The sequence below is a fragment of the Cystobacter fuscus genome (assembly GCF_002305875.1).
Lineage (GTDB): Bacteria > Myxococcota > Myxococcia > Myxococcales > Myxococcaceae > Cystobacter > Cystobacter fuscus_A.
Genome location: NZ_CP022098.1, coordinates 9,684,907 through 9,799,147, shown reverse-complemented (window position 1 = coordinate 9,799,147; position 114,241 = coordinate 9,684,907). Strand labels below are relative to the sequence as shown.

General features: G+C 68.3%; 95 protein-coding genes (1 of these 95 cut by a window edge). 57 read left to right on the top strand and 38 right to left on the bottom strand.

Annotation, left to right across the window (positions count from 1 at the left end; genetic code table 11):
* The 9 genes from mraY to ftsA form a co-directional block, all read left to right on the top strand.
* Positions 1-777, top strand: partial view of a phospho-N-acetylmuramoyl-pentapeptide-transferase gene (gene mraY / locus CYFUS_RS39645; protein WP_095989918.1) — the 3' portion only. The gene continues 405 nt to the left of window position 1, outside the view; the window shows 777 of its 1,182 coding nt (coding positions 406-1,182); its start codon lies off the left edge, out of view; its stop codon occupies positions 775-777.
* Positions 778-799: 22 nt separating this feature from the next.
* Positions 800-2,176 carry a UDP-N-acetylmuramoyl-L-alanine--D-glutamate ligase gene (gene murD, locus CYFUS_RS39640; protein ID WP_095989917.1) on the top strand — a complete coding sequence of 459 codons (1,377 nt, stop codon included), beginning with the start codon at positions 800-802 and terminating at the stop codon, positions 2,174-2,176.
* 4 nt (positions 2,177-2,180) lie between these two features.
* Complete coding sequence (gene ftsW, locus CYFUS_RS39635; protein ID WP_095989916.1) at positions 2,181-3,353, top strand: putative lipid II flippase FtsW; 1,173 nt, start codon at positions 2,181-2,183, stop codon at positions 3,351-3,353.
* Entirely contained in the window at positions 3,350-4,555 is a 1,206-nt protein-coding gene (gene murG, locus CYFUS_RS39630; protein ID WP_095989915.1) for an undecaprenyldiphospho-muramoylpentapeptide beta-N-acetylglucosaminyltransferase, read from the top strand. Before ftsW ends, murG begins: the two co-directional genes overlap by 4 nt.
* Before the next feature lie 15 nt (positions 4,556-4,570).
* Positions 4,571-6,001 (top strand): UDP-N-acetylmuramate--L-alanine ligase, encoded by a 1,431-nt coding sequence (gene murC, locus CYFUS_RS39625; RefSeq protein ID WP_269770173.1) that lies wholly within the window; start codon positions 4,571-4,573, stop codon positions 5,999-6,001.
* 4 nt (positions 6,002-6,005) lie between these two features.
* The gene (gene murB / locus CYFUS_RS39620) at positions 6,006-6,938 is read left to right on the top strand and encodes a UDP-N-acetylmuramate dehydrogenase (protein ID WP_095989914.1); all 933 of its coding nucleotides are present in this window, start codon (positions 6,006-6,008) and stop codon (positions 6,936-6,938) included.
* On the top strand, positions 6,935-7,879 hold the full coding sequence (locus CYFUS_RS39615; RefSeq protein ID WP_095989913.1) for a D-alanine--D-alanine ligase: 945 nt from the start codon (positions 6,935-6,937) through the stop codon (positions 7,877-7,879). Before murB ends, CYFUS_RS39615 begins: the two co-directional genes overlap by 4 nt.
* Positions 7,880-8,006: 127 nt before the next feature.
* A complete protein-coding gene (locus tag CYFUS_RS39610; RefSeq protein ID WP_095989912.1) occupies positions 8,007-8,861 on the top strand; it encodes a cell division protein FtsQ/DivIB in 855 nt (284 codons plus the stop codon).
* Positions 8,862-8,908: 47 nt separating this feature from the next.
* Positions 8,909-10,141, top strand: coding sequence for a cell division protein FtsA (gene ftsA, locus CYFUS_RS39605; protein ID WP_071904728.1), 1,233 nt, complete (start codon positions 8,909-8,911; stop codon positions 10,139-10,141).
* A 12-nt stretch (positions 10,142-10,153) separates the two neighbouring features.
* Here ftsA and CYFUS_RS39600 read toward each other — a convergent pair whose 3' ends face one another.
* Complete coding sequence (locus CYFUS_RS39600) at positions 10,154-14,281, bottom strand: ATP-binding protein (protein WP_157758925.1); 4,128 nt, start codon at positions 14,279-14,281, stop codon at positions 10,154-10,156.
* Positions 14,282-14,802: 521 nt separating this feature from the next.
* Between CYFUS_RS39600 and ftsZ the strand changes: the two genes are divergently transcribed.
* Positions 14,803-16,017 carry a cell division protein FtsZ gene (gene ftsZ / locus CYFUS_RS39595; RefSeq protein ID WP_095989910.1) on the top strand — a complete coding sequence of 405 codons (1,215 nt, stop codon included), beginning with the start codon at positions 14,803-14,805 and terminating at the stop codon, positions 16,015-16,017.
* Positions 16,018-16,021: 4 nt separating this feature from the next.
* On the opposite strand, the gene CYFUS_RS39590 is transcribed toward ftsZ, so the two are convergent.
* Entirely contained in the window at positions 16,022-16,372 is a 351-nt protein-coding gene (locus CYFUS_RS39590) for a hypothetical protein (RefSeq protein WP_232537079.1), read from the bottom strand.
* A gap of 150 nt (positions 16,373-16,522) precedes the next feature.
* Here CYFUS_RS39590 and CYFUS_RS39585 point away from each other — a divergent pair, with 150 nt between their 5' ends.
* The 3 genes from CYFUS_RS39585 to CYFUS_RS39575 all read left to right on the top strand — a co-directional run bounded on the left by CYFUS_RS39585 (position 16,523) and on the right by CYFUS_RS39575 (position 18,934).
* A complete protein-coding gene (locus tag CYFUS_RS39585) occupies positions 16,523-17,872 on the top strand; it encodes an acetyl-CoA carboxylase biotin carboxylase subunit (RefSeq protein ID WP_095989908.1) in 1,350 nt (449 codons plus the stop codon).
* 64 nt (positions 17,873-17,936) lie between these two features.
* Positions 17,937-18,149: a biotin/lipoyl-binding carrier protein gene (locus CYFUS_RS39580; RefSeq protein ID WP_095989907.1), complete on the top strand. Its 213-nt coding sequence runs from the start codon at positions 17,937-17,939 to the stop codon at positions 18,147-18,149.
* A 14-nt stretch (positions 18,150-18,163) separates the two neighbouring features.
* A complete protein-coding gene (locus CYFUS_RS39575; protein ID WP_095989906.1) occupies positions 18,164-18,934 on the top strand; it encodes an enoyl-CoA hydratase/isomerase family protein in 771 nt (256 codons plus the stop codon).
* Positions 18,935-18,961: 27 nt separating this feature from the next.
* On the opposite strand, the gene CYFUS_RS39570 is transcribed toward CYFUS_RS39575, so the two are convergent.
* Together CYFUS_RS39570 and CYFUS_RS39565 are read right to left on the bottom strand one after the other, a co-directional pair.
* Positions 18,962-19,555 carry a response regulator gene (locus tag CYFUS_RS39570; protein WP_071904721.1) on the bottom strand — a complete coding sequence of 198 codons (594 nt, stop codon included), beginning with the start codon at positions 19,553-19,555 and terminating at the stop codon, positions 18,962-18,964.
* A gap of 91 nt (positions 19,556-19,646) precedes the next feature.
* Complete coding sequence (locus tag CYFUS_RS39565; RefSeq protein WP_232537078.1) at positions 19,647-21,368, bottom strand: FHA domain-containing protein; 1,722 nt, start codon at positions 21,366-21,368, stop codon at positions 19,647-19,649.
* Positions 21,369-21,677: 309 nt separating this feature from the next.
* Between CYFUS_RS39565 and CYFUS_RS39560 the strand changes: the two genes are divergently transcribed.
* The 4 genes from CYFUS_RS39560 to CYFUS_RS39545 all read left to right on the top strand — a co-directional run bounded on the left by CYFUS_RS39560 (position 21,678) and on the right by CYFUS_RS39545 (position 26,937).
* A complete protein-coding gene (locus CYFUS_RS39560) occupies positions 21,678-23,966 on the top strand; it encodes an ArnT family glycosyltransferase (RefSeq protein ID WP_095989904.1) in 2,289 nt (762 codons plus the stop codon).
* Positions 23,963-24,898, top strand: a complete 936-nt coding sequence (locus tag CYFUS_RS39555; protein WP_095989903.1) for an ABC transporter ATP-binding protein — start codon at positions 23,963-23,965, stop codon at positions 24,896-24,898. Before CYFUS_RS39560 ends, CYFUS_RS39555 begins: the two co-directional genes overlap by 4 nt.
* The gene (locus CYFUS_RS39550) at positions 24,895-25,695 is read left to right on the top strand and encodes an ABC transporter permease subunit (RefSeq protein WP_095989902.1); all 801 of its coding nucleotides are present in this window, start codon (positions 24,895-24,897) and stop codon (positions 25,693-25,695) included. Before CYFUS_RS39555 ends, CYFUS_RS39550 begins: the two co-directional genes overlap by 4 nt.
* Before the next feature lie 186 nt (positions 25,696-25,881).
* A complete protein-coding gene (locus CYFUS_RS39545; protein ID WP_095989901.1) occupies positions 25,882-26,937 on the top strand; it encodes an SPFH domain-containing protein in 1,056 nt (351 codons plus the stop codon).
* Between the two features lie 99 nt (positions 26,938-27,036).
* Here the strand turns inward: CYFUS_RS39545 and CYFUS_RS39540 are convergent, their stop codons facing one another.
* The 6 genes from CYFUS_RS39540 to CYFUS_RS39510 form a co-directional block, all read right to left on the bottom strand.
* On the bottom strand, positions 27,037-28,440 hold the full coding sequence (locus CYFUS_RS39540; RefSeq protein WP_198316300.1) for a hypothetical protein: 1,404 nt from the start codon (positions 28,438-28,440) through the stop codon (positions 27,037-27,039).
* Positions 28,441-28,536: 96 nt separating this feature from the next.
* Complete coding sequence (locus CYFUS_RS39530) at positions 28,537-30,468, bottom strand: hypothetical protein (protein WP_095989898.1); 1,932 nt, start codon at positions 30,466-30,468, stop codon at positions 28,537-28,539.
* A gap of 2 nt (positions 30,469-30,470) precedes the next feature.
* Positions 30,471-34,922 (bottom strand): M15 family metallopeptidase, encoded by a 4,452-nt coding sequence (locus CYFUS_RS39525; protein ID WP_157758923.1) that lies wholly within the window; start codon positions 34,920-34,922, stop codon positions 30,471-30,473.
* Entirely contained in the window at positions 34,919-35,824 is a 906-nt protein-coding gene (locus CYFUS_RS39520) for a hypothetical protein (protein ID WP_232537077.1), read from the bottom strand. Before CYFUS_RS39520 ends, CYFUS_RS39525 begins: the two co-directional genes overlap by 4 nt.
* A 77-nt stretch (positions 35,825-35,901) precedes the next feature.
* On the bottom strand, positions 35,902-36,801 hold the full coding sequence (locus tag CYFUS_RS39515; RefSeq protein ID WP_095989896.1) for a hypothetical protein: 900 nt from the start codon (positions 36,799-36,801) through the stop codon (positions 35,902-35,904).
* A 27-nt stretch (positions 36,802-36,828) separates the two neighbouring features.
* The gene (locus CYFUS_RS39510) at positions 36,829-37,638 is read right to left on the bottom strand and encodes a hypothetical protein (protein WP_095989895.1); all 810 of its coding nucleotides are present in this window, start codon (positions 37,636-37,638) and stop codon (positions 36,829-36,831) included.
* A 229-nt stretch (positions 37,639-37,867) separates the two neighbouring features.
* Between CYFUS_RS39510 and CYFUS_RS39505 the strand changes: the two genes are divergently transcribed.
* Complete coding sequence (locus CYFUS_RS39505) at positions 37,868-38,182, top strand: DUF3817 domain-containing protein (protein WP_155893319.1); 315 nt, start codon at positions 37,868-37,870, stop codon at positions 38,180-38,182.
* Here the strand turns inward: CYFUS_RS39505 and CYFUS_RS39500 are convergent.
* A complete protein-coding gene (locus CYFUS_RS39500; protein WP_095989894.1) occupies positions 38,179-39,972 on the bottom strand; it encodes a chromosome segregation protein SMC in 1,794 nt (597 codons plus the stop codon). The two genes, CYFUS_RS39505 and CYFUS_RS39500, sit on opposite strands and share 4 nt — an antisense overlap.
* Before the next feature lie 30 nt (positions 39,973-40,002).
* Between CYFUS_RS39500 and epmA the strand changes: the two genes are divergently transcribed.
* Together epmA and CYFUS_RS39490 are read left to right on the top strand one after the other, a co-directional pair.
* On the top strand, positions 40,003-40,992 hold the full coding sequence (gene epmA / locus CYFUS_RS39495; protein WP_095989893.1) for an EF-P lysine aminoacylase EpmA: 990 nt from the start codon (positions 40,003-40,005) through the stop codon (positions 40,990-40,992).
* A gap of 1 nt (position 40,993) precedes the next feature.
* Entirely contained in the window at positions 40,994-41,662 is a 669-nt protein-coding gene (locus CYFUS_RS39490; protein ID WP_095989892.1) for an inorganic pyrophosphatase, read from the top strand.
* A 75-nt stretch (positions 41,663-41,737) separates the two neighbouring features.
* Here the strand turns inward: CYFUS_RS39490 and CYFUS_RS39485 are convergent, their stop codons facing one another.
* Complete coding sequence (locus CYFUS_RS39485; RefSeq protein ID WP_095989891.1) at positions 41,738-42,271, bottom strand: hypothetical protein; 534 nt, start codon at positions 42,269-42,271, stop codon at positions 41,738-41,740.
* A gap of 316 nt (positions 42,272-42,587) precedes the next feature.
* On the opposite strand from CYFUS_RS39485, the gene CYFUS_RS39480 reads away from it, so the two are divergent.
* The 4 genes from CYFUS_RS39480 (at position 42,588) to CYFUS_RS39465 (ending at position 49,030) form a co-directional block, all read left to right on the top strand.
* Entirely contained in the window at positions 42,588-44,024 is a 1,437-nt protein-coding gene (locus tag CYFUS_RS39480; RefSeq protein WP_095989890.1) for a nicotinate phosphoribosyltransferase, read from the top strand.
* A gap of 18 nt (positions 44,025-44,042) precedes the next feature.
* On the top strand, positions 44,043-45,014 hold the full coding sequence (locus tag CYFUS_RS39475) for a nicotinamidase (protein WP_095989889.1): 972 nt from the start codon (positions 44,043-44,045) through the stop codon (positions 45,012-45,014).
* The gene (locus CYFUS_RS39470) at positions 45,011-45,775 is read left to right on the top strand and encodes an NUDIX hydrolase (protein WP_232537076.1); all 765 of its coding nucleotides are present in this window, start codon (positions 45,011-45,013) and stop codon (positions 45,773-45,775) included. The genes CYFUS_RS39475 and CYFUS_RS39470 overlap by 4 nt, the downstream gene beginning before the upstream one ends.
* A gap of 390 nt (positions 45,776-46,165) precedes the next feature.
* A complete protein-coding gene (locus CYFUS_RS39465) occupies positions 46,166-49,030 on the top strand; it encodes a hypothetical protein (RefSeq protein WP_198316299.1) in 2,865 nt (954 codons plus the stop codon).
* 198 nt (positions 49,031-49,228) lie between these two features.
* On the opposite strand, the gene CYFUS_RS39460 is transcribed toward CYFUS_RS39465, so the two are convergent.
* The 3 genes from CYFUS_RS39460 to CYFUS_RS39450 all read right to left on the bottom strand — a co-directional run bounded on the left by CYFUS_RS39460 (position 49,229) and on the right by CYFUS_RS39450 (position 51,613).
* Positions 49,229-49,501, bottom strand: a complete 273-nt coding sequence (locus CYFUS_RS39460) for a hypothetical protein (protein ID WP_157758922.1) — start codon at positions 49,499-49,501, stop codon at positions 49,229-49,231.
* 191 nt (positions 49,502-49,692) lie between these two features.
* Complete coding sequence (locus CYFUS_RS39455) at positions 49,693-50,760, bottom strand: C45 family autoproteolytic acyltransferase/hydolase (RefSeq protein ID WP_095989886.1); 1,068 nt, start codon at positions 50,758-50,760, stop codon at positions 49,693-49,695.
* Between the two features lie 64 nt (positions 50,761-50,824).
* Positions 50,825-51,613: a helix-turn-helix transcriptional regulator gene (locus CYFUS_RS39450; protein ID WP_157758921.1), complete on the bottom strand. Its 789-nt coding sequence runs from the start codon at positions 51,611-51,613 to the stop codon at positions 50,825-50,827.
* On the opposite strand from CYFUS_RS39450, the gene CYFUS_RS39445 reads away from it, so the two are divergent.
* Genes CYFUS_RS39445 through CYFUS_RS39435 form a run of 3 tightly spaced genes read left to right on the top strand, consistent with a single transcriptional unit; the run spans position 51,612 to position 56,041 of the window.
* Entirely contained in the window at positions 51,612-52,418 is an 807-nt protein-coding gene (locus tag CYFUS_RS39445) for a methylase (protein ID WP_095989884.1), read from the top strand. The genes CYFUS_RS39450 and CYFUS_RS39445 overlap by 2 nt on opposite strands.
* A 44-nt stretch (positions 52,419-52,462) precedes the next feature.
* Positions 52,463-55,123 (top strand): TonB family protein, encoded by a 2,661-nt coding sequence (locus tag CYFUS_RS39440; RefSeq protein ID WP_095989883.1) that lies wholly within the window; start codon positions 52,463-52,465, stop codon positions 55,121-55,123.
* Positions 55,124-55,126: 3 nt separating this feature from the next.
* Entirely contained in the window at positions 55,127-56,041 is a 915-nt protein-coding gene (locus tag CYFUS_RS39435) for a hypothetical protein (RefSeq protein ID WP_095989882.1), read from the top strand.
* Here CYFUS_RS39435 and CYFUS_RS39430 read toward each other — a convergent pair.
* Entirely contained in the window at positions 56,029-57,138 is a 1,110-nt protein-coding gene (locus CYFUS_RS39430) for a glycerate kinase (protein WP_095989881.1), read from the bottom strand. The two genes, CYFUS_RS39435 and CYFUS_RS39430, sit on opposite strands and share 13 nt — an antisense overlap.
* Complete coding sequence (locus tag CYFUS_RS39425) at positions 57,135-57,647, bottom strand: YkgJ family cysteine cluster protein (RefSeq protein ID WP_095989880.1); 513 nt, start codon at positions 57,645-57,647, stop codon at positions 57,135-57,137. The genes CYFUS_RS39430 and CYFUS_RS39425 overlap by 4 nt, the downstream gene beginning before the upstream one ends.
* Before the next feature lie 349 nt (positions 57,648-57,996).
* On the opposite strand from CYFUS_RS39425, the gene CYFUS_RS51295 reads away from it, so the two are divergent.
* Positions 57,997-59,658 (top strand): ankyrin repeat domain-containing protein, encoded by a 1,662-nt coding sequence (locus tag CYFUS_RS51295; protein WP_157758920.1) that lies wholly within the window; start codon positions 57,997-57,999, stop codon positions 59,656-59,658.
* Between the two features lie 73 nt (positions 59,659-59,731).
* Here CYFUS_RS51295 and CYFUS_RS39415 read toward each other — a convergent pair whose 3' ends face one another.
* Positions 59,732-61,024, bottom strand: a complete 1,293-nt coding sequence (locus CYFUS_RS39415; RefSeq protein ID WP_198316298.1) for a class I SAM-dependent rRNA methyltransferase — start codon at positions 61,022-61,024, stop codon at positions 59,732-59,734.
* Positions 61,025-61,052: 28 nt separating this feature from the next.
* On the opposite strand from CYFUS_RS39415, the gene CYFUS_RS39410 reads away from it, so the two are divergent.
* Both CYFUS_RS39410 and CYFUS_RS39405 read left to right on the top strand, forming a co-directional pair.
* Positions 61,053-61,571, top strand: coding sequence for a hypothetical protein (locus CYFUS_RS39410; RefSeq protein WP_232537075.1), 519 nt, complete (start codon positions 61,053-61,055; stop codon positions 61,569-61,571).
* 56 nt (positions 61,572-61,627) lie between these two features.
* Positions 61,628-62,161, top strand: coding sequence for an FxsA family protein (locus CYFUS_RS39405; protein ID WP_095989877.1), 534 nt, complete (start codon positions 61,628-61,630; stop codon positions 62,159-62,161).
* A 19-nt stretch (positions 62,162-62,180) separates the two neighbouring features.
* On the opposite strand, the gene CYFUS_RS39400 is transcribed toward CYFUS_RS39405, so the two are convergent.
* Positions 62,181-62,894: a hypothetical protein gene (locus tag CYFUS_RS39400; RefSeq protein ID WP_095989876.1), complete on the bottom strand. Its 714-nt coding sequence runs from the start codon at positions 62,892-62,894 to the stop codon at positions 62,181-62,183.
* Between the two features lie 63 nt (positions 62,895-62,957).
* Entirely contained in the window at positions 62,958-63,164 is a 207-nt protein-coding gene (locus CYFUS_RS39395) for a YtxH domain-containing protein (protein WP_095989875.1), read from the bottom strand.
* A 262-nt stretch (positions 63,165-63,426) separates the two neighbouring features.
* Here CYFUS_RS39395 and CYFUS_RS39390 point away from each other — a divergent pair, with 262 nt between their 5' ends.
* The 6 genes from CYFUS_RS39390 (at position 63,427) to CYFUS_RS39365 (ending at position 68,158) form a co-directional block, all read left to right on the top strand.
* Positions 63,427-64,356 (top strand): prenyltransferase, encoded by a 930-nt coding sequence (locus tag CYFUS_RS39390; protein WP_232537074.1) that lies wholly within the window; start codon positions 63,427-63,429, stop codon positions 64,354-64,356.
* Entirely contained in the window at positions 64,353-65,072 is a 720-nt protein-coding gene (locus tag CYFUS_RS39385; RefSeq protein ID WP_095989874.1) for a ferrochelatase, read from the top strand. Before CYFUS_RS39390 ends, CYFUS_RS39385 begins: the two co-directional genes overlap by 4 nt.
* Positions 65,069-65,977 (top strand): prenyltransferase, encoded by a 909-nt coding sequence (locus CYFUS_RS39380; protein WP_095989873.1) that lies wholly within the window; start codon positions 65,069-65,071, stop codon positions 65,975-65,977. The genes CYFUS_RS39385 and CYFUS_RS39380 overlap by 4 nt, the downstream gene beginning before the upstream one ends.
* Positions 65,974-66,654 carry a lycopene cyclase domain-containing protein gene (locus CYFUS_RS39375; protein WP_095989872.1) on the top strand — a complete coding sequence of 227 codons (681 nt, stop codon included), beginning with the start codon at positions 65,974-65,976 and terminating at the stop codon, positions 66,652-66,654. The genes CYFUS_RS39380 and CYFUS_RS39375 overlap by 4 nt, the downstream gene beginning before the upstream one ends.
* Before the next feature lie 146 nt (positions 66,655-66,800).
* The gene (locus CYFUS_RS39370) at positions 66,801-67,634 is read left to right on the top strand and encodes a DUF7107 domain-containing protein (protein ID WP_095989871.1); all 834 of its coding nucleotides are present in this window, start codon (positions 66,801-66,803) and stop codon (positions 67,632-67,634) included.
* Between the two features lie 11 nt (positions 67,635-67,645).
* On the top strand, positions 67,646-68,158 hold the full coding sequence (locus tag CYFUS_RS39365; protein ID WP_095989870.1) for a DUF1579 domain-containing protein: 513 nt from the start codon (positions 67,646-67,648) through the stop codon (positions 68,156-68,158).
* 5 nt (positions 68,159-68,163) lie between these two features.
* On the opposite strand, the gene CYFUS_RS39360 is transcribed toward CYFUS_RS39365, so the two are convergent.
* The 3 genes from CYFUS_RS39360 to CYFUS_RS39350 all read right to left on the bottom strand — a co-directional run bounded on the left by CYFUS_RS39360 (position 68,164) and on the right by CYFUS_RS39350 (position 71,853).
* Positions 68,164-69,396 carry an MFS transporter gene (locus tag CYFUS_RS39360; protein ID WP_095989869.1) on the bottom strand — a complete coding sequence of 411 codons (1,233 nt, stop codon included), beginning with the start codon at positions 69,394-69,396 and terminating at the stop codon, positions 68,164-68,166.
* Between the two features lie 115 nt (positions 69,397-69,511).
* On the bottom strand, positions 69,512-71,461 hold the full coding sequence (locus tag CYFUS_RS39355; protein WP_095989868.1) for a M56 family metallopeptidase: 1,950 nt from the start codon (positions 71,459-71,461) through the stop codon (positions 69,512-69,514).
* Positions 71,458-71,853: a BlaI/MecI/CopY family transcriptional regulator gene (locus CYFUS_RS39350; RefSeq protein WP_002626988.1), complete on the bottom strand. Its 396-nt coding sequence runs from the start codon at positions 71,851-71,853 to the stop codon at positions 71,458-71,460. The genes CYFUS_RS39355 and CYFUS_RS39350 overlap by 4 nt, the downstream gene beginning before the upstream one ends.
* A 141-nt stretch (positions 71,854-71,994) precedes the next feature.
* Here CYFUS_RS39350 and CYFUS_RS39345 point away from each other — a divergent pair, with 141 nt between their 5' ends.
* Together CYFUS_RS39345 and CYFUS_RS39340 are read left to right on the top strand one after the other, a co-directional pair.
* Complete coding sequence (locus CYFUS_RS39345) at positions 71,995-72,924, top strand: ABC transporter ATP-binding protein (protein WP_095989867.1); 930 nt, start codon at positions 71,995-71,997, stop codon at positions 72,922-72,924.
* Positions 72,921-73,682: an ABC transporter permease gene (locus tag CYFUS_RS39340; RefSeq protein ID WP_095989866.1), complete on the top strand. Its 762-nt coding sequence runs from the start codon at positions 72,921-72,923 to the stop codon at positions 73,680-73,682. Before CYFUS_RS39345 ends, CYFUS_RS39340 begins: the two co-directional genes overlap by 4 nt.
* Positions 73,683-73,699: 17 nt before the next feature.
* Here the strand turns inward: CYFUS_RS39340 and CYFUS_RS53370 are convergent, their stop codons facing one another.
* From CYFUS_RS53370 to CYFUS_RS39320, 4 genes are all read right to left on the bottom strand, one after another.
* Positions 73,700-74,233 carry an imm11 family protein gene (locus CYFUS_RS53370; RefSeq protein ID WP_232537073.1) on the bottom strand — a complete coding sequence of 178 codons (534 nt, stop codon included), beginning with the start codon at positions 74,231-74,233 and terminating at the stop codon, positions 73,700-73,702.
* A gap of 130 nt (positions 74,234-74,363) precedes the next feature.
* Positions 74,364-74,897, bottom strand: coding sequence for a Wall-associated protein precursor (locus CYFUS_RS39330; protein WP_095989865.1), 534 nt, complete (start codon positions 74,895-74,897; stop codon positions 74,364-74,366).
* A 194-nt stretch (positions 74,898-75,091) separates the two neighbouring features.
* The gene (locus CYFUS_RS39325; protein ID WP_095989864.1) at positions 75,092-76,615 is read right to left on the bottom strand and encodes a DUF1501 domain-containing protein; all 1,524 of its coding nucleotides are present in this window, start codon (positions 76,613-76,615) and stop codon (positions 75,092-75,094) included.
* Between the two features lie 4 nt (positions 76,616-76,619).
* A complete protein-coding gene (locus CYFUS_RS39320) occupies positions 76,620-78,275 on the bottom strand; it encodes a DUF1800 domain-containing protein (RefSeq protein ID WP_095989863.1) in 1,656 nt (551 codons plus the stop codon).
* A gap of 423 nt (positions 78,276-78,698) precedes the next feature.
* Between CYFUS_RS39320 and CYFUS_RS39315 the strand changes: the two genes are divergently transcribed.
* On the top strand, positions 78,699-80,729 hold the full coding sequence (locus CYFUS_RS39315) for a di-heme oxidoredictase family protein (RefSeq protein WP_095992503.1): 2,031 nt from the start codon (positions 78,699-78,701) through the stop codon (positions 80,727-80,729).
* 42 nt (positions 80,730-80,771) lie between these two features.
* Here CYFUS_RS39315 and CYFUS_RS39310 read toward each other — a convergent pair whose 3' ends face one another.
* Positions 80,772-82,403 carry a kelch repeat-containing protein gene (locus CYFUS_RS39310; protein ID WP_198316297.1) on the bottom strand — a complete coding sequence of 544 codons (1,632 nt, stop codon included), beginning with the start codon at positions 82,401-82,403 and terminating at the stop codon, positions 80,772-80,774.
* Positions 82,404-82,870: 467 nt separating this feature from the next.
* Between CYFUS_RS39310 and CYFUS_RS39305 the strand changes: the two genes are divergently transcribed.
* The 3 genes from CYFUS_RS39305 (at position 82,871) to CYFUS_RS39295 (ending at position 86,255) form a co-directional block, all read left to right on the top strand.
* Positions 82,871-84,232 carry a DUF4403 family protein gene (locus CYFUS_RS39305; protein WP_157758919.1) on the top strand — a complete coding sequence of 454 codons (1,362 nt, stop codon included), beginning with the start codon at positions 82,871-82,873 and terminating at the stop codon, positions 84,230-84,232.
* A 78-nt stretch (positions 84,233-84,310) separates the two neighbouring features.
* Positions 84,311-85,330 carry an aldo/keto reductase gene (locus tag CYFUS_RS39300; RefSeq protein ID WP_095989860.1) on the top strand — a complete coding sequence of 340 codons (1,020 nt, stop codon included), beginning with the start codon at positions 84,311-84,313 and terminating at the stop codon, positions 85,328-85,330.
* Between the two features lie 139 nt (positions 85,331-85,469).
* Positions 85,470-86,255 (top strand): hypothetical protein, encoded by a 786-nt coding sequence (locus tag CYFUS_RS39295; RefSeq protein WP_095992502.1) that lies wholly within the window; start codon positions 85,470-85,472, stop codon positions 86,253-86,255.
* 127 nt (positions 86,256-86,382) lie between these two features.
* Here the strand turns inward: CYFUS_RS39295 and CYFUS_RS39290 are convergent, their stop codons facing one another.
* The 3 genes from CYFUS_RS39290 to CYFUS_RS39280 all read right to left on the bottom strand — a co-directional run bounded on the left by CYFUS_RS39290 (position 86,383) and on the right by CYFUS_RS39280 (position 90,875).
* Positions 86,383-88,395, bottom strand: coding sequence for a tetratricopeptide repeat protein (locus CYFUS_RS39290; RefSeq protein WP_157758918.1), 2,013 nt, complete (start codon positions 88,393-88,395; stop codon positions 86,383-86,385).
* A 19-nt stretch (positions 88,396-88,414) separates the two neighbouring features.
* On the bottom strand, positions 88,415-89,743 hold the full coding sequence (locus tag CYFUS_RS39285; protein WP_095989858.1) for a hypothetical protein: 1,329 nt from the start codon (positions 89,741-89,743) through the stop codon (positions 88,415-88,417).
* Positions 89,744-89,897: 154 nt separating this feature from the next.
* A complete protein-coding gene (locus CYFUS_RS39280) occupies positions 89,898-90,875 on the bottom strand; it encodes a class I SAM-dependent methyltransferase (RefSeq protein WP_095989857.1) in 978 nt (325 codons plus the stop codon).
* Between the two features lie 134 nt (positions 90,876-91,009).
* On the opposite strand from CYFUS_RS39280, the gene CYFUS_RS39275 reads away from it, so the two are divergent.
* Both CYFUS_RS39275 and CYFUS_RS39270 read left to right on the top strand, forming a co-directional pair.
* Positions 91,010-92,152: a cystathionine gamma-synthase gene (locus tag CYFUS_RS39275; protein ID WP_095989856.1), complete on the top strand. Its 1,143-nt coding sequence runs from the start codon at positions 91,010-91,012 to the stop codon at positions 92,150-92,152.
* Positions 92,153-92,167: 15 nt separating this feature from the next.
* Positions 92,168-93,088 carry a tetratricopeptide repeat protein gene (locus CYFUS_RS39270; RefSeq protein WP_095989855.1) on the top strand — a complete coding sequence of 307 codons (921 nt, stop codon included), beginning with the start codon at positions 92,168-92,170 and terminating at the stop codon, positions 93,086-93,088.
* Here CYFUS_RS39270 and CYFUS_RS39265 read toward each other — a convergent pair whose 3' ends face one another.
* Together CYFUS_RS39265 and CYFUS_RS39260 are read right to left on the bottom strand one after the other, a co-directional pair.
* Positions 93,089-93,310, bottom strand: coding sequence for a hypothetical protein (locus CYFUS_RS39265; RefSeq protein ID WP_095989854.1), 222 nt, complete (start codon positions 93,308-93,310; stop codon positions 93,089-93,091).
* Positions 93,311-93,319: 9 nt separating this feature from the next.
* Positions 93,320-94,687 (bottom strand): pyridoxal-phosphate dependent enzyme, encoded by a 1,368-nt coding sequence (locus CYFUS_RS39260; RefSeq protein ID WP_095989853.1) that lies wholly within the window; start codon positions 94,685-94,687, stop codon positions 93,320-93,322.
* Between the two features lie 273 nt (positions 94,688-94,960).
* Here CYFUS_RS39260 and CYFUS_RS39255 point away from each other — a divergent pair, with 273 nt between their 5' ends.
* Complete coding sequence (locus CYFUS_RS39255) at positions 94,961-95,998, top strand: aminoglycoside phosphotransferase family protein (protein WP_095989852.1); 1,038 nt, start codon at positions 94,961-94,963, stop codon at positions 95,996-95,998.
* A 29-nt stretch (positions 95,999-96,027) separates the two neighbouring features.
* Entirely contained in the window at positions 96,028-97,047 is a 1,020-nt protein-coding gene (locus CYFUS_RS39250) for a nucleotidyltransferase family protein (protein ID WP_095989851.1), read from the top strand.
* Positions 97,048-97,054: 7 nt separating this feature from the next.
* On the opposite strand, the gene CYFUS_RS39245 is transcribed toward CYFUS_RS39250, so the two are convergent.
* Positions 97,055-97,819, bottom strand: a complete 765-nt coding sequence (locus CYFUS_RS39245; RefSeq protein ID WP_095989850.1) for a Stp1/IreP family PP2C-type Ser/Thr phosphatase — start codon at positions 97,817-97,819, stop codon at positions 97,055-97,057.
* A 115-nt stretch (positions 97,820-97,934) separates the two neighbouring features.
* The gene (locus tag CYFUS_RS39240) at positions 97,935-98,291 is read right to left on the bottom strand and encodes a DUF192 domain-containing protein (protein ID WP_095989849.1); all 357 of its coding nucleotides are present in this window, start codon (positions 98,289-98,291) and stop codon (positions 97,935-97,937) included.
* A gap of 18 nt (positions 98,292-98,309) precedes the next feature.
* On the opposite strand from CYFUS_RS39240, the gene CYFUS_RS39235 reads away from it, so the two are divergent.
* The 6 genes from CYFUS_RS39235 (at position 98,310) to CYFUS_RS39210 (ending at position 107,963) form a co-directional block, all read left to right on the top strand.
* Positions 98,310-98,813, top strand: coding sequence for a tRNA (cytidine(34)-2'-O)-methyltransferase (locus tag CYFUS_RS39235; protein WP_002627018.1), 504 nt, complete (start codon positions 98,310-98,312; stop codon positions 98,811-98,813).
* 33 nt (positions 98,814-98,846) lie between these two features.
* A complete protein-coding gene (locus CYFUS_RS39230; protein WP_095989848.1) occupies positions 98,847-102,851 on the top strand; it encodes a J domain-containing protein in 4,005 nt (1,334 codons plus the stop codon).
* 192 nt (positions 102,852-103,043) lie between these two features.
* Positions 103,044-105,677 (top strand): response regulator, encoded by a 2,634-nt coding sequence (locus tag CYFUS_RS39225; RefSeq protein ID WP_095989847.1) that lies wholly within the window; start codon positions 103,044-103,046, stop codon positions 105,675-105,677.
* Positions 105,678-105,710: 33 nt separating this feature from the next.
* The gene (tsaD, locus tag CYFUS_RS39220; protein WP_095989846.1) at positions 105,711-106,709 is read left to right on the top strand and encodes a tRNA (adenosine(37)-N6)-threonylcarbamoyltransferase complex transferase subunit TsaD; all 999 of its coding nucleotides are present in this window, start codon (positions 105,711-105,713) and stop codon (positions 106,707-106,709) included.
* Positions 106,710-106,722: 13 nt separating this feature from the next.
* Positions 106,723-107,565, top strand: coding sequence for a 16S rRNA (adenine(1518)-N(6)/adenine(1519)-N(6))-dimethyltransferase RsmA (gene rsmA / locus CYFUS_RS39215; RefSeq protein WP_095989845.1), 843 nt, complete (start codon positions 106,723-106,725; stop codon positions 107,563-107,565).
* Positions 107,562-107,963, top strand: a complete 402-nt coding sequence (locus tag CYFUS_RS39210) for a hypothetical protein (RefSeq protein WP_157758917.1) — start codon at positions 107,562-107,564, stop codon at positions 107,961-107,963. Before rsmA ends, CYFUS_RS39210 begins: the two co-directional genes overlap by 4 nt.
* A 21-nt stretch (positions 107,964-107,984) precedes the next feature.
* On the opposite strand, the gene CYFUS_RS39205 is transcribed toward CYFUS_RS39210, so the two are convergent.
* Positions 107,985-108,251 carry a hypothetical protein gene (locus CYFUS_RS39205; RefSeq protein ID WP_095989843.1) on the bottom strand — a complete coding sequence of 89 codons (267 nt, stop codon included), beginning with the start codon at positions 108,249-108,251 and terminating at the stop codon, positions 107,985-107,987.
* A 214-nt stretch (positions 108,252-108,465) separates the two neighbouring features.
* On the opposite strand from CYFUS_RS39205, the gene CYFUS_RS39200 reads away from it, so the two are divergent.
* From CYFUS_RS39200 to CYFUS_RS39180, 5 genes are all read left to right on the top strand, one after another.
* Positions 108,466-109,089 carry a deoxynucleoside kinase gene (locus CYFUS_RS39200; RefSeq protein ID WP_095989842.1) on the top strand — a complete coding sequence of 208 codons (624 nt, stop codon included), beginning with the start codon at positions 108,466-108,468 and terminating at the stop codon, positions 109,087-109,089.
* 163 nt (positions 109,090-109,252) lie between these two features.
* Positions 109,253-110,158 (top strand): 3-methyl-2-oxobutanoate hydroxymethyltransferase, encoded by a 906-nt coding sequence (gene panB / locus CYFUS_RS39195; RefSeq protein WP_095989841.1) that lies wholly within the window; start codon positions 109,253-109,255, stop codon positions 110,156-110,158.
* A 3-nt stretch (positions 110,159-110,161) separates the two neighbouring features.
* Entirely contained in the window at positions 110,162-111,016 is an 855-nt protein-coding gene (gene panC, locus CYFUS_RS39190; protein WP_095989840.1) for a pantoate--beta-alanine ligase, read from the top strand.
* 14 nt (positions 111,017-111,030) lie between these two features.
* Entirely contained in the window at positions 111,031-111,528 is a 498-nt protein-coding gene (gene smpB / locus CYFUS_RS39185) for an SsrA-binding protein SmpB (protein ID WP_095989839.1), read from the top strand.
* A 28-nt stretch (positions 111,529-111,556) separates the two neighbouring features.
* The gene (locus CYFUS_RS39180) at positions 111,557-112,084 is read left to right on the top strand and encodes a ClpXP protease specificity-enhancing factor SspB (RefSeq protein ID WP_095989838.1); all 528 of its coding nucleotides are present in this window, start codon (positions 111,557-111,559) and stop codon (positions 112,082-112,084) included.
* 23 nt (positions 112,085-112,107) lie between these two features.
* Here the strand turns inward: CYFUS_RS39180 and CYFUS_RS39175 are convergent, their stop codons facing one another.
* Complete coding sequence (locus CYFUS_RS39175) at positions 112,108-113,829, bottom strand: protein kinase domain-containing protein (RefSeq protein ID WP_095989837.1); 1,722 nt, start codon at positions 113,827-113,829, stop codon at positions 112,108-112,110.
* Between the two features lie 20 nt (positions 113,830-113,849).
* The gene (locus CYFUS_RS39170; protein WP_095989836.1) at positions 113,850-114,188 is read right to left on the bottom strand and encodes a DUF971 domain-containing protein; all 339 of its coding nucleotides are present in this window, start codon (positions 114,186-114,188) and stop codon (positions 113,850-113,852) included.
* Between the last annotated feature and the right edge of the window lie 53 nt (positions 114,189-114,241).

The following is a 114,241-nucleotide window of genomic DNA, read 5'->3' as shown; positions in this document are numbered from 1 at the left end:
AAGATGGTGTTGCAGACGGTGTTCTTCCTCATCGCCGTCTTCGGCCTCATGTGCTCGTGGACGGGGCCGGACGGCTCCTTCTCCGGGCCCAGGCTGCTGCTCGACACGAAGCTCACGCTGCCCTTCGTTCCCACGCACCGCTTCAACCCGGACTTCGGCTGGTTCTACGTGGTGTTCGCCTGGGTGGTGGTGGTGGGTACCTCCAACGCCGTCAACATCACCGACGGCCTGGACGGCCTGGCCATCATGCCCACCATCATCGCGGCCAGCGCCTTCGCGGTGCTCTGCTACGTGGCGGGCTCCTCCATCCGCCTGTCCAACGTGGAGACGGTGGACGGCGTGGCGCGGTTGGTGGCGCAGCCCCTGTGGCGCTACCTCGGCGTGCCCGAAGTGCCCGGAGGCGCCGAGCTGTCCGTCTTCTGCGCCAGCATCGTGGGCGCGGGCATCTCCTTCCTCTGGTTCAACGCCTACCCGGCCTCCGTCTTCATGGGCGACATCGGCTCGCTCGCGCTGGGTGGCGCGCTCGGAGGGCTGGCGGTGTTGTCCAAGAACGAAGTGGTGTCCGCCATCATCCACGGGGTCTTCTTCGCGGAGATCCTCAGCGTGATGATCCAGGTGACGTCCTTCAAGCTCACCGGCAAGCGCGTCTTCAAGATGGCGCCCGTGCACCACCACTTCGAGCTCAAGGGCATGGCCGAGCCGAAGATCATCGTGCGCTTCTGGATCGTCGCCATCCTCTGTAGTGGCGTGGCCCTGTTGTCCATCAAGTTGCGTTAGGCCGTTGGAGGGAGTGGCGCGCATGACGCCCGACCTGAAGGACGCGAAGGTAGTCGTGTACGGGCTGGCCAAGAGTGGGCTGGCCGCCATCCGGTTGTTGACGCGGGCGGGCGCGCGGGTGACGGCGCTGGATGCGCGCAGCGCGCAGGCGCTGGGAGACACGGCGCGCGAGCTCGAGGCCCAGGGCGTCACGCTCGTCACGAGCCCCCCGCCGCCGGGCCTCCTCGAGGCGCAGCGGCTGGTGGTGGTGAGCCCGGGCGTGCCCCTGGCCCTGCCGGAGCTCCAGGCGGTGCGCGCCGCCGGGGTGCCCGTGTGGGGCGAGGTCGAGCTGGCCTCTCGCTTCCTCGCGCACGTGCCGCTGCTCGGCATCACCGGCACCAACGGCAAGAGCACCACCACGGCGCTCACCGGCGAGCTCTTCGCGCGCGGTGGCCGGCGCACCTTCGTGGGGGGCAACCTCGGGCGCCCGCTGAGCGAGGCCTCCCTGTCCCCCGGCGACTGGGACGCGCTGGTGGTGGAGCTGTCCAGCTTCCAGCTCGAGGGCATCGACACCCTGCGGCCCCGGGGCGCCGCCATCCTCAACCTCACGCCGGACCACCTCGACCGGTACGCGGACCACGCGGCCTATGGCGCGGCCAAGGCGCGCATCTTCAAGAACCAGGCGGCGGGTGACTTCGCCGTGGTGAACGCGGACGACGCGGACGTGATGCGGCTGGCCGAGGCGGCGCGGGTGCCCGTCTATGGCTTCAGCCTCACGGGGCGTCCCGTGGCGTCCGCGCCCGTGCTCGCGGGCCTGGCGGTGGCGCGCTCCGGGGGCTTCGGCTTCACGGGAGTGGGGGAGGCGGGCGAGTCCTTCACCCTCACCAACCGCGCGCTGCGCGGGGGCCACAACGCGCAGAACGCCATGGCGGCGGCGCTGCTGGCGCGGCTGGCCGGCGTGTCCCACGAGGGCGTGCAGGCCGGGCTGGACAGCTACCCCGGGCTTCCCCACCGCCTGGAGAGCGTGCGCGTGCTGGAGGGCGTGGAGTGGGTGAACGACTCCAAGGCCACCAACGTGGACTCGGTGCTGGTGGCCCTGCGGGCCTTCAGCCGGGACGTGCTCCTCATCGCGGGCGGCAAGGGCAAGGGCGCCCCCTATGCCCCCATGGTGGAGGAGGGCCGCGGCAAGGTGAAGACGGTGCTCACCATCGGTCAGGACGCGGAACTGCTCGCCCGGGCGTACGAGGGGGCCGCCACCGTCCACCCCTGTGGGACGCTGGCGCAAGCCGTCCGCCGGGCCAGGGAGCTGGCGGTTCCGGGCGACACGGTTCTTTTGTCACCCGCATGTGCATCGTACGATCAGTTCCAGAACTTCGAGCACCGGGGCGACACCTTCAAACGCCTGGTAGAGGAACTCTGAGCCCATGAAGGCCACCGCCGCCGTGTCGTCCACCGCCCCCGTGCGGTTCGACGCGTTGCTCTTGTGTGCCGTGCTGTCGCTCGTCTCACTCGGCCTGGTGATGGTGTACTCGGCGAGCGCCGTCATGGCGCAGGACAAGCTGGGAGACAGCCTCTACTTCCTCCACCGCCACCTGCTGGCGGCGGGCATCGGCGTGGTGGCCATGGCGGTGGGGATGAAGGTGGGCTGGCGCCGGCTGGCGCGGCTCGCCTACCCGCTGCTGCTGGTGACGCTGGTGTTGCTGGTGCTGGTGCTCATCCCGGGCATCGGCACCACGGTGGGTGGGGCGCGGCGGTGGATCCGCCTGCCGGGCTTCAGCCTCCAGCCGGCCGAGGTGGCCAAGTTCGCCTGGGTCGTCTACCTCTCCTACTCGCTGGCGAAGAAGCGCGAGAAGGTGGCCACCTTCTCCGTGGGCTTCCTCCCCCACCTGCTGTTGTGCGGCCTGCTGGTGGGTCTTTGTATGTTGCAGCCGGACTTCGGGAGCTCGGTGTTGTTGGTGTTCCTGCTGTTCGCGCTGTTGTTCGCCGCGGGGACGAAGCTCAGCTACCTGGTGGGCTCGGTGCTCCTGGCGCTGCCCCTGGCCTACGCGGCCATCGCCACCAGCCCCTACCGGATGAAGCGCGTGCTGGCGTTCCTGGACCCCTGGGCCCACCGGCACGACATCGGCTACCAGGTGGCCGAGTCGCTCATGTCCATCGGCTCCGGGGGCCTCACGGGCCTGGGGCTGGGCGACGGGCGGCAGAAGCTCTTCTTCCTGCCCGAGGCCCACACCGACTTCATCTTCGCCATCATCGGCGAGGAGCTGGGCCTGCTGGGTGTGGGGGTGCTGGTGGGGCTGTACGCCATCATCATCTGGCGGGGCATCCGCGCGAGCCTCGCGGCCCCGGAGGCGTTCGGCACCTACCTGGGCCTGGGGCTCACCTCCATCATCGCCGTGCAGGCCGCGGTGAACATGTGCGTGGCCATGGGCCTGCTGCCGACCAAGGGTTTGACACTCCCCTTCGTATCCTATGGAGGCTCGTCCCTGGTGGTGTTGATGGGGGGCGCCGGTGTATTGCTGTCCCTCAGCGCGAGCGCGCAGCCCGGCGGCGGCCGTACCCTGCGCTCCAGCGGTGACTTGAGGGAGGTGGCGGCGTGAAGGTGCTCATCGCGGGAGGCGGCACGGGAGGCCATCTCTACCCGGGCATCGCCCTGGCCGAGGAGGTGGTGACGCGGCACCATGCCAACCAGGTGGTGTTCGTCGGTACCACGCGCGGCCTGGAGGCCCGGGTCGTTCCCCGTGAGGGCTACCCCCTGGAGACCATCCAGGCGCGCGGCCTCAAGGGCAAGGGCCTGGTGGGATTCGTCAAGGGCCTGTTCGCCCTGCCCATGTCCTTCGTCGAGTCCTTCCGCATCCTCCAGCGCCACAAGCCGGACGTGGTGGTGGGCGTGGGCGGCTACTCCAGTGGGCCGGTGGTGCTCGCGGCGGCCCTGCTCGGCATCCCCACCGCGGTGCAGGAGCAGAACGCGCTGCCGGGGCTCACGAACAAGCTGCTCGGCAAGTTCGTGCGCGTCGTCTTCACCGCCTTCGAGGGCGCGAGCGCCTTCTTCCCCACGGGCAAGGTGCAGCTCGTGGGCAACCCCATCCGCCGCAAGCTGATGGACAACTTCCTGCTCGCGCACGTGGCCCACGAGACCTTCGCGCTGCTCGTCTTCGGCGGCAGCCTCGGCGCCCGTGGCATCAACCAGCGCATGCTCGACGCCCTGGACCACCTGGGCGACTTGAAGGGCCAGCTCCACATCGTCCACCAGACGGGCAAGAACGACCTGGAGACGGTGCGCCAGGGCTACGCGGCCAAGGGCTTCGACGCCGAGGTGGTGGAGTTCATCGACGACATGTCGAGCGCTTATGCCCGCGCCTCGCTCGTCGTCTGCCGGGCGGGCGCCACCACGCTGGCCGAGCTCATGGTGGCCAAGAAGGCCAGCATCCTCATCCCCTTTCCCTTCGCCACCGACAACCACCAGGAAGTCAATGCCCAGGCGCTGGTGGCCTCGGGCGCCGCCCTCATGTACCGGGAGTCGGAACTCACCGGGGAGAAGCTGGCCTCGGAGATCCGCCGCCTCAAGAACGAGCCGGAGCGGCTGCGCCAGATGGAGAAGAAGGCCGGCCTGATGGGTCGCCCCGAGGCCGCCAAGGAGCTGGCGGACGTGCTCGTGGACCTGATGGTGAAGAAGTACGGTCCCGACGGGCGCGCCGAGGCCCGCGGAGAGGATCCCCGTGCGAAGAAGCCGGGTGGTAGTAAGAAGCCGAAGCCGGAGGGGGGGAATTCATCGTCGGGTAGCAACGAAAAACAGGTCTGAGGAGACAATCACCCCGTGACGAACCACCGCTCCGTGAGGACCGCGAGCCTCTTCAAGACCCGTCATGCCGCGCACGTGCACTTCGTGGGAGTTGGTGGCATCGGCATGAGCGGCATCGCCGAGGTGCTGCTCAACCTCGGCTACCGCGTGTCGGGCTCGGATCTCAAGGCCAGCGACATCACCCGCCGGCTGAGCCAGCTGGGCGCCACGCTCTTCGAGGGCCACCGGGCGGAGAACCTCGTCCACGCGGACGTGGTGGTCATCTCCTCGGCGGTGCGCAAGGACAACCCCGAGGTCGTCAGCGCGCGTCAGCGCAAGATTCCCGTCATCCCCCGCGCGGAGATGCTCGCCGAGCTGATGCGGCTCAAGTACGCCGTCGCCGTCGCGGGCAGCCACGGCAAGACGACCACCACCTCCATGGTGGCCACCGTGCTGTCCGCCGCGGGTCTGGATCCCACGGCGGTGGTGGGTGGCAAGGTGAACGTGCTCGACTCCAACGCCAAGCTGGGCAAGAGCGAGCTGATGGTGGTGGAGGCCGACGAGAGCGACGGCAGCTTCCTGCACCTGCACCCGTCCATCACCATCGTCACCAACATCGATCCGGAGCACATGGATCACTACGGCACGCTGGACAACCTGAAGGACGCCTTCACGTCCTTCTGCAACCGGGTGCCCTTCTACGGGCTCAACGTCCTGTGCCTGGACAACCCCAACGTGCAGTCGCTCCTGCCGCGCATGGAGAAGCGCTTCGTCACCTACGGCAGCTCGCACATGGCGGACTACCGGCTGGAAGGCGTGCGGCTCGAGGGCTTCTCCACCCGCTTCGAGGCCTTCCGGCGCGATGAGCCGCTCGGGGAGTTCCGCGTGCGCATGGTGGGCGCGCACAACGCGCTCAACGCCCTGGCCGTCATCGCCGCGGCCGAGGAGATGGACGTGCCCCTGGACGTGGTGCGCGGCGCGCTGGCCGAGTTCGGCGGCGTGCAGCGGCGCTTCACCGTGCGGGCCGAGGTGGCGGGCGTCACCATCGTGGACGACTACGGCCATCACCCCACCGAGGTGCAGGCCACGCTCGCGGGGGCCCGGCGCGCCTTTGGCCGTCGGCTCGTGGTGGCCTTCCAGCCCCACCGCTATACGCGCACGCACGACTTGTTCACCGACTTCGCCACCTCCTTCAACGACGCGGACATGCTCTTCGTCTCCAGCGTCTACGCCGCGGGCGAGGAGCCCATCCCCGGCGCCACGGCGGATGCCCTCGTGGAGGCCATCCAGGCCCACGGCCACCGCGACGTCACCTTCGTGGAGAAGCGCACGGACCTGGCGCGGGCCCTGCTGCCGCGGCTGCGCGAGGGGGACCTGGTGGTCACCCTGGGCGCGGGGGACATCACCCAGGTGGGGCCGGAACTCGCGGAGCTGATCCGCCAACACGGACTGGGGAAGGGCGACTAGGCACATGGTGGCCGTTCTCTCCTCGTCCCTGCCCGATCGGGTGGGGCGCTTGTCGGGCTGTGACGTGACGGCGGGAGCCCCGCTCGCGCCCCTCACGAGCGTGCGCGTGGGTGGTCCCGCCGAGGCGCTCGTCCGTCCGCGCTCGCCCGAGGCGCTGCTGGCGCTCCTGCGCCTGGTGCGCGAGGAGGGCGTGCCCCTCACGGTGCTCGGCGGTGGTGCCAACACGCTCGTGGGCGATGGCGGCATTGCCGGCGTCACCGTGAAGCTGCCGGGGGACCTCTTCCCCGAGGTGGCGGACGTGGGCGCCGAGGCGGGCCGGCTCACGCTGGGCGCGGGCTCGGCCATCGTGCGGCTGTGCAACGTGATGCGCGCGCAGGGCCTCGTGGGCGCGGAGTTCCTCGCGGGCATCCCGGGCACGCTCGGCGGCGCGGTGACGATGAACGCGGGCACCAAGAATGGCGAGTGCTTCCGCGTGGTGGAGGCCGTGGAGGTGGCCACGGCGGACGGACTCGGGTGGCTGACGAAGTCGGACATCCCCCATGGCTACCGCCACACCGAGCTGCCCCGGGGCGGCGTGGTGACGCGGGTGCGCTTCCTCCTGCGCAAGGGGGACCTCGAGGCGTCCAAGAAGGTCATGGACGAGGATCTCGCCTACCGCAAGCGCTCGCAGCCGCTCAGCCAGCCCAACTTCGGCAGCGTCTTCGCCAATCCCCCGGGCGACTTCGCCGGGCGGCTCATCGAGAGCGTGAATCTCAAGGGCCACATCATCGGCCGCGCGCAGGTGTCGCTCCTGCACGCCAACTGGATCGTCAACCTGGGCGGAGCGACCGCCCGCGACGTGCTCTCCCTGCTCACGCTCATGCAAGAGCGCGTGAAGCAGGAGCGAGGCGTCGTTCTTCAACCTGAAGTCAAGCGCGTGGGAGTCTTCCTGCCATGAGCACCCTGTCCAAGGATGAGCTGAAGCGGAAGCGGGTCGGTGTGTTGCTCGGGGGTCTGTCCTCCGAGCGCGAGGTGTCGCTGCGCTCCGGGGCCGCGGTGGCCAAGGCCCTGCGGGGGCTCGGCTACGACGTGGTGGAGATCGACGTGGGCCGCGACTTGCCCGCGCGACTGGTGGCGGAGAAGGTGGAGGTGGCCTTCATCGCCCTCCACGGCCGCTACGGCGAGGACGGCTGCGTGCAGGGCCTGCTCGAGTGCATGTTCATCCCGTACACGGGCAGCGGCGTCATGGCCTCGTCCCTGGGCATGGACAAGGTCTTCGCCAAGCAGGTCTTCATCGCCCACGGCATCCCCACGCCGGCCTGGCGCGCCTTCTCCTCGAGGGACGCGGCCCTCGCCGCCGTGGACTCGCTGCCCTTCTCCCTGCCCGTCGTCGTCAAGCCGTCGCGCGAGGGCAGCAGCGTGGGCGTCCACCTGTGCAAGACGCGCGAGGCGTACCTCGCCGCCGTGGAGGACGTCTCCCAGCGCGCCGGCTCCATCCTGGTGGAGCAGTACATCAAGGGGCGCGAGGTGCAGGGCGGCGTCCTGGATGACCAGGCCCTGGGCGTCATCGAGGTGGTGGCCGCGCGGGAGTTCTACGACTACGAGGCCAAGTACAAGTCCGGGGGCACCACCCAGTACCTCTTCCCCGCGCCCCTCCCGCCCGAGCAGTATGCCCGGGTGAACGAAGTGTGCCTCGGCGCCCATCGCGCCCTGGGTTGTAGTGGCGGCTCTCGTTCGGACGTCATCCTGACGCCCTCGGGGGACGTCTTCCTGCTGGAGACCAACACGCTGCCGGGAATGACCGAGTCCAGCCTGCTGCCGAAGATCGCCGCGGGCACTGGCATCGACTTCCCCTCGCTGTGTGAGCGGCTGTTGCAAGGGGCCTCTGTCAAGGCCTGAGTCCGGTCCTCATCGGTAGTGAACAAGACCGGCCTCCTCCTCGAGGAAAGCCGGACTACAGCGACGTGTCTGTAGCCAAAAACTGGCGGGGAGATCCAACCGCGCGCAGCATGCGCCGGCGCACACCATGGCATTCGGCAAGAGCAAGAACCGGCGTCACCAGGACGTCGCCCAGAAAAAGGCGGCGATGGCGGGAGCCGTGCGCACGCACGGGCCCGGGGTGCTCAAGGCCATTGTCCTCACCGGTCTGACATGCGCCCTGGTCTGGGGCGGCATCGAGCTGCGGCGCTGGGCGCTCACCTCGCCCTTCTTTTTGCTCAAAGAAACGTCCTTCAGCGGGTTGCACCGGGCGCACCCGGGCGAGCTGCTCAAGCTGTCCGGGCTCACGGTGGGGCAGAACCTGTGGACCCTGGACGTGGACTCGCTCGAGCGCGCCATGGCCACCCACCCCTGGGTGCGCGACGTGCAGGTGCGGCGCCACTTCCCCGCCAGCGTGTCCGTGGAAGTCTCCGAGCACGTGCCGGCGGCGCTGGTGGTGCTCAACGATCTGTACCTGCTCAACGAGGAAGGCAAGCCCTTCAAGCGGCTGCAGCCCGAGGACGGGTTGGACCTGCCGCTCGTCACCGGGGTGGACCGGGAGGCCTACCTCGCCGACGAGGCCAAGGCGCACGAGCGTCTGCTCGAGGCCCTGGCCATGGTGGCGGCGTACACGTCCGCGCGCTCCGAGAAGAGCGAGCGCCTGAGCGAGGTGCGTGTCACGGACGACGGGCTGGTGTTGATGTTGTCGGATGGGACGCAGGTGCGGATGGGGGAGGGGGCGACGGAGGAGAAGCTCCAGCGGCTCGCGCGGGTGCGCGAGGGGCTCAAGGGCAAGGGGCTGTCCGCGGAGGTCATCCACCTGGACAACCGGGCTCGGCCCGGCTGGGTGGCGGTCAAGATTTCGAGTCCCGTGTCCGAGAGGAACGGGACGTCGGCGCAGTAGGGGCACGCGCCCCCCTTCACGAGAGTGGGGGGGCCTGGAGGGCAGTCATGGCGAAGCAGAAGTCCGGGGAGATCATCGTCGGCCTCGATATCGGCACGACGAAGATCTGCGCGATCGTCGGGGAGCTGACCGACAGCGGGATCGACATCATCGGTATCGGCACGCACCCGTCGAAGGGTCTGCGCAAGGGCGTGGTGGTCAACATCGAGGCGACCGTGTCCTCCATCCGCCGCGCGGTGGAGGAGGCCGAGTTGATGGCCGGCGCGGAGATCTCCCATGTGTACACGGGCATCGCCGGTGGCCACATCAAGGGCTTCAACTCGCAGGGCATCGTCGCGGTGAAGGACAAGGAGGTGCGCGAGGCGGACATCGCGCGCGTCATCGACGCGGCCAAGGCCGTGGCCATTCCGCTCGACCGCGAGGTCATCCACGTGCTGCCCCAGGAGTTCATCATCGATGACCAGGGCGGCATCAAGGAGCCCCTGGGCATGGCGGGCGTGCGGCTGGAGGCCAAGGTGCACATCGTCACCGGCGCCGTGTCCAGCGCGCAGAACATCGTCAAGTGCGCCAACCGCACGGGCCTCAACGTGGCGGACATCGTCCTGCAGCCGCTCGCCTCGGCCGAGGCGGTGCTGGGCGAGGACGAGAAGGAGCTGGGCGTGTGCCTCGTCGACATCGGCGGGGGCACCACCGACATCGCCATCTTCTCCGGCGGCTCCATCGTGCACACCGCCGTCATCGCCCTGGGCGGCAACAACCTGACGAGCGACATCGCCATCGGCCTGCGCACCCCGGCCCACGAGGCCGAGCGGATCAAACAGAAGTTCGGCTGCGCCCTGGCCTCGCTCGTGGACAAGGACGAGACCATCGAGGTGCCCAGCGTGGGCGGCCGTCAGCCGCGCGTGCTCGGCCGGCAGATCCTCTGTGAGATTCTCGAGCCGCGCGTGGAGGAGATCTTCCAGCTCGTGCACCGGGAGATCCAGAAGTGCGGCTACGAGGATCTGCTCGCCTCGGGCGTGGTCATCACCGGTGGCTCCACGCTGCTGGCGGGCATGCCGGAGCTGGCCGAGGAGGTCATCGGGCTGCCGGTGCGCCGGGGCATGCCGCGCGGCATCGGCGGGCTGGTGGACGTGGTGAAGAGCCCCATGTACGCCACCGGCGTGGGCCTGGTCGTCTATGGCGCCCGGCACCTGGACCGGAAGATGTTCCGCATCCGCGACGAGAACGTCTACAAGAAGGTCAAGGGCCGCATGCGCGAGTGGCTCGAGGACATCTTCTAGGAGTCCGCGCGTTCACCGCGCGCCGCGGGCCGGCTGCTGTTCGATGAACTTCTGCAGCCCGTCGATGTCCACGGGTTTGACGAAGTGCTGATCGAACCCCGCCTCCAACGCGCGGTGGCGATCGCTCGCCTGGCCATAGCCGGTGAGCGCCACGAGGGTGAGCTGCTGGCCGAGGGGCCCCGCGCGCAGCCGGCGCGCCACCTCGTAGCCATCCATTCCAGGTAGTCCGATGTCGAGCAGGACGATGTCCGGGCGATGCTCCTCCACGGCCTGGAGCGCCGCGAGCCCATCGTGGGCCTGCCAGACGGTGTGCTCCCAGGTCTGGAGCAACTCGGCGAGCGTGTCGGCGGCATCCAGGTTGTCGTCCACCACGAGGATGCGCCGGGCGCTCGAGGGCGGGGGGTCCACGCGCGTGTCCGGAGGGGGCCGTGGCGCGGTGGGCTCCTCGGCGAGCGGGAGCCGGACGATGAACTCGCTGCCCTGACCGAGCCCCTCGCTCCTCGCCTCGATGGTGCCGCCGTGCAGCTCGACGAGGTTCTTCACCATCGTGAGCCCGATGCCCAATCCTCCCTGGGAGCGATGGAGGGGGCGCTCCGCCTGCTCGAAGAGGTTGAACACGCGGCCGAGCATCTCCGGGGAGAGGCCGATGCCCGTGTCCTTCACGCGGATTTCCGCGTCGGTGCCCGCGCGCTCCAGGCCCACGCGCAGGGTGCCCCCGGGCTCGGTGTACTTGGCGGCGTTGGTGAGCAGGTTGACGACGATCTGCTCGAGCCGGATGGCATCCCCGAAGGTGCGCGGGGGCTTGCGGGGCAGGGTGACGCTCACCTCGTGGCGCCGCTCGTCGAGCAGGGGCTGCACGGACTGCAGGGCGCGCTCGATGATGGCGGGCAGCTCCACGAGCGTCTTGCGCAGCTCGATGTGTCCCCGGGTGATGCGCGACACATCGAGCAGATCATCCACCAGCCGCGCGAGGTTCGTCGTCTGCCGCTCGATGATCTCGATGGCGTGGCGGCCCTTGTCGTCGAGGGGAGCGCGAGCGGCGATCAGCTTGAGCGCGGCGCGTATGGGAGCCATGGGGTTGCGCAGCTCGTGGGCGAGCATCGCCAGGAATTCATCCTTGCGGCGCTGGGCTTCCTGCAGTGCCGCTTCGGCCCGCTTCTGCTCGGTCAGATCCCTCGCCTCGAGCACGGTGCCCACGCGCTGGCCCTCGCGCAGCAGGGGGCTCGCCGCCAGGGCCACGGGCAGGGCGGTTCCCGACGTGCGCACGAAGAGATCCTCGTGCGTGCCGCCCCGGGTTCCCGGTCCGGTGAGCAACCGCTCGAGGGCACAGGAGCCGGTGCAGACCGCCGCTCCTGGCTGGGAGGGATGGATGAGGTCATGGAGCCGCTGGCCCTGGACGTCGGCGAAGACGTGCCCCGTCATCCGCTCGGCCGCGGGGTTCATATAGGTGCAGCGGCCCTCGCCATCCGTCATGTACAGGGCCGAGGTGGCGTTCTCCGCGAGGGTGCGGGTCAACTGCCGCTGGTAGTGCTGGAGGGCCTCCTCGGCGGCCTTGCGCTCGGTGATGTCGAAGATGATGCCCTCGAGGCAATACGGCTGGCCGGCCTCGTCGTAGACGGCCCGCCCGATCTCCGAGACCCAGCGCGTGCTTCCGTCCGCGTGGCGCACGCGGTACTCCAGCTCGTAGGGCTCGTGTTGCTCCACCGCCCGGGTGATTCGCGTCTCCACGGAGGAGAGATCCTCGGGGTGGACGAGGGGGGCCCAGGTCAGTCCCGCGAGGAACTCGGAGGCGGAATGGCCCGTGAGGGCGAGCACCGGCTCGCTCATGAAGCTGAAGCGCCAGGGCGACTCGGGCAGGCACTCGTACACGGCGCCGGGGACGTTGAGGACGAACGAGCGGAACTTCTCGCTCTTCAGGGTGGCCCGCAGGCGCGACAGCTCCAGTTGCGTGCGCACGCGCGTGAGCAGCTCGCGCGCGCTGAAGGGCTTCACCAGGTAGTCGTCCGCGCCCTGGCTCAGGCCCTCCACGCGCGACTCCTCGCCCGCTCGCGCCGAGAGCAGGATGACGGGCAGCGTGCGGGTGCGCTCGCTCGCGCGCAGCTCGCGCAGCAGGCCGAAGCCATCGAGCCCGGGCATCATCACGTCCGTGAGGATCAGATCCGGCGGACGCTCCCGCACGGCCGCGAGCGCCTGGAGCCCATCCGGGACGATCTCCACGGTGTGTCCCGCGCCGAGCAGCAACCCGGACACGTATTCGCGCATGTCCGGCGTGTCGTCGACCAGCAGGATGCGGCCCAGGCCCGCGGTCGTCTCGGCGGGAGGTGCCGGCGGGTGGGGCAGTCCGCGCAGGGCCTCGTCCACGAAGGGCGCGGCGCTGGCGTCGCTCGAGCGTGGGGCTTGGGCCTCGCCGATGCGCTCGGCGGGCAGGTGTGCGCGGCCGGTGGGGAGCATCACCGTGAAGCGCGTGCCCTGGCCCGGGGTGCTCGCCACGGAGAGGGTGCCGCCGTGCAGCTTCACCAGCTCCTGTACCAGCGCGAGCCCGATGCCGCTGCCCTCCTGGGTGCGGCTGCGTGCTCCTTCCACCCGATAGAAGCGCTCGAAGAGGTGGGGCAGGGCCTCGGCGGGGATGCCCGTGCCCGTGTCCTCCACCTCGAGCACGGCGCGGCCATCGCCCGGCCGGAGCCTCACCGTGATGCCGCCCTCGAAGGTGAACTTGAAGGCATTGGAGAGCAGGTTGAGGACGAGCTTCTCCCACGCGTCCCGGTCCACGTAGAGGGGCTCGGGCAGCGGGGGACAGTCGATCGTCAGCGAGAGGCCGGCCTGCTCGGTGGCGGAGCAGAAGGCGCTCGCGAGGCCGCGCGTGAGCTCGGAGAGGTCCGTGGGCACGAAGCGGGCCTGGACGCGTCCGGCCTCGAGGCGGGAGAAGTCCAGCAGCGAGTTGACGAGCTTGAGCAGCCGCAGGGCGTTGCGGTGGAGCGTGTCGAGCCGCGCGTGCTGGGAGGGCGTCAAGGGGCCGAGGACTCCCGAGCGCAGCTCCTCCAGGGGGCCCAGCATGAGCGTGAGGGGAGTGCGGAACTCATGGCTCACGTTGCTGAAGAAGACGCTCTTCGCGCGATCCAGCTCGGCGAGGGTCTCGGCGCGTCGGCGCTCTTCCTCGTAGGCATGCACGCGGGCGATGGCGTGGGAGATGTGGTCGGCCACCTGGGAGAGGAAGCCGCGGTAGTTGTCGTCCAGCGGCAGCCGGGGGCTGGTGCCGGCGACGAGGAAGCCCGAGGGGTTCTTCTCGTCGGTGGAACGGATGGGCAGCAGCAGGGCCTGACGCGCCGGTTCGGGCCAGGGGCCTCCGGGGAGGGCACTCGCCCAGGGCCCCAGCCGCGCGAGCTCCATCTCCACGGCGCCGGTCCAGGCCCGTGTCAGGGGCCATGGGACTTCGATCGCATGCACCGCGATGTGCCTGGGTGCCGCCTCTTTGGCAACGGCGCCGCCCAGGCCCGCGAGGGTGGCCGTCGTCCCCGCGGTGTCGAGCATGTACAGCAGGCAGAAGGGCACGTCGTGGGAAGCGGAGCCGAGGACGGACAGGGCCGCCGCGTAGGTGCCTGGGAGGCTGGTCTCCGCGGACGTGCGAGCCGACAGCTCGCGCAGCACGTGCAGGCGCCGCTCGCCCAGCACCTTCTGGGTCGTCTCGCTCACGGCGGTGAAGACGCCGCCCACGGCGCCGGACTCCACGCGGATGGGGCTATAGGAGAAGGTGACGTAGGCCTCCTCGGCGAAGCCGTTGCGCTGGAAGATGATGAGCTGATCGTTGGACCAGGTGGCTTCGCCCCGGGCGAGCACGCCGCGCAACATGGGCTCGATGACGGTGCGGGTCTCCGGGTCTCCCCACAACGCCCGCGACAGCCCGGGACTGCCGAGCGCCCCGGGGTGCTTGCGCCCGAGGATGGGGATATAGGCGTCGTTGTAGAGCGCGATGAGCTCCTCGCCCCAGCGGACGATCATCGGGAAGCGCGAGTCCAGGCAGATGCTCACCGCCGTCTTCAGGCTCTGGGGCCAGTGCTCGGGAGGACCGAGCGGGGTCCGGGTCCAATCGAAGGCGCGGATGCGCGCCCGCATCTCCCCCCCGCCAGTCAGTCCCTCTTCCACTCATCCACCTCATGGAGCGTCTCGCGGTGCACTGCTCCTTATGCCCCGGAGATGGTGGCCCCGCGCTCGAAAAGCCACGGCCCTGGCGCTGCTCTGTTGGGTTTCCTGTCGCTCCGGGCGCGCTGCGCGATTGTTCTCTTGCCGCGTGGCCTCCACCTTCATGTAGAAGGGCCATGTAGAAGGGCGGGGAGGGTCGGCGCGCGGTGGAACCCTCCGCAGTGGTAGACGGAGCTTTCGCGCGCGCGCACCGCGTGCAGCGAGTCCACATTCATGGACTGCGGCGGTACGCGGAGGAAGAGTGCCTCGTGCCCCGAAATGCCCGTGGCGCGAGTCAAGAGGTGTGATGCTCCCACCACGTCGCACGGCTGCTCTGGTGGGGGCTTTCGCGTAAGTGCCTGTGACGACTTGGCGATGCGACGAGGCGCTACATGTTCGTAGCTCAGAACTTGCCAAAGATCGCGACTTGCTGAAGATGGTGTTTGCAGGTGCGCGCGCGGGCACGCGCGAAAAGAAGGAAACACATGGACCAGTTCGAGCAGAACAAGCAGGCCGCCAAGATTCGCGTCATCGGCGTGGGGGGCGCTGGATGCAACGCGGTCAATACGATGATCATGGCGAAGCTTGAGCGTGTCGACTTCATTGCCGCCAACACCGATGTCCAGGCACTGGCGGCGAGCAAGGCACCGACGCGGCTGCAGCTCGGACAGACGTTGACGAAGGGCCTGGGCGCGGGTGCCAACCCGGAGATGGGGCGTGAGGCGGCGCTCGAGTCGCGCGATCAGATCGCCTCGATGATCGAGGGCGCGGACATGGTGTTCGTCACCGCCGGCATGGGCGGTGGCACGGGCACGGGCGCGGCGCCCATCATCGCGGACATCGCCAAGAGCCTGGGCTGCCTCACCGTGGGCGTGGTGACCAAGCCCTTTCTCTTCGAGGGCAACAAGCGCCGCAAGCAGGCGGAGCAGGGCCTCGTGGAGCTCAAGGCCGCGGTGGACACGCTCATCACCATCCCCAACCAGCGCCTGCTCACGCTGAGCACCGCGCCCATGCCGCTCTTGGAGACCTTCAAGCGCGCCGATGAGGTGCTCCTCAACGCCGTGCAGGGCATCTCCGACCTCATCCAGTACCACGGCTACATCAACGTGGACTTCGCCGACGTGAAGACCATCATGAGCGACAAGGGTCTGGCGCTCATGGGCACCGGCCAGGCCACCGGCGACAAGCGCGCGCTCAACGCCATGCAGCAGGCCATCTCCAGCCCGCTGCTCGAGGACATCTCCATCGACGGCGCCACCGGCCTGCTCATCAACATCACCGGCGGACGCGAGATGACCCTCCAGGAGGTCAACGAGGCGCTCACGCTGGTGCACGACGCGGCCGATCCGGACGCGGAGATCATCTTCGGCTCGCTCATCGACGAGAACATCTCGGACGAGGTGAAGATCACCATCATCGCCACGGGCTTCGTCTCGCGCGACACCAAGGTGCGCCAGCCGGCGCCGGTGGTGCAGGTGCCCGTCGCCACGCGCCCCGCGCCTGCCACGCTGTCCTCGGCCCGCGAGGAGGTGGCCAGCCTGGTGCCCGCCAAGGCCGGCTCGCGCACCCTGGCCCAGGCCGAGGGCCGCTCGCTGGCCAGCCGCACCGCGGTGGTGAAGGACGCGGCCCTGCCCCTGGACGAGGATCAGTTCGACATCCCGACGTTCCTGCGCCGTCAGGGTCAGACCGAGATGCCGTGAGCGGCTAGCGGCCGGGAAGGTGGGCCACGCTCGCCGCCCGGTGGTGTCGGCCGGAGAGCGCGTCGCTGCGCGCGAGCAGCGTGTCCAGCTCGCGGTAGTGCTCGTCGATGCGCTCGGGCAGTCGCGGCGCGGGAACCACGCCGTCGCCGGAGAGCTGCTCCAGCAGGCCGTGGGCGCGTTGCAGCAGCTGGTGTGCCCGGAGCAGCGCCCGGCCCGCGCGTGTGCCCTGCGGCGAGAAGAGGTTCCCTCCCGCGTAGAGGGCCTCGACGGCGGCTCGGTTGGTGCGAAGGCGCTCGGTCACCCGGGCCCGGTACATCTCCAAGCGCCGCTCGAGGCGCGCGCCCTGGAGATCCACCACTCTTCCTGTCGTGGTTGGCGTCACGGCCCAGAAACCTACGCCATTTACCTACATGCCCGCAACTTCCCGACAGCGGGTGCGTTGTCTCCTTGTCAGCTTGGAATGCGGGGTCTACCTTGCCCGACCTCACGCAGGGGGACGCCCGCCATGTTCAAGAAGCTGCTCATCGCCAACCGGGGTGAGATTGCCCGACGCATCAACGCGGTGGCCAAGGGGATGGGGATTCGCACCGTGGCCGTCTATTCGGACGCGGACGCGGAGCTGCCCTTCGTGCGCGAGGCGGACGAGGCGGTGCGCCTGGGACCGGCGCCTGCCCGGGACAGCTATCTGAACATCCCGGCGTTGCTCGCGGCGGCGAAGGCCACGGGCGCGGACGCGGTGCATCCCGGCTACGGCTTCGTGTCAGAGAGCGCCGAGTTCGCCAGCGCGTGCCACGCCGCCGGCATCACCTTCGTGGGTCCTCCGCCCGAGGCGATGCTGCGCATGAAGGACAAGAGCCAGGCGCGCAAGCTCGTGTCCGCCGCGGGCGTGCCCGTGGTGCCCGGGACCGAGGACGTGCTGCCGGACGTGGAGTCCGCGCGCTCCGCCGCCGAGCGCATCGGCTACCCGGTGCTGTGCAAGGCCGCGGGCGGTGGTGGTGGCATCGGCATGGCCGCGGCGAACTCTCCCGCCGAGCTGGAGAAGGTCTTCCGTCAGTGCACGGATCGGGCGAAGGCCGCCTTTGGCCGCGAGGGTGTCTACATCGAGCGCTACTTCCCGGCGCCGCGTCACATCGAGGTGCAGATCCTGGGGGATCATCACGGCCACCTCATCCACGGTCTGGAGCGCGAGTGTTCCATCCAGCGTCGGCACCAGAAGGTGGTGGAGGAGGCGCCCTCGCCGTTGTTCGCGGATGGGCGTAACGCGGCGCTGGCCGACAAGCTGTTCACGGCGGCGCTCACCGCGGCGCGGGCCTTCGGCTACGCCAATGCCGGCACGGTGGAGTTCCTCTACTCGGACGGGGACATCTACTTCATCGAGATGAACGCGCGGCTCCAGGTGGAGCACCCGGTGACGGAGCTGACCACGGGGTTGGATCTCATCGGCTGGCAGTTGCGCATCGCGGCCGGCGAGCGGCTCACGGTGAAGCAGGAGGACGTGAAGCGGCGCGGGGCGGCGCTCGAGTTCCGCATCTACGCGGAGGATCCGGTGAAGTTCCTGCCCTCGCCGGGGCCGCTCAAGGTGTACCAGCCGCCCACGGGCGAGGGCGTGCGTTTGGACTCGGGCTACGTCGAGGGCAACACCGTCACGCCGAACTACGATCCGATGATCGCCAAGCTCATCGTCTCCGGGGCCACGCGCGCCGAGGCCATCGAGCGCTCCATCCAGGCGCTGGAGGGCTACCGCATCGAGGGCATCAAGACGAACATCCCCCTGCACCTGCGCATCCTGCGCGACCCGGTCTTCCGTGCGGGAGACCTGAACACGCGCTTCCTGGAGCAGCACGCGAAGCCGTAGCGCGCGGCGGGGCGGAGCCTTTCAACACGAGGAAGACACGCAGCACTCCAGGAGGAGCACAGCGATGGCGGACGTGGCGGCGCACATCACCGGGACGGTGTGGAAGATCGAGGTCAAGGTCGGGCAGCAGGTCTCCGCGGGAGACACGCTCGTCATCCTCGAGTCCATGAAGATGGAAATGCCGGTGGAGGCGGAGGAGGGCGGGACGGTGAAGGAGATCCGGTGCAGGGAGTCCCAGCCCGTCAACGAGGGCGATGTCCTCGTGGTGCTCGGGTAGGCGGAGCGTCGCGGGTGCGGCCGTCCGCCTTGCACGTGGAAGCGCGGGACGAGGTGCTCGTGCTCACCTTGTCCAACCCGGCGCGGCGCAACGCGCTCGATGACGAGCAGGTGGCCCGGTTGGACGAGGCGCTGGCCTCGGCTCCGGGCCGGGCGCGCGTCGTGCTCCTCCAGGGCGAGGCGGGCGCCTTCTGCTCGGGCTATGACCTGAACCTGCTGTCGGCGCCGTCGGCGGATCGCCTGCCGGATGACGCGCTGATGGCGTGCCTGGAGCGGCTGGAGGCCCTGCCGCTGCCGAGCGTCGCCCTCGTGCGCGGGGCGGCCTTTGGCGCGGGCTTCGATCTGGCGGCCGCGTGTGACTTCCGCGTGGGGGGCGAGGACGCGCTCTTCAGCATGCCGCCGGCGCGGCTGGGCATCGTCTACTCTCCGGCGGGGCTGACGCGCGCGGCCCGGCTGGTGGGGGTGGCGCGCGCCAAGAACCTGTTTCTCACCGGGCGTCGGCTGGACGCCCGGGAGGCGCTGGCCTGGGGCCTGCTGGACGAGTGTCTTCCCGGGGACGAGGCCGACGCGCGGGCCCTGGAGCTTTGCCGGACGCTCGCCGCCCAGGCGCCGTTGGCGGTGGCGGGGATGAAGGAGGCCTTCCGGTTGCTCACGCGGCCCGCGCTGTCCGAGGAGGAGACGTTGCGGCTGCGCGAGGTGCGGGCGCGGGCCTTCGCCAGCGAGGATGCCCGCGAGGGCAGGGCGGCGTTCCTGGAGAAACGTCCGCCCCGCTTCCGCGGCCAGTGAGGCGGGGGAGCCCCGCCTCGTGGGCGCTCAGGTGTCGCCGAACAGCTCGCCCATGCGCAGTTGCAGGGCGGAGGCGATCTTGTAGAGCGACGAGATGGAGGCGGAGGACTCGGCGCGCTCGATCTGCGACAGCAACGACACGGACAGCCCGGTGCGGCGCGCGAGCTGCTTGAGCGTGAGATCCTGCGTCTTGCGCGCATCGCGGATGGTGCGGCCGATGGCGCGGTGGAGATCCGCCTCGGGATCCTGGGACAGGCCCTTCTTGGCGAGCGCGTTGCGCACGGCGCCGAGGAACTGGTCCGGCTCCATGGGCTTCTTCACGTAGTCGCTCGCCTGGTTCTTCAGCGAGGCCACCGCCGTGTCCACCGTGGGGTAGGCGGTGGCGACGATGACGGCGACGTCCGTGTCGTACTTGCGGATCTGCTCGAGCACCTCGGTGCCCGACATCACCGGCATCATCATGTCCAGGATGACGAGGTGGAAGTCGGCACTGCGCAGGATCTCCACCGTCTTCGTGGGGTCCGTCGTGGTGACGACTTCGTAGCCCTCCCGCATCAGGACGAGCTTGAGGTAGTCGCAGTTGTCCTGCTCATCATCGACCACCAGGATACGGATCTGCACGAACCTGCTCCTTCGGGTAGGGGGGGCGGCGCGTGGCCCTGGGGGGAGGGACGCGCCATGCGGACGGCGCGCGCGGCACGCGTCCCGTGGGCTACTTGCCGCCCCCTGTTTTCAAACTCTTCTCGTAATCGTCGATCAACTTCTTGACCTTGCCCGCGTTGGGATCGTTCGGCGCCAACCTCAGGAACTCCCGGTAGAACTGAGCGCCTTTCTCGAAGTTACCCAACCGGGCCACCGTGGTGCCCATCCACATGTTGCACGACGCGTTGCTGGGATCGACCGCGATGCACTTGCGGAAGAGGGACTCCGCTTCCTGGTACTTCTGCTGACGCAGCAGGGCCTTGCCCTCTTCGAGCAGTGCCTTGGAATCGGTCGCCGCGCTCGCCTGCTGTGGCGTACCCGCCGCGGGCCGGGTGTTGTTGGTGGGCTTGTCGGCCGCCTTGAGCGCCGTGTCGACCTTCGCCTTGAGATCGGTGCGCTCGCTGGCGAAGGCGACCGTGGTCGCGGCGGCCGCGAGGCCCTTCTGGGCGTCCTGCAGCTTGCCCGCCTCGAAGTCCTGGCGGGCCTGGTCCAGGTTCTTCCTCGCCTCCTGCTCGGAGCGGGCCTGCTTGAGCAGCTCCTCGGCCCGGGCGGAACGCTTTCCGGTGGTGCCAATCGCCTCGAGCAGGGCCACGGCCGTGTTGAAGTCGCGCTTGGTGATGGCGTCCTGGATGAGCTGGAGCTTCTCCTCGCTCGGGGCCGCGGCCGCGGTGGGCGGCGGGGTCGTGTTGACCACGGGCTCGGTGGGCGGCGGGGCGGTGTCGGGCTGTTGGGTCGGAGCCTCCTCCGGGGGCGGCTCCGTCACCGCCACGGGGGTTTCCGGGCTGGAGGGCGTCTGACCCAAGAGGAACCAGGCGGCGCCTCCGGCCGCGCCCACCAGGACGAGACCGGCCAGGGTCAGCACGAGCCCCTTCTTCGAGCCCTTCGCCGCCGCGTCGTTCACCAGTCCCGAGGGGCTCTCCCCGGGGCCGACGAAGCGCAGCTTCACATGGCCGAGCTCGACGATGTCTCCGTGCGACAGGGAGGCCTGCGCGTAGATCTCCCCGTTGACGCTCATGCCGTTGGCCGACTGCATGTCGATGATGCGCCACTCGCCGGTGTCCTCGCGGACGATCTTGGCGTGCAGCCGCGAGAGCGACCGGTGGTCGATCGCGATGTCGTTGTCCTCGGTGCGGCCGACCCGCATCTCGGTGCGGATGCAGACGAACTCCTGGCCCTTGAACTCGGGGCTCACCACGATCAGACGCGGCGCATCCTCGGGCTCCACGTTCTCGAGCCGGCGGGGCCGGTTCATCTCCACCTGATCCAGGCGGATGACGGCGGTGGACTGGCGGCGCTGCCTGCCGGGCAGCACCGTGGTGGTCTCGCCGATGGCGTCGGCGGGCGTGTCCTCGTTGTTGTCTTCCGAGTCCTCCTCGCTCTCCTCGCCGGCCGCGCTCTCGGCGGCGGCGGCGGCCGCGGCGGCGCTTTCGGCCTGGGCGATCGCCGCCTGCAGGGCCGAGGCGGGAACTCGGATGGTGGGCGCGATGGGCTGCGGTACCTCGCGTTGGACGGCCAGATCGTAGTCGCCGATCTGGATCAGATCTCCGTCCCCGACCTGGGCAGGCCCCTGGATGCGCTCTCCGTTGATGCGCACACCATTGTAGCTGCCCAGATCTTCCACCAGCACGTGCCCGTTCTGGCGCAACAGGCGGGCGTGTCGGCGAGACACGTTGCGTTCGGTCAGGCGGATGGTGTTCCCCTCCTGACGACCGATCGTGATCTCGTCGCGCATGAAGGGAACTACGGTCTTTCGCCCTTCGTCGTCTTCGATGATGAGCTTCAGCACGGGTTGGGTCCCCTTACAGCTATAGCAGAACGCCCCCGGGCACCTCAAGAAGGGTATCCGTCCTAAAAGACAGGGCTTTTCCGACAAGAAGGGATCTTGACAGCTCGGTTGTCCATCGGACATCTGGCCGCGAGCCGGGCCCTGGCGCGGGGAGCGGGCGCGCGGGTGAAGGTGCACACCCGGGGGCGGGGCGGGGATATAAGTCCGCGACCCGGGTGCGGTGTCCGGGACAATGCGGATGGAGGCAGCTTCCCCGTGGCGAGCACCGGAGCGCAGCAGGAGCCCCAATCCCTCACCGAGGCCGTTCTCGGCAAGGGCATTCACCAGGAGCCGTGGGCCCGCCGATGGATGGCGCTGGAGCCCTCGTGGCGCGTGGCCCTGGCGACGGCCGCCTTCGCGGCCCTGCTCTTCGTGCCCTACCTGGGCGCGGTGGGCCTGTGGGATCCCTGGGAGACGCACTACGGCGAGGTGGGCCGCGAGATGGTGCAGCGGCGCGACTACGTGTTCCCCTACTGGGAGAACGCGTGGTTCTTCTCCAAGCCGCCGCTGACCATGTGGATGCAGGCGCTGGGCATGCAGGTGGTGGGGTCGCTGCGCTCCGAGGGCGCGCTGGGGCTCTACACGGAGTGGGGCATGCGGCTGCCCTTCGCGCTGCTGAGCATCACCGCGGTGGCGCTGCTGGCGCTGGCGGTGGCGCGGGTGGTGGGCACTCGCGCGGGGCTGGCCACCGGGTTCATCGTGGCCACCATGCCGCTCTACTTCCTGCTCACGCGGCAGACGGTGACGGACACGCCCTTCGTCACCACGCTCATGTGCGCGATGGCGTGCGCGCTCATCGGCCAGCTCGACGACAAGACGCGGCACCGCGCCGCGTGGTGGTACGCCTTCTACGTGTTCGCGGGCCTGTCCACCCTGGCCAAGGGGCTGTTGGGCGTGGGTCTGCCGGCCGTCATCCTCATCCTCTACGCCCTCTTCGCCGTCATCCCCTACGACGGCGCGAGCCTCAACGCGCACCTGCGCTGGCTGCTGGAGCGCGGCTTCCGCGCCGAGGTGCGTGCCGGACAGCGCCCCATGCCGGTGTTGTGGGCGCAGATGTACACGATGAAGCTGGGCACGGGCATCCTCGTGTTCTGCGCGGTGGCCGTGCCCTGGTACCTCGTGCTGTGCCTCTTCGACGGCGTGGACGACGAGAGCAAGCTCTTCTGGTACCGCTTCTTCATCCACGACCACCTCAACCGCCTGAGCGCGGGCGTGCACACCACCACGCCGGGCGGCACCTTCGTCTACTTCATCGAGCAGGGCGGCTTCGCCATCTTCCCCTGGGTGGCGCTGGTGCCGGGAGCCTTCGCGGTGGTGTCGCGGCTGCGCCCGCGCTCGCGGGACAAGCGCGAGCACCTGGCTCTCATCGCCGTATTGTGGGTGGCCTTCTCCTTCACCCTGCTGGCCTCCTCGGCCACCAAGTTCCACCACTACGTCTTCCCGGTGCTGCCGGGCCTCGGCATCCTGCTCGCCCTCTTCGTGGAGCGGCTGTGGGAGGAGGGCATCTCCGAGCACCCGGTGAGCCTCGTCTTCGGGTTCATCCTCTTCCTGCTCGTGGGCCATGACCTGGCCAACCACCCGAAGGACTTCACCGACCTCTTCGTCTACAACTACGACCGGCCCTACCCGATGGAGCTCGTCACCAAGCCCATCGCCATGTTCGCCTCGCGCCCGCTCTGGGTGGGGGACCTGCTCACGCTGGTGCTGCTGGCCGTGGGCGCCTACCTCGCGCTGGGCGTGCTTCTCCCGAAGTCGGGTGCCTCGCCGACCGCGCGCGCGACGGCGTGGCTGAGCCTCGCGTTGGGTGTGGCCTTCTTCGTGCCCATGGCCACGCGCGGCTCGGTGCCGGCCACCCCCCTGGTGGGCGGGGCCCTGATCCTCGTGGGTGTCTGGGTGGCCTGGCAGGCGTCGCGGGCCGGGGCGGAGTCGCGCACGGGGCTGTGGTGCTTCAGTGTCCTGCTCCTGCTGGTGGGCGGTGGGGCCCTCGCGCGGGGCGTGACGGCCCCGGTGTCCGCGGACGGACTGCTCAAGTCCCTGTCCGAGCCCGTCAACGTGAAGATGGCCCTGGGCTTCACCTTCACGGTGGCCGGCGGCCTGGCGGTGGTGGCCTGCCTGCTGCGCGCGCGGGTGATGCTGTACGGCACCTTCTGGGCCCTCGCGGCCGGCTTCGCCCTCTGGTTCAACTGGGGGCACTGGGTGGACCTGTCCCACCACTGGACCCAGCGCGATCTGTTCTGGCGCTACTACGCCCAGCGCAAGCCGGACGAGCCCATCGCCGCCTACCTGATGAACTGGCGCGGGGAGACGTTCTACTCGCGCAACACGGTGAAGCAGATCCGCGAGACGCCCAAGCTCCGGCCCTTCGTGGAGCAGCCCGGCCGCGAGTGGGCACTCGTGGAGCACAACCGGCTGGGCATCCTTCGTCAGAACGCGGGCACCGACAAGGTGGTGACGGTCGTGGACCGCGACATCAACAACAAGTTCGTCCTGGTGACCATCGATTGAGTGGCATCTCCGTTCAAGGCCTCGCCAAGCGCTTTGGCTCCCGCACCGCGGTGCAGGGGCTGTCCTTCGACGTCCGCCCGGGCGAGGTGTTCGGCCTGCTCGGGCCCAACGGCGCGGGGAAGACGACCACGGTGCGCATGCTCACGGGCCTCCTCCAGCCCTCCGAAGGCGAGGCGCATGTCTGGGGCCACTCGGTGCGCACCCAGGGCGAGGCCCTGCGCCGCACGGTGGGTCTGCTCACCGAACAACCCGGGCTCTACGAGCGGCTCAGCGCGCGCGACAACCTGCGCTTCTTCATGAAGCTGCACGAGCTGGATGAGCGCCAGGCGTGGCCCCGGGCCCAGGCGTGGCTCGAGCGCTTCGGTCTCGGGGGCCGCGAGAACGAGCCCTGTGGGAGCTTCTCCAAGGGCATGCGGCAGAAGCTCGCCATCGTGCGCACGCTGGTGCACGAGCCCCAGGTCATCTTCCTCGACGAGCCCACGAGCGGTCTGGATCCCGAGTCCGCGCGCACCGTGCGCGACGCCGTGGCGGAGCTGGCGGCGGAGGGTCGCACGCTCGTGCTGTGCTCGCACAACCTGGCCGAGGTGGAGCGGTTGTGCACGCGCGTGGCGGTGGTGAAGGGGCGGCTGCTCGCGCTCGCCCCGCTCAGTGAGCTGCGGCGCACGGGCAGCTCGCTGGATGTGTCCGTGGAGGGCGAGGCCTCGCGGTTCGTCCCGGCGCTGGCCGCGCTGCCCTTCGCCCCGTCCTCGCTCGCCGAGGGTGGACGGCTGCGGGTGATGCTCGCGGACGAGTCCCAGGCGCCGGATGTGGTGGCGTGCCTGGTGGGGGCGGGAGCCCGGGTGCGCAGCGCGCTTCCCGCCCAGCGCCCGCTCGAGGAGGTGTACCTGGAACTCATCCGTGAAGGACGAGCGGAAGGACGAGGAGCCCCATGAGCTTCCATCCCCGGCGCGCGCTGGCCGTCTTCTGGAAGGACTTCCTGGACCTGCGCAAGAACCCGTCGCTGCTGCTGGCCATGGCGGCGCTGCCGCTGGTGCTCGTGGTGGTGCCCGTGGTGGTCGTCTGGACGTACACGCGCAACCCCGACGACAGCAACCTGCGCGTCGTCGCGCTCTTCTACGATCCCACCCTGCCGCTCAACGCCAACGCGGGACGCTTCCTGGTGGAGCGCACCCTGCTCGACTGGTTCGGCATGTTCCTGGTGATGCCCGTCTTCGTCCCCATCCTCGTCTCCTCGCAGAGCGTCGCGGGGGAGCGCGAGCGGCGCACGCTGGAGCCGCTGCTCGCCTCGCCCGTGACGGCGATGGAGCTGGTGGCGGGCAAGAGCCTCGCGTCACTGGTCCCGGCGGTGCTCATCTCCTGGGTGGCCTTCCTCCTGCTGTGCATCGGCGTGGACGTGGTGGGCTGGCCCCTGGGCCAGGGGCTGCTGATGCCCAATGCCCTGTGGACCTTCGGGGTGCTCGTGCTGGCGCCGCTCTTCGCCTTCTTCGGCAACGGCGTGGCGGTGCTCATCTCCGCGCGCGTGGCCGAGGCGCGCACCGCCCAGCAGCTCTCCGCGCTCGTGGTGCTGCCCCTGGTGGGCCTCGTGGCGGGGCAGGTGGCCGGAGTCCTCAACGCCGGTCCCATCTATTACGCGGTGCAGGGCGCCGTCGTGCTCCTGCTGGACGTGGCCCTGCTGTGGGCCAGTGTCCGCCTGCTCGACCGCGAGCGGCTCCTCAGCCGCTGGGGCTGACCGCGAGATGACGCCCGCTCAACCGGTTGACTGGCAAACGACCGGGCCCTTTGGCATGTTTCCAGGGACCGGGCGGGGTGTATGGGCATCGCCCACATGCAATAGGTTCGCGCGTCATGCGTTGAAGTAGGGACGCGGCGTGGACTCCCGGTGGTCGACGCGTTCTCTGGAGGCGACGAAAGCACGATGGGATTCTTCGATACGATCAAGGGCGAGTCGCAGCGCAACTTCATCGCGCGGGCCGACGAGGCGAAGGGCGAGATTGTCTACAAGTATCCGGAGAAGAACGTCCGGATGCTCACCCAGCTCACCGTCGACGCGGACGAGGTCGCCCTCTTCGTGAAGGACGGCAAGGTGGAGGGGAAGCTGGGACCGGGCCGGCACCAGCTCGACACCAAGAACATCCCGTTCATCGGCCGCCTGGTCGAGGGCTTCACCGGTGGCAACCTGTTCATCGCGGAGATCTTCTTCGTCTCCACGCGCGAGTTCACGGGCCTGAAGTTCGGCGGCCCCATCGGTGACGTGCGCGATCCGGAGACGGGGCTGGGCATCGGGACGATGGTGTACGGCGACTTCTCCATCCGGGTGACGGAGCCGGAGAAGCTCGTGGTGGGCCTGGTGGGCATGGGCCGCGCCAACAACGCGGAGTTCGTCAGCTGGTTCAAGAGCCAGGTGCTCAAGGTGACGCGGGATCGCATCGCCGAGCTGCTGGTGAAGAAGCGCTGGCCGCTGCTGGACGTGACGAGCGGTGCGTACACCGAGGAGATCGAGACCGAGGTCATCGCCGGGCTCAAGCCGCATGTGGACACCTACGGCCTCACCGTGGTGCGCATGGGCAACTTCCACGTCAGCATCAAGGAAGAGGATGAGGCCACGCTCAAGAAGCTCTCCAAGGACGTGGCCTACTCGCGGCTGGCCGGTGGCTTCCAGCAGTACGCCCAGGGTCAGGCGATGCTCGGCGCGTCCGAGGGCATGGCCAAGGGCGGTGGCGGCTCGGATGGCGCGCTGCAGGGGATGGGCATGGGCATGGGCTTCGGCATGGCCCAGATGTTCGCCAACAACCAGAACCAGCAGCAGCCGCAGTTCCAGCAGCCCCAGCAGCCTCCTCCCGCCGCGGCCCCTCCGGCCGACACGCGCAGCCCGGCGCAGCGGCTCAAGGAGATCAAGGAGCTCAAGGACGCGGGCGTGCTCTCCGACGAGGAGTACAACGCCAAGCGCGCCGAGCTGATGAAGCTGCTGTAGTTCCGCACACCCCTTTCCGGGTGGCTCACTCCAAGGCTTCCGTCCGTGTTCCGGGCGGAAGCCTTCGTGCTTTTCGGGGGTCCTCGTTCAGGCTGGGCGTCAGGACAGCAGCGGCCACAGCCACGACAGGAGCGGCAGGGCGCCGAGCACATAGCAGGAGGCGAGCAATGCGCGGACGAACAGCCGGTGGTCGCGAGCCCGTGGCCGGCGCGACAGGCTCGCCGGGATGAGCAGCGCGGGCAAGCCGAGCACGACGAAGAGCAGCGCGGGCAGCGCATGGGGGCGGCGGGCGTACTCGAGGTGCTCGAGGAGGTTGAGCGGATCGGCGCGCTGTCCCGAGGCGGTGAGGCCCACGTGGCACCCCTCGGGGCCCAGCAGCGTGAGGCCCCGGCGCGAGGGAACGAGGAAGCCGGAGGCGAGGTGGGTACAGGGCCTCTCGAGGCGCGCGACGGCGGCCAGGGCCCCGGTGCCTTCACCCACCCGGAGCAGGCCATCCGCACCGGACACCGTGTTCCACCGCTGGCCGCGCCATTCATGGACGAGGCCCTCTCCCGGTTCCGGTACGAAGCGGGAGAGGGTCTCGAGCCGGGTGTCCCCGACCACCAGGGAGGAGGGCAGGGGGTGCAGCCCGGAGGGCGGAGGTTGCGCGGGAAGGATGCTGCCATCGGGTTCGAGCCGGTGGGTGGCCGGCAGATTCGGCGGGCGCATGCGTCCGGCCACACGCAGATCGAGCCCGGCCAGCACCTGGAGGGACTGTCCGGCGGCTTCGCCCGCCCCGCTCTCCTCGACCTCGCGCAGGGTTCCTCCGTCCTCGACGAGGAAGCGCCAGCCGCGGAAGCTCGCGTTCCAGGCCGCGCGCACGACGCAGTCCGTGCGATCCAGGCACATCTCCTCGCGGGTGACGATGCGGGGCAGGTCCCTGTCGCCCACCCGGACGAGCACCGCGTCCGCGGCCCTGGCGCGCGTGTCCTGGCCTCGCGTGGGCGCGAGCGCCACCTCCAGCCGATAGCCCGCCCAACCCAGGCCGAGCAGGCGGCTGCCCGCGCCACCCGGAAGGCGCTCCGGGAGCTCCCGCCAGCCCTCCGCGTCCGCCACGGCCGCGACCAGCACGTCCTTCCCTCCGCCCGGCACCAATGTGCGAGCGCTCGCCCGGTAGACGATTCCCACGCGCCCGCCAGGCCCCGGAAGCAGGCCCTCCACCCGATCGAGCGCCAGGAACTCCGGCAGTGGCTCCAGGAGGCGGGCTTCTCCGCGCCGGGGCAGGAGGAGGGCGAAGGTGCCGGTGGGCAGGTCCGGCGCGGCCGGGCAGGGGAGCCAGACCCGGTCCTGATCGACGAGCAGGGGAAAGCGGGTGACGCCGCCACAGCTACTCGGGGTGGAAGCGAGCGGCTGGCCGGTCGCACCCCGCCAGCTCAACTGGCGCGCACCCGTGGGGTGTTGGGGCCAGAGCGCCACGAGGCCGAGCACCGCGGCCCAGAGCAGGCCAGCCGCGCTCAGCGGCAACCAGGACAGTATGCGAAGGAAAACCACCAGCCCGAGGACGCGCGAGCCGGCCCTCCTCTTCCCGACGGGACGCCCGGTGCGCCCCGGGAGTCCGCGTCAGCTCTTCTTGGGGGGCTCGACGACGATGGCGTACTGGAAGAGCGACTTGCGCCACAGGGCACGTGCCTCGGCTCCGTGATCCAGACACTTCAGTGACGCCGCGAGGGTCCAGTTGCGCGCCTTGACGGCGGCGGTGAGCTCCGGGACCTTCGTGCTGAAGCTGTACGGGCCGCGGTTGTAGGCGATGTCGAGCAGCGCACGGCGCACACAGAGCGGGTAGCTGTCGAAGTGGGGCTTGAAGGTCTCCCGGATGACGGGAAGGAACTCGGTGTCGAGCCGCTTCTTCACGAGGTCGCGGATGAACTGATCCGTGAGCGCGATCATCGGCCGCTGGGCGTACTCCGTGAACCACATCCCTTTCTTCATCTGCTTGACCTGCTGGAACGCCGTCGCGATCTCCTCCTGTGTCGCCGCCCGGCCCGCGTCCTTGTTCTGGAAGGGCAGCGCCTGGGCGTCCTTCACGGATTGGAGCAGGTTGCCCGCGCCCACCGTCACGTAGCCCTTCGTGTCCAGGTACATGTACGCGACGATTCCCTCCCAGGCGCAGAGGTCGTTCCACATCTCCTCGAAGGTCATCGGCCCCTTTTGATCTCCCGCGTTGGCGGGCGGCGCGGGGATGGTGATGATCCCCGATTTGCGCCGCTTGGGCCGGGGGGGCCGCGGCTCCGTCTCGACCGCCTCTCGCGAGCACACCCAGTCCGCGTCGATGTCCCACGTCAGCTCTTGTCCCTTGAACGCGGAGAACGTCGTGTCGTCGAAGTCCAGATGCGCGGCGATGGGGCCTCGCTTGCCATCGCGACTCGCGGCTGGAAGCGAGAGGATGGCGAAGGCGGGGGCCAGGGGAAACTCACCGGCCGCGGGCCGTGTGAACATCCAGTGCCGCTCTCCCAGATAGCCCTCGAAGATGCCGTCCGAGCCCAGGGGCAGCCGGACGGCCGCGGAGTCGTGGCTGCTCAGCAGGGGCGTCTTGGACCTCGGCTCCACGAGCGCGACGTCGATTTGAAGCTCCGCCCGGGGGGAGACGCCCGAGAGCTTCCCGCTCACCTCCCACGTCCCCTCGATGGAGGGGTCGTATTCGATCCGGAAGTCCTCCAGCTTGGGCCTGGGGACCGTGAGGAAGTTCTTGTTCTCGAGCAGCAGGGTGGGGGCGCCACCACTGTGTTTTCCCCAGAGCTGCCAGGCGAACTCGAAGGCGCCGACTTCCTCCTGCCCCACGTCCGCCAGTTGATGGCAACTGTCGTCGGTGAACCCGATGGCCCAGGAGCGCGACAGCGTGAAGAAGTAGCCCGGTGTCCACGTGTGGGTGAAGGCGTTGCGAGGCTCCGTGGCCGCGATCTCGTCCGAGCCCTCGTCACTCTCGAAGACGCGCAGCTCGAGCTCCGCCTGCTGGAAGACCAGCCCGAAATTGGGCGTGAAGGTGATGCGCTCGCCGAGGAGCCTCTTCTCGGGCAGGCGCACGTGGATCTCACACGTGTTGTTGAAGTCGACGGCGGGTTTGAAGGTCGCCGTGTCCGCGTGGGGAAAGTCGGGGGTGAGGGAAAAGCCCAGCTTGCCCCTCCCAATCAATTGCTGGGCGAGCACGTCGACGATGGGCGTTTTTCCGTTCACCTCGACTTCGAACCGCCCATCGGGCTGGATCTTCATCATCACCTCCCCATCCACGGGGTAGGAGAACTCCTTGCCCTCGCGTGACACCAACCAGGAGAGGGCACATTTCCGATTGCCCGGAGGGAAGTGCTTGCTGGAGCCCTTGATGGGAAAGCTGATCGTGAGGGGCATACCGGACTGGAGGCCCATCGATGCCAGGGTGCCCGGCGAGTCCAGGGTGATGGACGTGCGTGGAACGAGCACGAAGGGAATCGAGGCCCGGTAGCCGGCGCTCAGGCTCACGGTTCCCGGCTTCTTCACCTGCTCTTCGGTCGTGGCCATGATCAGGCTCCCAGCTCCTCGGGGTTGATTTCAGGAGACGTCCTGACCTCGACGGCGATGCCCTGGACGTCGACCGTGTCGCCTGTCCGCGTTCCCTTGGGCGCCCAGACGAAGCGGAAGGTCCCCGGGGTCTTCTTCAGGGCGCTCTTGAGGACGTTGGCCTCGAATGCGCCCGTGTCCGTACAGCATCCGTAGTGGGAGGACTGTTGGCTCGCTTGAATCTTGTAGCGGATCAACTGGGTGATGCCGATGTCCTCCTGCCATTGACCCGTTTCGTCCTTCCGCTCGCAGGTGAGGTGAAGGGAGACGTCCGTGGGCAGGTGGCTGGCCTGCCCCAGGAACCGGATGCTCTTGGCGCCTATCTCGTGTTTGAGCTCCTCGAAGCGGGGTTTGAGCTCCACCGTCCACGAGATGCCGGGGGGAGGAGTCGTCACCTTGTCGGGTTGGGAGATCTCGGCCGAGAACTCGAGTGTTCCGCCCCAGCGGCCCGGCAGCAGCTTGCCCTTCTTGTCCTTGAACAGATCCCACTCCGCGCTGACCGTCGAGCCGACGAGCTTGCCCTGCTGGAACGTCTCCCCACCCAGCTTGAGCTTGATGACGGGAGCGGCCGCGGTCCATTGCTTCGCATCGCCATGGAGGCGGACCGTCGTGTACAGCTTGCCTCGTCCCATCTTGAGGGAGACGTCGCCGAACTCGAACCTGCCCACGGGGGGCAGGAGCTTGTCCGCGACGGCCTCCAGGAAGTCATCGCCACAGGCGGACTTGATGTCCTCCAGCGAGGCGGTGAGCAGCTTTGTCACATCCCCCACGGGCGAGTCCTTGTCGGCCAGCACCAGGTGTCCGCCATTGGGAGCGATGAAGCGGGGACGGACGTGAAGCTTCTCTCCCTCCGCGGAGAGTGCTTTTTCGGCGAGGAGTCCCAGGGCCGGGCCCGGGTCGAACTCGAAGAAGAGCGAACCCGCTGATTCGGGTTGCTTATAGGTGATGGAGATCGCCGAATTCGCCGCGTTTCTTTCCACGACGAAGAAGGTCGAGGCACTGAGTTGAGCGAGCTTCTCCTCGATGATGTCGAGTTCTGGCGCGGCACCCGTGGCCGTTGACACGTCCAGGGTCAAGCCGCCTGGGTACAGACGTTTCACCATGGGCAGAACAGCCTTGTCCCGCCGGTTCTTCGGCCGACACGCCTCCTTCAACTCCTGGATGCGCTGTGCGAGTGGAACTGCCAGTTTGAACTGCGTCTTCACGTCACCAGGGAAAACCTCCCCGAATCGCCGGTGGCTCACGAAGTCCTGGAAGGAGAAGTCCGCCGTGATCTTGGGATTGCTCTTCTCCTTCTCCCTCCCCACGATGAAGTCCCCCTGGTACTTGAGCCCTCGCTCCACCCGCTCCAATGGAGGCCTGTTCGCGACGACGGGAATGGCATACGCGCCATACGTCGGATCGGGCATGCCCTCCTTGAGTTCCATCCAGTACTCGAAGAGCACATAGCCCGCGAGCGCGATGGGCCAGTTCTTGCTGAACTTCAAACTGCCCATGACGAGTGGTCGCGTGCCGCTATTGGCGCCCGGCGCGGTTTTCCCGGCACCGAGCACGAAGGTCTGACTTTCCAGCTCGGGTCTGACTATCTGGAGGAATGTCTCCCCGGATTGAATGGGCTCGAATGATTGTTGGGCCCCATCCGTGGCATGCATCCGCCAATCTCCCCAGAAGGGGAAGGGCGCACGAACCATCGCCACGCCTTCCTGGTAGGCCGTACGGCCCAATATCTGGGGGGCGTGGAGCGCAGCTCCTTCTCCCGCCGGGGTTGCCCAGAACAGGACGTCCGTAGCGTTCGTTCCGTCCGTGGTGCCGTAGCCATGCTGCACGAGAATCGAGAGCAGCTTTACCCCGACCGCGGGCTTCTCTTCCTGGTAGAGGAAGCCGAGAAACAGCGGCTTCTGGGTGCTCTCATCGCGCTTCAACGTCGCCGGTGGCCAGGTCTTCTTGAATGCAATGGCCTCCTTTTCGAGGAGGATGTCAATGAGCCAGAGAGTCGTCACCGGATGCACGTTGAGGGTAGTCGCGGTCTCGGGCAGAAGATGTTCGCCTGAACCGAAAATACTTTTTTCCTGCGCTTCGGCTCCCAGAACGGGGACCTCTCCGTAGGGATCATCGTCGTTCTTCTTCCGCGACCACCAGCTCAAGGGCCGGATGTTCTTCTTCCATGCGGCGAAGACCGTCGGGCTGGTGGTGTCGACGAGATCGTCGAGGTGGCCGGCTTCCCGGCGTGCCTCCAACTGGGTCTCGAGACCTTCCGGGGTCCACTCATTCAAGTGATCCAGCAAGAGATTGCGCCAATGGTGGGTGGCGGTCATCTCCAATAACTTCAGGCGGTTCTCGAGCCGCTTGGGACGCGGATTTTCGTTCGCCGCGGGCTCGGGCTTGTCGAGGAAGAAGTCTGGAGACCAGAGATCGAGCGTGTCTGCCTCGGCGGGAACGTTCAAGGTGACCTTGCCCTGATCCGGCTTGAGCTTGAGCGTCTCCGTTTTGAGCGAGACGTTTCCCTTGAAGTAGGTGACTGTCAGAGAGCAGTTGCCCGTGGCGTCCCCTTTGTACTGATAGGCATTGTCCAGGACGATGTCGAGTGGGTAGGTGAACTGGGGCGCCGTATCCGGACGGCCCGGGAAGAAGGTCTTTCCCTCGTTGAAGTGCCTCAGGAGGACGTCACCGTAGGTGTCTGACGTCAGCTGCTCCGCAAGCGCCTCGCCCGTGGTTCCAAGTATCTGCTGGAGCTCGTTGGGCACGTCTCCCTTTTCGGCCGAGGGCATTTCCAGGAAGTTGTCCTGCCGGAGTTCCTTGACCGGTTTGAAGAGCTTGTTGAGTCCGGCCCGCTCGCGAAGGAGTTGGATGCCGCCGTCCTGCGTGCTGGTGGAGAACATTTCCCAGTGCAGGTATCTGGCGGCCGTACCCTGTTGGGAGGAGGGCGCCTGTCCCTCGAGGGGCTGGTTTGCGCTGATGAATCCGATGGTCTCACCCGCGGCCACGGGGAAGAGCGCGCGATCGAAAGTGACGATGGCGCCCGCTTGAAGCGCCTCGATGGCTTGACGGACATCCTCGGGGGTCGATTTGCCCAGTGCGATGACGTTGTTCCCCCGCTGGGCGGGCAATGGCGATTCCCGATCATGCACCTTGAACGAGGTCGCCCCCGGGCTCAGTTCTTCCTTGGACCAGAATGTCTTCCCCACTTCTGGGCTGCGGGGGTCGAGGTTCACCACTCCGCCAAACCGCATCTTGAGGAGCGAGGCCAGCCATGGGGCCTCCGCGGGGTCTGGAGTGGCCGCGTCCCAGTTGGGAGCCGCGAGGTGCATATAGAGGCTGTAAAGGGTACGCGCCTGAGGGGTGCTTTCCGGTGCGGCCGCCGCCTGCCCGTCCGCCGAGCCGTTGCCGGTCTTGTCCAGCAATTCGTGCCGGAGCAGGACGAAGCCGAGCGGACGATCATCCGTGACCCGGCGGACGTCTCGGTTGTCTCCTCCCTTTCCGGGTGACATGAGGCGCGCGGCCACGATGTATCCGGGCATGGCGGCATGGACGGGCGTCCTGGTGGCGGTGGCTTCTGGTTCCAGATGGACGCCGCCGTGCAGGTTCTGCTGCAGGCCGACAGGGAAATACCCGCCTTTCCCCCGCTCATTCAGGTAGTAGTACTTGAGGGGTGATTCCCGCCTCTGCTCCACGCTGAACGGATAGAACACCTGCGGTGGATCCTCATCGGGGACACCCTCGATGGTTCCGCGCAGGTACTCGAAGTGCATGTAGTCGTGGTACTTGCCGCCCCAGTTGAAGCCGAATCCCTCCAGGATCGCCACGATTCTGGGATGGAGGTCGAACAGGGCTCCTTTCTTATAGGGATTCGTCTCCCAATTGATGTCGATGGCGCTTCCAAAGGCGTGATTGGAGAGCAGGTCCTTCTTGGCTTTCGTCTTGCTGCCGTAGGGAATTCTCTCATCGAACGTCTTGAGTTGCCGGTCCCGTTCCGCGCAGACGATGTTCCAATTGGCCGAGAAGCCCTTGTCCTTTCGTAGGTCCGCGTACTCCGGGCGATTCGCGAGGGCCTCTCGAACACTGGGGTTTTGTTGGTAGCGGAAGAAATATCCGCCGACCTGATAGATGGTGTAGGGGAGGTTCTCGGACCGGATCTTCTCGAAGGCAGCCAACAGGAGATGGGCCAGTTTCCGGTTGAACTGCACGGTAACGGTCTTGTCTTTCTGTGGACCGATCCCTGGCAGCTTCACGTCGACGATGTGATTCCGGCTGAAACTTTCGAGGACGGGATTCTCGAGAACCCGCGCCGTCTTCTCGAAGCTACCGGTGATGCTGTCGCTCTGGAAGTCGTTGTGCACCAGGCGCTTGCCATAGATGCGCTCGAGCTCCGCGTCCGTCGTGTATTTGTGTGTGGGTTGTTGGTGGCTGTAGCTCACGGGGTCTTGACCTCGATGAACTTGCCGCTCTTCCACTTGAACATGGACGTGGGTTTGCCGCTTTCGGCGACGCTGCGCACGATCTCGGGCACGCCGTCCTTGTCGACGTCCTCGACACCCAATACCTCGGCTTCGGGCCCTCCCTCGTTCACCCAGTCCATGGACTTGAGCTTCTTCTTCTTGCTCGTGTCGTAGGCGCGCAGGTTCACCGAGGTTCCTCCGCCGGGTGATGAGTAGAAGTGCTCGAAGATGAAGACGCCTGGTGTCACGGGATGGATGCAGGTGGTGACCCGGCCGGCATCACAGGGCGCGGAGACCGAGTCAGTGATCAGGTTCTTCTTCCCGTCGCAGGACACCACAGTGAGCTTCTTGGTGAGCCGGCCACGGACACAGGCCGTGGTCGCTCCAGCTAGAATCACCTTGTCCTTCTCCATGAGCCAGGAAGACGGGTTGATGACTGGATTGTTCCCGTCTACCTTGCAGGAAAAGGTTTCACTCACCAGGTAGGGACCCAGACTCGCCAGGTAGGGCGGGTAGGCACCCGTGTAGAGATAGGTCATCTCCTCGTAGACCTTTTTCAATGCTTCTTCACCCTCTTGCTTGTCCGTGAACCGGCCCACGGTCCGGTAGGTGATCCCCTTTCGGGCGAAGAGGTAGCGATCTCCTGGGAGATCGTAGGGCTCGAACGGATTCGCGGGATCGTACGACTTCAACGGTTGTCCGTCGTTCTTCCGTTCCCCCACCTGGATGGAGAGACCCTGCTCTCCCCATTCCGAGTCACACAGGCGCTCCTCCGCGTGGACCGGTGCTGGCGCCACCCCGAGCAGGAAGGACACCGCGGACGTCAGAAGAGAAAGGCCGAACATCGAGCGGGAGGTGGCGTGCTTGTTTGGGGTGCGCATGTCTGTAGTCCTGGATTGGCTGAACCGGACGGTGCTCGAGAGCCGCTCGGACATCGGGGGTTGTTGGTGGCTGTAGCTCACGGAGCCTTGACCTCGGTGAGCTTGCCGTTATTCCACTTGAGCAGGGACGTGGGTCTGCCGCTCCCGGCGATGCTGCGCACGATTTCGGGGACGCCATCCTTGTCGACGTCCTCGACGCCCAGCACCTCGGCCTCGGGCCCGCCTTCGTTCACCCAGGACAAGGCCTTGAGCTTCTTCTTCTTGGCCGTGTCGTAGACCCGCAGGTTCACCGAGGTTCCCGCGCCAGGTGCTGAGTAGTAGTGTTCGAAGATGAAGACGCCCGGAGCCAGGGGGTGGATGCAGGTAGTGATCCGGCCGGCCTCGCAGGGCGCGGAGACCGAGTCGGTGAGCAGGTTCTTCTTGCCGTCACAGGACACCACGGTGAGCTTCTTGGTGGTCTGGCCCCGCTCGCAAGCCGTGGTGGCCTGCCCCACCAACAGCACTTTGTTCTTCTCCATGATCCAGGAGGCGGGGTCGATGACGGGATTGTCCCTGTTCACCTTGCAGGTGGAGGCGTCGTTGACCAGGTAGGGACCCAGGCTCGTCAGATAGGGCTTGTAGGCCCCCGTGTAGAGGTGGGTCATCTCCATGTAGACCGTTTTCAGCGCCTCTTCGCCTTCCTTCCTGTCCGTGAAGGTGCCCACGGTCCGGTACACCACTCCCTTTTCGGCGAAGAGATAGCGATCTCCCAGGAGATCATAGGGCTCGAAGGGCTTCGCGGGATTGTAGGACTGCAACGGCTGTCCATCGTTCTTCCGCTCGCCGATCTCGATGGTGAGGCTCTTGGCTCCCCATTCCGAGTCACACAGGCTCTCCTCCGCGTGAGCCAGTGCGGGCGCCATCCCGAGCAGCACTGACGTCGCGAGCGAGGGGAGGAGCAGCGAGCGGGAGGTGGCGTGCTTGTTCGCGTTGCTCATGCCCGTGGGTCCTGGGGTCGCGAGGGATTACCGCCAGTGCTCGAGGATCTGGAGGACGCCTTGGGGTTGGGAGCGCGTCAGCACGAAGGCGGCGATGTCGGTGAGGGAGCCGCCCCGGGGGGACATGGCCCGATAGGCGATCACGTCCTCTTGCCCGTCTCCATTGAAGTCTCCCGTGGCCCACCACTCCAGCAGTCCAAAGGTGTCCTGGCCGGTGACCTCGAGGCTGAAGGCGTTGCGCTCGCCTTCCCTCGGCTCGAAGTGGAGCGCGGGCTCGGTGGCGCTCCAGGACTTCCCCTGCCGCTCACGCGCCTTGTCTGGAGCCGCCTCGCCGAACTCCGGCGCCAGCGCCGCGGGGAGGACGTCGCCCGGGGACTTGAGCTTGAGAATCTCCCTCACCTGGCTGGTGCGTGAAGGACGGGCCGTGGTGAGCGCCTTCAGCACCCGACACTGGAGAAACTGGAGCTGGACGATCTCGGTCTCCTGCTGGGTGACGACGTCGACGTCATTCGCGTCCACGCCCTCGATGTCCGTGCACCGGCGCAGTTCCCGCGCCTTCTTCTGGGGGAGCCGGCCCTCCATGAGCGCATAGGTCTGGGGCCATTCGCGGCGCAGGGCCGCGGCGGCCTCCTCGGGCTTGGAAATCATCTCGAGTCCCGGCAGGACCTGGACGGGCAGCGAGGTGGCCTGGGCAGGGGCTGGGGCGGGGTTGCCCGCCTGGGTGTCACGAGCTCCCTCCGCCGGAGTTTCCGACGCCCGCTTGCAAGCAAGGGGCCCCATCCAGGTGAGGCAGAGGAGTGAGAGCAAGACAGGGCGCGTGCGCCGTTCGACGTGCACCGGGGTCCTCCTGGGGAACTTGGGTTCGGTGGTGGACGAATCATATCGTCCATCGCCGAACTCCGGGGGCTCTGGGCGGGAGAATTCTCACCCGGAGGCTGGATCCACTCGCGCTCGGAGCGAATCGCGAGGCCGTGCGACCCGGACTACAGTGCCGCGCCCCCTATCGCGGCCTGTTGGAGCGAGTCCGCTCCCTCGAGTTCATGGCCGTGGGAGAGACATCGCCATGTTGCTGACCACCCCCCTCGGGCGCTTCCGCGCCGTCGCCTTCTGGGAAGGACTGTCCTTCCTCGTCCTCCTCCTGCTGGCCATGCCGCTGAAGTACCTCCTGGGCATGCCGCAGATGGTGCGCGGGGTGGGCATGGCGCACGGTGTGCTGTTCATCGCGTACGTGTACACGCTGATGATGGCCGCCCTCGAGCACCGCTGGGGCTTCACCCGGGTGGTGGTGGCCTTCGTCGCCTCACTGGTTCCGGGCGGGACCTTCTGGCTCGATGCCCAGCTGCGCCGCGAGGAGCGGGCCGCCGCGCTCGAGGCGCGCTAGCCCGCCGGGGCCGGAGGGTTCTCCGGGGCAGGAGCGCTCTCGGGCTCAGCCGGAGGGCCCTGGGGGGCCGCCGGGGGGCTTTCGGGCGCCGCGGGAGGGCTCTCGGGCGCCACCGGTGTCTCGGGCTTCGGTGCCTCGGGAGTCGGAGCCGCGGGCGCCTCATGCGTTCCCAGCTTCATGGGCACGCCCAGGGTGGTGCCGAGCCGCAGCAGCAGCACGTCCGGGACGATGCCCCGGTCACCCAGGGTCTCGGCCACTTCACGCGCGGAGAGGGCGTTGCCGTGCGCCCACAGCTCTTTGAGGAACGTGCCCGCCTCCGGGCTGTGCCACCACGCGGGGCCGAAGCGCGCCTTGAGCTGCCCCTGCAACTGGCCCGCGAGGAACCACGCGCGGAAGTTGTCCGCGGACTGGAAGAAGTCCTCCTGGTCCACCTGGTAGCGCGCCACGTCGTCGTCCGTCGCCGGCAGCGCGTCCACCCGGGAGATGATGGCCCGGTACAGCTCGCGCGCCTCCACCGTCTCGCCCTGCCGGTGCAGCGCGAGCTGGTAGAGCAGGCGTCCCGCGGCGCGGCGGATGAGGAACAGCTTGTGGGAGCTCGTCGCCGCGAGGAACCCGGCGCGCTCCCTGTCCTTGAGTCCCGCGTGCTCCTCGAGCCACACCGGGTCCTCCATCAGGTCCTCGAAGAGGGCCGCGTAGGCCTCGGTGACGGTGGGGTTGCCCAGCTTGGCCAGCTCGAAGCGCGGCTCCTTCGTGAAGGCGTAGTGCAGCGCGTGGCCGAACTCGTGCAGCATCTTCGCCTGCTCCAGCGCGCCCCCCACCGAGCGCACCGACAGCCGCACGTCCCCGGGCACCCGGATGCCCAGCGCCAGCGGACGCGGGTTCTTGCCCTTCACGTCCTCCCGGGCGTCGATGCGCACGTTCTTCATCTCGCCCAGGTCGATGTTCATCCCGGCCAGCGTGCCGTGGGCGCGCAGGAGCTGCTCGCCCTTGAGGAAGAGGCCCTCCACTTCCCGCGAGCGGAACAGTCGCGGCAGGTCCGCCCGGGTGAGGCTCGCGTAGGGCATTCCCAGCTCGCGCTGGGCGAGCCGCTCCATCACCTCCTTGTAGGGCGCCTCGGTGGCCTGGAGCACCTCCTCGGCGAGCACCCCCAACCGGTCCAGGTCCGCCTGCCGCAGCTCGCCGCCAAAGGCCTCGTAGGAGGAGTAGCCCAGCTCCTTGAGCAGCTCCTCGGTGCGCTCGGCCCGGCGGCGGATGAGCGGGGAGAGCCGCTCCAGGGCGGGCGTGGCCGCGGTGTAGAGGGCCTTGCGCTTGAGCGCGCTGCGCTCGTTGGCCAGCCGCCGCTCCAGCTCGTGCCAGCGCACCTCCTGGCCGTCCACCTGGAAGCTCAACGAGGCCTCCAGGTTGGCCAGCGCGTCGTTCACCTCGGCGAGCTGCTGGGACAGGTACTCGCCGGCGAAGTGGGCCTGGAGCGCGGTGAGCGCCCTGATCTCCCGGGGCTCGGTGGTGCGCTGGCGCAGCTGCTCGATGTCGCGGATGGCCTCGAGGGTGAAGAGCGCGTCCTGGCCGGCGTACGTGGCGGCCATGTCCGCCCGGGCGCCTTCGGCCCAGTAGTTCCACACCAGCAGATCCTGCGCCTGGAGCAGGGCCTCGGCGGAGGAGGCGCTCTGGGCCACGCGTGTGGCCAGTTGTTGTTCCTCGGTGGGGGGCGGAGGGGGCTTGGGAGTGGTGGCGCACCCCGCGTGGAAACCGAGAGCGACGCTGAGGATGAGTGCGGGAAGCCTTGGGCGCATGGGGGGCGCAATGTAACTTCTGCGGCGCCCATGCCCAATTCAGTGCAGTGGCGCTCGGCCGCCGCCCGGCAGGCCCTCTATGGCGCCCTTCGCCGGTTCTTCACCCAGCGTGACTACCTGGAGGTGGACACGCCCCTGCTCGTTCCCACCCCCGGGATGGAGCCCCACATCACCGCCTTCGAGACCCCCTTCGTCCCCGAGACGGACGTGGGTCGGCGCCGCTCGCTCTACCTGCACACCAGCCCCGAGTACGCCATGAAGCGGCTGCTCGCCGACGGGTCGGGTCCGCTGTTCCAGATCTGCAAGGTGTTCCGCAACGGCGAGGTGTCGCGCACGCACAACCCCGAGTTCACCCTGCTGGAGTTCTACCGGCCCCAGGCGGACTACCACGCCATCATGGCGGACCTGGAGGGGGCGCTGGCGGAGGCGGATGGCGCGGTGGGAGGGGATGGGTTCTTCACCCGGACGCCCTACGAGCGGGTGTCCGTGCGGGACGCGGTGCTCCGGGCCACGGGCGTGGACTTGCGCGCCTGCCCGGACGGGCCCTCGCTCAAGCGGGCGGCGGAGGCGGCCGGGGTGCGCACCGGGGACTCCGTGCTGTACGACGACGTCTTCTTCCACCTCTTCCTGCAACGGGTGGAGGGGGGCCTGGGACAGGAGCGTCCCACCTTCCTCACCGAGTACCCCGCGTCCATGGCCTCGCTGGCGCGGCTCAAGCCCGGGGAGCCCGCGGTGGCCGAGCGCACGGAACTCTATGCCCGGGGGCTGGAGCTGGCCAACGGCTTCTCCGAGCTGACGGACGCGGGGGAGCAGCGCGCCCGACTGTTGGAGGAGCAGGAATTCCGGCGGAACACGGGCCGGGCCGTCTATCCGCTGGACGAGCGCTTCCTGGACGCGGTAGGGCGGATGCCACCCTCGGCGGGTATCGCCGTGGGGCTGGATCGTATCCTGATGTTGATGTTGGGCGTGGCGTCCATTTCGGACGTGCTGCTGTTTCCCGCCCACGAATTCGTTGAGTGACATGGCCACAAAGAATCCGCCGACCCACACCTTCCAGGCCCATCCCTGGCATGGCATTTCCCCCGGTGAGAACGCTCCCGAGAGCGTCACCGCGTACATCGAGATCGTCCCCACCGACACGGTGAAGTACGAGCTCGACAAGGAGGCGGGCATCCTGAGGCTGGACCGGCCTCAGCGCTTCTCCAGCCAGTGCCCCACGCTCTATGGGTTCATCCCCCGGACCTACTGCGACGAGCTGGTCGCCAGGCGCTGCGCGGAGCGCACCGGCCACAAGGACATCAAGGGAGATGGGGATCCACTCGACATCTGCGTGTTGACGGAGAAGGTCATCCCCGCGGGGGCGCTGCTGGTGCGCGCCGTGCCGGTGGGGGGCTTTCGCATGGTCGACGGCAACGAGGCCGACGACAAGATCATCGCCGTGCTGGAGTCGGACCTGGTCTACGGGACCTTCCAGCACGTGGCGCAGCTGCCCAACGCGCTCGTGGAGCGGCTCAAGCACTACTTCCTGACGTACAAGCAGCTTCCCAGTCAGGCCAAGCGCTCGGTGGAGATCGTCGAGATGTACGACAGCGCCGAGGCCCACGAGGTCATCATCCGCAGCATGAAGGACTACCAGCGCGTGTTCGGCCAGCCCCCGGCGGCCAAGCCGCGCGGCCGCGCCAAGCGCTGAGCCCCGCGCCTTCGCGATGCACGTGGGCGCTGGAGTCCTCGAGGCTCCGGTGCCCGGTGCGCGCGGCGGGGACGGTCAGCCGGCGGTGAGATTGATCAGCTTCGCGAGCTCGATCTCCAGGCCTTGCAGCTCCTCGGACATGTCCAGGAAGGCCAGGTCCTCGGGGGTGGTGGACTCGGCGCGGGCCTTGAGGAGCGCGATCTGCCCCTCGAGGAGCTTCTGCGCCTCCTTGGGATCGATGGTTCCCTGGCGGATGCCCTCGGCGATGGCGCCAATCTGTCGCACCTGCCCCGGGGCGCTCACCGACTCGGAAGCGAAGGCGTCCTGGGTGTTGTTCTCGTAGGCCGCCTTGATGTTCTTGAGGTTGTCCAGGCCCTGCTTGAGCAGGCCGATCTCCTCGTCCGCGGAGACCTCGCCGTCGGCCAGGGCGGACTCCACGGACGCGGACAGCTTCTGCTGGCCCTCGAGCAGCTTGCGAGACTCCTTGGGGGTGATGGCTCCGCTCTTCATGCCCTCGGCGATCTTGCCCAGCATCTTGCCCTGCTGCTCCTGGGTGGTCCTGACGAGCGGGGGGAGGCCGGGTTTGCCGATGCTGGGGGGGATGGCCATGGGTGACTCCGGGGGGAAGGCGCGACGGGGGAGAGCCGACTCGGGAGGCGGAGTCGTCAGCGACGCCGCGGGGAATTTGCAGTGGGCATGCCAATGTCTGGCGTCCACGCTAGCCAAGGACTGGCACTTCGAGCAAAGGCTGCTTCGCACGCGTGTTCCGGGCTGACACGGCGACAGCGAACATGCGTTCCCTGGTGTCTGTTGTCACCAGGTGGTGACTGCCGTTCGTGGCGGGCGGCGGGCGGAGTCCCGGTCCCCGAGAAAGAGTATTGAGGACTTTTTCTCGGCCCATTAGAGTGGTGCCAGGAGGCACACCATGGGAAGTCCGCTGCTCGCGACGGACGGCTACAAGTTCAGCATGGCGGAGGCTGGCTGGCCGCTGCGTCAGGAGACGTTCTACTACTCGCACCGCAAGGGAGGGCAGCAGGTGGTGCCGGTGGACGTCGAGTCCCATGTGCGAGCCCTGCTGCCGGAGCCCACGGAAGAGGACTACGCCTACCTGGCCCGCAACAGCTACGAGATGGGGGCGGGCTTCAAGGCGGCCATCCGCAAGCAGCGGCTCATCATCCGGGCCCTGCCGCGCGGCGCGCGCTTCTACGCGCGCGAGCCGGTCTTCACCCTCACGGGCAGCTCGGCCCTGGTGTCGTGGCTGGAGCCACTGCTCTTGCAGCTCAACTTCCGCATCCAGGTGGCCACGCAGGCGCTGGCGGACCGCGAGGCGCTGGCGCGGGCGCTGGCCGTGGTCTCGTGCGAGGAGGAGAAGCGCATCGCCCTGGAGACGCTGGACGCGGTGGGCGTGGCCGCCGTGCCCATCACCGTGGACTCCGAGGGCTACCACGCGCGGGTGCTGGCGGTGGTGAAGGATCTGGTGGAGGCGGTGGGCGACCCGAGCCGCATCTTCGAGGTGGGGCTGCGCGCGGCGACGTGTCTGCAGCAGCACGAGATCGCCGTGAGCGCCTGCCGCGAGGCCGGAGTCATGCGCACGAGCAACGTGTACCTGGCGAAGAAGCTGGGGATGATTCCGGTGGGCACCATGGGCCACGAGCACGTGCAGCGCTACGGCCAGGACGAGGCGGCCTTCCGCGCCATCCGCGAGCGGCGTCCCGAGCGCTCCAGCTTCCTGCTGGACACGTATGACACCCTGGGCTCGGGTCTGCCCACGGCCTTCCGCATCATCCACGAGGAGCCGGGCGCGGGGGACTCCATCCGCTTCGACTCCGGGGACAAGAAGACGCAGTACACCCAGGCGGTGTCGCGCGCGAAGGCGGAGGGCATCAAGCCGGTGCTCATCCTCGAGGACGGTCTGGACGCGCAGGCCACGCGCGAGTTCGAGGCGCTGCGCCGCGATTTCGGCTGGGCGCCCTCGCAGCAGTTCTACGGGTACGGCGGGTTCATCGTGGCGCGCACCATGGCGTGCCCCTTCACGCGCGACCGGGTGGCGGCGGTGTACAAGCTGGCGCGCACGGGCCACTCGCCGACGATGAAGTTCGGCAACGAGCTGGCCGAGGGCAAGCAGAGCATCCCGGGCACGCCGGTGGTCTTCCGTCGCCGCGGTGGCTCGGGCCCCATCGGGCTCATCGGCCAGGAGGGGGAGCCCGTGCCCGAGGGCTATGAGCTGCTCTCCGGCGCGCCAGCGGACACCTCGGCGCCCGTCGGCGGCGAGCAGCGCGTCGCGTACACCCGGACCACCCAGGCGTTGGTGGACGAGCTGCGCCTGCGGCACTTCCCCCGCGGTTTCCCGACTCCCTCGTGACGCTTCCTGGAGAACGCCATGTCGCTCCCCCTTCCGTCGTTCTATGACGATGCCCACGTGGGCTCGCTGTACCTGGAGCGCGCCGCGCGGGTGACGGACGAGGCGCGCCGCTACGCCCGGGAGCATGGGGTGCGCCCCGCGCGTGAGGATCGGCTGCGCATCGCCGCCTTCGGCATCGACGCGCAGGTGGCCTTCTGCCAGCCCGGGGCGAGCCTCTTCGTGCCGGGCGCCGTGGAGGACTCCCAGCGCACCCTACGCTGGCTGTACAGGAACCTGGATCGCATCACCGGGCTGGTGTTCTCCATGGACACCCACCGCGTCTTCCAGATCTTCCACCCCGGGTGGTGGCGGGATCCGGACGGCCAGCCGCCTCCGCCCCTCACGGTCATCACCCCGGCGGACGTGCGCTCGGGCCGGTGGCGCGCCACGCGGCATCCCGAGGAGAGCCTCGCCTACTGCGAGCGCCTGGAGGCCACGGGCCGCTACGTGCTCACGGTGTGGCCCTACCACGCGCTGCTCGGGGGGCTGAGCCACGCGCTGCTGCCGGCGATGATGGAGGCGAGCCTCTTCCACGCGCTGGCGCGCGACACGCCCACGCACATCATCCAGAAGGGCGAGGAGGCGCTCACGGAGAACTACTCGGTGTTCTCCCCCGAGGTGACGGAGGTGTCGGGGCGCACGGTGGGCCGGTTCGACCAGGAGCTCTTCGATCATCTGCTCACGTTCGACCGGGTGTACGTGTTCGGCCAGGCCAAGTCGCACTGCGTGCTGTCGACGCTGATGGACCTCAAGCGGCGCATCGAGGAGACGGACCGCTCGAAGATGGGGCGCATCCACATCCTGGAGGACGCGATGAGCCCGGTGCCCGCGCCGCCGTTGGAGCCGTTGCCGCCGGGGTTGGACTTCCCGCGCGTGGCGAACGAGGCGATGCGCGCGTTGCAGGAGGCGGGAATGAAGGTGGTGCGCACCACCGACCCGATCGAGGGGTGAGGTCGCCCGAGGTCCAGCGGGCGCGCCAGTCGCTGGCTCCCTACGCGCGTCCGGCGGTGGCGGTGGACCTGGTCGTCCTCACGCTGGTGGACGGGGCGCTGCACGTGCTGCTCATCCGCCGGGGCGAGCCTCCCTTCGAGGGGAAGCTGGCGCTGCCGGGAGGCATCCTGCGCGTGGGCGACGGCATGGAGGACCAGGGCGAGGACCTGGACGTGGCGGCGGTGCGCGAGCTGCACGAGGAGACGGGGCTGGAGTCGCGGGACGTGCTGCTGGAGCAGTTCGCCACGTTCGGCCGGCCGGGGAGGGATCCGCGCATGAGGGTGGTCTCGGTGGCGTACTACGCCCTGGTGCGGCCCGAGCTGGCGCGGCGGGTGCGGGCGGGGGGAGACGCGGCGGAGGCGCGCTGGGAGGCGGTGGAGCGGCTGGACGCGAGCACCCTGGCGTTCGACCACGAGGACATCCTGCGGGTGGCGCTGGCGCGGATGCGCGAGAAGCTGGACACCTCGTCGCTGGCGTTCTCGCTGGTGCCCGAGCGCTTCACCATTCCGGAGCTGCGCGCGGTGTTCTCCGCGGTGAAGGGCGAGCCGCAGGATCCGGGCAACTTCCGCCGCAAGGTGAAGCGGCTCATCGAGGACGGGGTGCTGGAAGCGGCGCCCGGCGTGCGGCGCACCGCCTCCAAGCCCGCCGCGCTCTACCGCTTCCGCGCGGCGAGCCCGGAGCCGTCGGCGCGTGGGCACAAGGGCGGGACGCGTCCCGCCTGACGTTCCCGCACCACGGTCCCGGGCCCTGGCACCTTGAAACCCGGGTTGTCCATGACTGGGTCGAGCTGCAAGAGAACGTCTGATTGTCGACGATGAGTAATGCCTTGCATCACCGTGGCATCTCGCGCAAAAAAACCGGCATGGTGAACTTTTCCGGCAATGCCATCACCCTGGATGGGTTCAGCATTTAATTCAAGGGAAGCGAGATCAAGAAGAAGGGTAGGCGTTGACGGTTTATTGGTGCGTTTTGCCCCTGGCGTACGACGTCTGGATGCCACTTCGTTGCTTGCATTGCCTGGCTTCATCTAGTGTCTTCCGCGCTAGATACCCTGAGTTGGACACGGCGAGGCCGTGACTCCAGGGGGCGGTGTAGCCTCAGAGGGAGAATTCATGGTGAAGTCGCTAGGGACGGTTTTGTTCGTCGCGCTCGTGTTGAGCGGTTGCGAGGTGCTCAATCCGAAGGTGACCGAGGTTCAAGTCACCAGCGAGGCCAGTCAGCTCCTTCCCGGTGAGAAGACGACCCTCACGGCCTCGGTCTTTGGCGAGGGTCCCTTCATCCCCGATCTTCAATGGACCGCGACTGGCGGGGGCGAACTCTCGTCCACCACCGGTTCTTCCGTCTCCTATACCGCGCCCGACGGGGTGAGTGAGGACACGCAGGTCACGGTCACAGTGACCGAGCGGACGTCTGAGCGCTCCGCTTCCGTGACCCTGACCCTCCTGGCGGCTCCCGGCGTCACCGGTGTGCAGGTGACGGCGGCGCGCAGCGAGTTGTTCGCCCAGGATAGCGTGGCACTCGAGGCCGCGGTGACGGGCACCAGTTCCTTCAGCTCCGAGGTGACCTGGAGCGTGGAGGGAGAAGGCTCGCTCTCGGCCACCACGGGGGCCGGCGTCGTCTACACGGCGCCCGACGTGGTGAGCACGGATACTCAAGTCATCGTGACCGCGACCTCCGTGCAGATGCCCTCGCGTTCCGCTTCCACGACCCTCACGCTCAAGGCTCCGCTCATCACCGCCGTGAAGGTGACGGCGGCGCGCACGGAGCTGGTCGAGAAGGAGAGCGTGGCACTCGACGCCTTGGTGACGGGCGCTGGCGCCTTCAGCTCCGAGGTGATCTGGAGCGTGGAGGGGGGCAGCGGCTCGCTCTCGGCCACCTCGGGCTTGCATGTCATCTATACGGCGCCCGATGCCATCGGGGCGGACACGCAGGTGACGGTCACCGCGACGTCCGTGGCCGATGGCACCAAGGCCGACTCCGTGACCCTCGTGCTCAAGGCTCCGTTCGTCTCCGCGGTTGATCTCTCAGCCGCCCGCCCCCAGCTCTACGCGGGCAATGCCGTGGTGTTCTCGGCCACGCTTGTGGGGGCGGCGCCATTCGGCTCCAAGGTCGAATGGAAGCTGGTGTCGGGAGGTGGCGTGTTGGAGCCGCTCCCCAACGACACCGCGCGTCCCAACATGCGGTTCGCGCGCTACACCGCGCCGCGTACCGCCAGTACCCTGAACGCCACGGTGCAGGCCACCTCGGTCTACGATCCCACCAGGTCCAATTCGAAGAGCGTGCAGGTGCTGCCGCTCCCCCTGTCCATCACGGAGGTGAGCTCGGGCACTGGCAGCAACCGGCCCGGATGGCTCGAGCTGCGCAACCTCACCAGCGCGCCCGTCCAGCTCGCGGACTATGCGCTCCGTGCCCGGGCGTTCGACACGAGTACGAGTTCCTGGCTGTTCAAGGAGGTCATGCTGTTTCCGCTGCCCTCGCGCCTCCTGGCTCCGGGCGCGTACATCGTCGTCTCGGGCAAGGCCTTCCCCTCGGAGAACTTCGAGTCGAGTCAGATGATCTGGCTGAGGGAGGAGCCGGCCCTGGTTCCGCTCTGGTCGGGGGCTACCTTCATCGAGTTGGTCCGGAGCGACATCGGCGAGACGGTCGACTTCGTCCGCTTCGGCACCAGCACCCAAGCGCCCCTGTCGGAGGGCGCTTGGACGGGCACTTCGAATGTGCCCAATCTGCCGGCGGATGGCTCCTCGTCGGTTTCTTTCGTGCGCGTCACGGGTGCCAACGACACCAACGGCTCGAGCGACTGGTCCTCGCGGGCGTTCTCGACGCCGGCGGGCCCCAACGATGTGCCCGCGGGTGCCGTTGACGATGACTCGGACGGGATTCCCGACTCCGCCGAGGTTGCGGGCGGCCGTTTCGCGGGTCTGGACCTGTACGCCATGGGCGCACGCACCGCGCAGCGTGACCTCTTCATCGAGGTGGACCACATGCAGTCCACCAACCCCATCATCCTTCCTCAGAAGGAAGCCCTGGATAAGGTCGTCGCGGTCTTCGCCAGGCGCGGCATCCAGCTTCATATCGACGTGGGCACGCGTTTCAGCGCGAGCTTCAACCCGGCGAACTACAACCTGGGTCAAGGCCTCCCGGAGGTGCCCTTCGCCTCCAGCATCAACATGACGCGAGCCGGGGGGGAGGCGGCCAGCGTCTACGAACTCAAGTCGGCGCACATGGACTTCGCCCGCCGTGCGGCCTTTCACTACTGCGTTTTCGGCAGCACCCAGACTGTAAGTGGCACCGCCCCGGGCAACAGTGGCAACGCCGAGCGCCTCGGTAACGATTTCCTGGTGTCGCTGAGCGCGTACAAGTTGAGCACGGACACGGCGGCGCTGCGCAACCAGATCATCAACTACCAGGCCGCCGTCTTCATGCATGAGCTCGGCCATAACCTCGGCCTTCGTCATGGCGGCAACGTGGAGACCAATCTCAAGCCCAACTACCTGAGTGTCATGAACCAACTGTACGAGCTCGAGGGCTTGGGCCCGATCTCTGGAAGCTCCGCGGGCGACCGGTATTACCTCCGCAATAGGCTGAAGGGATACGATGGGGTTGATGACCTGGCGGACTCTCCGCTGAGCACCACTTTCGTCTTGGATTACTCGGATGGCTCTGGTGGCGTCATCAACGAGACCGCCTTGAATGAATCGGCCGGGATGTGCCGCGCGGGGGCCACGTCCATCGACTATGACAACAGCGGCTTCATCAGTACGACCACCTTTGATGTCAATCGAGACACTGTGTTCGAGGTGCTCTACGATCACAACGACTGGGCGAGCATCGTGCTCCCGTTCGCTCTTTCCCACAGCGTGGTCAGGAACATCGCGTCGCACGACACATCGTTCGAGCCGATTTCCGTCGTGCAAGACCATCAGCCTGTCGTGGATGAGGAGCCGCCCTCGCCGGCCCTCCTCTGGAACATCCATTGAACGGGTGCTTCCGGTAGCGCCATGGCCCCCTCTCGCGTGAGCCGGGCGACTATCCTTCCAAGCCCGCCGCGCTCCGCGGTTTCCGCGCGGCGGGCTAGAAGACTCCGCCGCGCGGGTTCGAGGGAGGCGCGCGTGCTGGAGCGCGCGGCTCAAGCCATCGTCTAAAACCAGACAGAGCCCGCCCCAAGGCAGTTCTGTCTACCCGGCGCGGGGGGTGACGTCGGAGTGTTCCTCGAAGAATCGCCTCACGAGGGTCATTGCGTTCATGAGCGCATCGACTGGGCCGACCCCCATGACGCATTTGATTCCAGGAAGGTAGCCCTCGATGAAGATCGGACAGTACCAGGCTCGCTCTTCCTCGCCGGGAAGAGGTTGAGGGCGTCCGACGAGGACTTTCGACCTCCTCGTGCTCCCATCGCTGGCGGTATAGGACCAAAGGTCCTCGGCGATGGGTTCATCGATCGTCGTCAACTGGGGGCGCCAATCTTGGGGACTCATGTGTGGACCTCGGAAGAGGATGACTCACGCGGCGGAGTTACGGCCCCGAGGAAGCTTCTGTCGTTGAGCGTTTGCATGGAGCCCTCTGGGGGCGTCTATGTACCCCAGAGGCGCTCAGGTGTGAATCGAGCGATCTGACAGTGGGGCTCCAGGCTCGCCTCGATTCACAGACGGAACTCGGTGAACGGCTCGCGGCACCCGGGCCCCGCCGCCACCCACATCGTGCGGCGCGCGGGGGCCATCACCACCGTGGCCTTTGTCTCCAGCGGCATCGCGTTGGCCGCGGGCGGCGAGTCATGCAGGCACAGCCGGCCCCCGGGCGTGCCGTGGTCCGCGAGCATCCGCATCACCGAGTCCGGCGTATGGCGGCCATGCTCCTGGGCCACCAACTCCTCGATGCGTGCCTTTCGTCCGAACGTGCACGGCGACACCAGGTGCGTGAAGTCCTGCTCCCGGAAGCGCTCGGACTGGTAGTGATTGGCGTGGACGATGACTCCCCGTTCGGGCCGCAGCAGGACGTGGTCGTCGTACGTGCTCTCGATGCCCACCACGCGCCCCTGGGCATCCGCCAGGTGGTAGTAGCCAATGCCTCTCGCCGCCGAGACGAGCACCTCCATCGCCGCCGAGAGGCTCGGCTGGCGCATCGCCCGGGGGATGTACACGGACAGGGGCAGCAGGGAAGGGCAGGGCCGGGGTGCCACCAGCGTGAGGTTGGCGCAGTTGCCCACCCCGTCGCTGTTGAGGTGGTAGTAGGGCGAGCCAGACAGGCACAGCGACAGTTGCTCGCGTCCGTCCTCATGGCGGATGCGCAGCAGATCCACCCGGGCGTCCGGACTCCAGTCGATCGTCTGTCCGAGGAGTGCCTGTCCATCCGCGGTCGCCTCGCCCGTGAGCGCCACCGAGGTGCACATGCCTCCGAGCTGTGAGCAGTGCACGGCCAGCTCCAGCATGCACTGGAGCGCGAAGGCTTCCTCATAGGGGAGCCCGGCACCCTCGGCCTGGCCCCGGATGAGCTCCAGCGCCTCCGGCTCGAAGGCGCGCACGTTGGCCTCCAATTGCAGCGCCATCCGCACCGCGTCCTGTCGCGAGGTGCGCGAGGGACCCTGGGACAGGGCGAAGAAGAAGGTCTCGGCCGAGGCGCGCAGGCTCTCCCGGCAGGCCTCTCCCCACTGCTGGCCAATCCGACGGGGGGTTCCCTGGCACTCGATGACTCGTAGTGGCTGTGTCGTCATGGCGTACACGCTACGGAGGGCGGCCCCGCCCGCGCTTGAACGAATGCGACACGTGTGCGCCGCTTCAGCCCGGAAGGCGGAACGCGCTCGGAGGGCGGCCCGTCAGCTCCCGGAACTCCCGCGTCATGTGCGCATGGTCCGCGTAGCCACAGCGGTACGCCACGTCCGAGAGCGAGCCGCCCTCGCTCGTTCGCAGCAGGCCGAGCGCGTGCTGGAGCCGCGTGATGCGCGTGTAGGTCCCCGGAGAGAAGCCCACGCGCTCCTTGAAGGCGCGTTGCAGGGTGCGTGGGCTGAGGTGCAGGGCCTTCGCCAGGTCGCCCGGGCGTGGAGTCTCCGGCCGGGAGAGCAGTTGGCGCAGCACCCGGTCGAAGCTGTCTCCGGAGGGGCAGGCGGTCCGTTCCAGCAGGGGCGTGAGCACTTCACACATGGGTCCCAGAGCGCCCGCGGACAGCAGGCGCTCGCCGAGCGCATCGAGGGACAATCCACCGACATGCCGCAACTCCACCGCCTCGTTGACCAGCTCGGCGGGGCTGGCGTCCACGAGCCGGGGCATGGCACCTGGGTGGAAGTGCACCATCAGGTAGCCCCGGCCCGCGTGCGTCGCCACGTGCAGGGGCCGGGTCACCGGGCCATACAGGACGGCCCGGCATCGCTCGGGCGTCAGCTCCAGCAGCAGGTCCACGTTGGCGTCGGCGACGACCTCGTGCTCCCAGGTGAAGGCGTGCTCCGGGGGAACCCACCGCAGGCACTCCACCCGGTGCCCGAGCGAGGCGGGGGCGGACATCTGCTCCATCCGCGGATCGAGGACGGTCGTGGCGGGCATGGCCGAAGTATAGTTCCCGGTCTGGTTCATGACCTCCCCGGACCGCAAGACACGAGGACGCACCTCCCCCGGGCGCCTCCAGGGGCTCGACGCGTACCTGCTCCACGAGGAGCGCGCGTTGCTCACCCGCCGGGAGGACGCCTGGGCCCATGCCGCCTTCGTGGACGTGGGCTTTGGCGAGCACCCGTGGACCACGCTCGACAGCGCCCGTGCCTTCCGGGATGTCCACCCGGAGCTCCCCGTGGTGGGCGTGGAGTTGGATGCCCACCGCGTGGCCGCCGCCCAGGCGCACGTGGACGCCCTCACCGACTTCCGGCAGGGCGGTTTCTCCCTGCCCCTGCGGCCCGGTGAGACGGTGCGCCTCATCCGCGCCATGAACCTGCTGCGCGGCTACCGTCCCGAGGACGTCCCCGGCATCCACCACACCCTGGGAGGAGCGCTGCTCGAGGGCGGGCTGCTCGTCGAGGGCAGCACGGACACGTCCGGCGCGGTGCTGGTCGCGCACCTGCTGCGGCGCGTGCCCGGGGGGCTGTCGCGCGAGGCCCTGCTGTTCCACACCGACTTCAGCCGCGGCTTCGCCCCCGTGCTCTTCCGGGACTGGCTGCCCCGGGACTTCCGCCGCCGGGTGAAGCCCGGAGAGCCCATCCACGCCTTCTTCGCGCGGTGGACGGAGGCCTGGGAGCAAGCGCGCGCGGCGGGCCCCCTGTCGCCCCCGGACGCCTTCCGCCAGTCCGTCCTGGGTCTGGCCGAGCGCATCGAGGGCCTCGACACGCGGGCCTGGCTGCTCGAGCACGGTTATGTGCTCTGGCGGCCACGCGGGGGCGTGTTTCAATAGAATCGCTGTTCACTGGGGGGGTCTCCTCATTAAATGCGCCCCCCGTGACCTCTTCTCGCTTCGCTCCCTGGTCGCTGCTCGCCGTCCTCCTGTTGTCTACCACCGTTCAGGCGCAAGCCTATGACGGGGCTCGCCGCGAGGAGGTGGACGCGGGCGTTCACACGCCCGTGCTCACGAAGCCTCCCGAGCTCGTCCGCTCCGTGGAGGCCGTCTACCCGTCCGAGGCCGCCGCGGCCGGCAATATGGCCTCGGTGGAGATGGTCATCACCATCGACGCGCAGGGCGCCGTGTCCGACGCGCAGGTCACCCGCCCCGTGGGGGATGGTTTCGACGAGGCGGCGCTCGAGGCGGTGCGCCAGTTCCAGTTCTCCCCGGCCGAGGTGGACGGGGTGCCCGCCCCCATCCAGGTGCAGTACGTCTACAACTTCGTCCTCCAGCCGCCCAAGGTGGAGGAGTCCGCGCCGCCGCCTCCTCCTCCCGAGGCGACCCTCACGGGGCAATTGCTGGCCCGGGGCAGCCGGACGCGCGTGGAGGGGGCCACGGTGCGCTGTGGGGACGACCCGGAGGCGCCCGAGGCCATGTCGGACGCCGAGGGTCGCTTCACCCTCAAGGTCGCCCCCGGCGAGTGTGACGTGCGCGTGGTGGCCAGCGAGTACCACCTCTTCACCACCAAGGAGACGCTCGCCCCCTCGGAGACGACGGAGGTCATCTTCTACCTGATGCCCAAGGCGCCGGGCTTCGAGACGGTGGTACGCGGCGCGCGCGAGAAGAAGGAAGTGGTGCGCCGCACCCTGGAGCGCCAGGAGTTGCAGAAGGTGCCGGGCAGCTTCGGAGACCCCATCCGTGTCATCCAGAACCTGCCGGGCGTGGCGCGTACCCCGTTCGGCCTCGGCCAGCTCCTGGTGCGCGGCGCGGCGCCGGATCAGACGCTCACCTTCTTCGATGGCGTCGAGGTGCCCATCCTCTTCCACCTGGGTGGTGGACCCTCGGTGCTCAACTCCGAGTTCATCGATCGGATCGACTTCTACCCGGGCGGCTTCGGCGCGCGCTACGGCCGGGCGGTGGGCGGCGCGGTGGACGTGGCCACGCGCAAGGGCTCCACCGACACGCTGCACGGCTCGGTGAAGGTGGACCTGCTGGACTCGGGCTTCTTCCTGGAGTCTCCCATCACCGAGGGCATCTCCATCTCCGGCGCGGCGCGGCGCTCCTATGTGGACGCGCTCCTGCCGCTCGTGTTGCCCAAGGATCCCCAGGGCGGCTCGCTGCTCGTGCTGCCGCGCTACTGGGACTACCAGGTGCGCATGGACTTCGGCGCCAAGCGCGGGAGCGAGCCCGGAGAGGGGGGACGCCACTCGGGCTATGTGATGGCGTTTGGCTCGGATGACCTGCTGACGGTGGTGGCCACGGGCGGTGGCCGCAACCGCGACATCACCGTGGACACGCGCACGCTCTTCCACCGGCTCAAGGGCGACTGGACGTACCGCAAGGGCAACTTCTCCTCCGTGCTCACCCCGTTCGCGGGGTACGACCTGGGCAGGTTCGCCTTCGGCGAGATCTTCCTCGACGCGAACGTCTGGTCGCTCGGATTGCGCGAGGACCTGGCGCTGGAGGTGACACCGTGGCTCACCGCGCGGGCCGGTGCGGACGTGCTGTTCGAGCACCTGGTGGGCGAGGGGCAGATCCCCGTCATCGGCGGCATCCAGTTCCCCCCCTTTCCCGGTGCCGAGCCGCGCTCGGAGCCGCAGCCCCTCAAGCGCACGGCCAATTCCTTCGATGGCGCGCTCTACGCGGAGCTGGACGTCAAGGCGGGTCCGGTGACGCTGACGCCCGGGCTGCGCGCCTCCGCCGCGCGCGTCTACGGGCAGAGCCGCTCCGCGTTCGATCCCCGGCTGTGGGTGCGCTTCCAGCCCACGGAGAAGACGGCCCTCAAGGGCAGCGTGGGCCTGTACAGCCAGCCGCCCGAGGCCTTCAACCTGGATCCCGCGCCGCTGGGCAATCCCAACCTGCTGCACGAGCGGGCCTTCCAGACGAGCCTGGGCGTGGAGCAGCAGATCACCGACCTCATCAGCATAGACGTCACGGGTTATTTCAACCGGCGCTACGATCTGGTCGTCTCGCCGGGCAACACGGTGCAGAACGAGGATGGTTCGCTCACCCGCTACCCCTATTCCAACCAGGGGCTCGGGCGCGCGTACGGCATGGAGGTGTTGTTGCGGCACGCCGTGACGCGCGACTTCTTCGGCTGGCTGGCCTACACCCTCAACCGCTCCGAGCAGCGGCGCGCGGGGGGAGATGATCCGTACTGGCTGACCACCTTCGATCAGACGCACATCCTCACGGCGGTGGCCAGCTACCGGCTGCCGTGGTGGGGCCTCGAGCTGGGCGCGCGCATGCGCTACGTCACCGGCCGGCCCACCACGCCGCTGCAGCACCTGTTCGACCGCTACGACGTGGACCGCAATCGCTACTACGGCTCCTATGGGGAGACGGACTCCGCGCGCTTCAAGCCCTTCCAACAGCTCGATCTGCGGTTGGACAAGAATTGGGTCTTCCAGCGCTGGACACTCAACGCCTACATCGATGTGCAGAATGTCTACAACGCCTCCAACGTGGAGGCGACCTTCTACGACTACCGCTACCGGGAGCAGTTCGAGGTGCCTGGCATCCCGATCCTCCCGGTCATCGGCGTCAAGGGGAGCTTCTGAGTCATGCGCCACCTGTTCGCCCTCCTGGGCTTGTTGCTCTGCTCCGCCTGTCTCGAGGAGCAGGACGTTCCCTCGAGCGTGAAGGATCTGCGCGTGCTCGGGATCCAGATGGAGCCGCCCGAGCTCTACTCTCCCATCTGCTCCACGGACCCGACGGTGCTCGCCGCCACGTTCGCGCGTCCGGTGCAGCTCAGCGCGCTCATCCCCGACCCGGTGGGTGACGGCCGCGAGCTGGAATACGTCCTCGCCGCCTGCTCCTCGCAAAACGATGACACCTGCGAGGAGGATCGGGTGGAGCTCAAGCGCGGAGTCACCCGGGGCGGTGAGCTGCGATTGACCCTGTTTCCAGGCCCGGGCGCGGCCACCCTTCCGGACGGCACGCCCCTGGTCCAGCGGGTGCTCGAGGAAGACACGTACAAGGGATTGGGCGGTGTGCGGCTGCCCCTGGTGCTCGAGGTGCGCGGCGGGGACGAGCGCATCTTCGCCAGCAAGTTGATGGTGTACGACTGCCCGTTCTTCCCGGAGATGAAGCCCAACGTGCAGCCGCTGCTGCCGGATCCGCTGTTGGAGGACGAGCCCTGGGTGGCGGACGTGCCACGCGAGCTGTCCGGACCGGGTCCCTTCCGGCTCGAGGCGCCGGACTTCTCCGCCCTGGAGGAGGCCTATGTGGTGCGCTCGTTCGAGCTGAAGCCGGTGCCCCTGATCGAGTCCTGGCAGCTCTCGTGGCACACCACGCTGGGGGCCATCTCTCCCAACGAAACGGGGGGCGCGGATCCGGGCGGCGGCGAGGGTCGGCACCGCGTGGAGTGGCAGCCGCCGCGAGACGCCCAGGCCCAGGAGGTTCGCTTCTGGGTGGTGGTGCGCGATGGCCGCGGCGGCTCGTCCTGGATTTCGCGGACGGTGCGCTACACCCCCTGAAGGTTGTGGGCGGCCCATCTCGCGCCGGCCTGGCGCAGGGACTCGGCGGCGGAGGTCTCGGAGTCCTTGCTCGCGGAGAGGTCGATGACCTCGTCGAACGGAGAGCCCTCCGCGCTCGCGTCCGGAGTGACCTGGCCCGCGAACATCACCGTGTGCCGGCCGAGCGCCCGGGCCTCCTTCGCCAGGGCTCCCGGGCCCTTGCCGAGCGCCGTCTGCCGGTCGAAGCGGCCCTCCCCGGTGAGCACGGCTCGCGCGGCGGCGAGCCGCTCGGACAACCGCAGCGTCCGGGCCACCAGCGTGTACCCGGAGACGATCCTCCCCCGCGCCAGCGCCACCAGGCCATAGCCGAACCCTCCCGCCGCGCCGCCACCCGGTGTCTGGGCGAGGCCGGGCGAGAGGACCTCGGCGAAACGGGCCAGGGCCGCTTCCAGCTCCTCCACGGCCGCCGCGTCCGCTCCCTTCTGGGGGCCGAAGAGGCGCGCGGCCCCATCCGATCCCAGCAGCGGCGAGGTGACGTCCGTGGCCACGAGCAACTCCACCTCGGCGAGCCGGGGATGGGCGCCGCTCGCGTCCACGCGGGCGAGCCGTTGGAGCGCCGCGCCTCCCAGGGGGAGGGGAACGTCACTCGCGTCGAGGAAGCGCCAGCCGAGCGCCGTGAGTGCTCCGCTGCCTCCATCGGTGGTGGCGCTTCCCCCGAGGCCGAGGATGAGCCGCTGGCAGCCCCGCTCCAGTGCGTCCCGCATCAACTCGCCCGTCCCCGTGGTGGAGGCGCGCCGCGCGTCCCGCTCCCCGGCGGCGAGCAGCGACAGGCCCGAGGCGGCGGCCATCTCGATGACGGCGGTGCGTCCCCCGTCCAGCAGGCCATAGGTGGCCCGCACGGGCTGGCCGAGGGGTCCGGTGACGGTGCGGCTCACTCGCTCGCCGCCCACGCCGGTGAGGAGCGCGTCCACGGTGCCGGGCCCTCCATCCGCGAGCGGCGCCACGTCCAGCTCCACCCCGGGCGCGCCCTGGCGCAGCCCCTCGGCGAGGGCGGTGGCCGCCTCGGTGGCCGTGAGGGTGCCCTTGAACTCCTGCGGGGCGACGAGCCAGCGGCTCATGGCTCCTCCTCGGGCCCGTTTTCGGAGAGGGCCTCCGCGTGCCAGTCGAGCAGCTCCCGGGGGCCCGTCAACGTGGGCATCAGGCGTTGGGAGATGCGCTCCAGGCGCACCAGCAGGGTGGTCACCGTGTCCGCGGGCTGGCGGGCCGGGCCCCGGATGCGCTCGCAGAAGAAGGTGCGGCAGCCGAAGGGCCGGTCCGCGTACACGGTGCAGCGTCGGCCCTCGGTGTCCAGGTAGGGGCAGCCGCCGTCCTTCCGGGGCGGGGGCAGCGGGTGGCGGCGCGTGAGCAGCAGCCATTCGGGCCACCACAGCCAGGGCTGGCGCCGGGTCTTCGCGAGCTGGCAGCACTCGCCACTGGCCGGGCAGGAGAAGGGGGCGTAGGCCGCGTCGGCCTGGCGGTAGACGGTGCGCAGCTCCTTGAGCGCCCGCTCCTCCTCGTGGGTACCTCCGGAGAAGGGCCGCTCGTCGCCCTCTCCGCCGCCATCCTCGTCCCAGTCCCGGCCGCGCATGGAGTCCTCGGACTCGACTTTCGCCATTTTGAGGAGGGCGAGCAAGGAGCAGCCGAGCTGTGGGGAGGGACGGCCACTGGACGGTGGGTGAGGCTGACCAGGACTTCCTCTCACGAGCACGCCTTCCGAGACGTTCCAAGGCAAACTCGTGGGGTTCCTCCGCGTCAGGATTGAGGCGGTTCTTTATGAATGGTTGAAAAGGGCCTGCTCCGCCCTCTTGTTTCACGGAAACGGTTGCGATACCGTGATATTGTAAATACCCATGGCTACTTCATCGTTCCCCCTGTGTCTGGCGCACGGGGGACAGGCAGGCAGAAGGGCTTGGAGCCGTTTTGACTGAGGAGGGTACATGATTGGTAATAGAGTCAATAAGCCTCACGACCCGCGGGTTGCTGCTTCAGCAAGACAGAGCTCTCCGGCCCAGTCGACCCAGGGCGTGACTGGCGGCGCCACGACCACGGCGAGCACGGTCCCGGGCACGATTGCGGCACAGTCCGCCTCTGGGCAAGGACCCCTCTCCGCCAGCACCTCCAGCGTGCACCAGGATGGGCTCGACAAACCAAATCCTCATGGCCGGGACGCCGCCACTGCGGCCAGGCCTCCGACGACAGAAGACTTCCGCTTGCTGAACTCGCGGCGCGACTCCGTGCTGCCCACGAACCGCCGCGAGGTGGTGGACACCGCCTCCCCTGGAGGTGCTGGGACCGCGCTGCATCAGGCGGTGTTGGAGAAGGATATTGATAAGGTGCGAGCCTTGATTTCAGCGGGCGTGCGGCCGACGGCTTTGGACGAATCCCGGAGATCACCTCTTGATCTCCTCGATTCCATGTCGCTGGACCCTTCGACAAAGCAACAGCTTCGCCACGAACTCCTTGCCTCGAAAAACCCGACGGCACCAGCCCATTATACCAAATGGGAGGCCGGGCACGGAAGTCCATGGGGGTTGGAAATCCTTGTTTCCGGAGAGCTGAAAGGCGGCGTAAACGATGCCAAGGGAGGTGCCGAGTCGCTCGAAGGAATGGTCTTCTTCTCGGACCGGACGCCTGAGCGTTCGACGGACAGCACGACGCGAGCCAACTTGCGAAACAAAGCAAGACTCTATGCGGAGGGCAAGGGAACAAAGCCTTCTTCGGCCGTCAACCGTGCTTTGCAATACAAGATGACCCAGGCGTTGCAAGAGGCCGCGGACAAGGGGACGCCACTGGAGCTGACGAAGAAACCGATTCAGATCAACGTTGACTCCATGGACGAGGCCCATGCCGCGCTCAAGACGCAAATGCAGTCAATATTGACCGACAACAGCTTCTTGCTTCCCGGATTGGCGAAGATGTCGCCCGGGCAGATAAGCAGCAAATTGAAGTTTCCCAGTGAGATTACGATTTCGTCACGAGATGGGGGCGAGCGGAAGATCGCTGGAAGCGAACTCGCCGAACTTTATGCGAAGCTCGGTGGCGAACTGAAGTCGGAGCTTGAAAATGGCAAGGCACCGTTCCTTGGATTGATCAACAATGGAGCAATCGTGCCCATGGTTTTCGGATTCGAGAAGCTCTCGGGACTGAAGAGCCACACCATTTCTGGGGCTCCGAATGAGGCGCCCAAACAGTTCTCGTATCAGAACAAGAATCATCCGCTCGGTGGTTCGGAGACGGGCGGCAAGCTGAAGGAAATCGAGCTGCGGGACTTGAAGGATCTGGCGACGCTGCAATTGGGGTGCCTTGCCAAGGGGGTCGAAATTCCCCCAGATGTTGTCATTCGCATCAGTCCCGCCGCTGGGATCAAATCTCGAACCGGCGTCAAGGCGCAGTATCTGACGAGGGAGCAAGTCGAGGGGTTCAATTCCCGTCTGTTGCAGGAAATAGCGAGCGCCACACGATTGCCCCCGGGCGAAGTGTCTGCTGCTCTCGCGAAGGCCCCCATCAGCACGTTGCAAACCATCAACGGTAGTTTGCGCGAGCGCCCACTCGATACCTTTGTCCCCGAGCGCCGTTCTGGCGACGAGTTCATTCCGTGATTCGAGGGTGCTTCCTCGGCCGAGAGCCGCATGAACCACGTCTCTCGGCTGGCTGACAAGGGCGAGGGCCGGGTCAGAGCACCCGCAGCACGAAGCACTTGAGGTAGCGCGTCTCGCGCAGGTTCAACAACACGGGGTGATCCTTGCCCGCGCCCCGCTTCTCGACGATCTGCACCCGCCGCTTCGCGTCCGCCGCCGCCGAGGCCAGCATGTCCTCGAAGGCCTGCTCGTCGATGTGGTACGTGCAGCTCGCGGAGATGAGATAGCCGCCCGGCCGCAAGAGCTGGATGGCGCGCAGGTTGATCTCCTTGTAGCCGCGCAGCGCTCCGGGGATGGCGTCCTTGTTCTTGGCGAACGAGGGCGGGTCCAACACGATGGTGTCGAAGCGCTTGCCATCGTCCAGCGCGTCGCGCAGGTAGTCGAAGGCGTTGGCCACCACCACGTCCACGTTGGAGAGCTTGTTGGCCGCCGCGTTCGCGCGCAGCTGGGCCGCCGCCACGTCGGAGATCTCCACCGCCGTGACGCTCCTGGCCCGGGTGGCCAGCTGCAGCGCGAAGCCGCCCACGTAGGAGAAGCAGTCCAGCGCCTCGCCGAAGGCGTACTGCGACGCCATGACGTGGTTCTCCCGCTGGTCCAGGAACGAGCCCGTCTTCTGCCCCTCGAGCAGGTCCGCGCGCACGCGCACCAGCCCCTCGTCATAGGCCACGGGTCCGGGCAGCGAGCCCGTCAGCACGCCCTTCTCCTGGGGCAGCCCCTCCAGGGCGCGCACGCCCACGTCCGAGCGGTTGACGATGGCGCGGGGCTTGTACAGCTCCGTGAGCAGCTCCACGAACATCGCCTTGCGCTGCTCGGTGCCGGGGATGAGGAACTGCACGCTCACGCAGTCGCCATAGCGGTCCACCACGAGTCCCGGCAGCAGGTCCGCCTCGCCGTGCACCACGCGGTACGTGGTCTCGCCGGGCAGGGCGCGCTGGCGCATCGCGTCCGCGAGGGCCAGGCGCTGACGGAAGAAGTCCGTGTCCACCGGCACGTCCTCGTAGGACAGCCAGCGCAGGGAGATCTTCGACTGCTTGGAGTAGAAGGCCTTGCCGAGGAACCAGCCCCGCCCATCCACCACGCGCACCACCTCGCCGCCCTCCAGGGCGGGGTCGCCGTTGAGGTCGGCGCGGTAGATCCACGGGTGGCCCGCCTGCCAGCGCTCGACGCCCCGGCGCACGAGCGACACCTGGGGCAGCCCATCCGGCCCGATGTCCGGCGTGGTGCGATCCGGGGCGATCTGCTCGGGGCGGTGCGAGGGGCGTTTGCGCCCGGCGGGGGCGGGACCGGGGCGGCGATCAGGACGGGGACCGAAGGGGGGCTTGGGCATGGCTTCAGGCGCGTATACTCCAACCCGCGTGAGATACGACCTGCTCCTTCAATCCATGGTCCCCGGGGCTCCTTTCGATGGAGCCCGGCTCGAGTCGCTCCTGGTTGCCCGGGGGGCGAAGGCCCTGGCAGGCGGAGGGCATGCCTGGCACCTCGAACAGGGCTCGGTGGAGGTGCACCCGCTGCGCGAGGGCGGCCAGTGGGTGGCCACCGAGGTGCGCGTGCCCCTGTCGGACCGGGACGCCCTGGTGCGCGAGGTGGTGTCCCAGGCGGCGGAGCTGGCGAAGGAGGCCGAGGTGCGCCTCTTCGATCCCCAGCTCGGGCGAGAGCTGTCCGCCCACGACACGCAGGTGGTGGCGGACCAGTACCAGCGCACGGCGCGCTACGCGAGTGAGATGCTCGGACTGGCCTCGGCCATGCCCATGCCCTCGACCACGGAGAACCAGGGCTTCCAGCCGACCACCCGGTGGGTGCTGACCGTGCTGGGTTTCTTCTTCCTGCTGTACCTGGTGGTCAACTGGATGAATGGCCAGCTCAACGGAGAGTGAGCGCCGCGCCGCCGTCTTCACGGGCGCGCGGGGTCCGGGCGCATTAGGTTGGGCGGGTGTCCAGGTTCCTCTTGCCGCTCGTGCTCCTGCCGTTCGTGGAGCTCTACCTGTTGTCGCTCATCGCCCATGAGGTGGGGATCGTCCCCATGCTCGCCCTGGTGCTCCTCTCGGGAGTGATTGGCGCCTCGCTGGCCCGGAGGGAAGGGCTGCGGGTGCTGCGCCGCTGGCAGGAGTCCGTGGCCCAGCGCCGGGTGCCCGAGGAAGGGCTGCTGGGGGGCGTGCTCGTCCTCGCGGGGGGCCTGCTGCTGGTGCTCCCGGGCGTGGTGTCCGACGTCCTGGGCCTGTTGCTGTTGTTGCCGCCCACGCGCCGCGTCGTGGCCCGCTGGGTGCGCCGGGGCGTCGAGCGCCGCATGGCGTCCGGCTCCATCCGCGTGACGACGTTCTCCACGGGTCCCTTTCCCGGCGGTCCGTTCGGGCCGCCCCCGGTGGAGCCACCCTTTCCTCCGGAGTCCCCCCGTCGGCCCCGCATCGAGCGCGGCGCGGGCCCCGAGGTGGATGCCGAGTTCACCGAGGACAAGGGGCGCGAGTAGCCGGCCCGCCTCGGGGGCGCTACGGCTGGATGGGCAGGGCCTGGTACTCGCGCACCCAGAGCTTCAGCGAGCCCTGGCAGAAGCCGTCGAGCCGCTTGCAGTCCAGCTCCCGCTGCTCCTTCAAGGCGAGCGTCGCGTCGAACAGGAGCGCGCCTCGCGTGTCGCGCAGCCGCAGGCGCACATGCTCGTCCTCGGTCCACTGAGCCTCGGAGTGGAGCACGAGGCGCTTGCCGCCCAGCTCGAACGCCACGGGGATGTGTTCCGAGGGGGAGAGCGTGTACACGCCGGTGACGGCGGGGTGCTGTAGCAGCAGTTGCAGGGGCCGCTGGTGCTCCTCGGCCGACGGCATCGTCAGGGCGTACTGGCCGGTGATCTTCAGCGCCAGGAGGTCCAGGGTGGGGGCGTGCTCCTTGGCCAGGGGCTTCACCTGGAGCTGCTTGCGAGGGCCCTGCACGAGGGCGATGGCGCCCTGGGCGGTGCGGATGACGCCCGAGCAGGTGTCCTCGGGACAGTGGACGGTGAAGCGCCAGTCGGCCCCGGCGTCCGGGCAGGACTCGGGCACCTTCACCTGGGCCTGGGCCTTCGGGGTGAGCACGAGGCTCTGGGTGGCGCGGGAAGGACAGCGGAAGTCCACGTCCACTTCGAGCGCGGTGACCTCGACGGACGCGGGCTTCGAATCCGGGGTCTCACCGGCCGCGAGCAGCAGGGCGAGCACGCAAAAGGCGGAGTGCATGGCCCGGTTCTACCATCGGGTCCCGCGCTCCGCCTTTTCCGGGACGCTCGCCTTCCCGCCCGACTACTTGTCGGTCGCGTCCTCGATCTTGTCGCCGGCCTTCTCGGCGGCATCCTCGGCCTTGTCACCGGCCTTCTCGGCGGCGTCCTCGACCTTGTCGGCGGCGTCCTCGGCGGTGTCCTCGGCGCGCTCGCGCGTGTTGCGGTGGCAGCCCACGCTACCGGCCAGCAGCGTTCCCAGCGTCACGGCCAGCAGTGCCTTCCTCGTCATGGTGTGCTCCTCTGTGGTGTGGCCCCGGCCTCACCGCGCCGGGGTGACATCGGCGGGCGGAATCTAGGGATGGTCCGGCCACGTGCACGGGGATGTTGGGCGAGAGTGGACTGGAGCACAGAGATGGGAACGATGCTCGCTCGGGGAAGCGCTCTCGCGGGTGTCCACCGGCGGACAGGAAGAGCGCACGAAGTGGCACACGGGGACGGCCCGGTTCGACGCTATAAGTGGAGGAGGGAGGTCGTACGCCGGGAGGCATTGCGTGGTGGGTGTCGAGTCGATGGGAGCCGCGCGGCGGTGGTGGTACGCGCTGAAGCCGGCGAGCTGGCCGAAGGTGTTCGTCCCCGCGTTGTTCGGACAGGCGATGGGGGCGGCGAGCGCGGGGCGGTGGTCGGTGGGAGCGCTCGCGTGGGGGGTGCTGTGGACGGCGTTGGACATCACCTTCATCGTGCTGCTCAACGATTGGGGAGACCGCGAGGTGGATGCCCTCAAGCGCCGCATGTTCCCGCGCGGCTGTTCGCCGAAGACGATCCCCGACGGCATCCTCCCCGCGAGGGCCCTGTTGCTGGCGGGACTGGGAGCGGGAGCGGGGGCCCTGGTGTTGGCGGGCGCCGCCGGAGCCGCGCTCGCGCGGCCGTTGCTCCTGCCGCTCGCGGCCCTGAGCCTGTTCATCTTCGCCGCCTACACACTGCCTCCGCTGCGGCTCAACTACCGGGGGGGTGGGGAGCTGCTGGAGATGGTGGGCGTGGGCGGGGTGCTTCCCGTGTTGCATGCCTATGCGCAATGTGGACAGTGGGCGCCACAGGCCCTGCTCACCTGGGCTCCGGGACTGCTGGCGCTCTGCCTGGCGAGCGCGCTCGCCAGTGGGCTATCCGACGAGGAGAGTGACCGTGCCGGAGGCAAGCGCACCTTCACCACGTGGCTGGGGAACGCGGCGGTCCGGCGGGCCTCGGAGGGCCTGCTGTTGGCGGGGGCCGTGCTCTGGCTCGGGATGGGGCAGTGGGGGTCCCTGGCGGCGCTCCCGGTGGTGTTCTTCAGCGCACGCGCGTGGCGCAAGAGTCCGGAAGCGGTGACGAATGCGTTCGCGGCGCAAGGGGCCTACAAGTTGGAACTCCACCGCGCCATCTGGTGGGGCACGCTGGTGTTGTCCGGGTTGGTGCTCGTGGAGCGCTGGTGGGGAGGTGCTCGGTGATCAGTGATGTCCGGATGCTTCTCGAGCGGCTGGTGCGCCTGGGGCCCGCCCTGGGGGCGCGTGCCTCGTTGGATCCTTCCCGTGCGCGCGCGCCGCTGCCCGTGGAACTGGCGGAGCGTTTGATGGCGGGCGAGGAAGCGCGACGGCGGGCCTTCGCCGAGGCACTGGCCGACGTGGTGGGCGTGCTCGTCGAGGACTTTCCGGACAACATCTTCTGGGACCTGGACTACCTGGCCTGTTGCCTGTGGAAGACGGGTGGACCGGACGAGATGCGCGCGTTCGCCGGGCGGGTGGTGGCGTTGTGCCGGGGCTTCGGCAACAAGTCCGAGCTGCGCTTCCGCTACGCCCATGACTTCCTGTTCGGCTACGACTGGGCCCGTTGGGTGGCGCGCGAGCCCGAGGCGCGTGCGGGCATCGGGCCTTTCGATCCAGTGTTCCTCGACTACCTGGACACGCGGCTCCAGGAGCTGCGTGAACTCATCGCGGACCACGACGCCAAGTACGGGCCGCTCGAGGGCCGGGCCTTCCGCAATCCCTTCTCCTTCCGCCGCGAGCCCCGGGACGAGGCACGGCTGCACCAGGTGCTCGCCCGCGAGGAACTCATCCCGGTCAAGGCGTGGCGCCTGGATGGCGAGCGCCGCTGGGATCTGCCCTTCACCGAGCTGCGCGCCGAGGTCGCCGAGCGGTTGGGGCTCGCGCGGGAAGACGCGTCGTGAGCCCGGGCCTCGCGCGCCTCCGGGCCTGGCTCCAGGCGTCGCGGCTGCCCTCCCAGTCGTACATCGCGCTTCCGCTGCTGCTCGGGCAGTTCATCGCGGTGCACGCGACGGGTGGCGCGTTGCGGATGGGGACACTCGTCGCGGTGCAGCTCTTCGGGGTGTTGGATCAGCTCTTCATCGTCTACGCCAATGACTGGGCGGACCAGGAGACGGATCGCCGCAACCGCACGGCGACGGTGTTCTCGGGGGGCTCACGGGTGCTGGTCGAGGGCCGGCTCTCCCCCAGGGCGCTGGGGACGGCGGCGATCGTCTGCGCGGTGGCGTTGGTCGGTGTGTCGGTGGGGCTGGCGGTGGTGCACCGCGCGCCGCTGCTCGGGGTGCTGGCGGTGGCGGCGGTGGCGCTGCTGTGGGCCTACAGCTATCCGCCGTTGCGGCTGTCCTACCGGGGCGGCGGCGAGCTGTTGCAGATGCTGGGCGTGGCCGGGGTGTTGCCGCTGTATGGGTACCTCGCCCAGGGCGGAGCGCTCGCGGACTTCCCCTGGGCGCTCACGGTGATGCTGTGGCCCACCCACCTCGCGTGCTCCATCGCCACCGCGCTCCCCGACGAGCCCTCGGATCGGGACAGCGACAAGCGCACGCTGCCGGTCCGCGTGGGCGGGGAGCGGGCCGCCTGGGTCATCGTGGCGCTCAACGGGCTCACCTGGGCCCTGGCGCCGCGCGGGCTGGCGTCGGTGGGGCTGGAGGTGGGGGCGGCACTGGGGGTGCCCATGGCCGCGACGCTCGCGGTGGTGGGGGTACGTCCCGCGCCGCCGGGCTCGTGGCGGATCCAGGCCCGGGTGGCCGCCGCGATCACCGCGACCCTGGCCATGGTGGCGTGGCCGCTGCTCGGGCTGGTGTGGCCATGACGTACGAGTTCCTGGTGTTGTCGCTCCTGTTCCTCGTGCCCGGAGCGCTCATCTGGTTCGTCCGCCCGGACCTGCGCTGGCTGATGAAGCGGACGGTGCCCTTTTCGCTCCCGTTCGCCACCACCGAGTGGCTCTTCTATCCGGAGTACTGGACGCCCCGGTTCCTGTTCGATCTGGCCGATCGGATCGGCTTCGGGCTCGAGGACGTGTTGTTCGTCGCCGGGCTGGGGGCCTTCGCCTCCACCGCCTATGCCGTGGCGTTCCGCCGGGCCGTGGTGCCACGAGGAGCTGCCGTGCGCTCCCTGTTACGGGCCGTGGGGGCCCTGGGACTCGTGTTGGGGTTGGCGGGGCTGTTGCGAGGGGTGGGGGTGCCCATCCTCTACGCCTCGGTGGTGGCGATGGGGGTGTGCGCGGCGGGTCTGTTGTGGGTGCGCCCGGACCTGTGGGGGCCGGGGCTGCTCGGGGGGCTGGTGTCGGCGGTCATCTACCTGGGGCTGTGCCTGATCTTCGCGGGGCTCGTGCCCGGGGTCTTCGAGCGCACCTGGAGGCCGAGCCTCCTGCTCCCGGGCCGGTTTCTCGGCGTTCCACTCGACGAGCTGCTGTACGGGTGGGGCGCGGGGGTGGCCGCCACGGTCGTTCCGGCCTGGGCGTTCGGGTTCGGGTTCGGGAGGCGGTAGCTGGCACGTGGGAGCGCGTGCGTTCAGAAGATGGCGGGGCGTCCGGAATCGCCCTGCTGTCGGGTAGAATCTCTGCTCCTATTGCGAGATGAGCGGTGGCCATCCGCCCCAACTCGCCCGGATCCGGCCCCCCGATGGAGTGCCCCATGTCGACCGTTCCGTCCCAGAAGGTGTCTCTGCTGCCCCCGATGCTCGCCCTCATCGTGGGCTTCTTCGCTGGATGTGTCTTGGTCCACGACGACGACGATGGCTACGGCCGTCCCGGGCAATACGCATGTGACGACAACTCGGACTGTCGCTCCAACCAGTACTGTATGAGGGGCCAATGTGAGGACCTGGACGCGCAGGCGGAGACCTGTCGCTCGGCGGGGGACTGCACGCGCGGCGACACGTGCGTCAACGGCGTGTGCAACCAGTCGTGTAAGCGCAACGCGGACTGCCCCAACGGCGGCTACTGTGACGGGTACTACTGCCAGGTGACGTCGCGTCCCGACGCGGGCACGAAGCCCACGGATGGCGGCACGAGGCCCACGGATGGCGGGCTGCCTCCGGTGGATGGCGGCTCGGGCTGCCCGCGTCCGCCCACGGACGGCGGCACGGGCACCCCGATCGACGCGGGCTCGGCCGTGTGCGTGCGCAACGCGGACTGCCCCTCGGGCAACTACTGCATCAACAACGCGTGTGTGCGGGGCTGCTCGGCGGACTCCGACTGCGGTGCCGCGCAGCAGTGCTCGGCCGGACTGTGCCGTCCTCGCGCGGAGCCCTCGTGCACCAGTGCCTCGCAGTGCGCCTCGGGTTCGGACTGCGTGGACGGCTCCTGCCGCGTGCCTTGCACCTCCACCACCACGTGCGCCACGGGCTCCGTGTGTAAGGTGGGCTACTGCCAGCCCTCCGACTCCCCGGGCAGCGGCGCGGAGTGCTCCGTCAATTGTGATTGCCCCTCGGGCGAGCGGTGCGTGGAAGGCACCTGCCAGTTGTAAGCTCGCCGCCCATGGCGAAACAATCGTTGGAGCAGTCCCAGGCGGAGGGTGGTCTCCATCATCAGTTGTCGAAGCTCGTGGGCGAGTGGGAGGGCGTGACGCGGACGTGGTTCGAGCCCGACACGCTCGAAGACGAGTCCGTCTGGCGCGGGACGATCCGTCCCGTGCTCGGGGGGCGCTTCGTGGTGCATGAGTACGAGGGCGCCTTCAAGGGCAAGCCGCTCGCCGGGATGGCCATCTATGGCTATCACCTCGATCCCGAGCGCTACGAAATGGCCTGGGTCGACAGCTTCCACAGCGGCACTGGCATCATGTTCTCCACGGGAAGCCGGGGCGGCCAGGGCTACGCCGTCCAGGGCAGCTACGCGGCGCCCTCCGGTCCGCCCTGGGGCTGGCGCACGGAGATCCATCAGCCCGAGCCGGATCGGCTGCTCATCACCCACTACAACATTCCGCCCGAGGGCCAGGGCCCGGAGACCAAGGCCGTCGAGACGGAGTACCGGCGGCGCGCTCCCTCGCGCTGAGCGGCTCAACCCGCGGCGGGGGGCTCGGAGGGGAGGCTCAAGTGCCGCTCCTCGATTCGCGAGCCCGCCGCCAGCGCGAGCAGTCCCGCCCCCAACAGGGCCATCGTCCCGGACAGCGACCACTCGGCGAGCAGCCCGATGAGGGGGTTCATCACCACGATCCCCAGCGTGCGCACCATGGACACGAAGGAGAGCACGGTGGCGCGCCGCTCCGAGGGCACGTGGTGGTTGATGTAGGCGCTGAACAGGGGGATGCGCGGCAGGCTGAAGGTGAAGCCCACGATGATCCCCACGATGACGAGGGGCAGCCACCGGGTGCTGGCGAGCAGCAGGAAGCTCAGGCCCGCGAGCACGGTGGCTCCGAGCAGCAGCCGGCGCATGGAGCCGCTCCAGCGCTCGAGCCGCGCGGAGTTGCCGAGGAAGAGGATCTGCCCGACGCAGGACAGGGCGTGCACGACGCCGAAGAAGCGCAGGGGCAGTCCGGCGCGCTCGAGCAGCGGCTGGAACAACCAGATGAGGCCCCAGGCGAGGGCATTGGTCAGGGCGAGCTCCACGGCGAGCAGCAGGACCACCTTGTGGCCGAGGAAGTAGCGGCCCCCCTCGGTGATGATGCGGGTGTAGGGGAGGCGCTCCTTGCGCTCGCTCGCCTGGACGGGGGGCTCGCGCAGGGTGAGGGAGAGCAGCAGGGCGAGCGCGGCGGGAATGACATAGGCGCGCATGGGGGCGCTCAGGCCGAAGGTGCTCGCGATGAAGCCTCCGGCGAGGGTGGCGGTGATGATGCCCCCGAGCTTGAAGGACTCCATGCGGCCGAGCACCTGGGGCGCGCGCTCCACCAGGCCGTTCGCCTTGAGGCTGTCATAGGCGAGCGCCTCGTCGGCACCGGAGTGCAGGGTGTAGGCGATGGCGAAGAGCACCTCGGCGGCCATGAACACCAGGAAGGAGGGCCGGGACACGTAGATCAGGGCCGCGCCGATGCCCACCGCGCTGCCGAGCGCCAGGGACGCCTTGCGTCCGAGGAAGTCCGCCACGCTGCCGGTGGGGACCTCGAAGAGGAAGTTGCACAGGAAGAACCAGGCGTTGAGGTAGAGCACCTGGGCGAGCGAGAGGCCTCCCCAATCCGTGTAGAACGGCACGAGGACGGCTGAGAAGAAGTGCATCCAGAACAGCAGGCGGATGCCCTGGAGCTTCCAGAGGTTGGAATACAGGCCGGGCTCCTGGGGCGTGGACGGGGTGCTCATTCGCGGGTCGCTTCCTCCTCTGCTGTTGACATGCTCGCGGCCCGAGGGCTGACGAAGCACCAGGCTCCGACGCCAGAGGCATGGGCCCCTGGCGCCGTCGCGGCCTCCCGACCTGTCACGGCTCCTCGCGCAACTCCCGGATGAAGTCGGCGTCCACGCCAGAGGAGCGCAGGCGGATCAACTCGTCCACGGAGAGCTTGTCCAAGCCCTCGTCGCGCAGCTTGCGCAGGTCGCTCGCGTCCACGCCGAGGGCGCGCAGCTTCACCACGGCCTCCGGGTCGAGCTTGTCCAATCCCGCCTCACGCAGTTCGCGGAGGTACTCGGGGGAGACGCCGAGTGCCTTGAATTGCCCCAGCTCGTCCGCGGAGAGCTTGTCGTAACCCATGTCCTTGAGGGCTTGGATGTACGGCCCCTTCACCCCGAGGGCCTGGAACTGGATGAGCTGGTCGAAGGTGAGCGAGCCCTGGCCCGCCTCGCGCATCTCCTGGAGGAACTCCTCGTCCATGCCGAGCGCCGCCGCCTGCGTCACCTGGTCCACGGACAGCGCGCGATGGCCGGCCGCCGCGAGCGCCTTCACCTTCCGCGCGCTCACGCCCAGGAACCGCATCTGGGCCAGCTCCTCGAGCGTGGGCTTGTCGCCGAGCGCGTCCGTCATCTCCTTCATGTACTCGGGTGTCGCGTTGGCATGGCCGAGCTGCACCAGCTCCTCCACGGTGGGCGTGTAGCCGAGCGCTTCCCATTGCCGCTTCTGCTCCATGGAGACCCCGGCCGTCTTGAGCTCGACGAGCTGGTCCACCGTGAACGGCCCCTTCAATCCCAGCCGCAGGGGCTCCTTCGCCTGGGCCTTCGGGGCGGGCTTCCCGGCGATCCCGGCGGGAGCGCTCGGCTGGGGAACGGGAATGGGCACGGAGCCCGAGGCGAGCGGCGCGGGCGGCTGCGCGGGAGCGGCGGGCGCTGGGGCGACGGCGAGCGCGACCTCCATCGGGGGGTTCGCGTGGGCCTGGAGGGGGGGCGAGGCGGGCAGGGCGAGGGCGACCAGGGGGGCGGCCACGGCCAGGCCGCTCATCAGCGTGAGCAGCAGGGCGCCCGCCTCCCAGCGCGACGCGCACCGCGTGGCGGGCCGGCCCACCAGCCGGCGCACGCGCGCCGTGAGCGAGCCGCCCAGGGCGGACATCGCCGGACCCGACACGGGCAGCTCGCGCAGGGCCTCCAGCGCCGTGAGGGCCCGGGCATACGAGACCGCGTTGCCACTGGTGCCCACGGCGATGTCATCGCAGCAGTTCTCGCGCTCGGCGCGGATGACGCGCGACATCCACCACACCGCCGGGTGGTAGAAGAAGAGCGTCTCCACCAACGTCTGCACCAGGTTCACCGCGAAGTCATGGCGGCGGATGTGGGCCAGCTCGTGCGCGAGCACCATCTCGAGCTGGCGTGGCGACAACCCCGTGAGCACCGTCACGGGCAGCAGCACCACCGGCCGCAACCAGCCCAGGGTCGCGGGCACGTCGATCGCCGCCGAGCGCAGCAGCCGCACCGGCCGCGTCATTCCGAGCTGCCGCGCCAGCCGCTCCAGGGCCTCCTGCCACTCGACGGGGGCGGGCTCGGCCTCGCGCACCAGTCGGCGCAGCCTCAGCCACCCGGACAGCAGCCGGAGCGAGGACAACACCACCCCCAGCCCCCAGGCCAGCACCAGCCCGTGCAGGTTCCCACCCACCACGGAGCGGGCTCGCCCCATCACCGAGGCGAGTCCGGTGTCGCCTGTCGCGTGGGGGCTCGTCGCGGCGGCAGCGGACGTGGGGAGGGGACGTGGCTCGGAGGGACCCGCCAGCGCGGTGGCTTCCGGTGCGGAGCCGGTGCGCGGATGGGTGAGGACGTGGTGCCAGCCGGTGAGCACGGGCAGCACGAGCATGAGGGCCAGCGCGCCACAGGCCAGCAGGTAGCGCGGCGAGGCCGCGCGGCGATCCACCACCTGGAGCGCCACCGCGAGGGCCACGGCCACCAGGGTTCCCTGCCACAACAGGTGCAACAACGCCCAGCCCAGGGACTGCCATACCAGCGTGCTCATGGCTTCTCCTCCTCCTCCAGGGTGTCCAGCAATTGCCGCAGCTCGGCGAGCTCCTCGGCCGAGGCCTTCTTCGTCGACAGGGCTTGCATGGCCAGCCGCGCGGGCGAGCCGCCAAACGCGCGATTGAGCAGGTCCGTCACCAACTGGCGCTGGGTCTTCTGTTGCGAGGCCCGCGTGCGGTACACGTGCGCGCGCTGGGACTCGTCCCGCTCGACGAGCCCCTTCTCCGTCATGATCTGCATCAGCTTGAGCACCGTCGTGTAGCCCGTGCTGGCGTCGCCCTTGTTCAACGCCTCGTGCACCTCGCGCACCGTGCTCGGGCCGCGCTCCCACATCACCTGTAGAATGGCCAGCTCCGCGTCCGTCGGGCGGGGCAGCTTGGGTTCACTCATCGCTCGTCCTCCCATCCCCTGTTTATACGAACATCTTCGTAGATGTCAACGAAGCCCTTCGTAGTTCGAGGGAGGACGGTCTCTGGCCTCCACCAGGCGGGTGCTCTACCGTGGGATGTTCGTGGGTAGGAGGGGTGTCTCGTGCAGCCGGTGATTTCCGTCAAGAACCTCAGCAAGACGTACGCCTCGGGATTCCAGGCGCTCAAGTCCATCAACCTGGAGATCCGGAGTGGGGAGATCTTCGCCCTGCTCGGGCCCAACGGGGCGGGCAAGACCACGCTGATCAGCATCATCTGCGGGATCGTCAACCCGAGCGGAGGCACGGTGCTGGCCGACGGGCATGACATCGTGACGGACTTCCGCGCGGCCCGGGCGAAGATCGGGCTGGTGCCGCAGGAACTGTCGACCGACGCGTTCGAGAGCGTCTGGGCCACGGTGAACTTCAGCCGCGGCCTGTTCGGCAAGCCTCCCAACCCGGCCCATGTCGAGAAGGTGCTTCGCGACCTGTCGCTGTGGGACAAGAAGGACTCGCGGATCATGACGCTGTCTGGCGGCATGAAGCGCCGGGTGTTGATCGCCAAGGCGCTGTCGCACGAGCCGCGGATCCTCTTCCTCGACGAACCCACCGCGGGCGTCGATGTCGAGCTACGCCACGACATGTGGGAGATGGTGCGGGGCCTGCGCGAGCGCGGGGTGACGATCATCCTGACCACGCACTACATCGAGGAGGCGGAGAAGATGGCCGACCGCATCGGGGTGATCCACAAGGGCGAGCTCATCCTGGTGGAGGACAAGGCGGTGCTGATGCGCAAGCTCGGCACGAAGCAGCTCACCTTGCGGCTGCGCAGTCCGCTGGAGCGCATCCCCGAGGCGCTGGCCGGGCTCGCGCTCGAGCTGTCCGAGGATGGGAACACGCTGGTCTATACCTTCGACACGCAGAAGGAGGAGGAGACCGGCATCGCGACGCTGTTGCGGCGGCTGGGCGAGCACGGCATCGACTTCAAGGATCTGCATTCCAGTGAGAGCTCGCTGGAGGACATCTTCGTCAGCCTCGTGAGGGCCCGGTCATGAACGTGTATGCGATCCGCGCCATCTACCGCTTCGAGATGGCACGCACCTTCCGCACGCTGATGCAGAGCATCGCCTCGCCGGTGCTGTCCACCTCGCTGTACTTCGTGGTGTTCGGCTCGGCGATCGGCTCGCGCATGGGTCAGATCGACGGGGTCAGCTACGGGGCCTTCATCATTCCGGGCCTGCTCATGTTGTCGCTGTTGAGCGAGAGCATTTCCAATGCCTCGTTCGGCATCTACATGCCGAAGTGGTCGGGAACGATCTTCGAGGTGCTGTCCGCGCCGGTGTCCTTCGTCGAGGTGGTGATTGGCTACGTGGGGGCGGCGGCCACCAAATCGATCATGCTGGGCATGCTGATCCTGGCGACGGCCCGGATCTTCGTTCCCTATGAGATCGCGCATCCGTTCTGGATGGTGGGCTTCCTGGTGCTCACCGCGGTCACCTTCAGCATGTTTGGCTTCATCATCGGTGTCTGGGCGGACGGTTTCGAGAAGCTGCAGATCATCCCGCTGCTCGTGGTCACTCCGCTGACCTTCCTTGGTGGCGCCTTTTACTCCATCCACATGCTGCCGCCCCTCTGGCAGAGGATCACCCTGTTCAACCCGGTGGTGTATCTGATCAGCGGCTTCCGCTGGAGCTTCTACGGAGCTTCCGACGTCAATGTCGGGGTCAGCCTCGGCATGACCCTGATGTTCCTCTCCCTGTGCCTTGGCGGCGTGTGGTGGATCTTCAAGACGGGGTACAAGCTGAAGTCTTGAGCGGGCCCGGAGCGGGTTCACAGTACGGGACGTGGCGGTCCCAGCTTCAGGGGATCCCAGGTGTACTCCTCAGTGGGGGTCAGCAGCATGTTCGTCAACTGGTGCCGCTCCACGAAGTGGACGAATCGCTCGGAAACCACAGGACTGCCGGGCATGCCGCGGGCGTAGAACACATCCTCGCCGTGCCAGGTCTCCTTCTCCAGGGTGAAGCCGTGGATGGTGTCCACATTCGTCTCCCGGCAGGCATCACAGGTGATGGGGGATGCGCGCCGAATGCGGCTCCTGGCCTCATCCACCGCCGCGCCGCCAAAGACGGGCGTGGTGTAGAAGTATCGGGGAGCGGAGGCTGAGTCAGTGGTGCGCCTCCGACCGCGCACGCGGACGAGTTCCACCGGCTGAAAGCCGGACAGCCCGGTCAGGCCTTCCCTGCAGAAGGACTCTACGAAGCGATTGGTGACGAGGTATCCGCCGCCAGGTCCTCCCACGAAGTCCCCGAACTCCTTGCCGTTCAACTTCAATTCGCCGCGCAGTGGGGGCAACCACGTTCGCATGCCGGTGAACGCGCCGCAGTCAGGACATCGTGGGGCATCGCCAATGGTTCCTCCACTCCGCTCGAAAGAGGTGTCGTGGTTGGAGTCGAGGGCAGGACCGAGGACGAAGAAGCGCGGTGCGGAGTGGCCTTCAGAACCCACGGGGGAACCTCGCCCTCATGTCGGGACGGTTGTAGACGGAGCGCAGGAACGTTTCGAACTCCTTTGCGGTCGCGGACTTGTGCGTGCGCAGCCAGTAGTTGATGACCTCCGCATCGATTTTCCGGTGCCAATCCTGGTAGCCGCAATGTGCTGCTTCGTCGACGGCCTTGGTGACGAAACGTGAGTCCCGGGGTTCATAAACGCCCATGAGTGTAGGGTGGAGTTCCAGTTCCTTGGCGATGGGCTTGGAGATGACGTGATGCTGCTGGCCTTTGCAGTCGGGCGGCTCGGGCGCATCGGAGGACTCCTGGACTTTTGCGCTGGTTGAGCTGGCAGCCTGCTTCTGGCGAGCTTCCTCGTCGATTTTCAGCTCATGGATCGCCTGTGCGATCTCTGCTGCCTTCCGGGGATCCAGGGCGGCACAGCCGCTGGCACTGCCCTGCTTGCATCTACACACAGCGGTGGAGTCACCCTGGACGCAGGGGAGCTGTGTCACGACGAGCAGGAGAATGAGTGGGAGCATGCACCCGAGGTTACCACCGCGCGTTGAGTCAGGTTGACGGTGTCCTCCCGTTCCTGCTCGACGCCTCACAATTCGTGGCGGCCCGGTGTTCCAGCACGCCACCGGGCGCTCGTGAGCGATGGGCTCCAGGCTCCGGCGCTCCCGAGCCCCAGCCGATGGTGCCCGCGGCAAACTTCCCGCGGGCCCCCTTGGCCTTACGTGTCTGCCATCATGAACGCGATCTTGGACTGCCGCGCGGCGGTCGGGAAGCCGTTGGCGGTCGCCGCGGCGAGGTAGTCCTTCATGTTGGGGAACACGTAGTCGCGCTCCGCCGTGGTCGACAAACCCAGCCACGACACGAGGGAGTGGGCGTACTGGTCCACGGACAACGTGGGAATCCAACGCCCCTTCGAGTCGACGGTGTCTGGGTTGTTCACCGCGTTGTTGGACAGGTCCAGGTTGGGGAACGTCCCATACAACCGGCGCCCGAGGACGCGATCCCCGAGGATGAGGGCATGGCTTCCCCAGCCATGGTCCGTCCCCTTGTCGGAGTTCTCCCGGAGGGTGCGGCTGAAGTCGCTCATCGTGAAGAGCGTGGCCTGCGGCGCGTTGGCACCGAAGGCCGTCTGGACGAGCACGAGCGCCCGGTAGAAGGCGTCGAGCGCGAAGTCGAGCTGTTTGAACAACGAGCGCTGGGCCGAGTCCTGCCCGGTGTGGGTATCGAAGCCTCCCAACCCCACCGAGAACATCTGGCGCCTGAGGCCCAGGCCGCCGCTCGCCACGGGAGTCGCTCCCGCCACGATGTCCCGGAGGACCTGGTAGAGCTGGGTAGGCAGGGACCAGCCCCCGCCGTCGGTGGGCAGGACGAACAGGGCATCAATGGCCTCGCGCGTGGCCTGCGGGAGCAGGTTCCAGGCGGCCTCCCGCGCGGTGGTGCGCGAGTTGGCGAAGGTCTGCGCCATGGAGAAGGTGTCACCATAGGAGGACTCCAGGGTGACATCGTTGTGGAGGGCCAGCACCTCGGCGAGCGCTTCTTGTTGCAGGGCTCCGAAGGCGGCGTCGGTCGTCGCCCGGAAGCCGAGCGTGCCATTGCTGGCCACCGACATGGGCTGCCGTGAGGCGCCCAGGGAGAAGAGCCCCTTACCGCCGAACGAGGTCACCTCCGGATACTCTCCGGGGTTCAGTCCGCTGAGCTTGTCCGCGGTCCGGCCGCCCCATCCCGTCACCTTGCCGATGAGCGACAGGGGGAGGATGACGCTGGAGGGGTTCGCGATGCCGCTCGCCCAGGCATCCTGCTGGTCGGAATGGGAGAACAGGTTGTCTGGCCGTACCACCGTGCCCGAGGTGTAGTCCGTCTTCTTCATGGGCAACACGAGCGGCCCCACGTTGCACACCACCGCGGCCTTCTCCTGTTCGAAGAGCGCCTGGAGCTTCGTGAGCGAGGGGTGCAGTCCATAGGAGCCGGTGGCGGTCCCCACGGGGTTGATGGGCAGCAGGTCCGCCAGCTTGATGCCGATGTTCGGCCGCGCCGCGAGGTACTGCGCATGGGGGGTCGCGAGTCGGGGAACGATGAGGTTGTTGGAGTCGTTGCCGCCCAGAAGGAAGACACACACCGCGGCGCGGTGGCCCGCGTAGCCGGCGGCGGTGGCGGCGCGCGCTTCCCCCCACCAGCGGGGAAGGGTGGCGGCGGCGGTGAGCAGGCCCGTGGCCCGGAGGAACTGGCGTCGTGAGGAGGTCATGGGATTACCTCTGGATCTGGAACTCGGGGGAGAGCGACGTGAGGTAGATGGCCAGCTTCTGTCGGCGGGTGCTGCCGGCGCGGGGATCGGTGATGGCTTTGTAGACCGCGAGCTGGAGGTTCGAGGACGCCGCGTCATGGAGCCAGTAGCGGCCAAGCCAGTACACCAGGTCACTCGGGTCCGCGGGCAGTGGGGTCAGATCGAGCACGATGCCATTGGTCGCCGCCGTGCTCGAGAAGAGCAGGTCGTGCACGAAGTTGGCGCGCGCGGTGGCCGTCGCGGTGTCCAGGATGGCGAACTCGGGGCCGAGCAGCCCGTTGCCGCCAGGAGCGGGGGCGTTGGGGGGGTAGTAGCTGAAGACCGAGGACGGCCTGGGCACATCCTGCCCGAGCGACTTGCTCCAGGAGTTGAGCTTGCCTCCCGGATTCTTGTCCGCCGTCTGATCCATCGTGCCGTTCAACCACCGGATGGTCGAGGTGATGAACAACGCGGGCGGCCGGAGCCGGCCGAAGGTGGCGTAGAGCGACAGGGGCGGCTGGGGCCCGCGCGCCTCGGTGTCCTCGAGGATCTTCCGGACCACCGCGCTCATGTCTCCCCGCACACCACTGCCATTGTTCTTGAAGACCGCCACCACCCGGCTGACATACGCGGGGCTGGGATTGCTGGTGACGAGGTGTTGGATGAGCTGCTTGCAGATGAATGGAGGCAGGTTCGGGTCGGCGAAGATGTTGTCGAGCGCCTCCTTGAGGTGCGCCGTGGCGCCCGCTCCCGTGGTCGTCACCACGCCCCGAAGGAGCGTCTGCGCGGAGGAGTCGTGATTGACATCGCAGCCCACCATCGGCTGGGTGTAATCGGCCGGGTTGCTGCGGCCCTTGGTGGGGCAGCCCGTGGCGCTGGCGAAGGTCCACCCGGAGAGGGCTCGCGAGAACGCCTGGACCTGGGCCTCGGTGTACGCGGGGAGCGGCACGCCGTTGGCGTCGAGCTTCACGGTGCCGTCGTCGTTCAGCTTGTGCAGCCCGAGCGTGAAGAGCTGGAGCAGCTCCCGGGCGTAGTTCTCGTTCGGCTCGATGGCCTTGCCGGCCGTGTCGAACGCCCGGTTGTTCACCATGTCCAGGTAGTTGCCCATGGCGGGATCGCGGGTGATGGCGTCCAGCAGGGTGCGGAAGTTGCCGAAGGCATTCGCGGAGAGCTGGTTGAGATAGCCCGCCAGCGCCACCTTGGGCTCCGACTCGGGAGTGGCCTGGATGTCGGCGATGCCATTCTGTGACACGACGAGGATCTGACTCAGCGCGAAGGCCACCCGCTGCCGGAGCTGATCCTTGCCCATGACGGCGTTGTAGAAGAACTGGGAGCCGAGATCCTTGCTCGTGGTCGTCCCGTCGTACGTGTAGCGGGGCGCCGAGAGCTGCTCGGAGATGGCCTTGGTGATGCCCACGTCCACCACGTGCTCCACGCTGTCGATGGGCAGCGGGCTCACTCCATTGGCGAGACGGGGTCCAAAGGTGGCCTGCTCGAGGAACCGGATGGCATTGGCCTCGGACGGCTCGGTGAGCGACTCGGCCTGCTCGAGGCTGTCGACGGGGTTCTCCCCGGTGAGGCCCTCCTCTGGTGCGCAACCGGTGGCACACAGGGCGAGGGCGAGGGCGGTGCGACGTATCATCCGATGTCCTCCTGGGGACATGCTGCGCGGAGGCCGCATAATGCGGAATTCCGGCTTAAGTATCAATACCTTGGAGAATAAAAATGACGGTGAGGCGGGAAAATTTGTAAAAACAGTGTCACGGCAACAGGGCCCCGCTGAAGACTCATCTCTTGAATCTCAAGAGTTGGGGAAAGCGAGATTTACACGGATTGATATGAGAAATCCATCGCCTCATCGATGGTGTTAGCGTAGAGAAAGAGGCGCCGCCCAGGACAAACCCAAGACAAAGAGGCGCCCTTGAAACTCAGGACATCAAAAACACCGCCCCCTGTGCCGTTTGGTTCCCTCTCCGCTTCCGCCCTGACGGCGGTTGCCGCGGCCGTCTCGCTGACGGCTTGCGGAGGCGAGGGCGCTGGCGCGGGTGCGGACACGGCCGTCGTCATGACCCCTCCGGGCACCGGTGTGACGGCCGCGTACTCGCCCCTGTACGAGCCTGGCACCGAGGCCGTCGAGCAGCTCCAGTACACCGAGCCGGACGGCACGCTGGTGACCTTCATGGGGGCGCGTCCCACCGAGCGCCACGCGCGTGAGCGCGGCGAGGCGTGGGACGCTCCCGACACGGGCCCGGGTCGCTACTTCACCTTCCCCACCTTCTACTTCCAGAACCGCACCTTCGGTCTGGAGATCCGCGACGAGGTGCCCGCCGGCCGCCAGAAGATCTCGGTGTACCTGCACGTCAACGATGGCACGTTCCGGGGCACCACCTTCAGCCTGTTCCGCAACATCAACAACCCCAACGTGCGCGACTTCGGCTGGTCGCTCAACTACGGCTTCAACAATCCGCTCGAGGCCAACCAGCCCATCTGCCACGCCGGCACGCGCGATTGCATGATGTCGTTCACCTCCAACTGGCGCACGTCCCCGCACAGCCCGTTGAAGATTGGCGACAAGATCGAGCTGGCCCCCGCGCCGCGCCTGATCTCCCCGGCCATCGACGGCGGCGGTGAGCGCTACTACTCGTTCGAGCAGCTCTACGTGGTGGGCAAGGGCATGCGCCCCTGGTACGGCATCGCCCCCAACCTGGACTCCGAGCCGCTGCCCGACGAGACGCTGCTGGGTGGCCAGGCCAGCGTGTCCTACAACTACTCGGAGGAGCCGCACCGGGTGTTCCAGCAGATGGCCAACAACATCGGCATCAAGAACACCAAGAGCTTCGTGCAGGGACGCCGGCTGTTCCACACCTCGTTCGCGGACGGCACGCACTCCGAGCACCCGACCTCCAACCCGGTGTTCACCGAGCACAAGGGGCAGCTCGGCCCCCGCTACAACCAGGCGCGCTGCATCGAGTGCCACACGGCCAACGGCCGCAGCGCGGCGCCGGCGGCGGGCGCGCGGCTCGCCACCCTGTCGGTGCTCACTGGCGCCGCGGGGGCCGGAGACACGGTGCTGCCCGATCCCACCTATGGCTGGAACGTGCAGCAGGTGCCGGGTTCCGCCTCGGGGCCCAGCTACGGGGTGAGCGTGGCGTCCTACACGAAGACGGTGCGCACGCTGGCCGATGGTACGCAGGTCGAGCTGGCCAGGCCCGTCTACTCCTTCTCGGGTCCTGTGCCGTCGCTCTACTCCGTGCGCCAGGCCCCGCAGGTCATCGGTATGGGCCTGCTGGAGGCCGTGGCCGAGCCCACCATCCTGGCGCTGGCCGATCCCGATGACGCCAACGGTGACGGCGTGCGCGGTGTGCCGCACTGGGTGAACAACCCCGAGACGGGCAAGGTGCACCTCGGCCGCTTCGGCTGGAAGGCCACCAAGGCGAGCGTGCGCCACCAGGTGGGTGACGCGCTCGTCAAGGACATGGGTGTCACCTCGCCGGTGTTCCCGTCGGTGAGCTGCCAGAAGGGCTCGCCCGACTGCCGCGCCACCACGGCGGCCACGGCGGTGTCGGAGACGGAGCTCCAGCGCATGTCGGACTACCTGTCGCTCATCGGCGTGCCGGCCCAGCGCAGCCTGCGCAGCGGCTACCCCGAGGGCATCCGCGTCTCGCCCGAGCACGACGTGAACCCGACGCTCATCCAGCGCGGCAGCGCCGTCTTCGCCGAGGCCCGTTGCACCTCGTGCCACACCGCGCAGCTGACCACGAGCAACAACCACCCGTTCGCCGAGCTGCGCAACCAGACCATCCGCCCGTACACGGACCTGCTGCTGCACGACATGGGTTCGGAGCTGGCGGACACGCTCAGCGAGGGCCAGGCCACCCCGAACCTGTGGCGCACGCAGCCGCTGTGGGGCCTGGGTTCGCTGAAGTTCGTGCAGGGCGGCGCGCAGAACGTGCGCTACCTGCACGACGGCCGCGCCCGCACGCTGTCCGAGGCCATCCTGTGGCACGGCGGTGAGGCGACGGGCAGCCGCGACCGGTTCTCCGCGCTCCCCAAGGCCGACCGCGACGCGTTGTTCGCCTTCCTCGAGTCGCTGTAGTTGACCAGGGCGGCCCCTCTCGTCGGGGCCGCCCTCGTCGTATCAGGGGAAGGAGTAGAGTTCCGCCGTGCTGTACTCGAGGGGGGTGTATCCTCCCACCAGCAGCACGGTCTTCTCGTCGAGCTTCGTGGCCGAGTGCTTGTAGCGGGCCACGTTCAGTGACGCCTCGAGGTTCCACGTGTTCGTGGCCGGGTCATAGACCTCGGAGGTGGCGCTGATTCCCGTCAGCGTGTGGTACCCACCGGTCACCAGCACCTTGCCGTGCACGAGCGTGGCCGCGTGCTCCCGGCGTGGGGAGTTCAGCGTGCCCGCCGAGGACCAGGTGGACGTGGCGGGATTGAACAGCTCCGCCGTGACACCGAGGTACATGTCCCCGGTCAGGCCGCCCACCACCAGCACCGTCCCGTTGTCCAGCAGGGTGGCCGTGTGGGCGGAGCGGCCCGTGCTCAGGTCGGCCACGCTCGTCCAGGTTCCGGTGGAGGGATCGTAGAGCTCCGCGGACGCCAGGGATTGGCCTTCCGCCCCGGTGCCCCCCGCGACCAGCACCCGGCCATCGCTCAGCACGGTCATGGTGTGGTTGCGGCGAGCGGTGAGGAGCGAGCCGGTGAGGGTCCACTGGCGCGTGGACGGGTCATACAGCTCGGCCGTGGCGAGCACGCCACCGGCGCTCTCCCCCGTACCGCCTCCCGCCACCAGCACCTTGCCATCGGACAGCGCCACGGCGGTGTGATCATAGCGCAGGGTGCTCATCCGTCCCGTGGGGGACCACACGCCCTGGAGGGGCTCGTACAGCTCCTCGACGCTGGCGGAGCCGGCTCTGGCCCCTCCGGCGACGAGCACCGTGCCGTTGTACAGGGGGGTGGCGGTATGGGCGCGGTGCGTGGCGATGGGGTTGCCCACGGCCGACCAGATCCTGGTGGTGGGGTCGTACTCCTCCGCGGTGCGGCCGTAGCCACCGAGCACGAGCACCCGGCCCGTGGGCAACAGGGTCGCGGTGTGCCGCAGCCGCGGTTGAAGGGTGTTGGCGGTGGGGACGGAGATCGGCGTCGTGGCGACGACGTGCACCCGCTGGGTCTTGGTGCCCTTGTTGCCGGAGGGATCCGTCAGCGAATAGGTGAGCGTATAGGTGCCCGGAACGTTCGTGTTGACCGTGCCCTCGGCCGTCACGAAGCTGAACCCCAGCCCGCCATGCATGCAGGCATCGTGGGCAATGGCCTCCTGGGGGGTGAACGGTGAGCCCGCGGGAATGGTGATATCCCCGCCCTCCAGATAGATGTCCGGCGGCAGGGTATCGACCACCGTCCATTCGGTCGTGCAACTGGCGCTGTTGAATCCGTCCCAGACGCCGGCTCCCGTATAGACGGTTCCCACCATCTTGTAGGCGTAGGATGTCGAGACGTATTGAATGGAGCAGTTGTCTGAGTACTGCAGGTTGGGAACCTCGTCGATGTACCCGCCGCACTCCACCACGCCGCCATAGGCATCGCATGTCACGACGGGGGGCGTCACGTCGGGCGAGCAGCCGTCGTCCGCCAGGTTCCGGGACGAGGTGCTCACCGACGAAGGCGTCACGGACTCACCCGTCAAGCCATTGTCGGTGGAGGTGACACCTCCGCACGCCGTGGAGATCAACAGGGCGCAGGTCGCCAGGGTCTGGTTGGCTATTCCAGACAAACGTCTCTCGTGAAACACGGATGGAATCATTGACTCGTGCTCCTTCTCCGGGAGAACAGCGGGGGGACGGCTGAACAAATGAAACACTTCTTGTTCAGACAAACAAGACGCATCTGTACGTCTTGCTTTCGTCCGCTTCATCCAAGGCTTTCCAGACGGAAAGTTGAAGGTGGGGTGCCCGCGAAGCGGGGGGGAACGAGGGGGGCGGGGATTCTGCCCCTTCCGTCGTGAAGGCCGGAAGGGGGGACCCGTGTGCCGCCCGCCCTCGGGTCCCGCTGGGAACCGGGGCGGCCGGTTGGGGTATAGTGCGGGCCGCACTTCTCGTGCCCTTGCTTCCCATGCTTCGTTCGCGCCTTCGTCCCGTTCCCGCGCTCCTCGCGTCCCTTGCCCTCGTGTCCTGTGGGGGTCCCCGTCTCGAGGCGCAGAGCCTCCAGCCACCTCCGCCCGCCTCCAATGGGGGCCGGCCGGTGTCGGATCCTCCGCCCTCGCGCATCGTCATCCACGCCACCATCTTCCGCGAGGCCCTCATCCGGAAGATGGCCGAGAGCCTGCCCCGCTCGGGTGAGGGGGATGCCGACCTGCTGGCGGGCCAGAAGATCCACTACACCTGGCAGCGCGAGCCGGTGACGCTCAAGTTCGATCGCGGCCGCGTGGTGGTGGGCGTCAATGTCCTCGGGCGCTTCAACATGCTCGGGGAGCGGCAGATGCCCATCTCCCTCACCATCGCCGGCGAGCCGGTCATGACGGCCGACTTCAAGGCGCTCCTGCAGTCCACCGAGGTGCAGGTGGTGGCCTCCGGACCGGTGGACACCGTCAACCGGGCCATCGAGGACAAGCTGCGGAGCCTCGTGGGCAAGACGCTCGACGACTTCCGCTTCGACGTGCGCCCGATGGTGGCCAACGCCTTCTCCCGGCTCGCCCGGCCCATCGAGATTCCCGTGGGGGATCAGGTGGCGTGCGCCGAGCTGAAGGTGACCAACCTGGAGGCCTCGCCCACGGTGCTCGCCGATGGTTTCGAGAAGGACCTCGGCATCGTCGTGATGCCCTCGGTGACGCTGCCCTGCACCCCGGTGGCCAGCCTCGCCCAGGCCCCCGACGCCGGGACGGACACCCGGCTCGCGAGTGGCACCCCGGACGCCTCCGCGCAGCCGGCCACCTACGTGGTTGGCGCTTCCTCCGGAGATGGAGGAACCCCGGCGGACGGGGGCGTCGTGGCCAGCGACGTGCGCATGCCCTTGCTGCAGAACGTCTCCACCCTGCCTTCGGGTCCCTTCAAGGTGGTGGTGCCCGTGGCCGCGCGCTACGAGGAGCTGTCCAAGGCGCTCGAGTCCTCCATGAACGGGCGGCTGTTCTTCTCCGAATCCAACCCCGAGCTGTACATGGAGAAGCCCCAGGTCTACCCCTCGGATGACACGGTGGTCATCCGGATGAACCTCGGGGGTAGGGCCCGGGTGGGGGACTACTCGGTGGGTGTGGGCGGCGAGCTGTTCTTCGCGGGACACCCCCATGTCATCGACAACCAGCTCTCCGTGCCGGACCTGGAGATCACCCCGGGCACGGCCAGCGAGCTGGTGAAGCTCAAGTTCGCCCTGGACTACGCGTCCATCCGCGATCAGGCCCGGCAGGCGCTCCGGGTGGACGTCTCCGAGCGGCTCGCGGCGGTGAAGGACAAGCTGTCCACCGAGGTGTCCTTCGACGACAGCCTGGGCTGTGTGCGCGGCCAGGTGCTGCGCTCCGAGGTGACGGGCGTCTACCCGCATCCCTCCTTCCTGCGCATCTACGTGCAGGTGGATGCCCAGCTCGGCCTGTACCTGCCCTGTAAGGGGTAGGGCGCCCGAAAACCCCTGCGGTGGAGGGAGGGACGCGTTAAGTCACGCCCCTCCCATTGCCTGGAGGGGTTGACGCACATGAACTACCGGATGCTGGGCCGCACGGGCCTGTATGTGTCGGAGCTGTGTTTCGGAGCGATGACGTTTGGCGGCGAGGGCTGGTTCAAGGCCATCGGGACCCAGGGCCAGTCCGAGGCCGATGCGCTGGTGGGCCGCTGCCTGGACACGGGCATCAACTTCTTCGACACCGCGAACGTCTATTCCAACGGCCTGTCCGAGCAGATCCTCGGCAAGGCGCTGGGGGAGCGGCGCAAGGATGTCGTCCTTGCCACCAAGGTGCGCGGGCGCATGGGTCCCGGTGCCAACGAGGTCGGCCTCTCTCGTGGACACATCATGGACTCGGTGCATGCCAGCTTGAAGCGGCTGGGCACCGACTACATCGACCTGTACCAGATTCATGGTTTCGATGCCGTCACCCCCATTGATGAGACATTGCGCGCGCTCGATGACCTCGTGCGTCAGGGCAAGGTGCGCTACCTCGGGGCCTCCAACCTCGCGGCCTGGCAGTTGATGAAGGCGTTGGGCATCAGCGAGCACCGGGGGCTCGCGCGCTTCGAGTCGTTGCAGGCCTACTACAGCATCGCGGGCAGGGACCTGGAGCGGGAGTTGGTGCCCCTGATGAAGGATCAGCAGGTGGGCTTGATGGTGTGGAGCCCGCTGGCGGGTGGTTTCCTGAGCGGCAAGTACCGCCGGGGAGCCCAGGGGCCCGAGGGTGCTCGCCGCCTCCAGTTCGACTTCCCCCCGGTGAACCAGGAGCGGGCCTACTCCGTCATCGACGTGATGGATGGCATCGCCAAGGCGCATTCCAGCTCGGTGGCGCGGGTGGCGCTGGCGTGGCTGCTGCACCAGCCGCACGTCACGACGATCGTCATCGGCGCCAAGACGGCCGAGCAGCTCGAGGACAACCTCGCGGCGCCCGAGTTGAAGCTCTCGCCCGAGGAGCTCGCCGCGCTGGAGACCGTCTCGGCGCTCCCCGCCGAGTACCCGGGCTGGATGTTGGACCGCCAGGGCCAGAACCGCTCTCCCGCGCAGAAGTAGCGGCGCTGGCGGTGTCGCTCAACCCAACAGGAGCCGTCAGAGGACTTGACTTGGGGAGTCAAGTCCGCTCCAGTGGGCGCCCACGTCATCGGTGCACGAGCCGGTGGACGTGAGGCGCACATTCACGGAGGGCCAGCACATGGCGGACGAGAAGGACGAGGGGCAGGGGCCCTTCCACCTCGGGAAGAGGTACGAAGAGGTGGAACCTGGGCTGGGTCGTCTCCACGAGGCTTGGCATGCGGGGACGGGGCGTCCGGCCTTGCTTCTGTTTCCATCGGATCGCGTGGAATGGAAACCAGACGGGCCCTGGGATGTGCGGTTCTCCTGCCAGCCCAATGCCCCCTCCGTCACCGTGATGGTGGATCGCTCGCCCGCTGCTCTTGACCTGACGGAACTGGCGGACATCCTGGTGATGATGTCCACCGCGGTGCAGTGCGTGGAGGACAATCCCCAGGCTCGAGCCCACCTGTTGAAGGGAGCTGTGAAGCCCCCGGTGCGGCGGGCCGCGCGAGAACGTGGGACGAGGCGCTTCCGGGCGGCGATGTCCGCCGTGGCCCTTGCCGTGGTCGTGCTGGGTCTGGGCGTCTGGCTGTTCTTGTCGAGCAACGCAGAGGACCCAAGACGCTTGGTATCGGACTCGCCCTTGGAGGTGTCATCCAAGACAGATGCCCCATTCTTGATCAATGCGGACGAAGGGGCCCCAGTGACTCTCTCCTATCCATTGCCCTCGCGGCCCTTCCGCAATCAGGCAACGGCACCCTGTAAGCCCAAATCCATTGAACTGGAGATTAATGGCGGGTGTTGGATGGAACTCGCTCAGAAGCCGCCCTGCGCGGATGTCGTGGCGGAGTACCAGGGCAAGTGCTACGCACCAGTTTCGAAGGACCGGAGCGGGGGCCGTCCGCCGCAATCTGCCAAGCCATGATTTGATGCCCAGCGGGAGTCTCCAGACGTCAGTGATCGTGGAAGTGCTGGTGAATGTATTTCTCCTGTCTTGTCTCCTGTCGTCCGTATACGGAGTATATGTCGGCAGGACTGATGGACGTGGAAGGTCATTCCTTTAACTGGCTGCGAAGCACTTGAGCTTCTTCCCAAGCGCGTGCAGCGCCATTTTTATCACCAAGGACTTGACGTATATTCGCGACATTATTGAGGGATGCTGCGAGATCCTCAATGGTTTGTGGGATGTCTCCCATGAGTTCACGGAGCTTGCGAGCGAGGGTGAGGGTTTCCTCATAGGATGCGCTTGCCGTTGTAAGATCGCCTAGAAGCATCTGGACGTAGCCTAACCTATCGAGGGATATACCAAGGCCACGGAGAACCTCGGGTGTATCTCCCAAGGCCGCGTGAAGCTGGCGGCGGAGCGAGAGGGCCTCGTTGTAGGCGACACTGGCGGTTGAAAGATTGCCCAAGTGCTTCTGCAAGTCTCCTACTCTATCGAGGGCAATGCATAGCTCGGCCAGCGTCTCAGGAGTGTCACCCAGGGTGGCGCGAAGCTGGCGACGGAGCGAGAGGGCCTCGTCGTATGCGGCGCTGGCAGTTGAAAAATTACCCAGGTGCCTTTGCGCACTTCCCACTCCATCGAGGGCAGTGGATAGATCGGCTAGCGTCTCAGGCGTGTCACCCAGGGTGGCGCGAAGCTGGTGACGGAGGACGAGGGACTCTTCATACATGGTGTTGGCAGATGCAACGTTGCCCAAACGCCGCTGTATGCTACCCAGATGATTCAGCGAGACGGAGAGATCGCGGAGGGTTTCGGGGGTATCGCCCAGGGTGGCCCGGAGTTGGCGGATGATAGCAAGGGACTCCTCGTAGGCCGTGCTGGCAGCTGAAAAGTTACCCAGGCGTTGTTGTACGGTCCCGACCTTGTCGAGGGAAATGGCCAGAGCACGGAGGGTTTCGGGGGTATCACCCAGGGTGGCGCGGAGTTGGCGGGTGAGTACGAGGGATTCCTCATAGGCAACGTTGGCGGACGGAAGGTGGCCGAGACGCTGCTGAACGTCACCCACGTTATGGAGGCATACAGAGAGAGCCCGGAGGATTTCAGGGGTATCGCCCTGTGTGGCGCGGAGTTGGCGGGTGAGGGCGAGCGATTCTTTGTAGGCAGTCAGGGCTGAATCGAGATCGCCCCGGGAGATGGCAATGTCTGACAGCTCATCCATCAGCAGTATGCGATAACTGCTGTTGCCATTCCCAAGGACTTTGGCCGCCTGCTCCAAGTGCTCTTCGGCTGCGGCCGGATCTCCATGCGCCCTTTCGGCCTGGGCGAGTTTTTGGAGCGACATCGCATGTAGGAGTGGCTCGCTCTGAGTACTCTTGAGGGTCAGCTCCCGTGCCTGTCGAGCTGCTTCGACGGCCTCGCCCGTTCGTCCGGCTGAAAGCAGCGCATCAGCCCGAGAATGCAAAACCTCCACCTTGTTTATGACGTCGACGAATGACTTCGCCAGAAGTCGCTCCGACTCGGCGAGAGTGAACTCCGTGAGCGCTTCAGCCTCCGAGCTTTTTTCTCTCTCGGCCCGAGCTGAAAAAATCTCCTGGTTCCGGTAGGACTCCCGTGGTTCCCTTTCCGCCACGGGGGGAAGTTCGACTACCAACGCCCGAATGGACCAGAGGTCCGAAGCCGCGTCCCGTATGAAGGGTTTCATCTCGGGAGAGGCGACGAGTACGAGACCTCCGTGCAGGTGCCTGCGCAAGGCATCACGCCGCTCGTTCATGCGAGAGACCAGTTCCAGCCACGCCTCCTTCCATGGCCATGCTGCTCCACCACTCGGGTCGAGGTGCAGGGCTTCGACCCATGTACATCCCGCATCCGCGAGTTCTGGGGTGAACAGGGTGGGAAGCACGCTCAGGAGGTCCGGGGGTGCTTCGGGATGGAGCGATGCCAACCGGCGTGTCTGCCCGCGGAGGAGTCGCTCTGTACGTCGACGGAGCACTCCTGATGACAACGGAGAAGGCGAAAAGACGAAGCCCAGCCAGAACCCCTCGGCCAGTTCCACCTGACGCCGCAATCTCTGCCACTCCGCTTCGCCTCCGGGGCCGATGTCCGCTTCGGTGCCGGGCTTCATGGCGTTCCCTGCCTCCCTGTCAGTGGGACTGCGTCTGGCGCCTGGTGGCTTCCTCCGCTTGAGCTTTCACCACGTCGCGCACGAGTGGATGCACGTCGTACCACTCGTTTCCATTACGGTAGTAGAGCGCGAGGTGGGTATCGAGATAGCGCGCGAGATCATGCAGCAGCTTGATGTCGGGGAGCGCGACCCCATGTGTGGTGGCGATCAAGTGGAGCCATTTCGCATCCGCGTCGGCGATGGGGAGGAACTCGGTGCGGACCTGGGCGATGGCCGCATCCACGGTGGTTTCCGGCACCGGCAGCCGATCGGCCCGGCGGATGATCTCAGAGAACAACCGCAGGAAGTCGCGCAGGTGTCCGCCAGACAGGAGGCTCAACCGATCGAGCGTCTCGCGCTCCGGGCCCAACAGTCGCTGCCAGTCGCCTCGCGCGGAGATGAGCCGCTCCAACAAGTCGAGCCCCGGTTGGAAGATATTTCTCTCGCTGTCTCGCACCTTCAACGCGGGTAGCACCTGGACTCCGCCCGGGGAGTAGAGCGTTCCCAGGTTGGGGTACAGCACCTTCAAGTAGGGGGGGATCGTGTAGACGACATGCAGGTGATCGAAATGGAGCTTGTCGCTGTGGCTGGTGAACAGGTTCACCACCGAGTCCTGGACGGCCGTCGCGTTGGTCGATGTCCCGCGAATGTGCTCCATCGAGTCCAGCAGGAGCACGACCTCTGTATCGGGGCCATGCCGCTCCTTGACCTTCTTCACGCAACCCGTGACGTAGGTACGGACATCCTCGACCAGCGCGCCCAGGTGTCCGGCCATGCGCTTCTGCAGCGTCTCCCGGAACGAAGGGTCGCTTTTGAGGGCAACCTTGATTCCTACCGTCGACATCTCCGGGACCTTGAGGTCCGTGCGCTTGAGGAAGTAGGTGAAGCGCTCCCAATAGCCTTCCTTCGAGGAATCATCCGGGAGGAAGCCCTCTTTTTGGAGCGCGTCTCCAAAGGCGCCAGCCACCGCCAGGAGGAAGTCGATGATGTCGACGCTCTGCGACAGGTTGATGTAGTCCTCGATGTCGCACAGCACGACCTTGTAGTCGCCTTGTTCGCTCAGGTACTTGCGAAGGCGGTGCAACTCGGTGCTCTTGCCGCTCCCCCGGAAGCCCGAGAAGAGTTGCACGCTCTGCCCGAGGGCGAACTGGATGGGCCGCGCCAGCAGTTTGACGGGGTCATGCGGGGCCAGCTCCGGCGTGTCATAGAGCGGCACGTAGCGGTTCGTATCGCTCGCCTTGAACTCGATGGGTTGGTCGGTGACCACGCGGAAGAAGGAGCGGAGGAACGCCAGGTCTTCGGTTTTCATTCGCGTTGTCCCAGTCGGAGAAGAGCGTTCTTTGGAGGGCAGGCCGCGGAAGCCCACCGGAACTGCCCGGCGCTTCCGACTCCCGCGCTCCTAACAGATGCGCCGCGGGCTGGCGAGGTGTTGGACCGTCTCATGGCGCTTGCCAGACGGACGCTCAGCGGGGTGCCACCATGCGCCAGCAGCGGTGGATGTGCTGGCGCTGGAAGTCCTCGGGGATGGAGCCCGGGGTGAGTTCCTCCACCTTCGCGTAGTGGCGCACGGCGGAGTCCTTCAGCTCGAAGCCCAGGAAGTTGGTGGAGAAGTAGAGGACTCCGCCGGGCGACATCAGCGCGCCGAGCGCCTCCAACATGCGCACGTGATCCCTCTGCACGTTGAAGGTCCCCTGCATGCGCTTGGACGTGGAGAAGGAGGGCGGATCGCATACCACCAGGTCGAACGTCTCCTCGGGGTTGTCTTTCTGGGACAGCACCCAGGCGAGCGCATCCCCGCGCAGCAGGGTGTGGCGCGCATTGGACAGGCCATTGAGCGCCAGGTTGTCCTCGGCCCAGTCGAGATAGGTATTGGACAGGTCCACGCTCAGGGTGCGCGTGGCCCCGCCCGCCGCGGCGTACACGGTGAAGGCGCCCGTGTAGCAGAACAGGTTGAGGAAGCTCTTGCCCCGGGCCTCCTCCCGCACCCGGGCCCGCGTCAGCCGGTGGTCCATGAACAGGCCCGTGTCCAGGTAGTCCCCCAGGTTCACCCAGAACTTCAGTCCCTGCTCCTCCACCACGAAGCGCTCGCCGCTCTCGCCCACCCGCCCGTACTGCGAGCGGCCCCACGGCTGGGGCAGGTGCGTCTTCACGTGGATGTACGCCGCCGGCACGTCCAGCACCTCCTTCACCGCCGCCAGCACCTCCTCGCGCTGCTCCTCCAGCCCTCCCTTGATGGCCTTGCGGCGGGGGTACTCCACCAGGTGCACCCGCTCGCCGTAGAGGTCCACGGCATAGGGGTATTCGGGGATGTCCCGGTCATAGACGCGGAAGGCGGTGAGCCCCCGGGCCTTCGCCCACTTGCGGAAGTGCCGCACGTTCTTGCGCAGGCGGTTGGCGAACATTCCTTCCCCCGCCTTGGCGCCCTGGTCCGCTGTCGTCATCCCGACGTGTCCTCTCCCGTGTGCCTGCTCCCTCTCTTCTCCGACTCTTCACCAGCCGGCAAGCGTTCCGAACCCACACCGTCCCGGGTTCGCCCGGCCTCCCGGGGACATGGGGAGTGTGCTAGTCCGCCGTCATGCGCTTCGACACCCTCGCCATCCACGCCGGCCAGGAGCCGGATCCCACCACCGGTGCCATCATGACGCCGGTCTACCTGACCTCCACTTATGTCCAGGATGGTCCCGGTGAGCACAAGGGCTACGAGTACAGCCGGACCCAGAACCCCACCCGCAAGGCGCTCCAGGAGTGTCTGGCGGCGCTCGAGGGCGCGAAGCACGGCTTCGCCTTCGCCTCGGGCCTGGCCGGCACGGCCATGTTGATGCACCTGCTCAACGCGGGCGACCACGTCGTCGTCTCGGACGACGTGTACGGCGGCACCTTCCGCATCTTCGACAAGGTGTTCCGGCGCCATGGCCTGGAGTTCTCCTTCGTGGACCTGTCCCGCCCGGAGTCCTTCGAGGCCGCCATCACCCCGAAGACGAAGATGGTGTGGGTGGAGTCGCCCACCAACCCCATGCTCAAGCTCATCGACCTGGCGCGCATCGCCGAGACGGCGAAGAAGCGCGGGATTCTCTCGGTGTGTGACAACACCTTCATGACCCCGTACTTCCAGCGTCCGCTGGAGCTGGGCTTCGACGTGGTGGCGCACTCCACCACGAAGTACCTCAACGGGCACAGCGACGTGGTGGGCGGCTTCGTGTGCACGAGCGATGACGAGCTCGCCCAGCGCATGGGCTTCCTGCAGAACGCGGTGGGTGGCGTGCCCGGCCCCATGGACTGCTTCCTGGTGCTGCGCGGCGTCAAGACGCTCGGCGTGCGCATGGAGCGCCACGCGCAGAACGCCCACAAGGTGGCCGAGTTCCTCGTCAAGCACCCCAAGGTGGGCAAGGCCACCTACCCGGGTCTGGAGAGCCACCCCCAGTACGCGCTCGCCCGCAAGCAGATGAAGGGCTTTGGCGGCATGATGACCTTCGACATCAAGGGCGGTCTGGACTCCGCGCGCCGCTTCCTCAAGGCCGTCAAGGTGTTCGCCTGCGCCGAGTCGCTCGGTGGCGTGGAGTCGCTCATCGAGCACCCGGCCATCATGACGCACGCCTCCGTCCCCAAGGAGACGCGCGAGCTGCTCGGCATCTCCGATGGGCTCATCCGCCTGTCCGTGGGCATCGAGGACGCGCAGGACCTCATCGACGACCTGAAGCAGGCGCTCGAAGTGGCGTGAGGAAGGTGGCTGTCCATGGCGAACGACGACAAGGCGCTCGAGGCGCTGCGGGAACTGGCGGGCAGGAAGGACGCGGATGCCTTCGCGTGGCTCAACCTCGGGCATGCCCTGCTGACTCGCGGGCGGTTCGAGGACGCCGCGGCGGCGTTCGAGCGCGCGCTGCGGCTGCAACCCGAGGAGCCCTCGGGCCTCATCTCCCTGGGCATGGCGCGGCAGGCGCTAGGCAAGGGAGAGGAGGCCCTGCGGCACTTCCTGAAGGCCACCGAGGTGGACCCGGGTGACTACCGGGCGCCCCTGCTCGCCGCGCGGCTGCTCGTCCATCAGGGCCAGCTCAACCGGGCCCTGGCGATGATGAAGCAGGCCCTGGAGCGGGTGCCGGACAAGGCGGAGCTCTACCCCGAGCTCATCAAGCTCTATCTGCTGCTGGGCGAGACGAAGGGCGCGATGCGCACGGCCGCCGAGTTCCGCACGCACAGCCCGCGCAGTGCCGAGGCGGCCTACCTGCACGGCCTGACGAACATGATGATGGGCCACACGCAGGAGGCCGAGCGGTTGTTGGACGCCTCGCTGTCGTTGGACCCGAAGGGCCTCGATGCGCGCCTGGCGCTGGCGAACATGCGCCGCATGGAGGGCGACGAGGTGGGCGCGCTGAAGTGGTTGGAGGAGGCCTGGAAGCTCGATCCCCAGGCGCCGGGGCCTGCGAACGAGCTGGCGGTGCTCTTCATGTCCCGGCCCGGGGGCTCGGCCCAGGCCGTGCAGCTCCTGGGGTTGGCGCTCGGGGCCCATCCCGACGAGCCGAGCCTGAACCTCAACATGGCGCTGGCGCTCGCCGACAGTGATGTGCCCAAGGCACGCGAGCACGCGCTCCGGGCCAAGGCGCGGGGGCCAAAGGGCATCCGGGAGCAGGCGGAGCGGCTGCTGTCCCGCCTGTCCTAGTCAGCGCGCCGGGAGCGGCTGGCCGAGCAGCTCCAGCGCCCGGGCCGCCGCGTCCGCCAGGGACTGGGAGCAGGGAAAACACCCCTCGCCGCAGCACGTGGGCCAGTCGGCGGGAGGGGTGCGCAGCAACTGACTCACGGCGAAGCGGTAGGCGGGTGGCAGGCCCACGTCCTCACAGGCCCGCCGCACCGCGTCCTTCACCGCTTCGTCGTTCACCTCCACGGGGCGTGCTCAGCCCGCCACGCGGTGCAGGTGCTCGATGAGATCGATCTTCGTGATGACGGCGAGCACCTTCTCGCCCTCCTTCACCACGGCGACCTTGTCCTGGTTGAACACCTCGCGCAGCCGGTTGAGGCTCGTCTCCGGCGCCACCACGCCCTGCAGCGGCGTGACGATGCTGTCGATGGTGTCCGCGAACTTCACCTGGTTGGCCACCAGCGCGTTGAGCAGATCGTACTCGTGGATCATCCCGAGCGCGCGGCCGTCCTCGGCGAGCACCGGCATCTGGCTGATGCCGCGCTGGCGCATCGTCTCCACCACCTGGTCCACGCGCTGGCCCTTGCGCGCGGTGATGACGTCCTTCTTCTTGCCCTGGAGCAGATCGCGCACCGTGCCCGCGCCCTTCTCCTCCATGAAGCCGTTGTCGCGCATCCACTCGTCCGAGTGGAACTTGCTGATGTAGCTCATGCCGGTGTCGGGGAGGATGACGACGATCGTCTTGCCCTTGCCCACTTCCTTGGCGAGCTGCACCGCCACGTGCACCGCCGCGCCCGCCGAGCCACCCGCGAAGATGCCCTCCTCGCGCGCCAGCCGCCGCGCCGCCACGAAGCTCTGACGGTCATCCACCTGGCGCACGTCGTCCAGCACCTTGAAGTCCATGGCGCCGCACAGCATGTCCTCGCCGATGCCCTCGACCTTGTAGACGTGCGGCTCGGTCAGCTTGCCCGTCTTGAAGTAGCCCTCGTAGACGGAGCCCTCCGGATCCACGCCCACGTTCTTCAGGCCGGGGATCTTCTCCTTGAGGAACTTGCCCGCGCCGCTCATCGTGCCGCCCGTGCCCAGGCCCGACACGAAGTAGTCGATCTTCCCCTCCGTCTGCTCGAGGATCTCCGGCCCGGTGATCTTGTAGTGCGCCTCGATGTTGTCGGGGTTGTGGTACTGGTTGAGCATGAACGCGCCCGGGGTCTCCCGGTGGATGCGCTTGGCCGTCTCGTAGTAGCTGCGCGGATCCTCGGCCGGCACGTTCGTGGGCGTCACCACCACCTGCGCGCCAAAGGCCTTCAGGCGGTTGATCTTCTCCAGCGACATCTTGTCCGGCATGGTGAAGATGCACTTGTAGCCCTTGACCGCCGCGGCCAGCGCCACGCCCATGCCCGTGTTGCCCGAGGTGTTCTCCACGATGGTGCCGCCAGGCTTGAGCTTCCCCTCTCGCTCGGCCTTCTCGATGATGTAGAGCGCCATCCGGTCCTTGATGGACGCGCCGGGATTCATGAACTCGCATTTCACCAGCACCGTCGCGTCGTTCGGACCGACCAGGCGCTGCAGCTTGACCAGGGGGGTGTGGCCAATCGCCGAAAGGATGTTGTCGTGGATGTCCATCGGGATCTCTCGTTTGGGGTAGGGAGCGGCGCGCCCTTATTACCGCTCTGTGAGGGTGGGGTCGACCCCGACCGAAGTCATCCCCCCGGCCCCATTCAACACTCCGCTGGATTCCCCGTGTTCCGACGCGGCGCAGCGCGGAAGTGGACACGATTCACGTCCCGCGAGTGAAGGGAATGACGCGCTCCGGCGCAGGGGTTTTGACCCGGTCCGCGCGCGCTCCCATACTCGCGCGCCGCTTTCACCCACCCGTTGCAGGAGAACCGCATCCCTATGGAACTCGAGGCCGCGCTGCGCGACCAGGTCGGGAAGGCCATTGGCCGCCCCGTGCCCCAGGCTCCCATCACCAAGCTCAAGGGCGATGCGAGCAACCGCTCGTACTACCGTGTGGGCACCGCGCCAGAGAGCTGGGTGTTGATGGTGATGCCGCTCGATGCCTCGAAGAAGAGCGAGGAGGCATCCAAGGGCGAGCCGTCCAAGGAGCTGCCCTTCATCAACGTGCACCGCTACCTCGAGGGACTGGGCATCCGCGTGCCGCGCATCCTGCGCTACGACGAGCCCGCCGGGATGATGGTGCTGGAGGACCTGACGGACAGGACGTTCGAGGCGGCGCTCGAGGGCGGCAAGCACCGCGACGAGCTGTACACCCGGGCGGTGGATCTGCTCGCGCGCCTGCGCGCCCAGGCCGAGCGCCACGTGGACCCCCAGTGCCTCGCCTTCACGCGCGCCTTCGACGAGGACCTCTACGACTGGGAGCTGCACCACTTCCGGGAGTGGGGCATGGAGGCGTGGAGCGGGAAGAAGCCCACGGACGCCGAGCGCGCCGAGCTGGACCGCGTCTTCCGCGACATCGCCAGGCATCTGGCCGCCGCGCCCCGGGGCTTCACGCACCGTGACTACCAGAGCCGCAACATCATGGTGAAGGACGGAGAGCTGGTGGTCATCGACTTCCAGGACGCGCTCCAGGGCCCGCGCCAGTACGATCTCGTGGCGCTGCTGCGCGACAGCTACGTGGAGCTGGACCGCGGCTTCGTGGACGCCATGCTCGACCGGTACATCGCCACGTTCGCGCAGCTCACGGGCGAGCGCATCGAGCCCCAGGGCTTCAAGGCCTTCTTCGATCTGCTCACGCTGCAGCGCAAGATGAAGGACGCGGGCCGCTTCGAGTTCATCAACCGCGTGAAGGGCAACCCGGGCTTCCTGGTGTCCATCCCCGCGTCGCTGCGCTACGTGCGCGACGCCTTCGAGCGGCGGCCGGAGATGGGCGGGCTGCGCAAGCTGGTGGCGAAGTACGTGCCCGAGCTGGGCTGAACGCCGCACGAGAAGGAGAGGGGCCGCACATGAAGGCGATGATTCTCTGCGCGGGGCTGGGCACGCGCCTGCGTCCGTTCACCGAGCGCTGGCCCAAGCCGGCCCTGCCGTTCCTCGGCCAGCCCCTCTTCCGCTACCACCTGGCGGTGCTGCGCGGCGCGGGCGTGCGGGAAGTGGGCATCAACACCCACCACCTGCCAGACGTCATGGCGGCCACCGCTCGCGCCGAGTGCGAGCGTGCGGGACTCACGCTGCACGTGGTGCACGAGCCCGTCATCCAGGGCACCGGCGGCGGCATCCGCGGCCTGAGGGACTTCCTGTCGGGCGAGGACTTCCTCGTCTTCAACGGCGACATCCTCTTCCCGGTGGACCTGCGCCCGGTGGTCCAGGCGCACCGGGCGTCGGGCGCGGCGGCGACGATGGTGCTCCTGCCCATGCCGGAGAACGAGAAGTACGCCTCGGTGGACGTGGATGCGCGGGGCCAGGTGCGGCGCATCGCGGGCTTCGGGCCCGGAGGCGAGGGGCTCACCCCCTGGCACTTCACGGGCGTGCACGTGATGACCCCGCGCGTCTTCGACTTCATGACGCCCGAGGGGCCCGAGGACATCAATCGCGACGTCTACGTGCGGATGATGGCGGCGGGCGTACCCGTCCGGGGCGAGGGCGTGCGCGCGTACTGGTCGGACCTGGGCACGCCGTCGCGCTACCTGGCCACCGTGCGCGACGTGCTCTCCGGACAGGTGTCCCTGGAGGGGCTGGGCGGGGACTCTCCCTTCGCCCTGGCGCCCAAGGGGCCGGAGAACGCCTGGGCCCATGCCTCGGCCCGGGTGGAGGGGCGGGTGGTGGGACCGGCGCACTTCGACGCGGGGTGCACGGTGGCGCGCGGCGCGCACGTGGGCGCTTGCGTGTCCGTGGGCGCCGGTGTCCGGGTGGGGGAGGGCGCCCGGTTGGAGCGCGCCGCCGTCCTGGAGGGCACCGAGGTGGCGCCCGGAGAGTCGCTCGTGGAGGTGCTGGCCTGGGGCGCCCACCGGGTGGCGGCGCCGCTCTAGCGTCCCGTCAGTTGGTGTGGAAGCGCGCGAGCACGCACGTGACGTTGTCCGTGCCGCCCGCGGCGTTCGCCAGGTCGATGAGCTGCGAGCACGCCGTCTCCAGCTCCTCCGTGCGCGCCAGCAGCTCCTGGATCTGCGGATCCGTCACCATGCCGGACAGGCCGTCCGAGCACAGCAGGAAGATGTCGTCCTGCTGGGGCTCCACCTTCGTCACGTCCACCTGCACCAGCTCCTTCATCCCCAGCGCCCGGACGATGACGTTCTTGTGGGGGAAGTTCTCGATCTCCTCGGGCGTGAGCTTCTTGGCCTTGAGGTAGTCGTTGAGCAGCGAGTGGTCCTCGGTGAGCTGCTTGAGCACGCCCTGACGGAAGAAGTACACCCGGCTGTCGCCCACGTGCCCCACGTAGGCCGAGTCCTTGGTGAAGTGCACCGAGACGATCGTCGTCCCCATGCCCTTGTACTTCGTTTCGTTGCTGGCCTTCTCGTAGATGCTCTTGTTGGCCAGCTTGATGCCCGTGGCCAGCCGGTTCTCGTCGTAGTTGCGCGCCTTGTCCATCTTGAAGGGCCAGGTGGCGTCCTGATCCTTCGCCGTCATCCGGAAGAACTCGGCCAGCTCGTCCACCGCGATCTTCGAGGCGATCTCCCCCGAGGAATGTCCGCCCATGCCGTCGGCGACGCAGCACAGGTTCTCCTCCGGCAGGATGAGGTAGTTGTCCTCGTTGTGGTTGCGCTTCATCCCGACGTGGGTGTGGCCAACGACCTCAATGCGCATGCTCGGGAATTCTCCAGCGTGTCCATGTATGCGTGGACGGAGGAAGTAGGTTAACAAAGCGTCCCAAGGAGGGTCAAAACCCAAGCGCTCCAGGTTGAGGTGCCCCCCCGGCGGCTCACGGGACGGGCTCGAACACCAGCTTGTCCCCCTCCCGCGTCCCACTGGCCTCCAGCGTCCCCGCGGGCAGCTCCAGCACCGATTTCGCCTGGAAGTACACAGACGTCGCCCGCCAGGGTGGAAGGGCCACCAACTGCTTGACGATCACCCCGTCCAGGTCGAGGAAGGCCACGTCGATGGGGATGCGCATGAAGAAGGTGTGGATGGAGTTACAGGGCGCGATGTGCATCCCCTCGCCCAGCGCCAGCGAGCGCCGCCCCATCAGCCCCACGAATCGGTCCCGGAAGCTCGTGGCCCGCTCGGCGCGATCCGCCAGCAGGCGGTCTCGTGTCACATTGTTCACTCTCAGGCGCATGTCGCGCTTTCTACTCCAATGCTCCAGCCCCTGGCGCGCCCCTTCCACCTCGTCCTCGTCTCCCCGCAGATTCCCCCCAACACCGGCAACATCGCCCGGCTGTGCGCCGTCACCGGCTGCCGCCTCATCCTCGTGGAGCCCCTGGGCTTCTCCATCGATGACCGGCACCTCAAGCGCGCCGGGCTCGACTACTGGGACAAGGTCTTCCTCAAGCTGTACCCGGACTACGGCGCCTATCTGGCCGAGTGGCCCTCGGCCAGGCGCTGGCTCTTCTCCGCCCGCGCCGCTACATCCCTGTACGCCGCGCGCCTCGAGGAGGGAGATCACCTCGTCTTCGGCTCGGAGACGCAGGGCCTGCCCCCCGAGGTGATGACCGGGGGCTCGGGAACGGCCGTCACCCTGCCCATGCTGCCCGAGCGCCGCAGCTTGAACCTGTCCACCGCCGTGGGCATCGCCGCCTACGAGGCCCTGCGCCAGGTGGGCTTCGGCCTCCCGGGCGGGCGGGCGGACACGCCGAGTTGAGAGGAGGGGCGGAGCGACTACACTGAGGCCCGCATGTCCGCTTCGCAGGTCGCTGAAACCCTCTACTCCGCCCACAAGTCCCGCGCCACCGGCCGCCTCACGCTGAGCGCCGGCGGCCGGCAGTCGCTGCTGTTCCTCCAGGGAGGTGACCTGGTGGGAACCCGGCTCGGCTTCGGCTTCCAGACCCCGGTGCAGGCCCTGGTACAGGCTGGCCGCATCCACGCCGGACTGCTGGATGCGCTCTGGGCCCGGGAGAGCGCGGGCTCCCCGGACGAGGACCTGCTGGAGGAGTTGGGACTGGAGCCGGGCAGGGTGGCCGAGCAGCAGGTGCTCGCCGAGGTGCGGCGCCTGAGCCAGCTCGCCGAGCATGCCGCTTTCGAGGAGGACGGGATCGAGGCGATGTTCCGCCCCATCGCGGGCGCGCGCGTCGTGCGTGCCGCGCTGGAGCCCGTCGAGGGCGAGCCCTCCGCGCCACGCATGTTCCGCTGCGCGGATGCGGCGGCCTGCGCTCCCTGGGTGTCGGGCGAGGACGAGATGGCGTTTCTCTCGTCGTTGGTGGACTTCAAGAGGTTGGAGGGGCTGACGCTCGGCTCGCGGACGCTGCTTCATGTGCTGGAGCGTGAGGGCCTCGTCGAGTCCTTGTCCGTCGAGGACTGGATGGCGCGCGAGAACGCGCGACGGGAGGAAGAGGCCCGGTTGGCGGAAGAAGCGCGGCTGGCCGAAGAGGCGCGACGGGCGGAAGAAGCCCGGTTGGCGGAAGAAGCGCGACGGGCCGAAGAGGCGCGACGGGCGGAAGAGGCTCGGTTGGCGGAAGAAGCGCGACGGGCCGAAGAGGCTCGGCAGGCGGAAGCCGCTCAGCTGGCCGAAGAGGCGCGACGGGCGGAAGAGGCGCGGCGGGCGGAAGAAGCTCGGTTGGCCGAAGAGGCGCGACGGGCGGAAGAAGCCCGGTTGGCCGAAGAGGCTCGGTTGGCCGAAGAGGCTCGGTTGGCCGAAGAGGCGCGACGAGCGGAAGAATCGCGACGGGCGGAAGAGGCCCGATTGGCGGAAGAAGCCCGGCTGGTCGAAGAGGCCCGGTTGGCGGAAGAGGTTCGGCTGGCCGAAGAGGCGCGACGGGCGGAAGAAGCCCGGTTGGCCGAGGAGGCTCGGCTGGCCGAGGAGGCTCGGCTGGCCGAGGAGGCTCGGCGGGCGGAAGAGGCCCGGTTGGCGGAAGAAGCGCGGCTGGCCGAAGAGGCGCGGCTGGCCGAAGAGGCGCGACGGGCGGAAGAAGCCCGGTTGATCGAAGAGGCACGGCGGGCCGAAGAGGCCCGGTTGGCCGAAGAGGCCCGGTTGGCCGAAGAGGCGCGACTCGCGGAAGAGGCGCGACGGGCGGAAGACGCACGACGGGCGGAAGTGGCCCGTTTGGCGGAAGAGGCGCGACGGGCGGAAGAAGCCCGGTTGGCCGAAGAGGTGCGGCGGGTCGAAGAGGCTCGGCGGGCTGAGGAGGCGCGACGGGCTGAGGAGGCTCGGCAGGCGGAAGCCGCTCGACTGGCCGAAGAGGCACGACTCGAGGAAGAAGCCCGGTTGGCGGAAGCCGCTCGACTCGAGGAAGAGGCCCGGTTTGCCGAAGCCGTGCGACTGGCTGAGGAGGCCCGGCTGGCTGAAGAGGCACGGCTAGCGGAAGAGGCCCGGTTGGCGGAAGAGGCCCGGCAGGCTGAAGAGGCTCGGTTGGCGGAAGAGGCCCGGCTGGCGGAAGAGGCCCGGTTTGCCGAAGCCGTGCGACTGGCTGAAGAGGCCCGGCAGGCTGAAGAGGCCCGGTTGGCGGAAGAGGCCCGGCTGGCGGAAGAGGTCCGGTTTGCCGAAGCCGTGCGACTGGCGGAAGAGGCCCGGCTGGCGGAAGAGGCCCAGCAGGCTGAAGCCGCGCGACTGGCCGAAGAGGCCCGGCTGGCGGAAGAGGCCCAGCAGGTCGAAGCCGCGCGACGGGCGGAAGAGGTCCGGCAGGCGGAAGAGGCCCGGCAGGCCGAGGAGTCATGGCGTCGAGCGGAGGAGTGGGCACGCCTCGCGGAGACCGCTCGTGTCGCGGAGGCGCGAGGTCCTGTCGAAGTCTCGCAGTTGTCGGATGTGGCTCAGCTCGCCGAATTGGCCCAACTGGGAGACGGGGAGTTTTTCTTCACCGCGGCCCCGGTCACTCCTGAAGTGCCTGAGTCCAGTTCGGGTCCGCAGATCGAGGTGTCGCTCGCCGACATCGCTCCTTCGTCCGAGGGCTGGTTCAATGCCTTCCCGGATGCGGCCGTGCCTCCCCCCGAGGAGAACATCGCCGTGGACTTCGAGCTCCCGGTGGCCGCCGAACTGCCCGGGCACGAAGACACGGAGGGGCTCCGACTGGCGCGTGCGCAGGCCGATGCCGCGCGGATGCAGGACATGCAGGAGGCACTGCGTCGGACGGGGAGCAGTCCTCCCGAGGACTGGCTCATCGAGGAGCCCGTTTCCACCCCCGGCGAGGGGGTCGCGGCGTTCGTTCCCACCACCGCGGAAACCGTCACGGCACCTGTTCCCCCATCGCCCACGCTCGTGGCTCCCGCTCCAGAAGAATCCTGGGACATGCTCACCGCCACCGATTGGTCCGAGCCCCTCATCACTCCGCCTCCCGTGGCCGTTCCGTCCCGAGCCGTTGCTCCTCGTGCCGACGTCCCGCCAGGGCTGCGCTCGCCCTCGGCTGGCGCTCGCCCGTTCACGACCTCCGTTCCGCCGGGCATGCGTTCGCCCTCGGCTGGCGCCCCTCCGTCCGCTCCTCGTCCACCCGCTCCGGAATCGGTCGTTCCTCCGAACCTGTCCACGCGGGGTATTCCTCCCGCTGCTCCTCCTCCCGCTCCCCAGGGCGTCCAGGCCCCGCGTCCCATGCTCGAGGACGCCCAATGGGGCAGCATGGGGTTCGGCAAGTCCCAGCCGGGCGAGGCTCCGGGGGACATCAGCGCTTCGTTCGAGGCCGCGCTGCAGCAGGTCGACGGTCAACTGGAGTCGTTCGTTCAGGTCGAGGTGCCCTCGGCGGCCGTCGTTGCCGCCCCGCCTCCCGCCGAGCCGGTTTCCCAGCCCGTGGTCGCGTCGCCCGCTGCCGCGCCGCTGATCGATGAGGCCGACTCGCTCGCGGAATGGGTCGATCTGCCCTTCGAGAACGAGGCTCCGAGCCCTCCCGCTGGCGACCCGCGGGCCGTCGAACCTCAGCCCCCGCCTCAGCGGGCCATGGACATTGGAGCCCGTCCGGTGTCTGCGCCGGTACTCTCGCCCACTCCGCCAGTGCCCGCGCCCGCCGCGGCGTCCGCGCAGGGCCTCGACGAGGAGCAGCAGCTCGCCCAGCTCATCGAGAAGCGCTACGCCGACGTGCAGTCCAAGCAGGATTACTTCTCCCTGTTGGGACTCGCCATCGGCCCGGACGTCAAGCGCGAGCAGGTGAAGACGGCCTTCGTCGCGCTCGCCAAGCGCTTCCACCCGGATCGTCTGCCGCCATCGCTCTCCGCGCTCGCTCCGCGCATGACCCTCGTCTACGAGGCCGTCCGCGAGGCCTATGACGTTCTCTACGACGACGCGAAGCGCGCGGCCTACCTCCAGGAGCTGCGCTCCAAGGGCTCGTTCCAACCGCCGCCGCAACGGTCCTCCGGGGAAGATCCCAACGAGCTCTTCAAGGCGGGGGAGATCTTCTTCCGCAAGCGCGACTTCGTGGCGGCGGCCGACCATTTCGACCGCGCCTTCCAGGCCGAGCCCCGCGCCGTGTACCTGGCCGCTCGGGGCTGGGCCATCTACATGGACCCCCAGCGCAAGGCCGAGGTCTCCCGCGCCAGGCAGATGATGGCCGAGGCGCTGAAGATGGATCCGCGCTGCGACCGGGCCCACTACCAGCTCGGGGTGATTGCCCGGGTCGAGGGCGACATGGAGCGCGCCGAGCGGCACTTCCGCGAGGCCATCCGTGCGAGTCCCAAGCATCTGGAGGCCAACCAGGAGCTGCGGCTCATCGAGATGCGCAAGAAGAATCCGCCTCCCACCAAGAAGGGTGGCCTCTTCCGCTGAACCGCGCCGGGAGGGCTCGCCACGTCCGGGTTCCCGGTGTCCGGCCTCGCCGGGCACGTGCTCGTCCTCCTGGATGCTCGGCGAGTTCCCTCTCCCACGACCATTGACAGCCCAGGAGAGCGGGCCCGATCATCCCGCTTTCTCGGCGCCGGCCTTCCCTGGTAGGCCGTCCGCAGCGAAAGGCAATCGAACGTGGCCAAGCAGCACCTGCTCCTGGTCGATAGTGACCCGAAGAGTCTCCGTGTCATGGAGGTCAGCCTGAAGAAGGCTGGCTTCTCCGTCACGACCGCTGTTCACGGCAAGGACGCGCTCGAGAAGGTGCAGATCAGCACGCCGGACCTCGTGCTGTCCGACACGAAGATGCCCGAGATGGACGGTCTGGAGCTGTGCCGGACGCTCAAATCCGAGGAGCGCTACAAGCACATTCCCTTCGTCTTCCTCACCAACCAGAAGGCGGTCGAGGCCAAGGTGAAGGGCCTGGAGATGGGGGCGGACGACTATCTGACCAAGCCCATCTACATCAAGGAGATCGTCACCCGCGTGACGATGATCCTCCAGAAGGCGGACAAGGAGCGCATCGAGCGGCGCGAGACCACCAAGGGTGGGTTCGCGGGCAACCTGGTCGACATGGGCGTCGTGGACCTGGTGCAGACGTTCGAGATCGGCCGCAAGACGGGCACCATCTCCATCAAGGGCGATCGCGTCGCCACCATCTACTTCAAGGAAGGCCGCGTCATCGACGCGGAGATGGGTCGGCTCAAGGGCGAGAACGCCTTCTACCGGCTGCTCAACGCCACCGAGGGCGAGTTCGAGGTGCAGTTCTCCGCGCTGGATCGCTCCGAGCGCATCGAGGTCTCCACCCAGGGCCTGCTCATGGAGGGCATGCGCCGGCTGGACGAGTGGGGCCGCATGCTCGAGCAGCTGCCGCCCCTGGAGACGGTGTTCGAGATCGACTACCACCAGCTGGCCGATCGGCTCTCGGAGATTCCGGACGAGGTCAACGGGCTTTTGCGCCTCTTCGATGGCAAGCGCACCCTGAGCCGCGTGGTGGAGGACTCGGACTTCGACGACCTGGCGGCGCTGGGCATCATCAGCAAGCTGTACTTCGAGGGCCTCATCCGCGAGCTGGGCAGTGTCTCGCAGGAGCCCGTGCAGAGCGGCAAGCCGGGCATCGAGGAGTGGCTGCACAACGCGCCCGCGCCGAGTGCTCCCGTCGAGCCGGCGCCGGCTCCCGCGCCGACTCTCGCGCCCGTGCCCGAGGCCCCCACGCTCATGGTGGAGGCGCCCGTCACCGCGGCGCCCGTCGTGCCGCCGGCCCCCGAGGTGCGCGCCTCGCTCCCGCCGCCCTCCGAGGCGGAGGTTCCCCCGCGGCTCGCCAACGTGGTCGTCTTCGAGTCCCGGCGTCGCTCGCCCTCCGCTCCCGAGGCGGACATCATCGCGCCCCCGCGCACCGCCGAGGGCTCCTCGTTCCTCGTGGATCCCGCCCCCGCGCACCGTGCCAAGGAGCAGGCGCAGCGCAGCCTGCTGCTCGATTGGAACCGGGTGGATGAGGATGGCCTCGGCTCCACGGGGGGTTGGGGCCCGGGCTGGTCCCCGGCTCCGCGCGCTCCGGCTCCCGTGTCCGCCGCCGGAGCCACGGCCGCTTCCACGGCGGCTTCCATGTCGCTCGGGGAGTTGTCCTCCTCCTCCATGTCCCGGGGTCCCATCTTCGGAGGGGCCGCGGTGGAGCCCAATCCGCTGCCCGTGGTGCTTCCTCCCGAGCCCGCGGGTCCGGCGGAGGAAGTCACCCTGGTGTCGAGCGCGGTGATCGAGCCGGCTCCGCCGCCGGTGTCCGAGCCTCCGGCGCCTGTCGAGGCTCCCATGCCCGTGCTGGAGGTCCAGCCCGAGCCCATGCCCGAGCCGGAGCCCATGCCCGTGCTGGAGCCCATACCGGAGCCCATGCCCGAGCCGGAGCCCATGCCCGTGTTGGAGGCCCTGCCGGAGCCCGTGCTGGAGGCCCTGCCCGAGCCCATGCCCGCGCCGAAGGTGGAGGCTCGGCCCGAGCCGAAGCCCGAGCCCCGGCCCGAGCCGAAGGTGGAGGCCCGGCCGGAGCCCAGGCCCCGTCCGGTGCCGTCGGAGCGCAAGCCGGAGGCGCCCGTCGCGCCGAAGCGGACGGGCCTCTTCATCGGCGTGGGGGTCGCGGTGATCGCCCTGGCCGCCGGGGTGGTGGTGATGACCCGATCGGGTGGCGAGAGCACGCCTCCGCCCGCGCCGGTGCCGAGCACCGTGCCCGCCTCCACGGCGACTCCTCCCAAGACGCCCCCTCCGTCCGAGCCCAAGCAGCCCGAGCCGCCGAAGCCGGAGGCCCAGGCCCCCGCCCAGCCAGCGACGCCCCCCACCGGCGCCGCCGCGGCGAACGGCACGCCCCCGGTGGAGGACACCAAGGAGCCGGTCGCGGGGACGGCCGCGCCGGATCCCGAGGCCCAGTACGCCGAGCTGGTGCGCCAGGCGCGCAAGTCCCTGGCCGGCGAGCGTTATCAGGCCGCGGCCCGGAGCTACCGTCAGATGCTCACGCTCAAGCCGGATTCCACCGAGGCCAAGGCGGGACTGGGCATCTCGCTCGTGCGCGGCGAGACGGGGCAGTACCGGGAGGCCATCGAGTTGCTGGAGAACGTGACGCGGGAGCAGCCCCGCAACGCCAGCGCCTGGCTGTTCCTCGGCGTGGCCCGCGAGCAGTCCCGGCAGAACAAGAAGGCAATCGAGGCCTACAAGCGCTATCTCACCCTGGAACCCTCCGGGAAGTACGCTCCGGACGCGCGGGCCTCCCTCAAGGTGCTCGGCCAGTAGGCGCGACGGCGGGCTCCTGGTAGAGAGGTGCCCTTGCTCGTACTCGGACTCGAAACCTCCTGTGATGAAACCGCCGCCGCCCTCGTCGAGGACGGTCGGCGGGTGCTCTCCGACGTCGTCTCCACCCAGGTGGACATCCACCGGCGATGGGGTGGGGTGGTGCCGGAGCTCGCCAGCCGCAACCACGTGATGCAGGTCATGCCCGTGCTGCACGAGGCGCTGACGCGCGCGGGCAAGACGCTCGACGACGTGGACCTCATCGCCGTCACCTCGGGCCCGGGCCTCATCGGCGCCCTCCTGGTGGGCGTGCAGGTGGCCAAGTCGCTGAGCCTCGCCACCGGCAAGCCCTTCGTGGGCGCCAACCACCTCGAGGGCCACCTGCTCGCCATCCGGCTGCTGGAGGACGCCCCGGAGCCGCCCTTCCTCGGGCTCGTGGTGTCCGGAGGGCACACCAGCCTCTACGAGGTGCGCGACTATGGCCACTACCGGCTGGTGGGCAGCACCCGCGACGACGCCGCGGGCGAGGCCTATGACAAGACGGCGCGCATCCTCGGCCTGCCCTATCCGGGGGGCCTGCCCATCGATCAGCTCGCCCAGAAGGGCAACCCGGAGGCCATCCGGTTTCCCCGCGCGCTGCCCGGCGCGGAGAACTTCGACTGGTCCTTCTCCGGGTTGAAGACGGCGGTGCTGCACCACGTGAAGAAGCACGGCATGCCCGAGGGTCAGGCCCTGGCGGACCTGTGTGCTTCCTTCCAGGAGGCGGTGGCGGACGCGCTCAGCCGCAAGTTCGTCGCCGCGGCGCGTCGGCTCGGCCTGCAGCGCCTGGTGGTGTGCGGCGGTGTGGCGGCCAACTCGCGTCTGCGCTCGCTCTGCCTGGAGCGCGCGCGGGAGCGCAACCTGAAGCTCTTTCTTCCCCCGGTGCGGTTGTGCACGGACAATGGCGCGATGATCGCCGTGGCGGGCTACGAGGCCTGGAGGCGGGGACTGAGGGGTGACTTCAGTCTGTCCGCGGATCCCGCCTGGCGCATGTGAAGGGAGAGACTCCGTGGAGACACCTCGTGAAATCCTCCAGCGCCACGGCCTGAGGGCCAAGCACAGCTGGGGGCAGAACTTCCTGGGAGATCCGGACGTGCTGGAGGCCATCGCCGACGCGCTGGAGTTGCGCGAGGGCGAGCCCGTGGTGGAGCTGGGTCCGGGCCTGGGCCACCTCACGCGCTTCCTGGCCGCCACGCGCGCGGCCGTGACGGTGGTGGAGAAGGACCGCGACATGATCGCGGTGCTGGAGAAGGAGGCCATCCCCGGGGTGCGCGTGGTGGATGGCAACGCGGCCACGGTGGACTTCGCCGAGGTGGCGGGTGCTCCCGAGGTGAAGGTCGCGGGCAATCTGCCCTACCACCTGACGAGCTCCATCCTCTTCCAGGTGCTCGAGCAGCGCGAGCACGTGACGCGCGCCGTCTTCACCCTGCAGAAGGAAGTGGTGGACCGGCTGTCGGCGGAGCCGGGTGGGCGGGAGTACGGGTTGCTCACCGCCATCCTCGGCCTCTATTTCAGCGCGGAGAACCTCTTCGACATCGAGGCGGAGCGCTTCCATCCGCCGCCCAAGGTGGACTCGGCGGTGCTGCGGCTCATCCGCCGCCCCGAGCCCCTGGCGCCGGTGGTGGATGGCGCGCGCTTCATCCGCGTGGTGAAGGCGGGCTTCGCCCAGCGCCGCAAGACGCTCATCAACTCGCTCAAGTCCGACAAGTCGCTGGGCACGCACGAGCAGCTCCTCGCGGCCCTGGCGGCGGCGGGCATCGATCCCACGCGTCGCGCGGAGACGCTCTCGTCCGTGGAGTTCGCCGCCCTCGAGCGCGCGCTGGGACCGGTGGAGGAGGGGCGCGGCGCGTGATGAAGCCCCTGCCCGTGGAGACCCTGGAGCCCATCCTCCACCGCTTCGGCGTGGTGTACGCGGTGTTCGCGCGCGTGGAGGGACAGGTGCTCCTGCAGTGGGGAGATCCGGCACCCATTCCGGTCCTCGACGAGAACGCCTTCGTGGGCGCCACGCGGGACATGGCCCGGGTGTACCGCTCGTTGGATAGGATGTTGCTGCCGCAGATGGACGTACAGGGTGAGCACCTGGGCATCCGCTCCAAGGTGGGCGATCAGGTGGTGTACGCGCTCTTCTTCGAGACGCGGCGCTTCGAGGCGGCTTCACCCGTGGAGCGGCTTCGCACCGAGTACTCGTTCTGCAAGTCCCTGAGCAACGCCGTGGACACCGTCCTCCTGGGCTGGCTGGCCGCGCGCTGAGCGGGCTCGGGGGCCCTGTGCTCAGGGGCCGCCGAACACCTTGGCCAGCTCGCCCTGGTGCGCGAGCCAGGCGCGGAACTCCTCTTCGGACAGCCGCATGCGCGCGAGCACGCCGCGGAGGATCTCCTCCGGGGAGCGCTCGCGCTGGCGCTTGAGCTCCAGGGCCATCTTGAGCAGGGCCACGCCGTAGAGGGGATCCGGCGGAGGGGGAGGCTCGGTCGTGCCGGTGGCCGGGGCCGGGGAGGGCTCCAGCTCGGTGATCGTCCTCGCTCGCTGACGTCGGCTCATCGCTCCAGGTCCTCGCGTGTCCCGCTCGCTTCCGCGCGTGGGCATCCCTGGTAGTGGACGCCTCTTGGGCCGTCAAGCCCGGCGTGCCCGCGAGGAGCGCGAACATTGCCCGCTCGCGGGTCCCGTGCTCTTATCCCCGCCCCACCGTGGGCAGTGGCCGTGGGGCCGCGCTTCCGGGTGGAGTTCCAGCGGAGTTCGGGAGGTCTCGAAGCGGATGGACAACCGCTACATCGTGGTCGAGGGGCCCATCGGCGTCGGCAAGACGAGTCTCTCCAACATCCTCGCCGAGCGTTTCGGCGCGCGGCGCGTCTTCGAGGTCGTCGAGGAGAATCCCTTCCTCGCCAATTTCTACCTGGACCGGCAGAAGTACGCCTTCCAGACGCAGATCTTCTTCCTGCTCTCGCGCTTCAAGCAGCAGCAGGCGCTGTTCCAGACGGACCTGTTCCAGTCGGTGACGGTCAGCGACTACCTGTTCGCCAAGGATCGCATCTTCGCGTGCCTGACGCTGGACTCGCACGAGCTGGCCCTCTACGAGCGCGTCTTCGAGGCGCTCGCGCCGCGGGTGACCCGGCCCGATCTGGTCATCTACCTCAAGGCCCGCCTGGACGTGTTGCTCCACCGCATCAAGAAGCGGGGCCGCGAGTTCGAGCGCCAGTTCGACGCGGGCTATCTGGAGGAACTCGTCCACGCCTACAACGACTTCTTCTCCCGCTACACGGAGACGCCGCTGCTGGTGGTGGACACGTCGGACATCGACTTCGTCCACGACGAAGGGGACCTGAAGGGTCTGCTGGCGTCCATCGACCAGGCGCGGGTGTCGCAAGGTAAGCGCGCCTGAGCGGCGCCCGTTCGCCCGCCCGGTTTCAAAGAGGACCCCACGGCGTGCTCAAGGGCGTTAGAGTGTTCCTCGGTGGCCGTCCAAGGCGATCCCCCTCGGGGACGCTGAAGGACGTCCATGCTCGCACCGCAGGAACCCTACCCCTCACCACAGGAGGTGAACCGTGAAGGACAAGGTCACCATCCATACGCTGAAGCGCCAGAAGCAGGCCGGCCAGAAGATCTGCATGGTCACGGCCTACGATGCCACCTTCGCCCGGCTGTTCGACGAGGCCGGAGCCGACGTGCTGCTCGTCGGAGACTCGCTGGGCATGGTCGTCCAGGGTCATGACTCCACCCTCCCGGTCACCATGGATCAGATGGTGTACCACTCGGCCATGGTCGCCCGGGGCACGAAGCGGGCGCTGGTGGTGGGCGACCTGCCCTTCATGAGCTACCAGGTGTCGGCGCAGGAGGCGGTGCGCAACGCGGGCCGCCTGGTGGCCGAGGGCAACGTGGGCGGGGTGAAGCTCGAGGGAGGCGCGGAGTTCGCCGACGTCGTGTCGGCCATCGTGCGCGCCAGCATCCCCGTCATGGGGCACCTGGGCCTCACGCCGCAGTCGGTGCACAAGATGGGTGGCTACGTGGTGCAGGGCCGCGACGAGGACGCCGCGCGCAAGATGGTGGACGACGCCCTCGCGCTGGAGCGCGCCGGGTGCTTCGCGCTGGTGCTCGAGGGCGTGCCGCTGGACCTGGCGCGGCAGATCACCCAGAAGCTCACCATCCCCACCATCGGCATCGGCGCCGGCAAGCACTGCGATGGCCAGGTGCTCGTCTGCTACGACCTCTTGGGGATGAATCCGGACTTCAAGCCCAAGTTCGTCAAGCGCTTCACCAACCTGCACGGCTCCATCACCGAGGCGGCGGGCGCCTACTTCTCCGAGGTGCGCGCGGGCAACTTCCCGGACGAGGAGCACTCCTTCAAGGGCAAGCAGCCCGTGCGGTTGATGCCCACGCAGCCGGCCGCCACGGAGGCGCTGCCCGCCGAGGTGGGTGACAAGCTGGGTCCCATCTACGGAGCCCCGGTCTAGCCCATGGCCCCGCTCGTCCTTCGCACCGTCGCCGAGACCGTGGCCTGGGTGGAGTCGCTTCGCCGCTCGGGCCGGAGCCTGGCCCTGGTGCCCACCATGGGCTACCTGCACGAGGGCCACCTGTCGTTGATGCGCGAGGGACGCCGCCGGGCCGACGTCGTCGCCGCCTCCATCTTCGTCAACCCCACCCAGTTCGGTCCCAACGAGGACCTGTCCCGCTACCCGCGCGACCTGGATGGGGACCTGACCAAGTGCGCCAGTGCCGGCGCGGAGGCGGTGTTCACCCCCGAGCCGGCGGAGATGTACCCGCCCGGCTTCCAGACGTCGGTGACGGTGGGGGAGGTGAGCCAGGGCCTGTGCGGCGCGCGCCGGCCCGGCCACTTCCAGGGCGTGGCCACGGTGGTGACCAAGCTCTTGTGCCTCTTCAAGCCCCGGGTGGCGCTCTTCGGGGAGAAGGACTACCAGCAGCTCCAGGTCATCCGCGCCCTCGAGCGTGATTTGTGCCTGGGGGTGGAGATCGTCGGCCTGCCCACCGTGCGTGAGCCGGACGGGCTCGCCATGAGTTCGCGCAATGCCTACCTGTCGCCGGAGGAGCGTCACCGGGCGCTCGCCCTGTCGCGGGGAATGGCGGCCGCCCAGGCGCTCCACCAGCGGGGCACCCGCGAGGCCACGGCGCTCGTCGACGTGGTGCGCCGTGAACTGGCGGCGGCGGGGTTGCGCGAGGATTATGTGGAGCTGGTGGATGCCACGTCGTTGAAGCCGCTGTCGGCCGTGACGCCGGGGCAGCCCGCGAGGATGATCGTCGCGGCCTTCGCCGGGAAGACCCGGCTCATCGACAACCAGCCCATCGGCGGCTAGAGGGACACGCGCGAATGTCGGGTGCGAAGGGTAAGGGTGGCGGGAAGAGCGGCACGGGTGAGCCCGGCATCAAGATCATCACGGAGAACCGCAAGGCGCGCGCCAGCTACTCCGTGGACGAGAAGCTGGAGGCGGGCCTGATGCTCACCGGCAGCGAGGTCAAGGCGCTGCGGGCGGGCACGGTCAACCTGTCGGACGCGTACGCGCTGCCCAAGGGCGACGAGCTCTTCCTGCTCAACGCCCACATCGGCACCTACAACCCGTCCAGCTTCTTCTCCCACGAGCCCCTCCGGGGCCGGAAGTTGCTGCTGCACCGCGAGCAGCTCGATCGGTGGATGGCGAAGGTGCGCGAGCGCGGCTATTCCATCATCCCGTTGCTCATGTATTTCAAGCAGGGCCGGGCCAAGGTGGAGCTCGGGCTGTGCCGCGGAAAGACCCACGAAGACAGACGGCAGGACATCAAGGAACGGGAGACGAAGCGGGAGATGGACCGGGCGATGCGCCGTCGCTGAGACGCCCCCCCTCCCGCCGGCGACGGCGATGGACAATAAGGTTCCCGAGAAGAAGGCGCGGTTGCTCGCCGCGCTCGACAAGGGGATGGTGATGATCCACCTGGACGCGCGCCGTCCGGGGGTGCTCGTCCCCCACTCGCTGCGCAATGAGTCCCACCTGCGCCTCAATCTCTCCTACCGGTTCGATCCGCCGGACCTGACGGTGGGGGAGTGGGGCGTGCGCTGCACGCTGAGCTTCTCGGGGAGCCGCTTCAAGGTGGCGGTGCCCTGGTCCGCGCTCTTCGCCGTCACCAGCCACGTGACGAAGGAGTCCTGGGCCTATCCGGACGACATGCCGATCGAGCTGCTCCAGCAGTCGATGGTGACGACCAAGGTTCCCGAAGGGGTGCCGGAGCCGGCGAGCCCGCCCCCGGCGCCCGTGGAGCGTCCCCGGGCCGTGCTGCGCGAGGTGCTGCCTCCGCCCGAGTCCGAGGCGCCGCTGCCGCCCTCCGAGGCCGAGGGCCCCAAGGACGAGCCGCCCGAGCCCCGGCGGGGCCACCTGCGTCTGGTGAAGTGAGGCGCGGGCTTCCGGGCCCGCCCTCAGCGCTTGAGCTGGATGTCGAGCGACTCCGGCTGGCTTCCCGTGAAGGTGCCCTTCCAGGGCTTGTAGCCCTTGAGGGTGAGCCGCACGGGGATGGACTGCTCGGGGTAGGTGTTGTCGATGAACAGGGGCGTGGTGCCCACCACCTTGCCGTCCACGCTCACCGTGGCGCCCGTGGGGGTGCTCTGGATGGAGAGGATGGCGGTGGGGGCCGCGAGGCCCAGGGGGGCGCGCACCCGCGCGAGCAGGGGCCCCGCGTGGGGCCAGGCCACCCAGAGTGCTCCTCCGATGCCTCCCAGCACGAGCAGGGTCGTCAGCAGGGAGCGCAGGCGTCGGCGCCAGGGGCCGCGCATGTCGACGGGCACATAGGTGTTCCCGGCCCGGGGGGCCCGCTCGGCGAGTCGCAGGGGCTCGGAGGGGGCGGCCCGTGGCCCGTCGAGCTCCAGCGGGGAGCGTTCCGCCCGGTCCGGTGTCTGGGGCGGGGACGCGAGCTCGAGCGGGGTGTCGTCCCGGCCGAGGGGAGAGACAATGGGAGGCTGCGTCTGACCGCACCGTGGGCACCGGGCTCCGTCCGCGGGAAGAGGGGCATGGCAATGGCCGCAGTGCGAGGCGAGCGGAGGGGGGGACGCGGGCGTGGTCCGGATGACCTGTCCACTCGTGCTGAGTGCGGGGCCGCCTGGCACTTCATCCCAGTCCTCCTCGGGGGGGAGTTCGGAGTCAGAAGGTTTCATGACGTCGGAGGGGAGGGTCGGGTGACGCAGGGTGTGGGTCTGCGCGTGGGGCTGCTCGGCGGGCGCTTCCTGCTCGAGCAGGGTCGGGGGCGGGTGGAGCTGGGCGATGAAGGCGGCCAGGGCGTGCGAACTGGCGGGCTCGCCGCTCTGGGCGAGGTAGCGCGACAGGGCCTCGGCCATGTCCTCGGGCCGGGGGAAGCGCTGGGCGGGGGCTCGGGCCAGGGCGCGGAGGATGATCGCGCTCAAGGGGGTGGGCACCTCCGGGAGGGGCGCGGGCTCCTGCTGGATGATGGAGAGGGCGAGCGCCATGGGCTCCGCCGAATCGCCCGGCTCGAAGGGATGGCGTCCGGAGAGCAGCTCATGGAGCACGACGCCGAGCGCGAATTGATCGCTCGCGGCGGTGGCGGGCTCGCCCTGGAGCACCTCGGGCGCGGAGTAGGGCAGCTTGCCCTTGAAGGTGCCGGGCTGGGTGCCCAGGGAGATGCCTTCCATGCGGGCGATGCCGAAGTCCGTCACCTTCACCTCGCCCTCGCGCGACACGAGGATGTTGGAGGGCGAGACATCGCGGTGGGCGGTGAGCACGGGGCGGCCCTCGTGCAGGCGGCGGTAGGCGTGCACGAGTCCGGCGAGCACCTGGGTGCCGATGAAGGCCACCAGGTGCGGGGGGAAGCGCTGGCCGTGGTGCAGGGCGTGGTCGAGCAGCACGCTCAAGTCCCACCCCTCCACCAGCTCCATGACGAGGAAGAGACCCTCGTCGCCGCTGCCCACGTCGTAGACGCTGGCGATGTTCTGGTGCTGCAGGTGCGTGGCGAGCCGCGCCTCGGCGAGGAACATCCGGGCGAGGGTGGGATCCCTGGCCAGGTGCGGCAGCATGCGCTTGATGGCCACGGGCTTCTCGAAGCCGCCCGCGCCCCGCGCCCTGCCGAGGAACAGCTCCGCCATGCCTCCCACGGCGAGCGGACGCACCAGACGGTAGCGGGACTCGTTCACGGGGCGCGCCTCCGGACGGCTCAGCCCCGGGGCTGGGTGAGCTCGCGCAGCAGCTTCCAGGGGTAGATGCCGGTGGAGTGCCCGTCACTGAAGACGAAGCTGAGCGCGTAGTTGCCCACGGGCTGCACCTGGGTGATGCGCAGCGAGGCGGGCACCTGGGACGCGTCCAGCGTGCGCTTGTTGGTCCACTCGTCCACGCACGCCGCGCACGGGCACTGCTGGCGCAGGTGCTGCGCGCTCGTGTCCGTCTTCAGCCCGTCTTCCCAGAGCAGGCGCAGGCGGAGGCCGTCCGCGGACGTCTCCGCCTCGGAGGCGGACAGGGGGCGCTCGGCGGGCTTGATGCGATCCCAGAAGCTCAAGACGATTCCTCTCTCGGGGCCAGGAGTCGGCCCGGGTGCTGCTTACCACCGGG

What these genes read in the sequence shown, in the direction of transcription:
- CYFUS_RS39450 (WP_157758921.1), bottom strand. Translation starts at nt 51,613, where the DNA reads ATGAACCAGACCGGGAACTATACTTCGGCCATGCCCGCCACGACCGTC.
- CYFUS_RS39240 (WP_095989849.1), bottom strand. Translation starts at nt 98,291, where the DNA reads ATGCGCCTGAGAGTGAACAATGTGACACGAGACCGCCTGCTGGCGGAT.
- CYFUS_RS39370 (WP_095989871.1), top strand. Translation starts at nt 66,801, where the DNA reads ATGTCGACCGTTCCGTCCCAGAAGGTGTCTCTGCTGCCCCCGATGCTC.
- murB (WP_095989914.1), top strand. Translation starts at nt 6,006, where the DNA reads ATGGTGGCCGTTCTCTCCTCGTCCCTGCCCGATCGGGTGGGGCGCTTG.
- CYFUS_RS39270 (WP_095989855.1), top strand. Translation starts at nt 92,168, where the DNA reads ATGGCGAACGACGACAAGGCGCTCGAGGCGCTGCGGGAACTGGCGGGC.
- CYFUS_RS39255 (WP_095989852.1), top strand. Translation starts at nt 94,961, where the DNA reads ATGGAACTCGAGGCCGCGCTGCGCGACCAGGTCGGGAAGGCCATTGGC.
- CYFUS_RS39480 (WP_095989890.1), top strand. Translation starts at nt 42,588, where the DNA reads ATGGGAAGTCCGCTGCTCGCGACGGACGGCTACAAGTTCAGCATGGCG.
- CYFUS_RS39290 (WP_157758918.1), bottom strand. Translation starts at nt 88,395, where the DNA reads ATGAAGCCCGGCACCGAAGCGGACATCGGCCCCGGAGGCGAAGCGGAG.
- CYFUS_RS39360 (WP_095989869.1), bottom strand. Translation starts at nt 69,396, where the DNA reads ATGAGCACCCCGTCCACGCCCCAGGAGCCCGGCCTGTATTCCAACCTC.
- CYFUS_RS39365 (WP_095989870.1), top strand. Translation starts at nt 67,646, where the DNA reads ATGGCGAAACAATCGTTGGAGCAGTCCCAGGCGGAGGGTGGTCTCCAT.
- CYFUS_RS39610 (WP_095989912.1), top strand. Translation starts at nt 8,007, where the DNA reads ATGGCATTCGGCAAGAGCAAGAACCGGCGTCACCAGGACGTCGCCCAG.
- CYFUS_RS39515 (WP_095989896.1), bottom strand. Translation starts at nt 36,801, where the DNA reads ATGAGCAACGCGAACAAGCACGCCACCTCCCGCTCGCTGCTCCTCCCC.
- CYFUS_RS39435 (WP_095989882.1), top strand. Translation starts at nt 55,127, where the DNA reads ATGCGCCACCTGTTCGCCCTCCTGGGCTTGTTGCTCTGCTCCGCCTGT.
- CYFUS_RS53370 (WP_232537073.1), bottom strand. Translation starts at nt 74,233, where the DNA reads ATGCGAACGTGGTTGCCCCCACTGCGCGGCGAATTGAAGTTGAACGGC.
- CYFUS_RS39205 (WP_095989843.1), bottom strand. Translation starts at nt 108,251, where the DNA reads ATGAGCCGACGTCAGCGAGCGAGGACGATCACCGAGCTGGAGCCCTCC.
- CYFUS_RS39200 (WP_095989842.1), top strand. Translation starts at nt 108,466, where the DNA reads ATGGACAACCGCTACATCGTGGTCGAGGGGCCCATCGGCGTCGGCAAG.
- CYFUS_RS51295 (WP_157758920.1), top strand. Translation starts at nt 57,997, where the DNA reads ATGATTGGTAATAGAGTCAATAAGCCTCACGACCCGCGGGTTGCTGCT.
- panC (WP_095989840.1), top strand. Translation starts at nt 110,162, where the DNA reads ATGGCCCCGCTCGTCCTTCGCACCGTCGCCGAGACCGTGGCCTGGGTG.
- CYFUS_RS39245 (WP_095989850.1), bottom strand. Translation starts at nt 97,819, where the DNA reads ATGCGCATTGAGGTCGTTGGCCACACCCACGTCGGGATGAAGCGCAAC.
- CYFUS_RS39430 (WP_095989881.1), bottom strand. Translation starts at nt 57,138, where the DNA reads ATGAGCCGCTGGCTCGTCGCCCCGCAGGAGTTCAAGGGCACCCTCACG.
- smpB (WP_095989839.1), top strand. Translation starts at nt 111,031, where the DNA reads ATGTCGGGTGCGAAGGGTAAGGGTGGCGGGAAGAGCGGCACGGGTGAG.
- CYFUS_RS39315 (WP_095992503.1), top strand. Translation starts at nt 78,699, where the DNA reads ATGACCCCTCCGGGCACCGGTGTGACGGCCGCGTACTCGCCCCTGTAC.
- CYFUS_RS39565 (WP_232537078.1), bottom strand. Translation starts at nt 21,368, where the DNA reads ATGCGCGACGAGATCACGATCGGTCGTCAGGAGGGGAACACCATCCGC.
- CYFUS_RS39520 (WP_232537077.1), bottom strand. Translation starts at nt 35,824, where the DNA reads ATGCGCACCCCAAACAAGCACGCCACCTCCCGCTCGATGTTCGGCCTT.
- CYFUS_RS39180 (WP_095989838.1), top strand. Translation starts at nt 111,557, where the DNA reads ATGGACAATAAGGTTCCCGAGAAGAAGGCGCGGTTGCTCGCCGCGCTC.
- CYFUS_RS39235 (WP_002627018.1), top strand. Translation starts at nt 98,310, where the DNA reads ATGCTCCAGCCCCTGGCGCGCCCCTTCCACCTCGTCCTCGTCTCCCCG.
- epmA (WP_095989893.1), top strand. Translation starts at nt 40,003, where the DNA reads ATGCCCAATTCAGTGCAGTGGCGCTCGGCCGCCGCCCGGCAGGCCCTC.
- ftsA (WP_071904728.1), top strand. Translation starts at nt 8,909, where the DNA reads ATGGCGAAGCAGAAGTCCGGGGAGATCATCGTCGGCCTCGATATCGGC.
- CYFUS_RS39300 (WP_095989860.1), top strand. Translation starts at nt 84,311, where the DNA reads ATGAACTACCGGATGCTGGGCCGCACGGGCCTGTATGTGTCGGAGCTG.
- CYFUS_RS39455 (WP_095989886.1), bottom strand. Translation starts at nt 50,760, where the DNA reads ATGACGACACAGCCACTACGAGTCATCGAGTGCCAGGGAACCCCCCGT.
- CYFUS_RS39325 (WP_095989864.1), bottom strand. Translation starts at nt 76,615, where the DNA reads ATGACCTCCTCACGACGCCAGTTCCTCCGGGCCACGGGCCTGCTCACC.
- CYFUS_RS39425 (WP_095989880.1), bottom strand. Translation starts at nt 57,647, where the DNA reads ATGCGCGGCCGGGACTGGGACGAGGATGGCGGCGGAGAGGGCGACGAG.
- CYFUS_RS39415 (WP_198316298.1), bottom strand. Translation starts at nt 61,024, where the DNA reads ATGCCCAAGCCCCCCTTCGGTCCCCGTCCTGATCGCCGCCCCGGTCCC.
- CYFUS_RS39400 (WP_095989876.1), bottom strand. Translation starts at nt 62,894, where the DNA reads ATGCACTCCGCCTTTTGCGTGCTCGCCCTGCTGCTCGCGGCCGGTGAG.
- CYFUS_RS39355 (WP_095989868.1), bottom strand. Translation starts at nt 71,461, where the DNA reads ATGAGCACGCTGGTATGGCAGTCCCTGGGCTGGGCGTTGTTGCACCTG.
- CYFUS_RS39280 (WP_095989857.1), bottom strand. Translation starts at nt 90,875, where the DNA reads ATGACGACAGCGGACCAGGGCGCCAAGGCGGGGGAAGGAATGTTCGCC.
- CYFUS_RS39465 (WP_198316299.1), top strand. Translation starts at nt 46,166, where the DNA reads ATGGTGAAGTCGCTAGGGACGGTTTTGTTCGTCGCGCTCGTGTTGAGC.
- CYFUS_RS39350 (WP_002626988.1), bottom strand. Translation starts at nt 71,853, where the DNA reads ATGAGTGAACCCAAGCTGCCCCGCCCGACGGACGCGGAGCTGGCCATT.
- CYFUS_RS39550 (WP_095989902.1), top strand. Translation starts at nt 24,895, where the DNA reads ATGAGCTTCCATCCCCGGCGCGCGCTGGCCGTCTTCTGGAAGGACTTC.
- CYFUS_RS39230 (WP_095989848.1), top strand. Translation starts at nt 98,847, where the DNA reads ATGTCCGCTTCGCAGGTCGCTGAAACCCTCTACTCCGCCCACAAGTCC.
- CYFUS_RS39580 (WP_095989907.1), top strand. Translation starts at nt 17,937, where the DNA reads ATGGCGGACGTGGCGGCGCACATCACCGGGACGGTGTGGAAGATCGAG.
- CYFUS_RS39320 (WP_095989863.1), bottom strand. Translation starts at nt 78,275, where the DNA reads ATGATACGTCGCACCGCCCTCGCCCTCGCCCTGTGTGCCACCGGTTGC.
- CYFUS_RS39340 (WP_095989866.1), top strand. Translation starts at nt 72,921, where the DNA reads ATGAACGTGTATGCGATCCGCGCCATCTACCGCTTCGAGATGGCACGC.
- CYFUS_RS39490 (WP_095989892.1), top strand. Translation starts at nt 40,994, where the DNA reads ATGGCCACAAAGAATCCGCCGACCCACACCTTCCAGGCCCATCCCTGG.
- CYFUS_RS39615 (WP_095989913.1), top strand. Translation starts at nt 6,935, where the DNA reads ATGAGCACCCTGTCCAAGGATGAGCTGAAGCGGAAGCGGGTCGGTGTG.
- ftsW (WP_095989916.1), top strand. Translation starts at nt 2,181, where the DNA reads ATGAAGGCCACCGCCGCCGTGTCGTCCACCGCCCCCGTGCGGTTCGAC.
- murD (WP_095989917.1), top strand. Translation starts at nt 800, where the DNA reads ATGACGCCCGACCTGAAGGACGCGAAGGTAGTCGTGTACGGGCTGGCC.
- CYFUS_RS39545 (WP_095989901.1), top strand. Translation starts at nt 25,882, where the DNA reads ATGGGATTCTTCGATACGATCAAGGGCGAGTCGCAGCGCAACTTCATC.
- CYFUS_RS39500 (WP_095989894.1), bottom strand. Translation starts at nt 39,972, where the DNA reads ATGCGCCCAAGGCTTCCCGCACTCATCCTCAGCGTCGCTCTCGGTTTC.
- CYFUS_RS39445 (WP_095989884.1), top strand. Translation starts at nt 51,612, where the DNA reads ATGACCTCCCCGGACCGCAAGACACGAGGACGCACCTCCCCCGGGCGC.
- CYFUS_RS39375 (WP_095989872.1), top strand. Translation starts at nt 65,974, where the DNA reads ATGACGTACGAGTTCCTGGTGTTGTCGCTCCTGTTCCTCGTGCCCGGA.
- CYFUS_RS39260 (WP_095989853.1), bottom strand. Translation starts at nt 94,687, where the DNA reads ATGGACATCCACGACAACATCCTTTCGGCGATTGGCCACACCCCCCTG.
- CYFUS_RS39250 (WP_095989851.1), top strand. Translation starts at nt 96,028, where the DNA reads ATGAAGGCGATGATTCTCTGCGCGGGGCTGGGCACGCGCCTGCGTCCG.
- CYFUS_RS39295 (WP_095992502.1), top strand. Translation starts at nt 85,470, where the DNA reads ATGGCGGACGAGAAGGACGAGGGGCAGGGGCCCTTCCACCTCGGGAAG.
- CYFUS_RS39585 (WP_095989908.1), top strand. Translation starts at nt 16,523, where the DNA reads ATGTTCAAGAAGCTGCTCATCGCCAACCGGGGTGAGATTGCCCGACGC.
- ftsZ (WP_095989910.1), top strand. Translation starts at nt 14,803, where the DNA reads ATGGACCAGTTCGAGCAGAACAAGCAGGCCGCCAAGATTCGCGTCATC.
- CYFUS_RS39475 (WP_095989889.1), top strand. Translation starts at nt 44,043, where the DNA reads ATGTCGCTCCCCCTTCCGTCGTTCTATGACGATGCCCACGTGGGCTCG.
- CYFUS_RS39275 (WP_095989856.1), top strand. Translation starts at nt 91,010, where the DNA reads ATGCGCTTCGACACCCTCGCCATCCACGCCGGCCAGGAGCCGGATCCC.
- CYFUS_RS39330 (WP_095989865.1), bottom strand. Translation starts at nt 74,897, where the DNA reads ATGCTCCCACTCATTCTCCTGCTCGTCGTGACACAGCTCCCCTGCGTC.
- CYFUS_RS39530 (WP_095989898.1), bottom strand. Translation starts at nt 30,468, where the DNA reads ATGGCCACGACCGAAGAGCAGGTGAAGAAGCCGGGAACCGTGAGCCTG.
- CYFUS_RS39485 (WP_095989891.1), bottom strand. Translation starts at nt 42,271, where the DNA reads ATGGCCATCCCCCCCAGCATCGGCAAACCCGGCCTCCCCCCGCTCGTC.
- CYFUS_RS39285 (WP_095989858.1), bottom strand. Translation starts at nt 89,743, where the DNA reads ATGAAAACCGAAGACCTGGCGTTCCTCCGCTCCTTCTTCCGCGTGGTC.
- CYFUS_RS39395 (WP_095989875.1), bottom strand. Translation starts at nt 63,164, where the DNA reads ATGACGAGGAAGGCACTGCTGGCCGTGACGCTGGGAACGCTGCTGGCC.